This window comes from Streptomyces sp. 891-h, from assembly GCF_022760275.1.
GTDB lineage: Bacteria > Actinomycetota > Actinomycetes > Streptomycetales > Streptomycetaceae > Streptomyces > Streptomyces spirodelae.
Genome location: NZ_CP050693.1, coordinates 2,974,457 through 3,089,240, shown reverse-complemented (window position 1 = coordinate 3,089,240; position 114,784 = coordinate 2,974,457). Strand labels below are relative to the sequence as shown.

Here is a 114,784-nt window from a genome sequence, read left to right as displayed (position 1 = left end):
GGCTACGGCCTCACCGAGACGACCGCGGCGACCACCGCGACCCCGCCCCTCAAGCCGCGGCTGGGCACGGTGGGCTGGCCGGTGCCGGGGACGGCCGTGCGGATCGCGGACGACGGCGAGGTGCTCATCAAGGGCGACCACGTCTTCGCCGGCTACTGGGAAGCGCGCAGCGAGAGCGTGATCCCGCACCGCGACGCGGAGGGCTGGATGCCCACCGGGGACCTGGGCGCGCTCGACTCGGAGGGGTATCTGAGCATCACCGGGCGCAAGAAGGACGTCATCATCACCTCCGCGGGCAAGAACCTGGCGCCGGCCCCGTTGGAGGACTGGCTGCGCGCGCATCCGCTGGTCAGCCAGTGCCTGGTGATCGGCGACAACCGGCCGTTCGTCTCGGCGCTGGTGACGCTGGAGCCGGATGGGATCGCGCACTGGCGGCGGATGCACAAGAAGGAGCATCTGAGCATGGCCGAGCTGGTCGTCGACGGGGACCTGCTGCGCAACCTCCAGCAGGCCGTGGACGAGGCCAACTCGCTGGTGTCGCGGGCCGAGTCGATCCGCAGGTTCGCCGTGCTCCAGCGCGACTTCACCGAGGAGGACGGACATCTCACGCCGTCGATGAAGCTGCGGCGCGCCGCGATAGTGCGGGACTTCGCCGCGGAGATCGACAAGCTCTACGTGCGCTGAGCGGGTATCCCGAGAGTCATCCTTTGGCCAAACGGCGGTACCGTGACATAAGCGCCAGATAGAGCACGGTCGGGGGAGGGGCGCGCGGATCTCCCTCGCCGGGAGGGAACACGGGATGACGACACCCCCGCAGCCACCGAACCAGCCCCCTGTCCAGCCCCCGGGCGGCGGTGGCTTCGGCCCGCCGCCGCAGGGCGGCGGCTACGGGCAGCCGCAGAGCGGCGGCTTCGCCCAGCCTCCCGGCGGCGGCTTCGCCCAGCCTCCCGGCGGCCCCGGCCCCGGCCCCGGCCCCGGAGCCCCCGGTGGCCCGGGTGCACCGGGCGGGTCCGGCGGCGGCTTCGGGCAGTCCGGCTTTCCCGGTCCGTACGGCAGCCCGCCGCCCCCGCCGCCGAACCGCGGCAACAAGGTGGTCGGCATCGTGGTGGCGGCCGTGCTGGTGGTCGCGATAGCGGTCGCGGGAACGCTGGTGGTGCTCTCGGGCGGTGACGACGACAAGAAGGACTCCGCCGACAACAAGGCGGCCTCCCAGGAGTCCGAGTCGCCCTCGGCCGAGCCTTCCGCGAGCGAGGAGGAGCCGACGCCGAGCCCCAGCGAGTCGCGGACCACCTACAAGCTGAGCTTCCCCAAGACGCTGGAGAACGGCCGCTACCGGCTCCGTAAGGATCTCAGCGACTCGATCAAGCCCACCCAGCCCGGCGAGACCGCGCACCTGGGCTCCTACTCCAACTCCTCCGACACCTCCCGCCTGCTCTACGGCGCGGCCACCGGCGAGGACTACGGCAACCCCGAGCTGTCCAAGAACCAGATGATGAACGGGATGGAGTCGGGCCCGGCCATGGACGTGGCCGTCAAGCGCCGGGACATCATCCCCTCCGGCAGCGACCCGCTGACCTGCGAGGTGCTGGTCAAGAACCAGGCCGGCCGCAAGCTGACGATCCCGGTCTGCGCCTGGAGCGACCCGGGCACCGCCGCCTATGTCGCCAAGGACAGCGCCGACACCTACTCGGTCGACCCCAAGAGCGTGGACCTCCAGGCGTGGGCGGAGCGCGTCGACCGCATCCGTGAAGAGGTGCGGTCGCCCGTCGGCTGACCGGCGCGCACCGGCGCGGATTGACTTGAACCTTCGTTCAAGTTGAAGACTGCTCTCCATCCGGCCGACGTCACCGGGGCGTCGGCACGAGGAGAGTGGTTGAGATGCGTGGAATCCAGGTCCGGCAGTTCGGCGAGCCCGACGTCCTGGAGGTGGCCGACCTCCCCGACCCCGTACCCGGCCCCGGGCAGGCCGTCGTCGAGGTGGCCTACGCCGACGTGATCTTCCTCGAGACCCAGATCCGGCGCGACGGCGCCTTCTTCCCACCCGAACTGCCCTACGTCCCCGGCGGCGCGGTCGGCGGCCGGATCGACCGGCTGGGCCCGGACGTCGGCGCCGCCTGGCAGGGCAGGCAGGTCGTCACCAAGACCGCCTCGCCCGCGCAGGGCGCGTACGCACAGCGCGCGCTCGCCGAGATCGAGACGGTCAGCGTCCTGCCCCAGGGGGTCGATCTGCCCACGGCGACCGCGCTGGTGCACGACGGACCCACCGCCGTACGGCTCTTCGACAACGCCGTCGGCAGCGGCAATCTGCGCCCCGGCGCCTGGGTGCTCGTCCTGGCGGCGGCGGGCGGACTCGGCGCGCTGCTGGTCCAGCTGGCCAAGGCCGCCGGAGCCCGGGTCGTCGCCGCGGCCCGGGGAGAGCGGAAACTCGCCCTCGCCCAGCGGGAACTGGGCGCCGACGCGGTCGTCGACTACGCGCTGCCCGGCTGGACCGACCGGGTACGCGAGACCGTCGGCGAACCCGGCGTCCACGTCGTCTTCGACGGTGCGGGCGGCGCCATCGGCCGCGCCGCCTTCGAACTGACAGCGCGCGGAGGACGGTTCTCCGCACACGGCGCACCCTCCGGCGGCTTCGCGGAACTCGACCCGGCGGCAGCGGCGGCCCGCGAGGTCACGCTGGCCGGCATCGAACAGGTCCAGCTCACCCCGGCCGAGGCCAAACCGCTGCTGGACCGCGCCCTGTTCGAGGCGGCGGCGGGCCGACTGCGTCCGGTGATCGGCCAGACCTTCCCACTGGCGGACGCAGCCAAGGCACACAGCGCCATCGAGGCCCGCGAAACGCTGGGCAAGACCCTGCTGAGCGTGGAGTGAAGCCACCCGGCGAAGCCCCGCGCCAGGCAGCCGAGGGGGAATGCTTCGCCCGCCCCCTCCGGGGGAAGAGGGGGCGGACGAAGCGGCTGGTGGCCGACGGCCGAACCCTCAGAAGGGCCGGTCGCCGACGATCGCGACCCGCTCGGCCACCCGCCGGTGCGGCGCGTAGTCGAACAGGGCGTAGTGCTGGGTGGCACGGTTGTCCCAGAACGCGATGTCACCGGGCTGCCAGGCGAACCGCACCTGGTACTCGGGCACATGCGCCTGGCGGACCAGCTCGGCCAGCAGCCGGTCGCTCTCCTCGCGCTCCATCCCCACGATGTGGGTGGTGAACGAGGTGTTCACGAACAGCATCTTCCGGCCCGACTCCGGGTGCGTGCGCACCACCGGGTGCTCCACCGGCGGGAACTGCTCCTGGAGTTCGGCCAGCCGCTGGGCCGGGGTGAACCGCGCGAAACCGGGGATGAAGTCGTGCACCGCCTTCGCCCCGTCGATCCGCTCCCGGACCTCCGGCGGCAGATTGTCGTACGCGGCTGCCATGTCGGCCCACATGGTGTGCCCGCCCAGCGGCGGGACCTCCCGCAGCTGGAGCACCGCGCCCATGGCGGGGCGCTCGCGGAAGGTGACATCGGTGTGCCACACGTTCTCGTACGTCGGCTTGGTCGAGGCGTCCTTCTCGAAGCGGACGATCTCGTCGCTGGAGCCGCGCGCCAGCAGCGGATTGGTCTCCAGCTCGCCCCAGTTCCGCGCGAAAGCGGCCTGCTGCTCGGGCGTGAGGTTCGCCCCCCGGAAGAAGAGCACCTTCCACTCCAGCAGCGCCCGGTTCAGCTCCTCGCGCAGCGCGGGGCTCAGCGGCTCGGACAGATCGGCACCCCGGATCTCCGCGCCGATGACGCGGGTCTGCGGCACGACCTCGATCAGCTCGTAGGGCCGCTGCTCCCAGTTCTCGGGGAACGGCCGCAGAATGCGCACGCCTTCGTACAGACCGCCCTCCGGAACGCGGGCGTCCCGCAGGGTGGCAGCCGTCTCGGGGGCGGCCTCAGGGTTGGACTCAGGGGTGGTCTCAGAGGTGGTGATGACGCTCACGGAAAATCCTCCAGCGGATCCGGTCAACGGTGGACAACGCACCAGCCGCGCGACCGCGCGGCGGCTCCATGGCTCCCTCCGGGAGCCGGAATCGCACCTAGAGACCGGATCGCTCGCACCCACGCCGCCACGGGACGCCATGGCGTCCGAGCGGAGAAGTGGAGTGCGCGACCATGCCGCTCATTGTGGGATCAGCCGGCTGAATCGTCAACATCGCCCAGGTCAGCCCACCGGCGCGATGGCCCGCCCCGCCCACCGGGGCGCCTCCTCGACGAGCGCCGCCAGCCGTTCGGCCACCTCCTCGGGGAACGGGACACTGCCCTCGGCGCCCACATGCAGCGCGAACAGCTCAGTGGTGGCGACCAGCCGTTCCCCGACACGCATCTCGTGGACGAACCGGAGCTTCTTCCCGGCAACACCGAGAACCCGCGTACGCACCGCGAGCGACGCGCCTTCCGCCACCTCCTTCAGATACCGCACATGCGCCTCGACCGTGTACAGCGAGCAGCTCGTGCGCTCCCGGTAGACCGGCCCCAGCCCCACCTTGTCCATCATCGCGTCCGTCGCGTGGCCGAAGACCAGCACGTAGAACGCTTCGCTCATATGGCCGTTGTAGTCGATCCACTCCGGCCGCACCGTCTGCTCGAATGGTGGCAGCCGCGTCATTCTCCGGCCCTCCCGCCGGGCAGCCGGCCGGTCGCCCTCAGCACATCGATGACCCCCTGGTCCCGCTCGGCGACCAGTTCGGCGATGGTGCGGCCCTCCGCGGCCTCCTCGCAGCCCGCCACCATCGCGTCCCGCAGCGCCGCGTCCAGCTCGGGCGCCTCCAGGCGCGTCCACGGCGACTTCAGCGACGGCCCGAAGTGGTCGAGCATATGGGCCATGCCCCCTTCGCCGCCCGCCAGCGCGAACGTCAGACACGGGCCCATGAACGCCCACCGCAGCCCCGGCCCCTCGGTGATCGAGTCGTCGATCTCCTTCACGGTGGCCTCACCGTTGGCCACCATGTGCAGGGCCTCACGCCACAGGGCCTCTTGCAGCCGGTTGGCGATGAACCCCGGCAGCTCCTGGTTCATCGTGATCACCGACTTGCCCGCCACCTCGTAGAACCGCGACGCCCACTCCACGGCTCGCTGCGCGGTCCGGTTGCCTCCGGCCACTTCCACGAGAGGGATCAGATACGGCGGATTGAAGGGGTGCCCTACGAGCAGCCGCTCGGGGTTCGCCGCCTCGGTCTGCATGTCCGTCATCGGATACCCGGACGTCGATGAGGCGATGACGACGTCCTTCGGCGTCGCCGCGTCCAGCTGCGCCAGCAGCTGCCTTTTCAGTTCCAGCTTCTCGGGTGCGCTCTCTTGTACGAACTGCGCCTCCGCGCAGGCCTCTTCGAGAGTCGCCGCGATGGTGAGCCGCTCCTTTGCGGCTCCTTCCGCCAGTCCCAGTTGGGTGAGCGCCGGCCATGCGGCGTCCACCAGGCGGCGCAGTTTTTCGGGGGCGTCGGGGGCTGGGTCCCACGCGGTTACGTCGTAACCGCGGGCCAGGAAATGGGCGACCCAGCCGCCGCCTATGACTCCGGCGCCCACACATGTGACGCGCCGCACCTCATCGTGAGGGAGTTCCATATCTCCTCCTTGATCGCTTTCATTGGCTGAGGGCCCGGCCCTCTGACCGTCTGTCGTTTATGGGGGCTCCGCCCCCAAACCCCCGGGTCCTCGCCGGACGGGCGTTGGGGGGCTCCGCCCCCCAACGGCCCCCCGCTACGGGGGCTTCGCCCCCCTAGGAGCCCCCTTCCGCAAAAGGGCACCCCGGTTCACGTTCCCTTGTCCCGGCTTATGACTGAGGCCCTTGGTCCGGCCGGTGACTCCCGCAGGGTCGTCACCGGCCGGTCCAAGGACCCGCACCAATGAGGGTGGGCTTGAAAGGCAATGGAGAGGCACCGGGCGGCAGGGGGGTTCTAGGGGGGGCGAAGCCCACCTAGCTGTGTTGTTCGGGGAGGTTGGTGACAGGTGACACGCTGTGGGTGGTCCTTGAACGGGGTGAGGGCCTTCTGGCTCGGTGTGGATTGCGACATCTACCGCCGAGTGCAGGAGGCCCTCGTGATCCACCGTAATGCCCCGCTGACCCCGACCGGCCGTCTGCGTCTGGCTCGCTGTGTCGTGGAGGAGGGCTGGCCGCTGCGCCAGGCTGCCGAACGTTTCCAGGTCAGTCACACCACCGCTGCCCGGTGGGCTTCCCGCTACCGGCAGCGGGGAGAGGCCGGCTTGTACGACCGCTCCAGCCGTCCGCGTCACTGCCCTGGACAGACCCCGCCCGCCACAGAAGCGCAGGTGGTGCGCATGCGCCGCGAGCACCGTATCGGGCCCCTGCGCCTGGCCGCCCGCACCGGGCCGGCCGCCTCCACCTGCCACCGCATCCTGGCCCGCTGCGGCATGCCTCCCCTGGCCGCCCTGGACCGGGCCACCGGCGAGCCCGTCCGCCGCTACGAACGCTCCCGCCCCGGCGAACTCGTCCATATCGATGTCAAGAAACTCGGCCGTATCCCCGACGGCGGCGGCCACAAGGTCCACGGCCGGGCCGACAGCCCGAACAAGGACCGCCGCCACGGAAAGGGATACGCCTGCCTCCACACCGCCCTGGACGACCACTCCCGCCTCGCCTACACCGAGAACCTGCCCGATGAGAAGGCCCCCACCTGCGCCGCCTTCCTCCGACGGGCCACCGCCTGGTTCGCACGCCACGGCATCACCATCGAACGGGTCCTGACCGACAACGCCTGGGCCTACACCCAGAAAACCTGGAAGACCACCTGCCACGACCTGGGCATCCGCCCCCGCTACACCCGCCCCTGGCGCCCCCAGACCAACGGCAAAGTCGAACGCTTCCACCGCACCCTGCTCGAAGAATGGGCCTACCAGCGGCCCTACACCTCAGAAACCGAACGACAAGCAGCGTTTCCCGGCTGGCTCGACTGGTACAACCACCACCGACCCCACACCGGCATCAAAGGCCAAACCCCCGCCAGCCGCGTCACCAACCTCCCCGAACAACACACCTAGCGGGGGGCGTTGGGGGGCGGAGCCCCCCAACACGACCACTCGGCGGCGAGCCGGGACACAAACGGGGCGTGCGTCCACAACGCGGCGGGCCACCCCGTGAGGGACTCGCCCCCCGACACGACCTGTCGGCGTAAGCCGGGACACAAACGGGGCGTGCGTCCACAACGCGGCGGGCCACCCCGTGAGGGGTTCGCCCCCCGACACGACCTGTCGGCGTAAGCCGGGACACAAACGGGGCGTGCGTCCACAAGCAAGCGGGGCCACCCCGCAAGAGAGGGGGTTACCGGGGCCGGAGGCCCAGGCGGGTGCGGGCTTCATCGGGAGAAGCCACCGAGGCCCCAAGGGCCTCGGTGATACGCACGGCGCGTTCCACAAGCTGCCCGTTCGTCGCCTTCACCCCCCGACTCAGATACAGGTTGTCCTCCAGCCCCACCCGCACATTCCCCCCGAGCAGAATCGACTGCGCCACCCACGGCATCTGCATCCGTCCCAGCGCGAAAGAGGCCCACTGCGCGCCAGGCGGCAGGAAGTTGACCATCGACTGCAACACCCCCGGGTCCGCCGGAGCCCCCCACGGGATGCCCATGCACAGCTGGAAGAGGGTCGGCTCGTCCAGCAGCCCCTCGTCCAGCAACTGCTTGGCGAACCACAGCTGCCCGGTGTCGAAGATCTCCAGCTCCGGCTTGACGCCGAGCTCCTGAATGCGCCGGGCCCCCTTCCGCAGCATCTCCGTGGTGGAGACATACAGCTGGTCGCCGAAGTTGAGCGACCCGCAGTCCAGGGTGCAGATGTCGGGCAGCAGGTCCTCGACGTGCGGCAACCGGTCGAGTCCGCCCACCAGATCCGTGCCGTCCAGCGCGCCCTTCTCCAACGGCTGGTCGGCGTCGAGCACCAGGTCACCGCCCATGCCGGCGGTCAGGTTGATGACGACGTCGGTGCCCGTCTCCTTGATCCGCTCCACGACCTCGCGGTACAGCTTCCGGTCCCGCGAGGGCGCACCGGTCTCCGGGTCCCGTACGTGGATGTGCACAACAGCCGCACCGGCCTGAGCGGCCTCGACTGCCGAGACGGCTATCTGCTCGGGCGTCACAGGCACATGCGGGCTGCGCCCGACGGTGTCACCGGCGCCGGTGAGGGCGCAGGTGATGATCACATTCTCGGTCATGGACATGGCGATACCTCCGGTAGGGAAGGGGAGGGTGCCGACCGGGGGCCGGCGGCGGAAAGGGGCTCGTCAGGGGCGAGGAAACGACAGGGGAAGGGCCGGGCGGTCGCTCAGCCCACGTTCGTCGGCAACAACTCGGTACGCATATGAGCGAGCAGCGCCGCGTACATGTCGTCGGGGCCGGTGCCGTCCTCCGCTCCGGCGGCGCCGGCCAGCACCTGGGAGGCCAGCCCGTCGATGAGCGCGGTCAGCCGCAGCGCGCTGAACTCGGGGTCCACCGCGCGGAAGACGCCCTGGGCGATACCGCGCCGGATGACGTCGGCGACGGTGGTTCGCCACTGCCGGTAGTAGTCGACGTGCAGGCGACCGATGGCGGTCGAGCGTGCCGCCTCGGCCCACAGGTCGAGCCACACCAGCCACTGCCGCCGCTGCTGTTCGGTCCGCGGCGTCTGCAGGGCGAGGAGTTCCCGGAGTTCGGCCGCGGCGTCCTCGTCCGCACCGGCCTCGGCGATCCGCGCCGCACGGCTGGCGGTGTCCTCGTCCATGCACCAGCGCACGGCTGCCTCCAGCAGCTCGGCCCGGCCGGGGAAGTGGTAGTGGATGGCGGCTGTACTGGTGTCGCAGGCGGCCGCGATGTCCGCGACCCGTACGGCGTGGAAGCCGTGTTCCGCGATCAACCGCACCGTCTCCCGCACGATCTGCAACGGACGCCCCGCTGAGGGGAGTACGGGCGTCCGGGGTGCGGGTGACGGTGCGGCGGCATTCGGCCCTTCAGCCCCGGTGGAGTCCGTCCCGGTGGAGTCCGCCCCGGTGGTGGACGAGCTGTGCACAGCGGCAGCGGGGGTGGTCGGTTCCGCACCACCAGAGCCGAGCAGCCAGCCTGCGTCCACCTCGCCGGCGTCGGCGATCCGGGCCAGCTCGGCGACGGTGAAGCGGCGCGTACCGCTGAGGGAGCGGGAGAGTTTCGAGGGGTCCATCACGACGCGTCGGGCGAACTCCCGCTGGCTGCATCCGGTGGCCTCGACGACCTTGCGCACGCGCTCGGCGATCTCACCGGCGCTGTCCTGAAGCCTGTCACTCGCCGCGTGGCTGCCGGGGGTGCGGCCGACCGCCCCGTGGCCGCCTGCTGTGTGCTGCATGGCGCCACCGTACGACTCTGTTGAGATTATCGCAATGACGTTGTTCGGCTGCTTTTCATTCCCCCAGTTGAGAGCGTAGGAATCAATCTGTTGCGCTGCTTGACTGATGCGTCAGTCAGTAGTGCAACGCTCATCCGTCGCGACACCGTCCGATGTGCATCGTCCGACGCGATCACGGCAGGGGTGTACCTAGGTACACCCCTGTCCGACAGCCAGGTGCAATGGCGGCCACCCGGCGGCGCGGCATCGTCGGCGCCATGCGAAGGAGACCTGTTGAGATCAAGATGACGGTGCTGTACCTCGCCGTCGCGTTTCTGGCGGCCGGCGCGCTGGGCGCCGTGCAGCCCGTGACCCGGATACCCGCCGAAGTCGTTCAGCTGACACAGTTCGGCCCCGCTCTCGGCGTGGGAATCGTCGCGCTGCTGTGGCCCGGACGGGTGCGTGAACTGTTCGCCGGGGGCCGGTCGGTCCGGGTGCGTGGGGCACTGCTGCTCGTCACGGCGCCGCTGATCACCATCGTTGCCGCCGCCGGGTACGCGGCGGTCACCGGGGAGGTCCGGCTGATGCGCCCTGCCGCCCCGTTCGTACTGGTCGCGGTGGCGCAGTTGATCGGGGCGTGTGGAGAGGAGATCGGATGGCGCTGCCTGCTGCAGCCCCTGCTGCGCACCCGGTTCGGCCGGCTGGGCGCCTCGATGGTGGTAGGCGTGGTGTGGGGTGTCTGGCATGTGCAGGTCTTCGCACAGCACCCGTTGTACGCGGCCTCGTTCCTGCTGGCGGCCGTATCCATGTCGGTGGTGCTGGGTTGGGCTCTCGACGGTGCGGGCGGCTCCAGGCTGCTGCTGGCGGGAGGCTTCCACGCCCTGATCAACCTCGGCATGCTGCTGGCCATGGACGAGGAGTCCGGTGCGGTGCTCCCCATGGTGCTCTTCGGCTCGTCGTGCCTGGTGGCGGCGGTGTGGTGGGTCCGGGCGGCAGGTCCGGACCGGGGCAGTGCGGCGCAGTCGTCCACGCCCGCGCCGACTAGGCTGCCCTCGACCATGAGAGATGTTCGATAAGTCGCGCGCGCCCGTCTCCCGCGCCTGTGTGGCCTTGGGCCGGTGCCAGGTGGCGAGCCTGCATGCCCTCGCGGTGTCGGCGACCGGCTCGCTGGTGGTCCTCGCCCTGCTGCTGTTGCCCGTGGGGGTCGGCTTCTGGCTGCTGCCGCGGGCCGCACGCTGGCTGCGTGCGCTGTCCGACCGCTCGCGAGCCCGTGCTGCCAGGTGGACGGGTACGCCGGTCAGCAGTCCTGAGCCGCTGCACGGCGACCGGCACCGGAACGCCCGCGCCCGCTCGACGGCTGTCCTCGGCGACGAGGGGTTCTGGCGCGACCTGACGTGGGCCTGGCTGGAGCCGGTCGCGGGCGGGCTCGTGGTCGCAGCGCCCCTCGCGCTGGTCGAGTACGGAGCGTTCGGCGTACTGGTGCAGCCGTTCGTCTGGCGGCTCCTCGGCGACGGCAACTGGTACGCGTTCGTCCCGGTGCACAGCACACCGACCATGCTGGCCGCGCTCGCACTCGGCCTGGCCCTCATGGTCGCCGGGCTGGTCATCGCCCCCGCCACACTGCGGCTGCACGCCCGGTTGGGACGTCCGCTGCTCTCCGCCTCGCGCGGCGCCCGGCTCGCCCGGCGGGTCGAGCATCTCGCCGACACCCGCGCCCGGGCGCTGGACACCCTGGCCGCCGAACTCCGCCGCATCGAGCGGGACCTGCACGACGGGGCCCAGGCCCGGCTGGTCGCGCTCGGGATGACGGTGGACCGGGCGACGCGGCTGCTGGAGACGGACCCGCGCGCAGCGCGCGAGCTGTTGCTGGATGTCCGCACCACCTCCGAGCAGGCACTGGCGGATCTGCGGTCGTTGGTCCACGGCATCCATCCGCCCGTCCTCGCCGACCGGGGCCTGGGTGATGCCGTCCGCGCGCTGGCGCTCGACAGTTTCCTCGACGTCCACGTCGAGGCCCGGCTGCCGGGCCGCTTCCCGGCGCCGGTCGAGTCCGCCGCCTACTTCGCGGTGAGCGAGGCGCTGGCGAACGCCGCGAAGCACTCCGCCGCCCGCGAGGTACGCGTCGGCCTGAGCTACGAGGCCGGTCTGCTGCGTGCCACCGTCACCGACGACGGCCGAGGCGGTGCCGACCCGTCGGGCGGTACCGGACTCAGCGGCGTACGGGAGCGGTTGGACGCCTTCGACGGCACCCTCGCCCTGCACAGCCCGCAGGGCGGGCCCACCACTCTGACGATGGAGATTCCGTGCGTGTCGTCCTCGCCGAAGACCTCTTCCTGCTGAGGGACGGGCTGACCCGCACACTGCGGGAGCACGGCGACGAGGTCGTCGCGGTGGACAACGGCCCGTCGCTGCTGCGCGCACTGCTGGAAGAAGACGAGGAGGCACCCGACCTCGCCGTCGTGGATGTCCGGCTCCCGCCGACCTACTCCGACGAGGGGCTCCAGGCCGCACTCGAAGCCCGCCGCCGACGACCCGGTCTGCCCGTTCTCGTCCTCTCCCAGTACGTCGAGACCCTGTACGCCAACGAACTGCTCGCCGGAGGCGACGGGGCCGTCGGCTATCTGCTCAAGGACCGGATCACACACACCGAGCAGTTCCTCGACGCGGTCCGGCGGGTCGCCGCCGGAGGGACGGTGATGGACCCGCAGGTCGTCTCACGGCTGCTCTCCCGTGGGGAGGCCCGCGGCACGATCGGCTCCCTCACGCCCCGTGAACGCGATGTGCTGGAACTGATGGCCGAAGGCCGGTCGAACTCCTCCGTCGCGAGCTGTCTGTACCTGAGCGAGAGTGCGGTCGCCAAGCATGTCGCGAGCATTTTCGCCAAGCTGGGGATCAGCCCGTCGGCGGACGCCAACCGCAGAGTGCTTGCTGTGCTGGCCTATCTCAAGCGCTGAGGCCGGCCCGCCGGTGCGCAGGGGCAGGCGCCGACGGCCACATGTGCGTCGGCCGATCCCGCGCAGGCCGTCAGACGGCCGGTGGATAGCGGGCTGCCAGGGCGCGGACGGCTTCGATCACGGCCTTCCGCAGCGCGGGCGGGCCCAGCACCTCCGTCTCCGCGCCCAGGCTGAGCAGGTCCGAGACGGCGACCGGCTGTGATTCGACGGCGAGCTCGACCTCGACCCATCCGGCCTCGTCCGCCGGACCCGCGTCGTCCAGCGCCTGCTCTCCCGAGGTGCCGAACTTCGCCGGAAGGAGCCGTTGGCCCTGTGGGGAGAGCCGGACGCGGGCCACGTCCTGGCGGAGCATCGCCTCCAGGCGGCGCGCGGAGGCCTCCCAGTAGGCGGGCAGGTCGAAGCCCGTCGGCCGGTCGAAGGTCTCCTCGGCGGTCTCGGCCTCCAGGAGCCGCGAGATCCGATAGGTGCGAACGGCGTCGTCGCCGTCCCCCTCGCCGGAGGCCACCGCGACCGCGTACCAGATGCCGCCCTTCAGAACGATGCCCAGCGGCCGCAGCTCGCGCAGCACTTCACCGCGCCAGCGCCGGTAGCGCACGCGCAGCACCCGCTGCTCCCACACCGCGCGGGCGACCTGCGGCAGGTGCGGCACCGGTTCGGCGTCCCGGAACCAGCCCGGCGCGTCCAGATGGAAACGGTCCTGGACGCGCCGGCTGTGTTCGGCCAGGGCGGTGGGGAGGGACGCCTGCACCTTCAGTTGGGCGGTGGTCAGTACGGCGCCGAGCCCCAGTTCCCGTACCGGGCCAGGGAGCCCTGACAGGAAGAGGGAGCCGGCCTCGGTGTCCGTCAGGCCGGTGAGCCGGGTGCGGTACCCGGCCATGAGCCGGTAGCCGCCGGAAGGGCCGCGGTCGGCGGTCACGGGAACGCCGGAGGCGCCGAGCGCCTCGATGTCGCGGTAGACGGTGCGGACGGAGACATCGAGCGCGGCGGCGAGTTCGGGCGCCGTCATCCGGCCGCGGTTCTGCAGCAGGAGGAGCAGCGAGAGGAGCCGGTCGGCGCGCATGCCGCCATTCTCGCGCGTCGGTTTCCGGTACCTGACAGAAGGTGTCAGGTACGGCCGGAAGGATGCCCGTACGCAGCACATCAGCGAAAGGCACCGTCATGGCCGAGCAGTCCACCACCGCCGTCTTCACCTTCTCCTCCTGGGACGAGAAGAGCGTCACCGACGCCGACCGGAGCCCCCGCGTCGCACACGCCGCCATCGTCAACAACTACAGCGGAGGTATCGAGGCCGAGGGCACCACATGCCAGTACGTGCTGACGTACGGCACCGAGAGGAGCGGATCCTTCTGCGGGATGGAGCTGCTGACCGGTTCCGTCGAGGGCAGGGAGGGCACCTTCGTCATCCAGCAGCGCGGCACCTTCGACGAGGAGGGTGTCATCCGCTGCACCTTCGAGGTGGTCCCGGGCTCGGGGACGGGCGACCTCGCCGGTCTGGCCGGTACGGGAGGGTTCGAGGTGCGTGAGGGGGAGAAGGAGGTGAAGGTGACCTTCTCCTACGCGCTGCGGGGCTGAGGTCCCGGCCCCGCGCGGCAGTACACGAACGACGGCGGTCGGTGGGAGCTTCGCTCCCACCGACCGCCGTCGTGCTCCCTCCCGCAGGCCCCCGCGAGAAGGGCTAAGCCGGTGTGGGGGCCGAGCTCTTCCCGGAGGGGGACGCGGCGACGGGGGACCCGGAGCCGCCCTGTTCCTCCGGCATCTTGAGGAAGAACGTCAGCACCATGGCGACCAGGTAGAGCACCAGGAAGACGATCGTCACGCCGCCCGCTCCCACCAGGGGGAGGAAGATCGAGGCGATGGCGGGCCCCACGAAGGTGGCACCGCCCGCGCCGAGGTTGAGGAGGGCCATCGCGCCGCCCTTGTTCTCGGGCGCCATGTTCGGGATCAGCGCCGAGATGGGCACGAAGCCGGCCAGGGTCGCGCCGTAGAGCATGCCGGCGAGCACGGCGACCCAGTAGTAGTCGGGGCCCAGCCAGGTCGGTACGAAGTAGAGCACCGTCACGCTGATCGCGCAGCCGAGGGCGCCGAACGTGGCGATGGTCGTCCGCCAGCCGATCCTGTCCGAGACGGCGCCGAAGATCAGGTTGAAGAAGATGTTGGTGCCGTAGATGATCGCCAGCAGCTGGAGCCACTTGTCGGTGCCGAAGCCGACGTCGTCGGAGAAGATGCGCGGCAGGTAGACCAGCATGCCGAACTCGGGCGCCGTGTTGATGATCCGCACCAGGCAGCCGACCAGGACCCGCGGGTGGGTCCAGACGATCGAGACGCTGTTGTAGAGGGACTCACCGGTGGTGACCTCGGGCCCTGCCAGCCGGTCGCCGCCCTCCCGCCGCTTGGCGCCGACCAGGGCGATGGCGCCGCCGAGCAGGATGAGGCCGAGCGCGCTCCACAGGGTGCCCATCTCGCCGATGGCCGGGATGGTGAAGCTGGACCACAGGGAGCCGAGGGTGGGCAGGCCGCCGGTGAAGGCGAAGTAGAACCAGCCCACGGCGGTGCCCAGCCGGGCCTTGGGAGCGCTGCCGGTGATCCACACCAGGAACCCGAAGGCGAAGAGCGGATAGCCGAAGCCGCGGATGCCGTAGAGGATCAGCATCATCGGGTAGTTCTCGGTGCCGAGCGCGAAGATCAGGTAGAGCGCGTCGAAGACCGCCCAGATGACCAGGCCCACCCACATCACCTTGCGCGGGCCCCACACCTGGGAGAGTGCGCCGGAGAACCAGGAGGCCAGCATCACGGCGACGCCGTAGGCGGTGATGACGTAGCCGGCCTTCACATCGGTGCCCGCGCCGTGGTCGGCCATGTACGGCGCGATGAAGCCGCTCTCGACGCCGTCGCCGATCATGAACAGCAGTACGCCGATGTACCCGAGGACCAGGGGTTTCGGCAGCCCTATGCGATCGAGTAGCCCTCTGTCGGCGGCTCGGGTCGCTGGATCCGTCATCGGGGGCCTCCGCTCTGAGGTAACCAGTTGGTGCACCGCAGATACTCAGCCCGACTGCGAGAAATATCAAGAGCTCTGTTAAAAATAACGGTCAAGCCTGTTGCGGCGTAACAGAACGCGCCCCGAAGGGGCGCGGGGAACTGCGCGCCCGATCACGACGCACCCGCAGCCTGCGACGGCGGAACAGGGGCAGCCCCTGCCCAGCACGGCCGGGAGGGGGCGAGCCGACGTCGGGCACCCCTACGCCGAGACCACCCGCACCTGCGTCAACTTACTCATCTCCGCCACCAGCTCGTCCTCCACCGGCCCGCTGAGCAGCACATGGTCGAAGGCGCTCACCGGGTCCAGCCGGTGCAGGGCGCTGCGGCCGACCTTGCTGTGGTCCATCAGCAGCACGCTCACCGAGCCGGCCTCCCGCATCGCGCGCTTGAGGGCGACGATCTCCTGTTCCTGGTGGTAGGTCATGGTGCCGGTGATGGCTGAGGTGGAGACGACGGTCAGATCCACCGAGAAACTCTTGATCATCTCCAGCGCCGAGAGCCCGATCCACGAGTCGTGGGTGCGCGAGTACTCGCCGCCGATGCTGATCAGCCGTACGTCCTCGACGGGCCGCAGCTCCTCGGTGATCAGCCGGTAGTTGGTCACCACGGTCAGCGGCCCCACCTGCGGCAGCAGCTTGGCGAAGGCCAGCGCGGTGGTCGAGTCGTCCAGCATCAGCGACATGCCCGGCGTCACGAACTCCAGCGCGGTCCTGGCCAGCGCCTCCTTCTCGCCGGTGTGCGCGTGCAGCCGGAAGTCGGAGCTGGACTCGAAGACGGTGGAGGGCTGCGCCGAGACGCCTCCGTGGTACTTGCGCAGGATGCCGCGGTCGGCGAGCTCGGCGATGTCCCGGTGCACGGTCATCACGCTGACGCCGGTCAGCTCCGTCAGCTCCGCCACCGAGGCGTCGCCCTTGGCCAGCACGTGGTCGACGATCTGCTGCTGACGCTTCTGGCGCGTGAGGCGCGCTGCTGAGTGGGCGGTCATACGGACCATCCTGCACCCCGTACGGTGCCTCCCGGCCCCCGGAGGGCCGAAGTCTCACATCGCTGCTGGTGCGCGTATCAGCCCATGAGTGACAGATAACAAAACCAGTGTTAATTTGCTGGGAGCCGAAGGTGAGGAGTTCCGGCCGTGGCCGATGCAGTGGTGTTTGACATGGACGGAGTGCTCGTCGAGAGCGAGCATCTCTGGGAGCGGCTGTGGACCGCGTTCGCCGCCGAGCGCGGCAAGCAGTGGGGGCCCGAGCAGACCAAGAGCTGCCAGGGTATGAGCGCGCCCGAGTGGGCCGCGTTCCTCACCGAGTTCGCCGGGGCCGGCGACAGCGCCGCCGACACCGAGCGCGCCGTCGTGGACGGCATGATCAAGGCTCTGGAGGACGGTGAGATCGAGCTGCTGCCCGGAGCGCGCGAGATGATCGCGGAGACGGCCGCGCGCGGCCCCATCGCGCTCGCCTCGTCCGCGCCGCGCCGCGTGATCGACGCCGTCCTCGCGCACCATGGAGTCGACCACCATTTCAAGGCCACCGTCTCCAGCGCCGAGGTCCCGCGCGGCAAGCCCAGCCCGGACGTCTACCTCGCGGCCGCCGAGAAGCTCGGCGTCCCCGCGGCCGACTGCCTGGCGGTCGAGGACTCCAGCAACGGGCTGCGGGCCGCCGCGGCGGCCGGGATGACGGTCGTCGCCATCCCCAACCCCGGCTATCCGCCGGCCGCCGACGCGCTGGCGGGCGCCGCGCACTCGGCGAGCGACCACGACGACGTACGCCGTTTCCTGCTCTCGCGGCTCGGCGACGGTGCCCAGTTCAAGGAAGGTGACCCGGCATGACGGACCAGACAGCGGCCCCGGTCGAGGTGCTGGCCTCGGGCGACCACTTCATCGCCCCCCAGCTCTTCGTCGACGCGCTCAAGGCCGCGGCGCCTGGCATCGCGCTGGACTTCCGTACCCAGACCACGCCCTGGCCGCACACCCCCTTCGGCCCCGTCGGCAATGTCAAGGAGGCCAGCGGCACCGAGGACGAGCTGCTCGAAGCGCTCGGCGACGCCGAGGTCGCGCTGATCCAGATGGCGCCGTTCACCGACCGCGTCATCCGCGAGGCCCCGCACCTGAAGCTGATCGCGGTGGCCCGCGGCGGCCCGGTGAACGTGGACGTGGCGGCCGCCACCCGCGCCGGTATCCCGGTCACCTTCACCCCCGGCCGCAACGCGGCGGCCGCCGCCGAGTTCGCGCTCGGGCTGATGCTGGCCGCGCTGCGCCGTATCCCCGCCTCCGACGCGGAGCTGAAGAAGGGCACCTGGCGCGGCGACTACTACGCCATCGAGAACGCCGGGATCGAGCTGGACGGCACCACGGTCGGGCTCGTCGGCTACGGCGCCATCGGCGCGATCGTCGCCCGGGTACTGCGTGCCTTCGGCTCGAAGGTGCTGGTCGCCGACCCCTACGCCGACCAGGCCAAGGCGGCCGCCGACGGCGTGGAACTGGTGGCGCTGGAGGAGCTGCTGCGCCGCAGCTCGGTCGTCAGCCTGCACGCACGCGTCACCGACGAGACCCGGCACATGCTGAACGCCGACAACCTCAAGCTGCTGCCCAAGGGTGCGGTGCTGGTCAACTCGGCGCGCGGCGAACTGATGGACTACGGTCCGCTGCCCGCGATGCTGGAGTCCGGCCACCTGGGCGCGCTGGCACTGGACGTCTACGACGTCGAGCCGCCGCCCGCCGACTGGCCGCTGCACCGCGCGCCGAACGTCATCACCACCCCGCACCTGGCGGGCGCCACCCGGCAGACCGCCGACCGCGCAGCGGCCATCACCGCGGCGCAGGCGGCCGCCCACCTGCGCGGCGAGCGCCCGCAGTTCGTCGTCAACCCGGAGGTGTTCGAGACCACGGGGGCCGCCGGGGGAGGGCGGCAGTCGTGATCGTCGGGGTCGACGTCGGCACCTCGGTCACCAAGGCCCAGCTCATCGCGCGCGACGGGCGCACCACCCCCGCGCACGAGGCCCGCAGCACGCTGTACACGCTGCCGGGCAACCGCGTCGAGCAGGACATGGACGAGGTCATCGGCACGGTCGTCACCGTCGTACGGGCAGCGGTCGCCGACGCCGCGCTGCTCGACCCCCACGAGCCGATCGAGGCACTGGCGCTGACCGGCCAGGGCGACGGCCTGTGGCTGCGGGACGCGCACGGCCGCCCGGTGGGCCGCGCACTGTCCTGGATGGACGGCCGCGCGGCCCCCGTCCTGGACAAGTGGGCCGCCGACGGTACAGCGCGGGAGGTGCACCGGCGCACCGGAGCCGGCATGTTCCCGGGCGCTGCCGGGCCGCTCCTCGCCCATCTGGCCGCGCACGAGCCCGAGCGGCTGGAAGCCGCCGATGTGGCCGGGTACTGCGTCGACGCCATCGCCCAGCGCTTCACCGGCGAGCGGACCGTGGACGCCTCCGACGCCTCGGTGCCGTTCCTGGACGTGGCACGGCGCACCTACGACGACGAGGCGCTGGAGCTGTGCGGGCTGGGCCGCTGGCGGGGGCTGCTGGCCGAACCAGCGCCGCCCGGTGCGCTGTTCGGCCTGCTGCCCAAGGTCGCCGCCGAGCTGGGGCTGCCCCCCGGGCTGCCGGTCAGCGCCGGCCCGTTCGACATCCCTGCCTGCGGCTTCGGCTCGGGCCTGGAGCGGGTCGGCGAGGGCAACCTCATCATCGGCACCACCCTGGCCTGCCAGGTGCTCGGCGACGACCCGGCGCCGGGCGCGGGGGACGAGGCGGCAGGCATGATCCTGGCCACCCCCTACCAGGACCGGTATCTGCGGGTGATGCCCGCGATGATCGGCACCGCCGGTCTCGACTGGCTGCTGGGCATGCTCGGCGTGCGCATCGAGGAGCTGGACGCGCTGCTGGCCCAGTCCCCGTACGGCGCCGCCGGGGTCACGGCCCTGCCCTTCCTGTCCACCAGCGGCGAGCGTGCGCCCTTCGTCGACGCCCGCGCCCGCGGCCGCCTCGACGGGCTCTCGCCACTGACCGGCCGCGCCGACCTGGTGCGAGCCCTGTGCGAGGCCGTCGCCTACTCGGCACGGCACTGCCTGGAGACCCTCGGCGTCGACGGCGCCGTCACCGCCTGCGGCGGGGGAGCCCGCTCCGGCGAGTGGGGGCGCATCTTCGCCGGCGTACTCGGCCGGGACGTCCATGTGCGGGAGGACGCCGTGGGCATCCGCGGCGCCGCACGGGTCGCCTGGCGAGCGCTGGGCGTCGCGGCCGAGGGCTTCGGCGCCGCCGCCGAGGGCCGGGTCGCCCGCGCCGACGACGAGGCGGTCGCCTTCTACGAAGACGGCTACCACCGCTACCTCGACACCTTGGAAACAGCCCGCCGCTCCTGGTGACCCGCGCCCGGGGTGACAACACACTGCTGGAGCCCATATGACCCGCATCTGCAACGACCCGGCCCGCTTCACCGAGGACATGGTCCGAGGCTTCGTCGCGGCCCACCCCGAGCATGTCCGCGCCGTCCCGGGCGGAGGCGGCGTCGTACGGGCCCGCCGGCCCGGCACCGCGAAGGTCGCCGTGCTCACCGGCGGCGGCTCCGGCCACTACCCCGCCTTCTGCGGGGTGGTCGGTGACGGCTTCGCCGACGGCTCGGTGATAGGCAACGTCTTCACCTCACCTTCCGCAGCACAGGCGTACTCCGTGGCGGCGGAGGCCGAGACCGGCGCGGGCGTGCTGTTCCTGTTCGGCAACTACGCGGGCGACGTCATCAACTTCGGGCAGGCGGCGCAGCGGCTGACCGCCGAGGGCATACCGGCCCGCTGCTTCGCCGTCACCGACGACATCGCCAGCGCGCCCACGGCCGAGGCGGACCGGCGGCGCGGCATCGCGGGCGGCTTCACCGTCTACAAGACGGCATCCGCGGCGGCCGAGGAGGGCGCGGATCTGGACGAGGTGGTCCGCGTCGCCGAGCACACCAACGCCCGTACCCGCTCGCTCGGTGTGGCCTTCGCCGGGTGCACCCTGCCCGGCCAGCGGGAGCCGCTGTTCACCGTCCCTGAGGGCAAGCTGGGTCTCGGCCTGGGCATCCACGGCGAACCCGGCGTCAGCGAGAGCGAGCTGACCAGCGCCGAGGAGCTGGCCCGCACCCTGGTCGAGGGGCTGCTGGCCGAGCGGCCCGGACAGGCGGCGGCGGACCGCCGGGTCGCGGTGCTGCTCAACGGCCTGGGCGCCACCAAGTACGAGGAGCTGTACGTCCTGTGGGCGTCGGTGGAGCGGCTGCTCACCGAGGCGGGGCTGGAGCTGGTACGCCCCGAGGTGGGCGAGCTGGTCACCTCGCTGGACATGGCGGGCTGCTCGCTGACCGTCACCTGGCTGGACGAGGAGCTGGAACGGCTCTGGCTCGCCCCCGCCGACACCCCCGCATTCCGCCGCGGCGTCCTCGCCCCCGCGGACCCGGGCACCGGCGGATCGGTGCCTGCCCAGCGCACGGCCTCGGCCGCGGCGGGCGCCACGGCGACGACGACCGCCCGGACGGCCGCCACCCCGGCGGCCGCCACCCGGACGGCCGACGCGCCCGCCACGGCCACCGGTGAGGCGGTCACCACCGCCGACACCGTCGTACGTGCCCTCCAGGCGGCCCACACGCTGCTGCACGAGCACGAGGAGAACCTCGGTCGCCTCGACGCCGTCGCCGGGGACGGTGACCACGGGCGCGGCATGTGCAAGGGCGTGGACGCGGCGCTCGCCGCCGCCGAGAAAGCGCAGGTCGCCGGCGCGGCACCGGCCGCGTTGCTGGGTGCGGCCGCGGACGCATGGGCCGCCGAGGCGGGCGGCACCTCGGGGGCGCTGTGGGGCGCCGGCCTGCGCGCCTTCGGTACCGCGCTCCCCGCCGACCGCGCCCCCGCGCCCGCCGAGTTGGCGGCCGGCGCCCGCGCCGCGCTGGAGGCCGTCACCTCGCTCGGCAAGGCAGCCCCCGGCGACAAGACCCTCGTGGATGCGCTCGCCCCGTTCGTGACCGCCTTCGGGGAGCGGCTGGAGACGGGCGCTCCGCCCGCCGAGGCGCTCACAGCTGCGGCCGGAGCGGCCCGTACCGCCGCCGAGGCCACTGCTGAGCTGCGCCCGAAGCTGGGCCGCGCCAGGCCGCTCGCCGAGCGCAGCGTCGGCACCCCGGACCCGGGCGCCATGTCGCTGGCGATGGTCCTGGGCGCGCTGGCCGAGACCGTACGCCACCTCTGACCCTCTCGCCCCGCGGGTCCCGTCGTCCCGCAGTCCCGCCGCCCCCCCCCGTCACCAGGAGGAACGCACCATGAGCAGCACCCCCGCAGCGCCCCGCCGGCCCTTCCGGATCGTGGTGGGCTGCGACAACGCGGGTCTCGACTACAAGGAAGCCCTCAAGAAGGATCTGCTGGGCGACGCCCGCGTGGCCGAGGTCACCGATGTCGGGGTCGACGGCGCCGGCGCGGACATCGACCGGGCCTATCCGCACGTCGCCGTGGAGGCGGCCCGCCGGGTCGCCGACGGGGAGGCCGACCGCGCGCTGCTGATCTGCGGCACCGGGCTGGGCGTGGCCATCAGCGCCAACAAGGTCCCCGGCATCCGGGCCGTCACCGCGCACGACAGCTACTCCGTACAGCGCTCCGTGCTCAGCAACAACGCACAGGTGCTGTGCTTCGGGCAGCGCGTGATCGGGCTGGAGCTGGCCCGCACGCTGGTGGACGAGTGGCTGGATCAGCGCTTCGACGAGGGCTCGGCGTCGGCGGAGAAGGTCGCCGCGATAGCCGACTACGAGCGGGGCTGCTGAGGGGCTGCCCCTGTTCCGCCGCCGCAGGGCGCGGGGGCCTTGTGGCTGGGCGCGCCGTTCCCCGCGCCCCTTCGGGGCACAAAGGCAGGAGCCCCCGCCTCGGCGGGGGCTCCTTGGGTACTGCTGGATACTGCAGAGTCAGGGACTACTGCGCGGTGACATTCTCCGCCTGCGGACCCTTGGGGCCCTGCGTGACATCGAACGACACCATCTGGTTCTCCTCGAGAGAGCGGAAACCGGATGCGTTGATCGCGGAGTAGTGGACGAAGACATCGGGACCGCCGCCGTCCTGGGCGATGAAACCGAAGCCCTTTTCGGCGTTGAACCACTTAACGGTTCCGGTAGCCATAAGCCCTCCTTGGGCCTATAAGGGTGTCCCTGCTCCCAGAACCCACAAAGAAGCCTGAAAACGACGAGAGCCCGCGGTCACATGCTCCGCAGGCTCTGTACTGCAAGGGAAACCAAACTGCAACTTGGCTTCGAGCCTAGCACGGTGGTGCCCGGCGTGGAAGGCCTGCGGATCATGTGCCGTGCGCCGGCCGAGGGACCCCGCGTGGCGGGGCCGGGAGCGGGGCGTACTCTCCGGAGAGTGACTGCGAAACCGAGGCATGTGCGCACCCGACCCCGCGTCGCGCACATCCAGTTCCTCAACTGTCTGCCGCTGTACTGGGGCCTGGTCCACACCCACACCCTGCTGGACCTGGACCTCACTCGGGACACCCCCGAGAAGCTCAGCGAGATGATCATCGACGGGCGCCTCGACATGGGCCCCGTCACTCTGGTCGAGTTCCTGCGCAACGCCGACGACCTCGTCGCGCTGCCTGACATCGCGGTGGGCTGCGACGGCGACGTGATGTCCTGCGAGATCGTCTCCCGCGTCCCGCTCGACCAGCTGGACGGCGCCCGGGTGGCGCTGGGCTCGACATCGCGCACCTCCGTACGGCTGGCCGAGCTGCTCCTCACCGAGCGGTACGGCGTCCAGCCGGAGTACTACAGCTGTCCGCCCGATCTGGAGCGGATGATGAAGGAGGCGGACGCCGCCGTCGTCATCGGCGATGTGGGGCTGCGCGCCTATCTGCGGCAGCTTCCCGAGCAGGACCTCCAGGTGCACGACCTGGGGCGGCTGTGGAAGGAGTGGACGGGGCTGCCGTTCGTCTTCGCCGTCTGGGCGGTGCGCCGCGACTTCCTCCAGCGCGCCCCGGAGACGGTGCACGAGACGCACCGGGCCTTCCTGGCCTCGCGCGATCTGGCCATGGAACAGGTCGACCAGGTGGCCGAGCACGCCGCGCGCTACGAGATCTTCGAGCCGAAGGTGCTGGAGCGGTACTTCACCACCCTCGACTTCCGGTTCGGCGAGCGGCAGCTGGAGGGTGTCGCCGAGTTCGCCCGCCGTACGGGCGCGACGACCGGTTTCCCGCCGGACGTCCGGGTGGAGATGCTGCGCCCTTGAGCGCGCGCTCCGGTGCCCCCGAATGCCCTGGGCACGGCTGGCGTAGGCTGGTCCGGCGCCGCTGTGCCGTGGTACGCGGCCAGCTGTATCGAATGTGCGAATGTGCGACCTTTGGAGGGACGCCACGGTGACAGCGCACGTGTCGGAAGCCGACCTGCTCTCCGCCCTCGACCGCGCCGCCGCCGGGGGGCGCGTCACTCCCGAGGAGGCGCTCGACCTCTACCGGTACGCGCCCCTGCACGCGCTGGGCGCTGCCGCCGACAAGGCGCGGCGCCGCCGCTACGCGGGGACCGAGCACATCGCGACGTACATCATCGAGCGCAACATCAACTACACCAACTCGTGCGTGACGGCGTGCAAGTTCTGCGCCTTCTACGCCTCGCCCAAGAGCGACAAGGTGTGGATCCGCGATCTGGACGACATCCTGCGCCGCTGCGCGGAGACGGTGGAGCTGGGCGGCACCCAGATCATGTTCCAGGGCGGCCACCACCCGGACTTCGGGGTGGAGTACTACGAGGAGCACTTCGCCGCGATCAAGAAGGCGTTCCCGCAGCTGGTCATCCACTCCCTCGGTGCCAGCGAGGTCGAGCACATGGCGCGGATCTCCGAGGTGACGCCGAAGGAGGCGATCGAGCGCATCCACGCGGCCGGGCTCGACTCCTTCGCGGGTGCCGGGGCCGAACTGCTCCCGGCGCGGCCCCGCAAGGCCATCGCCCCGCTCAAGGAGTCGGGTGAGCGCTGGCTGGAGATCATGGAGATCGCCCACGGCCTGGGGGTGGAGTCCACCTCCACCATGCTGATGGGCACCGGCGAGACCAACGCCGAGCGGATCGAACACCTGCGGATGATCCGGGACGTGCAGGACCGCACCGGCGGCTTCCGCGCCTTCATCCCGTACACCTACCAGCCGGAGAACAACCATCTGAAGGGGCAGACGCAGGCGACCGTCTTCGAGTACCTGCGGATGATCGCCATCGCGCGGATCTTCCTCGACAACGTCGCCCACATCCAGGGCTCCTGGCTGACCACCGGCAAGGACATCGGCCAGCTCTCGCTGCACTACGGCGCCGACGACCTCGGCTCGGTGATGCTGGAGGAGAACGTCGTCTCCTCGGCGGGCGCCAAGCACCGCTCCAACCGGATGGAGCTGATCGACCTCATCCGCAAGGCGGGCCGCGTCCCGGCGCAGCGGGCCACGACGTACGAGCACCTGGTGGTGCACGACGACCCGGCGAACGACCCGGTGGACGACAAGGTCGTCTCGCACTTCTCCTCCACCGCCATCGACGGGGGCACCGCCCACCCCGAACTGGCGCTCATCGACGCGAACTGACGTCGCTGACCGGCGACGCTGAACTGGCGATGTGAACTGACGACCGGACGGACAACAGACGACGTGACGCGGGCATCCCTGGACAAGAAGCCGCACGAGGTCGCGGCCATGTTCGACGACGTGGCGGCCAAGTACGACCTCACCAACGACGTGCTCTCGCTGGGCCAGGCCCGGCTGTGGCGGCGGGCCGTCGCCGACGCCGTCGACGCGCGCCCCGGCGAGCGGGTGCTGGACCTGGCGGCGGGTACCGGCACCTCGTCGCTGCCCTTCGTGGAGGCCGGGGCCTTCACGGTGCCGTGCGACTTCTCGCTCGGCATGCTGCGCGAGGGCAAGCAGCGCCACCCCTGGATGCCCTTCACCGCAGGGGACGCGACCCGACTGCCCTTCGCCGACGCCACGTTCGACGCGGTGACCATCTCCTTCGGGCTGCGCAACGTCAGCGCCGTTCAGGAGGCGCTCGCGGAGATGCGGCGGGTCACCAAGCCCGGCGGGCGCGTGCTGATCTGCGAGTTCAGCCACCCGGCCTGGGCGCCCTTCCGCACCGTCTACACCGAGTACCTGATGCGCGCGCTGCCGCCGATCGCCCGGCGGGTCAGCAGCAGCCCGGACGCCTATGTGTACCTCGCGGAGTCCATCCGCGAGTGGCCCGACCAGCCCGCGCTCGCGGCCCGCCTCCAGGACGCGGGATGGACCCGGGTGGCGTGGCGCAATCTGACGGGCGGCATCGTGGCGCTGCACCGCGGGTTCCGCGCCCGGGACTGAGCGCGGGGCAGGGCAACTGACGCGGCGTCGGACCGAGGCGCTGTCGGCCAAGTCCGGTTGCGCTTGGATAAATCTCCTTCCCCCCAGGGGCGTTCGGCGGAACGATGTACCCCGTCCCTACCTACCGTACGCGCACGAGCGGTGCCCCTGTGTGCCGCTTCGTCCCCTCCCGTACGCAACCGCATCGGAGCGCCATGTCGTCCCCGCCGCCGCCGTCATCCTCGCGCTGCCCGCAGTGCGGTGCCGAATCCCCCGCCGAGGCACGCTTCTGCATGTCGTGCGGCGCCCCGGCGGCACCAGCGGCCCCGCCCCCTCCCGCGGCCCCGCCCCCTCCCGCGGCGCCGCCGACCCATGCACCCACCCATGCGCCGACCCAGGTCTCGCAAACGGCCCAGCCCACGCCGCCGGCGCAGCCTCCACAGCCCGGGTACGCGCCGCCTCCACCGCCCGGCCAACTCGCCGGACCCGCCCGGCCGAGCCCGGTCGGCATGTTCCTGGCACGCACCGTCAAGGGCGACTGGCTCGGCGCGCTGCGTGTCGCCGGGTGGCCGCTTGCGTTGGTGTTCGTCGCGGCCTGCGCCATCGGCATCTGGTCCGACGACGACATCGACGACCTGGACATCGGCTGGGGCACCCGGATGCGGGTCGCGCTGGCCGCGCTGCTCCAGGGGGTCGGCGGCGGATTCGGCGTCTCGGCCGACCCGGACTACCGCACCGACGGCGTGCGCGTCGCGGGAAGCGCGGAGATCTCCGGACTGCCGCTGCTGGCCACAGCGCTGTGGATCGGCGCGCTGGTCCTCGCGGCCCGGTTCGAGCGGCGCCGGCTGGCGACGGCGCCGCCCTCGGCCGGCTTCGAGGCGGCGCTGCGGATCGGTGTGCTGGGCGGACTCGGCGGGTTGGCGCTGGGCCTCTACGCCTCGCCGTCGTACGAGGGTCTGGAGCTGGAGTCCTCGCCCGGTCTCACCCTGCTGTGGGCTTTCCTGCTCTCCACGGTCGTCGCCGGGACGGTGCTGACCCGGGGTACGGCCGACGCCTGGCTGGCCACCCGCCCGGGGCCGCGCGCGGTGGTGGGCGCGCTGCGGACCGCGGTGCTCGCGCTGGTGTGTGTGCTCGCGCTGGCTTCCGTCGTGATGTTCGTGGTCCTGCTGGCCTCCGAGGACGATGTCAGCGCCGGTGACGTCTGGGGGCTGGTGGCGATGCTGCCCAACGTCGGCGCTTTCGGCCTGGCGCTGGCCTGGGGCGCGCCCATCGACGTCAAGTGGAACGTCACAGAGTGGAGCATGGGTCGCGAGTCGTTCGGCTACGGCGAGCTGAGCGACCTGGCGGACGGTTGGGCAGTGGTGGGCGCGCTGGCCGGCGGGCTGGCGTGCGCGCTGCTGCTGGGCACGCTGGTGGCCCGGCGCAGCGCCGACCGCCGCGAACAGTTCCTCGCCGCCGGGATCTTCGTCCTCGGATTGCTGCTGGTCGCCGGTCTTGCCGGGGCCGGCTTCAAGGCGGGCTTCCACGAGGCGACGGCTGCCGTGGACGGCGGCAGCGGCGGCCTCGGCGGGGACTACGGCGGCAATCCGGACGGCGACTTCGGCACCGCACCCGACGGCGACTACGGGGGCGACTACGGCGACGGCTACGGGGGCGGCCTCGGCTCCGGCGACCGCTTCTTCGCCCAGGGAGAGGTCGCGGCGGGCATCGCCGAACTGCTGCTGTTCGCCCTGCTGTGGTCCTACGGCGGCACGCTGCTGGTCCCCTTCATCCGCGCCCAGTTCGGCAAGGGCGGCCCCGGCGGGACGGGCCCGGGCGCGTACGGCGCAGGGGCTTACGGTGCCGGGGCTTACGGAGCGGGGACGTACGGCGGCTACGGGGCCGGGAGCCATGGACCGGGCAGCTACGCCCCGACTGCCACGGGGGCACCGGCCGCACCCGCTGGGCCCCCACCGCCCGCCCCGGCGCCGGCACCCGCTCAGGGGGACGAATCGGGGGCCGCGTACCCGGCCACCGAGACCGGGGACGGTCCCGAAGTCCTGGGCCCGGGCGGGGGTGGCGGTCCCGTGCCGCCGCCGCAGCGCAGGCGGGGACTGATGTGGGCGGGGCTCGTTCTGGCCGTGTTCCTGGTGGGCGGCATCGCGGCCGGGGGTGCCTTCTATCTGGCGGGTGACGACGGCAAGGGCGACAGCAAGTCGGCCGCAGGGAAGCCCACGAAGGGAACCACCAAGGACTCCTCCAACAAGCAGCAGCCCGCCGACGAGGACCCCGAGGGGCCGAAGCCCGCACCGTCCGACAGCTTTGATGCTCCAGCCCCCGACGACGACACCGGAACCGGCGAGGACGTCGGCGCGGGCGGCTCACCGGGCAGCCCGCAGACCACCGAGCTGCCCGAGGGCTTCAGGTGGGTGAACGACTCCAAGGGGTTCTCCGTCGGCGTCATGGAGGGCTGGCAGCGCCGTACGAAGGGCACCCAGGTCGACTACGAGGCGCCCACCGGGGGCGACTATCTGCGGATCGGCGTCATCGAGAACGCCGGCCAGTCCTCGTACGAGAACTTCCGCACCCTGGAGAAGGGCGCGCGCAAGCGGGACGGGTACCGGCGGCTCGAACTGTCGAAGAACACCTTCCGGGGACGGCCCGGCGCCCGCTGGGAGTTCGTCTACACCTCGGACGACTCGGGTCGCACCATCCACGCCATCGACCAGGCGTACGTCAGCGAGGACGGCACCGAGTACAGCATCTATGTCGAGAACCGCTACGACGAGTGGGACCCGGACCGCGAACAGGTCTTCAGCACCGCGCTGAGCACCTGGGACGAGAACGGGAACTGACGGCGCCGAGGGCGTGAACCGTGCGGCCCCCGAGGGCGGGGGCCGCACAACGGCGGGGCCCGAGCGCCCGCATAGACTGGCGCGGTCAGCCGAATCAGCCAGCACGCGGGAGTCCCAGTGGCCGATCCCCAGTCGAAGGCAACAGCTTCCGAGCGGACCGCCGATGTGATCGTCGTCGGCGCCGGGCCCGCGGGCTCCACGACCGCGTACCACCTGGCGCGCAGCGGTCTGGACGTGCTGCTGTTGGAGAAGACCGCGTTCCCGCGCGAGAAGGTGTGCGGCGACGGCCTCACCCCGCGCGCCACCAAGCAGCTGGTGGCGATGGGGATCGACATCTCCGAAGAGGCGGGCTGGCTGCGCAACAAGGGCCTGCGCATCATCGGCGGCGGGCACCGCCTCCAGCTCCCCTGGCCGGAGCTGGCCAGCTACCCGGACTACGGCCTGGTCCGCAAGCGCGACGACTTCGACGAGCAGCTCGCCCGCCAGGCGCAGAAGGCAGGCGCACGGCTGTACGAGCGCTGCAACGTCACCGAGCCGGTCCTGGACGAGCGGACCGGCCGGATCACCGGGGTGCACGCCAAGCTGGGCGAGGAGAAGACCCCGGTCACCTTCCACGCCCCGGTCGTCGTCGCGGCCGACGGCAACTCGACGCGGCTGTCGCTGAAGATGGGCCTGCACCGCCGCGAGGACCGGCCGATGGGCGTCGCGGTCCGTACGTACTTCACCTCGCCGCGGCACGACGACGACTACCTGGAGTCCTGGCTGGAGCTGTGGGACCGGCGGGGCCCCGAGGACCGGCTGCTGCCCGGCTACGGCTGGATCTTCGGCATGGGCGACGGCACCTCCAACGTGGGCCTCGGCGTCCTCAACACCTCCGCCGCCTTCAAGGAGCTCGACTGGCGCGAGGTGCTCAAGGCGTGGTGCGCCTCGATGCCCGAGGAGTGGGGTTACACCCCGGAGAACATGACGGGCCCCATCCGCGGTGCCGCGCTCCCGATGGCCTTCAACCGCCAGCCCCACTACACCAAGGGCCTGCTGCTGGTCGGTGACGCGGGCGGACTGGTGAACCCGTTCAACGGGGAGGGCATCGCCTACGCCATGGAGTCCGGTGCCATCGCCGCCGAGACCATCGTCCAGGCACACGCGCGGGCCACCCCGGCGCAGCGGGAGCTGGCACTGCGCCGCTACCCGAAGCTCCTCAAGGACACCTACGGCGGTTATTACACGATGGGCCGCGCCTTTGTGAAGCTCATCGGCAACCCCAAGGTCATGAAGCTCGCCACCGAACGCGGCCTCACGCATCCGGTCCTGATGCGCTTCACCCTCAAGATGCTCGCCAACCTCACCGACCCCACCGGCGGCGACGCCATGGACCGCATCATCAACGGCCTCGCCAAGGTGACCCCCAGGGCCTGACGGCGGGGGCCTGCCGCCCGTCGCACAAGAAGAGCCCCGCCAAAGGCGGGGCCCTTTCCCGTTGTACGGCCAGCCCGTTGTACGGCCAGCCCGTTGTACGGCCAGCCCGTTGTACGGCCAGCCCGTTGTGCGGCTAGCGCTCAGAGCACTCGGACCGCGCCGGTGGGCTGGTCGTAGCTCAGCGGGCGCTCCACGATGCCGGTGGAGGAGTTCTGGGCGCCGATGAACTTGCCGCCGCCGACGTAGACGGCCACGTGGTAAGCGTTGCCCGCGCTGCCCCAGTAGAGGATGTCGCCCGGCTGCAGGTTGCTCAGGGAGACGGGGGTGCCGGCGGTGGACTGCGGCTGCGAGGTGCGCGGCAGGTTGACGCCGATCTGCTTGAAGGCCGCCTGGGTCAGCCCCGAGCAGTCGTAGGCGGAGGGGCCGGTGGCGCCCAGGACGTAGGACTTGCCGACCTGGGCCCGCAGGAAGCTGAGGAGGGTGGCCACATTGCCGCCCTGCGGCACGGAGGCCTTGGTGGAGAGGGAGGCGCGGTCGGTGGAGCGGGAGGCGCGCTCCTTCGCCTGCTGCGCCGCCTCACGGGCGGCCGCCGCCTTGCGCTTGGCCTCGGCCTTGCGCTTGGCCTCGGCCTCGGCCTTCTGCTTGTTCTCCTTGGCCTGCTTCTTGGCCTCGGTGGCCGCGTGGTCCTGGGCCTGCTGGAGGCTGTACTGCTGGGCCGACTCGCGCAGGGACTCGGCCGCGAGCGTGGTGGTGTCGGCCGTGGAGAGGGTGGGCATCTCCACTGTCTCGGCCGGTGCGTTGTTGTCGGCCGCCTGGGCCGGCGCCGCCGCCGCGGTGAGGGCAATGGTGCCCATGACGCCGCCCGTCATACCCGCACGCAGCGCCGTATTCATCTTGCTGGAGCGGGGCTTTCGGTGGCTGGGAATCTGAGCTTTCGGGGACATGAAGGAATGCCTAGCAGGCTCCAATCCCTTGTCTCAACAATCGTGCGATGCGCCACAGTCGTCGCGATCACGGCCACTTGAGCTCTACGGGCGTTGCCCGGGGCGGCTTCCCCGACGTGATCATTGCCCAACTACGGGGCCGTGACCACGGAGTTGTCCGCATTGCCGGAATCCCTGCTCCGCTTACCACGGAGAAAAGGCGAGCGCAAAGAAGACAGCGGCTGCCGGAAAAGGGCGTGGCGCAGCTCACATTTTTCGCGGTCGCGCGAACTCAACCCATCTCAACTCTTCGTGCAAAGCGGACGTTGGCCCCCTATCGCCCATCCTGCTCGGTAACGGGCCGGACTCGGCGGGGTCGCGCGGGGGTCTCGGTGCTTGTGCCGGGCTTCACGAGCGCACGATCTCCAGTGGTTCGCGCATAGCAGGTGAAACCGTCCACCGCGAATTTGCCCGTGCAGCCCCGTGCTTGGTACAGCGACCCGCTTCCAACGGCTGTGAGCACGGTCGGATGTCACCTCAGGTGATCACCCGGAGGCTTTGCGTATGTAGATTGCTGCTCATCTGATCGGATGATTGGCCGTCAGGTGGTGGAGATCACAAACTCGTTGTCGCCCCCCGTGTCGCAGATCACAGAGGGGCGGGCTTAAGATGCCTGCGAACAGGGCTTGTGAACTGCCTCACATAGGAGCGATCTTCGTGGGGGTGCGCAGCGGCCCAGCGGTCTGCCGGCAGTCAGAGTCGACGCCTGGAAGGAGACGGGAGCGGTGAACGTCTACACACCAATCCTCGTACTGGGAGCGATCGCGGCCGCGTTCACGGTCTTCTCCGTGGTCGTGGCCTCGATCGTCGGCCCCAAGCGCTACAACCGGGCAAAGCTGGAGGCGTACGAGTGCGGCATCGAGCCCACGCCGCAGCCGGCCGGAGGCGGCCGCTTCCCGGTGAAGTACTACCTGACGGCGATGCTCTTCATCATCTTCGACATCGAAATCGTCTTCCTCTACCCGTGGGCCGTCCATTTCGACTCACTCGGGATGTTCGGGCTCGTCGAAATGCTGGTCTTCGTCGCCCTCATCGGTATCGCGTACGCCTACGACTGGCGGCGCGGCGGCCTGGAATGGGACTAGGGGCAGGATAAGCAATGGGACTTGAAGAGAAACTGCCGAGCGGTTTTCTGCTCACGACTGTTGAGAAGATGGCCGGCGCGGCGCGTAAATCGTCCATGTTCCCGGCGACGTTCGGGCTCGCCTGCTGCGCCATCGAGATGATGACGACCGGCGCGGGCCGTTACGACCTCGCCCGGTTCGGCATGGAGGTCTTCCGCGGTTCACCGCGCCAAGCCGACCTGATGATCGTGGCGGGCCGGGTGAGCCAGAAGATGGCGCCGGTGCTGCGGCAGGTGTACGACCAGATGCCGAACCCCAAATGGGTCATCTCCATGGGCGTGTGTGCCTCTTCCGGCGGAATGTTCAACAACTACGCCATTGTGCAGGGCGTCGACCACGTCGTTCCGGTCGATATTTACCTGCCCGGCTGCCCGCCGCGGCCCGAAATGTTGCTGGATGCCATTCTCAAGCTGCACGAGAAGATCCTGAATACGAAGCTCGGCGTCAATCAGAAGGAAGCGGCCCGCGAGGCGGAGGAGGCGGCCCTGAAGGCCGTGCCGACGATCGAGATGAAGGGGCTGCTCCGGTGAGCGACGAAAAGCGGCCGAAGGGCCCCAACGAGAACGACCCCACCCAACGGGGTGAGGAGTCCCTGCCCGTACCCCAGGGGGACCCCGGCGAGGTCATCGACGTCCGGCGCGGCATGTTCGGCGCCCGCAACGGCGGCGACACCTCCGGCTACGGCGGCCTGGTGCGCACCGTACGGCTGCCCGGCGCGACGCCCCGGCCGTACGGCGGCTGGTTCGACGAGGTGGCCGACGAGTTCGAGGGCGCGCTGGAGGAGCAGGGCCTCGATCCCGCGCACGTCATCGAGCGGACGGTTGTCGACCGGGACGAACTGACCTTCCATATCGCCCGGGAGTATCTGTCCCGGGCGGCCCGCACCCTGCGCGACGACCCCGCGCTCCGCTTCGAGCTGTGCACCGGGGTCAGCGGGGTCCACTACCCCGGCGACAAGGGCCGCGAGCTGCACGCCGTCTACCACCTGCGCTCGATCACCCACAACCGGCTGATCCGCATGGAGGTCAGCGCGCCCGACGCGGACCCGCACGTGCCCTCGATCGTCGACATCTATCCGACGAACGACTGGCACGAGCGCGAGACGTACGACTTCTTCGGGCTGATCTTCGACGGTCACCCGGCGCTGACGCGGATCATAATGCCGGACGACTGGCAGGGCTTTCCGCAGCGCAAGGACTATCCGCTCGGCGGTATTCCCGTCGAGTACAAGGGCGCCCAGATTCCCGCTCCTGACCAGCGGAGGTCGTACACCTAAATGTCTTCCACAACCCACGCACCCGCAGGCATTCGGGAGACAACCGAAGGCACCGTCTACGACGTCACCGGAGGGGACTGGGACGAGCTGGCCGCCCACGCCGCCAAGAGCGACGACGAGCGGATCATCGTCAACATGGGCCCCCAGCACCCGTCCACCCACGGGGTGCTGAGGCTGATCCTGGAGATCGACGGCGAGACGGTCACCGAGGCCCGCTGCGGCATCGGCTACCTGCACACCGGAATCGAGAAGAACCTCGAGTACCGGACCTGGACCCAGGGCACCACGTTCGTCACCCGCATGGACTATCTGACGCCGTTCTTCAACGAGACGGCGTACTGCCTGGCGGTGGAGCGGCTGCTGGGCATCGAGGACGAGGTGCCCGACCGCGCCAACGTCATCCGGGTCCTGCTCATGGAGCTCAACCGGCTCTCCTCGCACCTGGTGGCCATCGCCACCGGCGGCATGGAGCTGGGCGCCACCACCGTGATGATCTTCGGCTTCCGCGACCGCGAACTGATCCTCGACCTCTACGAGCTGATCACCGGGCTGCGGATGAACCACGCCTACATCCGGCCCGGCGGGCTCTCCCAGGACATCCCGCCGGGGACCGTGGACGCGCTGCGCGAGTTCCTCAAGAAGATGCGCAAGAACCTGCCCGAGTACGACGCGCTGGCCACCGGCAACCCCGTCTTCAAGGCCCGGCTGCAGGACATCGGCTACCTCGACCTGGCCGGCTGCATGGCGCTGGGCGCCACAGGACCGATCCTGCGCTCCGCCGGGCTGCCGCACGACCTGCGCAAGGCCCAGCCCTACTGCGGCTACGAGACCTACGACTTCGAGGTCCCGACCGTGGACACCTGCGACTCCTACGGGCGGTTCCTGGTCCGTCTCGAGGAGATGCGCCAGTCGCTGCGGATCATCGAGCAGTGCGTGGACCGGCTCGAGCCCGGTCCCGTGATGGTCGCCGACAAGAAGATCGCCTGGCCGGCCCAGCTCGCCCTCGGCCCGGACGGGCTCGGCAACTCCCTCGACCACATCAAGAACATCATGGGCACCTCCATGGAGGCGCTGATCCACCACTTCAAGCTGGTGACCGAGGGCTTCCGGGTACCGCCGGGCGAGACGTACGCGGCCGTCGAGTCGCCCAAGGGCGAGCTGGGCGTGCACGCCGTCAGCGACGGCGGCACCCGCCCCTACCGGGTGCACTTCCGCGACCCCTCCTTCACCAACCTGCAATCCATGGCGGCGATGTGCGAGGGCGGCCAGGTCGCCGACGTCATCGTCGCCGTCGCGTCCATCGACCCTGTGATGGGAGGCGTCGACCGGTGACCAACGTCGAGATGGGCATCCCCGAGATGCCCGCGCCCGACTACCCCGCCGAGGTACGCGAGCGGCTGGAGGCGGACGCGCGCGAGATCATCGCCCGCTATCCGGGCAGCCGGTCGGCGCTGCTGCCGCTGCTGCACCTGGTGCAGTCCGAGGAGGGCCACGTCACCCGCACCGGGCAGCGGTTCTGCGCGGAGATGCTGGAGCTGACCACGGCCGAGGTCAACGCCGTCGCCACCTTCTACTCCATGTACCGCCGCAAGGCCTCGGGCGACTACCAGGTGGGGGTGTGCACCAACACGCTGTGCGCGGTGATGGGCGGCGACGCCATCTACGCCTCGCTGCGCGAACACCTGGGCGTCGGCGACGGGGAGACCACCGAGGACGGCAAGATCACCCTCGAACACGTCGAGTGCAACGCGGCCTGCGACTTCGCACCGGTCGTGATGGTCAACTGGGAGTTCTTCGACAACCAGACCCCCGACAGCGCCCGCGCCCTCGTCGACGACCTGCGCGCGGGCCGCGAGGTCGCCCCCACCCGCGGCGCGCCGCTGTGCACCTTCAAGCAGACCGCGCGGCTGCTGGCGGGCTTCCCCGACGAGCGGCCCGACGCGGTGGACGCGTCCGGCAGCGCAGGACCCGCCTCGCTGGCCGGGCTGCGACTGGCCAAGGGGGAGTCCACCCCCGGCGTCGTCGCCCCGCGCGGAGCGGCATCCGACGAGGAGGGGAAGTGACGACGGTGACACACGACGGCGGACAGGACGAGACCTCCCCGCACCCGGCGGGAGGCGCCACCGATCCGCAGAAGCTGCTGAGCCCCGTACTGTCCGCGCACTGGGACGAGCCCGACTCCTACACGCTGGCCGGCTACCGGCGGCACGGCGGCTACCGGGCGCTGGGCAAGGCGCTGGCCATGGACCCCGACGACCTGATCGCCTACGTCAAGGACGCGGGCCTGCGCGGCCGGGGCGGCGCCGGCTTCCCCACCGGGATGAAGTGGCAGTTCATCCCGCAGGGCGACGGCAAGCCGCACTACCTCGTCGTCAACGCCGACGAATCGGAGCCCGGCACCTGCAAGGACATCCCCCTCCTCTTCGCCAACCCGCACTCCCTCATCGAGGGCATCGTGATCGCCTGCCATGCGATCCGCTCCAGCCATGCCTTCATCTATCTGCGCGGCGAGGTCGTGCCCGTGCTGCGCCGCCTCCACCTGGCCGTGCGCGAGGCGTACGAGGCGGGCTACCTCGGGCCTGACGCGCTCGGGCCCGGCAAGGGCCTGGAACTCACCGTGCACGCGGGCGCCGGCGCCTACATCTGCGGCGAGGAGACGGCGCTCCTCGACTCGCTCGAAGGCCGCCGCGGCCAGCCCCGGCTGCGGCCGCCCTTCCCGGCCGTCGCCGGTCTGTACGCGTGCCCCACGGTGGTGAACAACGTCGAGTCCATCGCCTCGGTTCCCGCCCTCGTCGACAAGGGCAAGGACTGGTTCCGCTCGCTGGCACTGGGCAGCGACAAGTCGCCCGGCTTCACGCTCTACTCGCTCAGCGGCCATGTCGCACGCCCCGGCCAGTACGAGGCACCGCTGGGCATCACGCTGCGCCAGCTCCTCGACATGAGCGGCGGCATGCGGCCGGGACACCGGCTGAAGTTCTGGACACCGGGCGGCTCCTCCACTCCGCTGCTCACCGACGAGCACCTGGACGTCCCCCTCGACTACGAGGGCGTCGGCAACGCCGGCTCCATGCTCGGCACCAAGGCGCTCCAGTGCTTCGACGAGACGACCTGTGTGGTGCGGGCCGTCACCCGCTGGACCGAGTTCTACGCGCACGAGTCCTGCGGCAAGTGCACCCCCTGCCGCGAGGGCACCTACTGGCTCGTCCAGCTGATGAGGGACATCGAGGCCGGGAAGGCGAGCTCCGCCGACCTGGACAAGATCGCCGACATCGCCGACAACATCAACGGCAAGTCCTTCTGCGCCCTCGGTGACGGCGCGGCGTCCCCGATCTTCTCCTCGCTCAAGTACTTCCGCGACGAGTACGAAGCCCATCTCGCGGGCCGCGGCTGTCCCTTCGACCCCGAGAAGTCCACCGCGTGGGCTGATGGACCCAACTCCGCTCACCTGGAGGTGAACGCGTGACCGTCACCACTGCTGGCACCTCCCAAGGAGGAGGGGAGGTTGCCCCGCCGCCCGAGGACCTGGTGTCGCTGACCATCGACGGCACCCAGATCTCCGTCCCCAAGGGCACGCTGGTCATCCGTGCCGCCGAGCAGCTCGGCATCGAGATCCCGCGCTTCTGCGACCACCCGCTGCTCGACCCGGCCGGTGCCTGCCGGCAGTGCATCGTCGAGGTGGAGGGCCAGCGCAAGCCGATGGCGTCCTGCACCATCCAGTGCACCGACGGCATGGTCGTCAAGACCCACCTCACCTCCCAGGTGGCGAGCAAGGCGCAGCGCGGCGTGATGGAGCTGCTGCTCATCAACCACCCGCTGGACTGCCCCGTCTGCGACAAGGGCGGCGAGTGCCCGCTGCAGAACCAGGCCATGTCGCACGGCAACGCCGACTCCCGCTTCGAGGGCCAGAAGCGCACCTTCGCGAAGCCGGTCGCCGTCTCCACCCAGGTGCTGCTGGACCGGGAACGCTGCGTGCTGTGCGCGCGCTGCACCCGCTTCTCCAACCAGATCGCGGGCGACCCGATGATCGAGCTGCTGGAGCGGGGCGCGCTGCAGCAGGTCGGCACCGGCGAGGACCAGCCCTTCCAGTCGTACTTCTCGGGCAACACCATCCAGATCTGCCCGGTCGGCGCGCTCACCTCGGCCGCCTACCGGTTCCGCTCCCGCCCCTTCGACCTGGTCTCCTCACCGGGCGTCTGCGAGCACTGCGCGGGCGGCTGCTCGCTCAGACACGACCACCGGCGCGGCAAGGTGATGCGGCGGCTGGCCGAGAACGACCCCGAGGTCAACGAGGAGTGGCTGTGCGACAAGGGCCGCTTCGCGTTCCGCTACGCACAGCGGCCCGACCGGCTGCACACCCCGCTGGTCCGCGGTGAGGACGGCGAGCTCGCTCCCGCGAGCTGGCCCGAGGCGCTGGAAGCCGCCGCGCGCGGCCTGGCCCCGGCCCGCGGCCGGGCCGGGGTGCTGACCGGCGGCCGGGTCACCGTCGAGGACGCCTACGCGTACGCCAAGTTCGCACGGGTGGCGCTGCGCACCAACGACATCGACTTCCGCGCCCGGCCGCACTCGGCCGAGGAAGCCGACTTCCTCACCTCCCAGGTGGCGGGCCACGGCCGCGACCTGGACTCCACCGGAGTCACCTACGCGGCGGTGGAGGCCGCGCCCGCCGTACTGCTGGCCGGGCTCGAAGCCGAGGAGGAGGCGCCCGGCGTCTTCCTGCGGCTGCGCAAGGCCTGGCGCAAGCACGGGCAGCGCACCTTCTCACTGGCGAGCCACGCGACGCGCGGCCTGGAGAAGGCGGGCGGCACGCTGCTGCCCGCCGCGCCCGGCACCGAGACCGAGTGGCTGGACGCGCTCGCGGGCGGTGTCGGCCTGGACGAGACCGGAGCCGCGGCGGCCGAGGCGCTGCGCGGCGAGGGCTCGGTGATCCTGGTCGGCGAGCGGCTGGCCACCGTGCCGGGCGCGTTGACCGCTGCCGTACGGACCGCGACCGCGACCGGCGCCTCGCTGGTGTGGGTGCCGCGCCGCGCGGGCGAGCGTGGCGCCGTGGAGGCCGGCTGTCTGCCGGGGCTGCTGCCCGGGGCGCGGCCTGTGGCCAGTGCCGAGGCGCGCGCCGAGGTCGCCCGCGCCTGGGGCGTGGCCGAACTCCCGGCGCAGCCCGGGCGCGACACCTCGCAGATCATCGAGGCCGCAGCGGAGGGTGAGCTGTCCGCGCTGGTCGTCGGCGGGGTCGAGATCGACGACCTGCCGGACCCGGTCCGGGCGCGCGAGGCGCTGGAGGCCGTCGGCTTCCTGGTCAGCCTGGAGCTGCGGCCCGGCGCGGTGACCGAACTGGCCGATGTGGTCCTCCCCGTCTCGGCGGCGGCGGAGAAGTCCGGCACCTTCGTCAACTGGGAGGGCAGGCTGCGGCCGTTCGAGGCCGCGCTCAAGCCCGATCAGATGACGCGCCGCCACGCGCAGCCCGACACCCGGGTACTGCACATGCTGGCGGACGCGCTCGATGTGCACCTCGGGCTGCCCGATGTCCGTATGGTGCGCGGCGAGATCGACCGGCTCGGCCAGGGCCGCGGCGGTGCCGGAACAGCCCCGGCCGTCCCGGCGGCGCGTACCGTGCCGCAGCCGGAGGCGGGCGAGGCGGTGCTGGCCGGGCACCGGCTGCTGCTCGACCTGGGCCGGCTCCAGGAGGGCGACGAGGCGCTGGCCGGCACCCGGCACGCCGCGGTGGCGCGGATGTCCGCCGCAACGGCGGGCGAGGCCGGCGTCAAGGACGGCGATGTGCTGGCCGTCTGCGGCCCCCGGGGCGAGGTGCGGCTGCCGCTCCAGGTGACCGAGATGCCCGACCGCGTCGTCTGGCTGCCGCTCCACTCGGTGGGCTCCGGCGTCCAGGCCGACACCGGCGCACTGCCCGGCGATGTGGTGCGGATCTCTCCCGCGACCGCGGCCGTCCAGGAAGACCCGCAGGAGGTGGGCGCATGAGCTCCGGAACGCTTGGCCTCGCCGCCGAGGACCTGTCGATGTTCGGCACGGACCCCTTCTGGCTGGTCGCGCTGAAAGCGGTCTTCTGCTTCGCGTTCCTCATGGTGACGGTGCTGATCTCCATCGTCTTCGAGCGGAAGATCGTCGGCTGGATGCAGCTGCGCGTCGGGCCCAACAGGCACGGTCCCTGGGGCATGCTCCAGTCGCTCGCCGACGGTGTGAAGCTGATGCTCAAGGAGGACATCACCGTCAAGGGCAGCGACAAGATCGTCTATCTGCTGGCCCCGGTGGTCGGCGCGGTGCCCGCCTTCATGGCGATCGCGGTCATCCCGTTCGGCCCCGCGGACAACGAGATCTCGATCTTCGGGCACCGTACGGCGATGCAGCTGACGGACATGCCCGTGGCCGTCCTCTACATCCTGGCCACCTCCTCCATCGCCGCCTACGGCGTGGTGCTGGCCGGCTGGTCGTCGGGCTCGACCTATCCGCTGCTGGGCGGGGTGCGGGCCACGGCGCAGATCGTCAGCTACGAGATCGCGATGGGCCTCAGCTTCGCCGCGGTCTTCCTCTACTCCGGCTCCATGTCCACCTCGACCATCGTCGGGGAGCAGGCCGACGGCTGGTTCGCCTATCTGCTGCCGGTCTCCTTCCTGATCTACCTGGTCTCGATGGTCGGCGAGGCGCACCGCGCGCCCTTCGACATGCCGGAGTCCGAGGGCGATCTGGTCGCGGGCTTCCAGACCGAGTACAGCTCGATCAAGTTCGCGATGTTCATGCTGACCGAGTACATCCACGTGGTGACGGTCTCCGCGCTCGCGGTCACCCTCTTCCTGGGCGGCTGGCGCGCTCCGGCGCCCATCTCCACCTGGTGGGAGGGCGCCAACCACGGCTGGTGGCCCATGTTGTGGTTCGCCGCCAAGCTCGCAGTGATCATCTTCTTCTTCATCTGGATCCGCGGCACGCTGCCGCGTACCCGCTACGACCAGTTCATGAAGCTCGGCTGGAAGGTGCTCATCCCCATCGCGCTGGTGTGGCTGATGCTCGTGGCCACCGTCCGCGCCATGCGCAACGAGGGCTGGGACTACAGCGAGGTCGTCTACTGGGTCGCGGGGACCGCGCTGGTGCTGCTGCTGATCACCTTCGTCGTGGACTTCTTCCGCGGCGGCGAGGAGGAGGAAGAAGAACCGCCCGCGGAGAAGTCGTTCGACCCGATGGCCGGCGGCTACCCCGTACCGCCGCTGCCCGGGCAGACGCTGCCACCGGTGCCACGCCGGCCCTCGCGTGCCGACCGGGACCGGGAGCCGGTCGGCGCCCAGGCGGGCGGCACGGCCACCGCTACTGACCCGACCACCGAGAGCAAGGGGGCTGACGGTGCCTGAGAACCCCGTGGCCGGCTTCGGCGTGACCTTCAAGGACATGTTCAAGAAGCGGCTGACCGAGCAGTACCCCGAGTACAAGAAGCCGACGGCCCCCCGCTTCCACGGCCGCCACCAGCTCAACCGGCATCCGGACGGGCTGGAGAAGTGCGTCGGCTGCGAGCTGTGCGCCTGGGCCTGTCCCGCCGACGCCATCTATGTGGAGGGCGCCGACAACACCGACGAGGAGCGCTACTCGCCCGGCGAGCGCTACGGCCGCGTCTACCAGATCAACTATCTGCGCTGCATCCTGTGCGGCCTGTGCGTCGAGGCGTGCCCCACCCGGGCGCTGACCATGACGAACGAGTACGAACTGGCCGACGACAGCCGCGAGTCCCTCATCTACACCAAGGAGGAGCTGCTCGCGGGGCTGGAGGAGGGCATGGTCGACTCGCCGCACGCGATCTACCCCGGGATGACGGAGAAGGACTACTACCGGGGCCTGGTCACCGAGGCCGCGCCCGGCACGGTGCGGCAGACGCCCACCGACACCGGGGCTCCGCAGAAGTCGGCCGACACCTTCGGCGCCGACGAACCGGCCGCCGCCGGGGACGCCACCTTCGAGGCGGCACCGCACGGCCGGATGACGCACGGCACCGTGACCGCCAGCGGGGAGGGCGAGCGATGAGCGGACTTCCCGTACCGATGACCGAGCTGGCGGCGACGGCCACCTCCACGGGGGAGGCGCTGCAGTTCTGGGTGCTGGGCACGATCGCCGTGCTGGGCGGTCTGGGCACCGTGCTGATGCGGCGAGCCGTGCACAGCGCGCTGTGCCTGGCCGGCACCATGATCATCCTGGCGCTGTTCTACCTCGCCAACGGCGCCTACTTCCTGGGCGTCGTCCAGATCGTCGTCTACACCGGCGCGGTCATGATGCTGTTCCTGTTCGTGCTGATGCTGGTCGGCGTCAGCGCGGCCGACTCCCTCAAGGAGACCCTCAAGGGCCAGCGCTGGCTGGCGGCCGGCTGCGGGCTCGGGCTCGGCATCCTGCTGATCGCCGGGATCGGCCAGGTCTCGGTGGGCAGCTTCAACGGGCTGGCGGCCGCCAACGCGCAGGGTAACGTTCCGGCGCTGGCCTCGCTGCTGTTCACCAAGTACGTGGTCGCCTTCGAGGTGGTCGGCGCGCTGCTGACCGTCGCCGCTGTCGGCGCCACGCTGCTGACCCACCGCGAGCGGGTCGAGAAGATCAAGTCCCAGCGCGAGCAGGCCATCGAGCGGGTGCGCGGCGGCAAGCAGCTCCCGCCGCTGCCCGCGCCCGGCGTCTACGCCCGCCACAACGCGGTCGACCGTCCCGCGCTGCTGCCCGACGGCTCGCCCGCCGAGCTCAGCGTCAACCCCACGCTGCGCAGCCGCGGCCAGATCCGCGAGGTCAGCGCCGAACAGCTGGCCCGGCTGGCGGCTGTGGAGCAGCGCACGGCCGAGTACCACGGCCGGGCCGCCTATCCAGGACCCAAGGATCCCGGCGAACGCGCGCTGGAGCGGGCCGCGGCAGAGCGTGCGGAAGAGCGTGACGACGACGCCACCGAGCGCGGGACCGAGCGCGGGACCGAGCGCGAGGAGGAGGCCGCCAAGTGAGCCCGATGAACTACGTCTATCTGGCAGCGCTGCTGTTCACCATCGGCGCCGCCGGGGTGCTGATCCGGCGCAACGCCATCGTGGTGTTCATGTGCATCGAGCTGATGCTGAACGCCGCCAACCTCACGCTGGTCGCCTTCTCCCGGATGCACGGCAACCTCGACGGCCAGATCATGGCGTTCTTCGTCATGGTCGTCGCCGCCGCCGAGGTCGTGGTCGGTCTCGCGATCATCGTCATGCTCTACCGCGCCCGCCACTCGGCCTCGGTCGACGACGCCAGCCTCATGAAGCTGTAAGGGGTACGAACCAGTGGAGTCAATGATCGGACTGCTCGTCGGGGTGCCCCTGCTCGGTGCCGCCGTGCTGCTGTGCGGCGGCCGGCGGCTGGACCGCACGGGGCACTGGCTGGGCACGCTGCTGGCCGCGGTCTCCTTCGCGATCGGCGCGGCGCTGTTCGCCTCCATGCTGGGGGAGGACGCCGAGAGCCGGGCCATGCACAGCAAGCTGTTCTCCTGGGTGCCTGTGGAGGGCTTCCAGGCCGATGTCGCCTTCCAGCTCGACCAGTTGTCGATGACGTTCGTCCTGCTGATCACCGGCGTGGGCACGCTCATCCACCTCTACTCGGTCGGCTACATGGAGCACGACCCGGGCAGGCGGCGCTTCTTCGGCTATCTCAATCTGTTCCTCGCGGCGATGCTGCTGCTCGTGCTCGCCGACAACTACCTGCTGCTGTACGTCGGCTGGGAGGGCGTGGGCCTCGCCTCCTATCTGCTGATCGGGTTCTGGCAGCACAAGCCGACGGCGGCGACGGCTGCGAAGAAGGCGTTCCTGGTCAACCGCGTCGGTGACGCGGGCCTGGCCATCGCCATCTTCCTGATGTTCACCACCTTCGGCACCTTCGCCTTCGCGCCCGTCCTCTCCTCCGCCGGTGACGCGAGCGAGGGCAAGCTGACGGCCATCGGGCTGATGCTGCTGCTGGCCGCCTGCGGCAAGTCGGCGCAGGTGCCGCTGCAGTCCTGGCTCGGCGACGCCATGGAGGGCCCGACCCCGGTCTCGGCCCTCATCCACGCGGCGACGATGGTGACAGCGGGCGTCTACCTGATCACCCGTTCCGGCGCCATCTTCAACGGGGCCCCGGACGCTCAGTTGGTCGTGGTGGTCGTCGGCGCTGTCACGCTGCTGTTCGGTGCGATCGTCGGTTGTGCCAAGGACGACATCAAGAAGGCCTTGGCGGGCTCGACGATGTCGCAGATCGGCTACATGATCCTGGCCGCCGGGCTCGGCCCGATCGGCTACGCCTTCGCGATCATGCACCTGGTCACCCATGGCTTCTTCAAGGCCGGGCTGTTCCTCGGCGCCGGTTCGGTGATGCACGGCATGAACGACGAGGTCGACATGCGCCGCTACGGCGGGCTGCGGAAGTACATGCCCGTCACCTTCGTCACCTTCGGACTGGGCTACCTGGCCATCATCGGCTTCCCGGGCCTGTCCGGGTTCTTCTCCAAGGACCAGATCATCGAGGCCGCCTTCGCCAAGGGCGGCACCGAGGGCTGGATTCTGGGCGCGGTCACCCTGCTGGGCGCGGCGATCACCGCGTACTACATGACGCGCGTGATGCTGATGACCTTCTTCGGCGAGGAGCGCTGGCGCCAGGCGCCCACCCCCTCACCGGCCGAGCCGGACGTGGAGCCGGCGGCCGAGACACGCGGGGAGTACACCCCGCCGCACCCGCACGAGTCCCCCAAGGTCATGACGATCCCGATGATCGTGCTGGCCTTCGGTTCGGTCTTCGCGGGCGGCCTGTTCAAGGCGGGCGAGTCCTTCGTCAACTGGCTGGAGCCGGTGACGGCGTTCGAGCACGGGCACTCCCCGGTCTCGGCCACCACCGTGACGGCCGCGACCGTCGTCTCGCTGGTCATCGGCGTGGGTGCCGCCTGGTTCCAGTACGGGCGCAAGCCGGTGCCCGTGGTCGCTCCGCGCGGCAACCTGCTCACCAGGGCGGCCCGCCGCGACCTGCTCCAGGACGACTTCAACCACGTGGTGCTGGTCAGCGGCGGTACGCACCTGACCCGCAGCCTGGTCTACGTCGACCACAAGGTCGTCGACGGCGCCGTCAACGGCACCGCCGCCACCTTCGGTGGTCTGTCCGGGCGGCTGCGGCGGCTCCAGAACGGTTTCGCCCGCTCCTACGCGGTCTCGATGTTCGGCGGCGCGGCAGTGCTGATCGCCGCGACCCTGCTGATGAGGGCGGTCTGAGATATGTCTTTTCCTCTGCTGACGGTCACGGCAGCGCTGCCCGCCGTCGGGGCGGTGGCCACCGCCGCCGTGCCCGCGGCCAAGCGCACCGCCGCCAAGTGGCTGGCGCTGGTCTTCTCGCTGGCCACGCTGGTGCTTGCCGCCGTGGTGCTGGCCCGCTTCGACCCGGACGGCGCCCGCTACCAACTGACCGAGTCACACGCCTGGATCTCCGACTTCGGCGTCCGCTACGAGCTGGGAGTCGACGGGATCGGCGCGGCGCTGATGGCGCTGACGGCGCTGCTGGTCCCGTTCGTGATCGGCGCCGGCTGGCACGACGCCGACCAGGTCGAAGACGAGGCACGGGCCAACCGCCGCTGGCGGCCCACCCAGGGGTTCTTCGCGCTGATCCTCGCCGTCGAGGCGATGGTGCTGGTCTCCTTCGCCGCCACCGACGTCTTCCTCTTCTACATCTTCTTCGAGGCCATGCTCATCCCGATGTACTTCCTCATCGGCGGCTTCGGGGACCGGGCGCACGCGGCCGGTGAGGAAGAGGGCGCCAAGCAGCGTTCGTACGCGGCGGTGAAGTTCCTGCTCTACAACCTGGCCGGCGGGCTGATCATGCTGGCCGCCGTCATCGGGCTGTTCGTCGTCAGCTCCGACAGCCTGGGCGAGGGCACCTTCTCGCTGCCCGAGCTGCTCAGGGCCCGCGCCAACGGCGATCTGACGATGTCGACCAGCACCGAGCGGCTGCTGTTCCTCGGCTTCTTCGTCGCGTTCGCCATCAAGGCCCCGCTGTGGCCGCTGCACACCTGGCTGCCCAACGCCATGGGCGAGGCCACCGCGCCGGTCGCGGTGCTCATCACGGCGGTCGTCGACAAGGTCGGCACCTTCGCGATGCTCCGCTTCTGCCTGGGCCTCTTCCCGAACGCCAGCTCCTGGGCCACCCCGGTGGTCATCGGCCTGGCGCTGGTGAGCGTCTTGTACGGGGCGCTGCTGGCCGTGGGCCAGCGGGACATCAAGCGGCTTGTGGCGTACGCCTCCATCTCGCACTTCGGCTTCATCATCCTGGGCGTCTTCGCGATGACCAGCCAGGGCCAGGGCGGCGCCACGCTGTACATGGTCTTCCACGGCATCTCGACAGCGGCGCTGATGCTGGTGGCCGGCTTCCTGATCTCGCGCCGCGGCTCGCGTCTGATCGCGGACTACGGCGGGGTGCAGAAGGTCGCCCCCGTACTGGCCGGCACCTTCCTGGTGGGCGGTCTGGCGACGCTCTCGCTGCCGGGGCTCGCGCCGTTCGTCAGCGAGTTCCTGGTGCTGGTCGGTACGTACAGCCGCTACCCGGTGGCCGGGATCATCGCCACCGCGGGCATCATCCTGGCCGCGCTGTACGTACTGGTGCTCTACCAGCGCACCATGACCGGCCCGGTGCGCAAGCCGGAGATCGAGGGGATGCCGGATCTGAAGGTGCGGGAGCTGGCCGTGGTGGCGCCGCTGGTGGCGCTGCTGCTCTTCCTCGGCGTCTTCCCCAAGCCGCTCAGCGAGATCGTGAACCCCGCGGTGGAGCACACCCTTTCGGACGTACAGAAGAAGGACCCCAAGCCGCAGCATCCCGTCGCCGACCACAACAAGTGGTTCGACTACAAGCCGGCTGGACACGGCGGAGGTGACCACGAGTGACCGGAGTGACCGGTATGACCCAGGTGGCGGCGGCAGGCGGCACGTCCGACGCTGTCCCCAGCCTGTGGACAATCGCGGCGGCGGGCGACAAGCTCCAGGCCCCCAGCATCGAGTACGGCAAGCTCTCCCCGGTGCTGATCGTCCTGGGCGCGGCCGCGGTCGGCGTCCTCATCGACGCGTTCGCACCGCGCAAGGCCCGCTACAGCGCCCAGCTGTTCGTCGCGCTGGCCGGGCTGGCCGCCGCTTTCGCCGCCGTGATCGGACTGGCGGCCAGCGGCGCGGGCACCACCAAGGCGCAGATCGCCGGCATGGGAGCGCTCGCCATCGACGGCCCGACGCTCTTCCTGCAGGGCACCCTGCTGCTGGTGGGCATCGTGGGGGTCTTCACCTTCGCGGAGCGCAGGCTGGAGCCGGCCGGGCGCGGCGGCCGCGTGGACTCCTTCGCCGCGCAGCCCGCAGCGGTGCCGGGCGGCGAGGGCGAGCAGCAGGCCGTCAAGGCGGGCTGGACGACCACCGAGGTCTTCCCGCTGCTGCTGTTCGCGGTCGGCGGCATGCTGCTCTTCCCCGCGGCCAACGACCTGCTGACCCTCTTCATCGCGCTGGAGGTCTTCTCCCTCCCGCTGTATCTGCTGTGCGCGCTGGCCCGCCGCAGGCGGCTGCTCTCCCAGGAGGCGGCGGTCAAGTACTTCCTGCTGGGCGCCTTCTCCTCGGCGTTCCTGCTGTTCGGCACCGCGCTGCTGTACGGCTACGCGGGTACGGTCAACTACTCGGCCATCGCCCGGGTGGTCTCGGGTGCCGACGCCGTCAGCGACCCGGTGCTGGCCGACACCACGGGCAACGACGCGCTGCTGCTGATCGGCGGCGCGCTGGTGGTGATGGGGCTGCTCTTCAAGGTCGGTGCCGTCCCCTTCCACATGTGGACCCCCGACGTGTACCAGGGTGCGCCCACGCCGGTGACCGGCTTCATGGCGGCGGCGACCAAGGTGGCGGCCTTCGGCGCGCTGCTGCGGCTGCTGTACGTGGTGCTGCCGGGGCTGCGCTGGGACTGGCGGCCGGTGATGTGGGGTGTGGCGATCCTGACGATGCTCGGGGGCGCCGTCGTGGCCATCACCCAGACGGACATCAAGCGGCTGCTGGCCTACTCCTCCATCGCGCACGCGGGCTTCCTGCTCGCGGGTGTCATCGCCACCTCCGAGGACGGCATCTCCTCCGTCCTGTTCTATCTGGCCGCCTACTCGTTCGTGACGCTGGGCGCCTTCGCGGTGGTCACGCTGGTGCGTGACGCGGGGGGCGAGGCGACGCATCTGTCCAAGTGGGCGGGGCTGGGGCGGCGTTCCCCGCTACTCGCCGCCGTATTCGCTGTCTTCTTGCTGGCGTTCGCGGGTATTCCTCTCACGTCCGGTTTCGCGGGGAAGTTCGCGGTGTTCAAGGCGGCGGCCGAGGGCGGAGCGGGCGCGCTGGTCGTGGTGGGTGTGATCGCCTCGGCCATCGCGGCCTTCTTCTACCTGCGGGTCATCGTCCTGATGTTCTTCAGCGAGCCGCAGGCCGACGGGCCGAGCGTGGCCGTGCCGAGCGTCATGACGACCTCGGCCATCGCGCTCGGCGTGGTGGTCACGGTCGTGCTCGGTGTGGCACCGCAGTACTTCCTGGATCTGGCGGGGCAAGCGGGGGTGTTCGTACGGTGACGAGGAGAGTGACCATGCAACGGCCCCGGCCGGCCCGCCGTTCCGCGTCGTAGGTGTCGGTCGTCATGACTCCGGGACGCCGCCAGAGGCCCCTGACCGGGCCTCTGGCGGCCTCTTGTGAGGTATCGGTGACAACAAGTGCGCTGAAACGGTAGGAATTTCTGGCATGGGTTGTGTGATTCTCCGCCGTGAGAACGGCGGTTACGAGGGGAAGCAGGGCGGGATCTTCACCGAGGGGGTCTCGGCCGAGTCGGTGGGTGCCAAGGGGCTGTGTCTGCACGTCCTGCACATCCCGGCGAACTCCCGTGGAGAGCCCCATCTGCACGCGGGCCACGAATCGGCGATATACGTCGTCAGTGGCGCGCACGAGATCTGGCACGGGGAGGACCTCTCGAACCGCGACACTCTCCATCCGGGCGACATGGTCTATGTACCGGCGAACATGCCGCACATGCCGGTCACCGGCGAGGAGCCCGTCACCGTGGTGGTGGCCCGCACCGACCCCCGCGAACAGGAGTCGGTGCACCTGCTCTCGCCGCGCGATCCCTGAAGAGCGCTCAGTTCGCCGGGTACTTGCGCACCTTGCCGGGTTCCTCGGTGATCTTCTTCAGCTTGTCCGGGAGGCCGGGCACGTCACCCAGTTCGCCGGGGTCCTTGGGCAGCTTCGCCGGGGCCTTGGCGACCTTGGCGTAGGTATCGGTGGCGCCGCCGTTCCAGGAGACCTCGAGCGACTTGGCCGTCACCTTCTCGACGGTGCCGTTGGTGCGGTCCTCGCCGGCGCCGCCGGGGCACTTGATGACGAGTGACTTCTCGGCGCCGGAGCTCATGACCCGGCCGTTGCACATCTTCTTGTCCCGCAGCAGGGAGACGGCGTCCCCGACGACGGTCAGCGTCAGCTTGCCGCCGTCCGCCTGCGTGGACCACACGCCGGGCAGCTCCGCCTTGCCCGCGGGCTGCTCGCTCGGGGTCGGGGTGGGCTCGGCGGACTTCTCCTTGCCCGCCTCGGGCTTGTCGTCCTTGCCGCCGTCGCCGCCGCTGCCGCAGCCGCTCACCAGGAACGCGATCGCCGCCGCCGCGGCCATTGCCCCCGAAATCCGCGCTGACGTGCGCACTTCCCCTCCTCGATCGTCGAACCCTGGCCGTTTGAGCAGGGTCACGACAACCTAGCAGGGGAGTGTGGCGAGCCGGTCCCAGGCCGGTGCCGGGTCGGTCAGAAGGGGTCCTTCGCGGTGGGCCAGTCCGAGGGGGAGTCCGGCTTCTTCCGCTCGGGCAGCCCGTCGTACTTGTGCAGCTGGGTGGTCCGGCCGTTGCTCCAGGAGACGGACATGTTCTCGCCCGACGCGCTCTCCACCGTTCCGTGGCTGTAGCTCTTCTTGCCCTCGGTGCAGGTCAGGTCGATGGTCTTGCCGCGCAGACTGCCTTCGCAGCGGCCCGGGATGAACATGTCGACGCTGTTGTCCGAGCTGATCTGAAATGCGACCGAGTCCCCTTCGGCATCGGGCGCCGTGGCCCAGGAGCCCCTCATGGAGGAGGGGTCCGCGGAGCCGCCCCCGCGGGAGCTGCCGCTGCCGCCGCTGTCCTCTCCGGTGGGCGGGCCGTCGCCGCCGGGCTCGTCGTCCAGGTCGGGCCGCTTGTCGCCTGGGTCGGGGACCTCGACGCCGCTCCCGCCCCCGTTGCCGCCGTCCCCGCCGCCGTCACTGCCGCAGCCGCCCACCAGCAGCGCGATCGCCGCCGCGGCGACCGCCCCCGGAATCCGCGCTGACGTGCGCACGTACATCCCCCTCCGTCGCTCTCCCGACTCCTGCCGTACGGACCGGCAGGGCCACGTCAAGCTAGCAGGGAGGGGGCAGGTCATATGGGGCATACCGGGGTGGACCGGGTGCATGTTGGCGCTGGGTGCGAAGTGGGGGCGGGGCTGTCCACAGGCCCGGCCACCGATGTCAGCGGAGCCGCCTAGGGTGGCGGGCATGCTTCAGGAGAGCGCCGAGGGATCCGGCGGGGCGTCCGAGACGGCGACGCTGCGTGTACTGCGCAGGGTCTTCGGCTACGACGCGTTCCGCGGACAGCAGGAAGCCGCCATCGAACACGTCACGCGCGGCGGCGACGCCGTCGTGCTGATGCCGACCGGCGGCGGAAAGTCGCTGTGCTACCAGATCCCGGCCCTGGTCAGACCGGGTACCGGCGTGGTGATCTCCCCGCTCATCGCACTGATGCAGGACCAGGTGGACGCGCTCCGGGCGCTCGGCGTACGCGCGGGGTTCATCAACTCCACCCTCGACTTCGACCAGCGCCGCGTGGCGGAGGCCGAGTTCCTGGCCGGCGAGCTCGACCTGCTCTACATCGCCCCCGAGCGGCTGCGCCTGGAGGCGACGACGGCCCTGCTGGAGCGCGGCAAGGTGTCGGTCTTCGCCATCGACGAGGCGCACTGTGTCGCCCAATGGGGTCACGACTTCCGGCCCGACTACCTGAATCTGTCGATGCTCGGCGAGCGCTGGCCCGAGGTGCCGCGTATCGCGCTGACGGCCACCGCCACCCGCGCGACCCACCGGGAGATCGTCCAGCGGCTCGGCCTGACGGGCGCACGCGACTTCGTCGCCAGCTTCGACCGGCCCAACATCCAGTACCGCATCGTCCCCAAGCGCGACCCGAGGAAACAGCTGCTGCGCTTCCTCAAGGAGGAGCACCAGGGCGACGCGGGCATCGTCTACTGCCTGTCGCGGAACGCGGTCGAGCGCACCGCCGAGTTCCTGTGCGCCAACGGCATCGAAGCGGTGCCCTACCACGCCGGGCTGGACGCCGGCACCCGTGCCGCGCACCAGTCGCGCTTTCTGCGCGAGGAGGGCCTGGTCGTGGTGGCCACCATCGCCTTCGGCATGGGCATCGACAAGCCGGACGTACGCTTCGTCGCCCACCTGGACCTGCCCAAGTCCGTCGAGGGCTACTACCAGGAGACCGGCCGCGCCGGACGGGACGGCCTGCCCTCGACGGCCTGGCTCGCCTACGGCCTCCAGGACGTGGTCCAGCAGCGCAAGCTGATCGAGAACGGAGAGGGCGACCCGGCCTTCCAGCGCCGGGCGCGGATGCACCTGGACGCCATGCTCTCGCTGTGCGAGACCGTCCGCTGCCGGCGCGGCCAGTTGCTCGCCTACTTCGGCCAGGAGCCGGAGGAGGGAGCCGCCGAGACCTCGTGCGGCAACTGCGACACCTGTCTGACCCCGCCGGAGTCCTGGGACGGCACGGTCCCCGCGCAGAAGGTGCTCTCCACCGTCGTACGGCTCAAGCGGGAGCGCGGCCAGAAATTCGGCTCGGGCCAGATCGCGGACATCCTGCTGGGCCGCAAGACGGCCAAGGTCATCCAGTTCGACCACGACGCGCTGTCCGTCTTCGGGATCGGCACCGAGCTGGGCGAGGCGGAATGGCGCAGTGTCATCCGCCAGTTGATCGCCCAGGGGCTGCTGGAGATCGAGGGCGAGCACGGCACGCTCGTCCTCACCGACACCAGCGCCACGGTGCTGCGCGGCGAGCGGAAGGTGCCGCTGCGCAAGGACCCGGCTCCGGTGAAGGCACCCCGCCAGGGCGCTGCCACGGGCCCCCGCGGTGGGAAGAGCGCGGCCCCGGTGGACCTCCCCGCGGAGGCTCAGCCGCTCTTCGAGGCGCTGCGGGCGTGGCGCACCGAGCAGGCCCGCGAACAGGGTGTGCCGCCGTACATCGTCTTCCACGATGCGACCCTCCGCGAGATTGCGCTTCAGCGCCCCGCCACCTTGCAAGAGCTGAGCGCCATCCCGGGCGTCGGCGAGAAGAAGCTCTCCACTTACGGGGAGGGAGTGCTGGCCGCCCTCGCGGAGTGAGCCCCTCTCTGGGGCTGCGCTTGCCCACCCTGCGCCCTTGGCGCAGACTGCCCAAGCTTCGCGGGGCGGCCCTCACTCACACGCTCGGCTCGACCTTCCCCCGTACCTCGCCCATCCCGATCCGGCCCCCGCCAGGCCCCGGCGCCCAAGCGGTCAGGACCACCTCGTCACCGTCCTCCAAAAACGCTCGCTCCCCCTCAGGAAGCGCCAAGGGCTCCCGTCCACCCCAGGTGAGCTCCAGCAGCGAGCCGCGCTGCTTGTGCTCGGGCCCGCTCACGGTCCCGGACGCGTACAGATCACCCGTACGCAGCGAAGCGCCGTTCACCGTCATATGGGCGAGCTGCTGCGCCGCCGTCCAGTACATGGTGGCGAACGGGGGCTCGGCGATGACATGCCCGTTCAGCTCCACGGTGATGCGCAGGTCGAGCCCGCCGGGCTCGACCTGCTCGGCCGAGTCGTCCAGATACGGCAGCAGCGGGAAATCGCGCTCCGGCGGCGCCACCCGGGCGGCGTCCAATGCGTCCAGCGGGGTGATCCACGGCGAGACGGAGGTGGCGAACGACTTGCCCAGGAAGGGGCCGAGCGGGACGTACTCCCACGCCTGGAGGTCACGCGCCGACCAGTCGTTCAGCAGCGTCACCCCGAACACATGGTCGCGGAATCCGTCCAGCCCGACCGGGCGGCCCAGCTCGCTCGGGGTGCCGACGACGAAGCCGACCTCGGCCTCGATGTCCAGCCGCCGGGAGGGTCCGAAGACGGGCAGCGGCTCGTTCGGCGGCTTGCGCTGCCCCTGCGGGCGCACCACGGGCGTGCCGGAGACGACGACGGTGCCGGCCCGCCCGTGATAACCGATCGGCAGATGCTTCCAGTTGGGGGTCAGCGCGTCCCCGTCGGGGCGGAAGATCCGGCCGACGTTGGTGGCGTGGTGCTCGCTGGCGTAGAAGTCGACGTAGTCGGCGACCTCGAAGGGGAGGTGCAGTTGGACGCCGGAGAGCGGCAGCAGATGGCGTGCCGCGGTCTCGCGGTGCGCTTCGTCGGTGAGCCAGCCGCGCACCTCGCCGCGCACCGCCTGCCAGACGGGGCGGCCGGCGGCCAGCAGCGGGTTGAGCGAGGGCGCTCCCAGCACCTCGGTGTGGGCTGAGCCGAAGGCGGCGGCGGCCGCGCCCAGGTCGAGCACGTCGTCACCGAACCGGACGCCGAGCCGGCGGTGGCCGGGCCGGTCCGGGGTGCTGAAGAGGCCGTACGGAAGGTTGTCCGGGCCGAAAAGGGCACTGTCACTCATGAGGGTCAGGTTATGTGCCGGGGGCCTGTCGTGGGCCTGCCACGGGCTCCTCATTTGCGCCCTTGGAGCCGCGCTCGGAGCCGCCCGCGGACGGCACAGGGGACGACGGTGCGCGACCTGTCCGCTATCCGGAATATACCGGCATGGCGCGCCAAGCGTGGTCTGCTGGGCGGGCGCCGACCGTGATCGTTATGTGACCGGTTACGCTGCCCCAGGAAGGCGAAGAAGACCCGTTACCCGTTGAGAGCCGTTACCCGTTCGTTCCACGTACGCAGACAGGAGTACCCCTCGTGACCGTCGTCGGGCCCTTCGGGCTGAGCGTGCGGGACAAGGCCGTCGAAGCCGATGTCCTGGCCGGGTTGGCGGCCGTCGAGGAGGGCCTCATCGAGGCCACCAAGAGCGACGTGCCCTTCATAACGGAGGCGGCGCAGCACCTGGTGCGGGCCGGTGGTAAACGGTTCCGGCCACTGTTGGTGATGCTCGGCGCCCAGTTCGGCGACCCGCACGCGCCCGGGGTCGTACCCTCCGCTGTGGTCGTCGAGCTGACCCATCTCGCCACGCTCTACCACGACGACGTGATGGACGAGGCGGATGTGCGCCGCGGGGTGCCCAGCGCCAACGCCAACTGGGACAACTCCGTCGCCGTCCTCACCGGTGACTTCCTCTTCTCGCGCGCCTCGCACATACTGGCCGACCTCGGCCCGGAGGCCGTCCGTATCCAGGCACAGGCCTTCGAACGGCTCGTGACCGGCCAGATCTTGGAGACGGCCGGACCCTCCGAAGGCCACGACGCCATCGACCACTACCTCGAGGTGATCGCGGGCAAGACCGGCTCGCTGATCGCCGTCGCCGGCCGCTTCGGCGCGATGATGTCCGGCGCCGACGAGCGGACCGTCTCGGTGCTCACCCAGTACGGCGAGCGCATCGGTGTCGCCTTCCAGCTCGCCGACGACGTTCTCGACATCGCCAGCGACGAACACGAGTCCGGCAAGACCCCCGGCACCGACCTGCGGGAGGGCATCGCGACCCTGCCCGTGCTCTACCTGCGCGCCCGCGCTGCGAGCCCCGACGCGACCCGCGAGGACCGCGAACTGTGCGCGCTGCTCGACGGGGACCTGGGCGACGACGGGCGGCTCACCGAGGCGCTGGCCGCGCTGCGGGTCCACCCCGCCCTGGAGCAGGCCCGCCGCGCGACCGTGCGGTACGCCGACGAGGCCCGCGAGATGCTCGCGCCGCTGCCCGACAACGCCGCCAAGGCCGCGCTGGCCGGGCTGTGCACCGCCGTGGTGGACCGGGCGGGCTGACCGGGCCCGCCTCCTGCGGCCTTCCGCGGTCTTTCGCAGCCCTCTGCTGCCTTCCACTGTCTACGGCTGCCGCTGTCTTCCGCCGCCGAACTGCGGCGGCATCGCGGTGAGATGAACCCTGACCGTTCCCGCTCCGTACCAACCCGCAGGCGGAGGCCCCGTCATCCCGGGGGAGTAGCCGAATGTGCCTCCGTCGGCTGACGCGCCACAGCGCGGGATTTGGTGCCATTGGAAGCACCCACCCCGCACTGATTCGGGTGAGAATGGCGGCCAGGGGTGGACGAGTGCGACCCATGGAGCCGCCGCCGAGCACGGAGGTAGGACAGACAGATGGCACAGATCCAACCGAGGAACCCCCGGCGCAAGGCGGTCCGCTACGGCGTACCGGTCGCTGTGGCCGGGGTCGCCGCCGCGACCGTCGGCTTGGTGCCCGCGCTCGCCAGCTCCGGCGATCCCGACCTGCCCAAGGTCAGCGCCGAAGAGCTGGTGGCCAAGGTGGCCAAGTCCGATGTCGACCACATGTCAGGCACCGTCAAGGTGAGCACCGACCTCGGCCTGCCCTCCCTCCCCGGAGGCGGCGGCAGCGGCGGCGGGGGCGGCGGCTTCGGGGGCGGTCCGCACGGCTCCGGCGAGGGTGCCGGCAAGGACGGCAAGGGCAGCGGGAGCGTCGCCGCACCGAGCAAGAAGCTGTCCGAGCTGGCCTCCGGGGAGCACACCCTCCGCTTCGCCGCGGACGGCCCCGACAAGCAGCGCGTCTCGGTCATGGAGGACGCGGCCGAGTACAGCCTCATCCACAACGGCCGTGAGCTGTGGGCGTACGACAGCGGCAGCAACGCGGCGTGGCACGCGAAGGCGCCCGAGGGCGCCAAGGGCGCGCACGGCGGGTCCGCCAAGCGGTGGCATGGCGAAGAGCCCGATGCGGTGACGCCGCAGAAGGCGGCGAAGCAGGCACTGAAGGCCCTCGACAAGTCCACTTCCGTGACCGTGGACGGCACCGCGAAGATCGCCGGGCGCGATGCCTACCAGCTGGTCATCAAGCCCAAGGGCGCGCCGGACTCCACCATCGAGTCGGTCCGTATAGGGGTGGACGCCGACAACGGGGTGCCGCTCAGGTTCACCCTCACGCCGAAGGACGGCGACAAGCCCGCCGTCGATGTGGCGTACACAAAGGTGGACTTCGGCAAGCCCGACGCGAGCAGCTTCGACTTCACCCCGCCCAAGGGCACCGAGGTCACCGAGGCGAAGCCGCACGAGTCGGCCGGCGGGGACCTGCGCGGCCCCGGCCCGCGGGGCCTCGACGGGCTCACCGGCTCCGGCCTGGAGATCGTCAACGAGTCGGCGAACGACTGGGGCAAGGTCGCCAAGCTCGACACCGGGATGCCCGGCGGACTCGGCGGCCCGCAGTCCGGCGGCAAGGGCGACGCGGACGCCGGGAAGCTGCTGGACAACTTCACCGACGAGGTCAAGGGTGACTTCGGCACCGGCCGGGTCTTCAGCACCCGCCTGGTGAACGCCCTGATGACCGACGACGGCAAGGTCTACGTCGGTGCCGTAACCAAGGACGGCCTGGTCAAGGCGGCGAACAAGGACCACTCGGCCAAGTAGGACGGCCGGCCCGCGAAGACCGAGCAAGACCGAGCAACAACGAGAAGTAACGAGCAACAACGAGAACGAACGAGAAGGAAGAAGGAAGGGGGCATATGACCGAGCCGACCGCCGTGGTGGGGGACGACAGCGCGGTGATCTCGACCCAAGGGCTCACCAAGCGCTACCGCGGTGGTCAGCTCGCGGTCGAAGCCCTCGACCTCTCCGTGCCCCGGGGCAGCGTCTTCGGCTTCCTCGGGCCGAACGGATCCGGCAAGACGACCACCATCCGGATGCTGCTCGGCCTGATCGAGCCCACCGGCGGCACCGCGCGTCTGCTGGGCGAGCCGATGCCCGACGCGGTGCGGCGGGTGCTGCCCCGGGTGGGTGCCCTCATCGAGGGACCCGCGCTCTACGGATTCCTCTCCGGACGGGAGAACCTGCTGCGCTACGACGCGGCCGACCCCACGGCCGATCCGCGTACCCGCGCTGCCAGGGTGGACCGGGCGCTGGAGCGGGTGGGGCTCTCGGCCGCGGCGCGGAAGAAGGCGCGGGCCTACTCGCTGGGCATGAAGCAGCGGCTGGGCCTGGCGGCGGCGCTGCTCCAGCCGCGCGAGCTGCTCGTCCTGGACGAGCCGACCAACGGGCTCGACCCGCAGGGCATGCGGGAGATCCGCTCGCTGGTACGGGAGTTGGCGGGCGACGGCATAACCGTCTTCCTCTCCTCGCACCTGCTGGACGAGATCGAACAGGTCTGCACCCATACGGCCGTCATGCACCGGGGCCGGCTCGTCGTCCAGGGGACCGTCGCCGAGATGGCGGCCGGCGCCCGGGGCAGGCTGACCGTGACCACCCCCGACCCGGTCGAGGCGGCGCGGGTTCTGAAGGAGCAAGGAGTGTCCGACCTGGTCACCGACGGGGAGGAGCTGAGCGGCGACCCGCCGCCCGGCGACCTCGCCGAGCTCAACGCGGCCCTCGTACGGGCCGACGTCCGGGTCCGCGCCTTCGGACTGCGGCGGGCTTCGCTGGAGGACGTATTCGTCTCGCTCACCGGGGAGGGCTTCGATGTCGCAGGCTGAGGCAGCCGGGCCGGTGCACGGCGAACGAGCGCGGACGGAGCCCCGTGCCGTCAGCCCCCTGTGGTCGCTGGGGCTGTTCCGCAGCGAGCTGCTGATCACCTTCCGGCGCTGGCGCACCCTGGCGCTGCTGGCCGTACTGGCGGCCGTACCGGTCCTCGTCGGCATCGCCGTGAAGATCGAGACCAGCGACGGCGGCACCGTGGGGGGCGGCGGGGGAGAGGGCCCGGCCTTCATCTCCCAGATCACCAACAACGGACTGTTCCTGGTCTTCACCTCGCTGGCCGCCACCCTGCCGTTCTTCCTGCCGATGGCGGTCGGCGTGGTGGCCGGGGACTCGGTGGCGGGCGAGGCCGGCGCGGGCACCCTGCGCTATCTGCTGGTCGCCCCGGCCGGCCGGACCCGGCTGCTGCTGGCGAAGCTGACCTCGGTGCTGGCCTTCTGCCTGGCGGCGACCATGACGGTGGCCCTGGCCGCGCTGGTGACCGGAGCGCTGCTCTTCCCCACCGGGGAGGTCACCCTGCTCTCGGGCACCACCGTCTCCTTCGGCGAGGGGCTGCTCCGCGCCCTGGCCATCGCCGCGGCGGTCGCGCTGAGCCTGCTCGGTCTCGCGGCGCTGGGCGTGTTCATCTCCACCCTCACCAACAGCGGTATCGCCGCCATGGCCGCCACGGTGGGGCTGCTGATCACGGTGCAGATCCTCAACACGATCCCGCAGCTGGACGAGGTGCATCCGTATCTGTTCCCGAACTACTGGCTGAGCTTCGCCGACCTGCTGCGGGACCCGGTCTACTGGGACGACCTCCTGAAGAACCTGGGCCTCCAGGCCCTCTACGTCGCGACCTTCGGCTCCGCCGCCTGGGCCCGCTTCAACAACCGGGACGTGACGGCGTAGGGGCCCCGCGCCCCAAAGGGGCGCGGGGAACTGCGCGACCAGCCAAACACAGACCCGCACCCCGCGACGCGCAGCAAGGGGCACCCCCTCACCGGTCGGCCGCCCCCGCGACGGGGGTCTCCGTGGTGGCGGCCTCGTCGGCGGCCTCCGCGACAGCGGCTTCCGCCGCAGCGGCAGCCGCTGCCCGCAATTCCGCGCGCCCGCGCCTCGCGTTCCGCAGCGCGTCCCACGTCAGAATCGTCAGCGCCACCCACACCAGTCCGAACCCGGCGAAGCGCTCCGGCGGCATCTCCTCGTGGAAGACGGTCAGGCCAAGGACGAACATGAAGGCAGGGGCCAGATACTGCAGCAACCCGATGGTGGACAGCGGCAGCCGCACCGCCGCGCTGCCGAAAAAGATCAGCGGCAGCGCGGTCGCCACCCCGGCGCAGGCGAGCAGCAGCGCGTTGCCCACCCCGTCGGAGGTGAACGAGGACTCGCCCTGCGAGCCGAGGTAGACCAGGAAGCCGAGCGCGGGCAGGAACTGCACCGCAGTCTCCGCGCTGAAGCCCTCGACACCGTCCAGCTTCACGTGCTTCTTGATCAGCCCGTACGACGCGAAGCTGAACGCCAGGCAGAGGGAGAGCCAGGGCAGCTTGCCGTAGGCGACGGTCATCACCACGACGGCGGCGGCGCCGATGGCGACGGCGGTCCACTGGGCGACGCGCAGCCGCTCGCGCAGCAGCAGGACGCCGAAGGCTATGGAGACCAGCGGGTTGATGAAGTAGCCGAGGGAGGATTCGAGGACCCGGTCGGAGCTGACGGCCCAGATGAACAGCCCCCAGTTGAGGGAGATCACGGCCGAGGCGAGTACCACCAGGCCCAGCTTCTTCGGCTGGCGCACCAGCGCGCTCACCCAGGACCAGCGGCGCAGCAGCGCGACGATGACCAGTGCGGTCGGCAGCGACCAGACCATGCGGTGGGCGAGCACCTCGGTGGCGCCGATGTCGGCGAGGGCGTGCCAGTACAGGGGCAGCAGCCCCCACATCCCGTACGCCGCGAAGCCGAACAGCAGTCCCGTGCGCTGTGAACTCGGTGTCTGCATGACCCTCCCTGCCTTCTGCCACGGCTGCCCGGCTGCCCGGTGTCCGGCGTGCCGACTTCTCGGAATGTAACGGGAGGCGCCCCCTCTTGTCATTCCCGTTCCGCCCTATGGTCCTGTCGCCCGGCACACAGCCCCGGCACACAGCCCCGGCACACAGCCCCGGCACTCCCCAAAGCCCCGGCACCCGAAGGGCCCGGCACTCCAACGGCCCCAGCACCCGAAAGGGCCCGGCACCCGAAGGTGCCGGGCCCTGTCACAGGCGGGGAAGTCAGCGTCAGCCGACGACCGTCCAGGTGTCGTTGCCGTGCAGCAGCGCGGACAGGTCACCCTTGCCGTTCTGTTCGACGGCGCGTTCGAGCTGGCTCGCCATCTCCGTGTCGTAGACCGGACGCCGTACATCGCGCAGCACGCCGATGGGGGTGTGGTGCAGCGTGTCCGGGTCGGCGAGCCGGGAGAGGGCGAACGCGGTGGTCGGCGAGGCGGTGTGCGCGTCGTGCACCAGCACCTCGGCGGTGCCCTCCTCGCGGACGTCCACGATCCGCAGGTCGCCGGTCGCCCGGTCGCGGACGATGCCCTGGGAGCCAAGACCGTCCTCGGCCGGGGCGCCGAAGCGGATCGGCTCCCCGTGCTCCAGCCGGATGACGGCCTCCTGCGCCTGTTCCTTGTCTTTCAGGACCTCGAAGGCACCGTCGTTGAAGATGTTGCAGTTCTGGTAGATCTCCACCAGCGCCGATCCCGGGTGGTCGGCGGCGGCCCGCAGCACGCTGGTGAGGTGCTTGCGGTCCGAGTCGACCGTACGGGCCACGAACGACGCCTCGGCGCCCAGCGCCAGCGACACCGGGTTGAACGGCGCGTCCAGCGAGCCCATCGGCGTGGACTTGGTGATCTTCCCGGCCTCCGACGTCGGGCTGTACTGGCCCTTGGTGAGTCCGTAGATCCGGTTGTTGAACAGCAGGATCTTCAGGTTCACATTGCGCCGCAGCGCGTGGATCAGATGGTTGCCGCCGATGGAGAGCGCGTCACCGTCACCGGTGACCACCCACACGCTCAGATCGCGCCGCGAGGCCGCCAGCCCGGTGGCGATGGCCGGGGCGCGGCCGTGGATGGAGTGCATCCCGTAGGTGTTCATGTAGTACGGGAAGCGGGACGAGCAGCCGATACCGGAGACGAAGACGATGTTCTCCTTCGCCAGCCCGAGCTCCGGCATGAAGCCCTGGACGGCGGCGAGCACGGCGTAGTCACCGCAGCCGGGGCACCAGCGCACCTCTTGGTCGGACTTGAAGTCCTTCATCGACTGCTTGCCATCGGCCTTCGGCACCAGCGACAGCGCCTCGGACACGGGAGCCGAAGGTGGGGGTGCGGACGTCTCAGCCATGTGCGATGGCCTCCTTGAGTGCGGTCGCGAGCTGCTCGGCCTTGAAGGGCAGACCGCGGACCTGCGTATACGACTGTGCGTCGACCAGGTACTCGGCGCGGATCAGGGTGGCGAGCTGGCCGAGGTTCATCTCGGGGATGACGACCTTCTCGTAGCGCCGCAGCACCTCACCGAGATTCCGCGGGAACGGGTTGAGGTGGCGCAGGTGGGCCTGCGCGATCTCGCCCCCGGCGTTGCGGACCCGGCGCACCGCCGCGGTGATCGGGCCGTACGTCGAGCCCCAGCCGAGCACCAGCAGCCGGGCGTTTCCGTCCGGGTCGCTGACCTCCACGTCCGGTACCTCGACGCCGTCCACCTTGGCCTGGCGGGTGCGGACCATGAAGTCGTGGTTGGCCGGGTCGTAGGAGATGTTGCCGGTGCCGTCCTGCTTCTCGATACCGCCGATGCGGTGTTCGAGCCCCGGTGTACCCGGCACCGCCCAGGGACGGGCCAGGGTGTGCGGGTCGCGCTTGTACGGCCAGAAGACCTCGGTGCCGTCGTCCAGCTCGTGGTTGGGCCCGGAGGCGAACTGGGTCCGCAGGTCGGGCAGCTCGTCCACATCGGGGACCCGCCACGGCTCGGAGCCGTTGGCGAGATAGCCGTCCGACAAGAGGAATACCGGCGTCCGGTATGTGAGAGCGATCCGGGCCGCGTCCAGCGCTGCCGTGAAGCAGTCGGCCGGGGTGGCCGGCGCCACGATCGGCACCGGCGCCTCGCCGTTGCGCCCGTACATCGCCTGGAGCAGGTCGGCCTGCTCGGTCTTGGTCGGCAGACCGGTCGAGGGGCCACCGCGCTGGATGTCGACGATCAGCAGCGGCAGCTCCAGCGAGACCGCGAGACCGATGGTCTCCGACTTCAGCGCCACACCGGGCCCCGAGGTCGTGGTCACCGCCAGCGAGCCACCGAACGCCGCGCCGAGCGCCGCACCGATGCCCGCGATCTCGTCCTCCGCCTGGAAGGAGCGCACCCCGAAGTTCTTGTGCTTGCTCAGCTCGTGCAGCACGTCGGAGGCCGGGGTGATCGGGTACGAGCCGAGGAAGAGCGGCAGGTCCGCCTGCTGAGACGCGGCGATCAACCCGTAGGACAAGGCCAGGTTGCCGGAAATGTTCCGGTACGTCCCCGGCGGGAAGGCGCTGGAAGCGGGCGCGACCTCGTAGGAGACCGCGAAGTCCTCCGTCGTCTCGCCGAAGTTCCACCCGGCACGGAACGCCGCGATGTTCGCCTCGGCGACCGTCGGCTTCTTCGCGAACTTCGACCGCAGGAACGCCTCGGTCTGCTCGGTCGGCCTGTTGTACATCCACGACAGCAGGCCCAGCGCGAACATGTTCTTCGACCGTCCGGCCTCCTTGCGGCCCAGGTCGTACTCCTTGAGCGCCTCGACCGTCAGCGTGGTCAGCGGCACGGGGTGTACGTGGTAGCCGTCCAGCGAGCCGTCCTCCAGCGGGCTGGCGTCGTAGCCGACCTTGGCCATCGCCCGCTTGGTGAACTCGTCCGTGTTCACGATGATCTCGGCGCCACGCGGCAGATCCGCCATGTTCGCCTTCAGCGCCGCCGGGTTCATCGCGACCAGCACATTGGGTGCGTCACCCGGAGTGAGGATGTCGTGATCGGCGAAGTGGAGCTGGAAGCTGGAAACGCCCGGCAGGGTGCCCGCGGGGGCACGGATCTCGGCCGGGAAGTTCGGCAGCGTCGACAGATCGTTGCCGAACGAAGCCGTCTCGGATGTGAAGCGGTCTCCGGTGAGCTGCATACCGTCGCCGGAGTCCCCCGCGAACCGGATGATCACCCGGTCCAGGCGCCGGACCTCCTTGTTGCCGGCGTCCCGTCCGCTGTCCTGGCCCGGTGCGGGGCCGGACTGCCCGGCTGGGCTACTGACCTGACTGGTCACGTTGGATCGGACCTCCCTCAAGGCGGCGGCTCGCTTGCCATCGTACGTTGCTAAGGGTTGCCTTCCCGTGGGTGTTCCCATGGTGGACAGATTTTTGAGACATCCGGGGGCGCTGCTTCCGCCACGGTGCACGCCGTCCCCGCTACGTTCCGCCCCCCTGCTGGAGGGCTCCTCGAAAGAGTTCGGGCTCCATGCCGCCTTCGGGGCCGGTTCCGATCCCGGCTGTCCGGTGCCCTCGGCGCCCGGCGGTGATCCGTGTCACGTACCCCGGGGCGCGTGCGTTCCGCGAGGCTCCGCCGGCGGGGTTCCAGAGTGTGACGCGACTGTCCTCAGCGAGTCCGCCAGGGCCTACACTCCGTGCGTACAGATCGTCGAACGTACACACCGACACAGGACGGGGCAGGCGTGCCGGACTACTTCCACGGCTATGCAGTCGTCGGGCTGGTAGCCGTCGTCGGTGTGCTCTTCGTCTGCGTGGCCTTCGCGGCGGGCCGCCTGCTGCGGCCGGTGGTGCCCACCCCGGAGAAGATGCTGACCTACGAGTGCGGGGTCGACCCCGTCGGCGAGGGCTGGGCGCACACGCAGATCCGCTACTACGTCTACGCGTTCCTGTACGTCATCTTCGCCGTCGACGCGGTGTTCCTCTTCCCCTGGTCCACCGTGTTCGCCGCGCCCGGCTACGGCGCCACCACGCTCGCGGAGATGTTCGTCTTCATCGGCTTCCTGGCCGTCGGCCTGCTGTACGCGTACAAGAAGGGCGTCCTGGAATGGACGTAACGAACACCCCGACTCCCGCTCCTGACGGAACCGCGCGAGCCGAGGGACGCCCCCAGCTCGGCCTGCTCTCGCGGCTGGCGCCCGAACCGATGAAGGTGGTCCTCAACTGGGGACGCCGCTACAGCCTCTGGGTCTTCAACTTCGGGCTGGCCTGCTGCGCCATCGAGTTCATCGCCGCCTCCATGGCCCGGCACGACTTCATCCGGCTCGGCGTCATCCCCTTCGCACCGGGGCCGCGGCAGGCCGATCTGATGGTCGTCTCCGGGACGGTCACCGACAAGATGGCCCCCGCCGTCAAACGGCTGTACGAGCAGATGCCCGAGCCCAAGTACGTCATCTCCTTCGGCGCCTGCTCCAACTGCGGCGGCCCCTACTGGGACTCCTACGCCGTCACCAAGGGCGTCGACCAGATCATCCCCGTCGACGTCTATGTGCCCGGCTGCCCGCCCCGGCCCGAGGCGCTGCTGCAAGGCGTACTGAAGCTCCAGGAGAAGATCGCCGCCGAGTCCACGGCGGACCGCTACACCGGGCGCGGCGCGTACACCGGGAGCGACGCGAACGGCGCCGCCTCCGCCGGGGCTCTCACCAGTGGCCTGGTCGCACCGCCGAAGGCGCCGTCCGCGCCCGAGGCGGCTCCGGACGGTGAAACCGAGGAGGACGGACGGTGACCGAGCCGCCCCAGCACCCCGGCTGGCTGCCACGCCCGGCCGGTGAACTGTTCGGCGAGGGCGCGACGGCCGAGGACGCCTACGGCCTGCTGACCGTCGACGTACCCGCCGACTCCTGGATTCCCGCGCTGACCGCGGCCCGCGACGAGCTGGGCTGCACCTACTTCGACTGGCTCAGCGCCGTCGACGAGCCGGGCACCGGCATCCGGATCTGCGCCCACCTGGCGGCACTGCCCGCTGCGGGCACCCCCGGCGTGCGCCGCTTCGTGCTGCGTACGACGGTCCCGCACGAGGCCCCGGCGCTGCCGACCGCCACCGGTGTCTACGCCGGTGCCGCCTGGCACGAGCGCGAGACCCACGAGATGTTCGGCGTCGACTTCCCCGGACATCCGCACCTGGTGACGCTGCTGCTGCCCGACACCTTCGAGGGACATCCGCTCCGCAAGGACTTCGTGCTGGCGGCCCGCGTCGTCAAGGCGTGGCCCGGCGCGAAGGAGCCCGGCGAGTCGGGGCACGGCGGCCCCAAGCGCCGCCAGATGCTGCCCCCCGGCGTTCCCGACCCCAACGAGTGGGGCCCGCTCAAGGGCCAGCTCCCGCCCGCACCCACCCGCGAGCGCTCCCGCCGCGCCGCCGGTGAGGCGCCGCGCCGCAGCCGCAGCGCGAGCGCCGGCTCGGCCTCTCAGCAGGACGCCGGTGCGGCGGAGCAGGCTGCGGACACCGCACCGCGCAGGCCGCGCCGCGCGCGCAGCGCCGCCGCCGGTTCGGCCTCGCAGCGTGCGGCGGAGACGGGCGAGGCCGCACCCGCTGAGCAGCAAACGCCTCGCTCCACCGACGCCCCCTGGCACCACGCCCAGGAGGAGGAGCGGAACGGCGGGCAGAGCCGGGACGGCGGCGAGCGCGAGCAGCACGAGGACGGGCAGCGCGGCGACGAGCGGCAGCGCGGCGACGAGCAGACCGGCGAGTCGGGGGAGGGAGCCTGATGGACGCCATCGATGTCACCGTCCGCATCCTCGCCGTACTGCTCGCCTTCCTCCTGCTGCCCCTCCTGGTGGGCCAGACCGAGCACAAGGTCATGGCCCATATGCAAGGACGCGTCGGCCCGATGTACGCGGGCGGCTTCCACGGGTGGGCCCAGCTCGTGGCCGACGGGGTGAAGTTCGCCCAGAAGGAGGACGTCGTCCCCGACGGCGCCGACCGCCGGGTCTTCCAGCTCGCACCCGCGCTCGCGCTGATCCCGTATCTCCTCGTCCTGGTCGCGATCCCGGTCGCACCCGGCGGGGGCGTCGCGCAGGTGCTGGACGCCGGGATCTTCTTCGTGCTGGCCGTGATGGGCGTCGGGATTCTGGGCTCGCTGATGGGCGGCTGGGCGTCGGCCAACAAGTTCTCCCTCCTGGGCGGGCTGCGCACCGCCGCTCAGCTGATGGCCTACGAGCTGCCGATGCTGCTCGCCGCCGCCTCCGTCGCCATGGCGGCCGGCACCCTCTCGCTGCCCGGCATCCTCGGGGTGTGGGAGTGGTGGTGGCTGCCCTGGCAGCTGGTGGGGGCCGTCGTCTTCTTCACAGCGGGCCTCGCCGAGCTGCAGCGTCCGCCCTTCGACGCGCCGATCGCCGACTCGGAGATCATCTTCGGCGCGTACACCGAGTACACCGGGCTGCGCTTCGCGCTCTTCCTGCTCGCCGAGTACGCGGGCATCGTCGTCCTCTCCGCGCTCACCGCCGTGCTCTTCCTCGGCGGCTGGCACGGGCCCTTCGCCGACGGCCTGGGCTGGCTGTGGATGCTGCTCAAGACCGGCGTGCTGGCCTTCGGGGTGATCTGGCTGCGGGTCAGCTACCCCCGGCTGCGCGAGGACCAGATCCAGCGGCTGGCCTGGACGGCTCTCGTCCCGCTCGCCCTCTTCCAGATCGCCCTCACCGGCGTCGTCAAGGTGGTGATGTAGCCGTGTCCCACGCCCACTCCGAGGGCGCTCGTTCCGAGGGCACGCCGGCCGGGGCCACCCGGTCCGGAGCCAAGCGCGGAATGTTCGGCTCCGGACTGGCCAAGGGCCTGGCCGTCACCCTCCGGACGATGACCCGGCGCTCGGTCACCGAGCACTACCCGGACACGCAGCCCGAACTGCCGCCCCGCAGCCGGGGCGTCATCGGCCTGTTCGAGGAGAACTGCACCGTCTGCATGCTCTGCGCCCGCGAGTGCCCGGACTGGTGCATCTACATCGACTCCCACAAGGAGACGGTGCCTCCCGCCGCGCCGGGCGGCCGCGAGCGCAGCCGCAACGTCCTCGACCGGTTCGCCATCGACTTCGCCCTGTGCATGTACTGCGGTATCTGCATCGAGGTCTGTCCTTTCGACGCCCTGTTCTGGTCGCCCGAGTTCGAATACGCGGAGACCGACATCCACGAGCTGACCCACGAGCGGGACAAGCTCCGCGAGTGGATGTGGACCGTGCCCGAACCGCCGCCGCTGGACGAGGCGGCCGAGGAGGCCAAGGAGCTGGCGGCGGCCCGCAAGGCCGCCGACAAGGCAGCCCAGGCCGCCGAGGCCGACCGGCTCGCCGCCCACCGGGAGCACCCACCCCAGGAGACCGCCGAGCCCTCCGGCGAGCAGCCGTCACAGGGTTCCACTCCTGAGGCACCCGGCCGGAAGCCGCGCCCCGGCGAGGACTCGCAGGGTGGTGCCCAGTGACCACCCTCTCCGCACTGTCCGCCCCCACGGCGTCGCTCCCCACCGCACCGCTGGCCGCAGGCCACCCCGGCTTCCTCTCACCCACCGGGGTCGAGATCGTCTTCCTCCTCGTCGGGCTCGTCACCCTCGGCGCGGCGCTGATCACCGTGGTCACCAGGCAGCTGGTGCACGCCGCGCTGTGGCTGGTGGTGGCGCTCGGCGGGGTCGCCGTCGAATACCTCCTGCTGACCGCCGAGTTCATCGCCTGGGTGCAGGTGCTGATCTACGTCGGTTCCGTCGTCGTCCTCATCCTCTTCGGCCTGATGCTCACGAGGGCGCCGATCGGACGCTCGCCCGACGCCGACTCCGGCAATCGCTGGATCGCGCTCTCCGTCTCCCTCGCGGCCGCGGCCACTCTCGTCACCGTGGTCGTCGACGCCTTCCGCTCCACCTGGATCGATCTGGACGCGGTCGCCGGAGCGGGCCGTGGCTCCTCCGAGGTGACCGGAGCAGCCCTCTTCCGGCACTGGGTGCTGCCCTTCGAAGCGCTCTCCGTCCTCCTCCTGGCCGCACTCGTCGGCGCCATCGTCCTCTCCCGGCGGGACAAGGCCACCGAACGCACCACCCGGCGGGCCACCGAGCAGCCCTCCCCACAGTCCCCACAGTCCGCCCAGCAGTCCGGGCCCGAGGCCCCCCGGGCCGGTGAGCGCTGATGCACCTCGCCTATCCCGCCGTCCTCGCCGTCCTCCTCTTCTGCGTCGGCCTCTACGGCGTCCTCGCGCGCAGGAACGCCATCCTCGTCCTGATGGCCGTCGAGCTGATGCTCAACGCCGTCAACCTCAACCTCGTCGCCTTCGACGTCTGGCTCCGCGACACCCTGCACGCGGGCCAGGCGCTCACCCTCTTCACCATCGCGATCGCCGCGGCCGAGATCGGCATCGGTCTGGCGATCGTCCTGCTGGTCTACCGCAACCGCGGCAGCTCCGACATCGACAGACTTCGGGACCTCCGCGAGAGCGGCGGCCCATCAGGGGGCGAGCCCAGCGGCGGTTCACGCGATGAGAAGAGTGTGGCACCGGCCACTGACAACGACGCCGAGAACGGCTCCGACCAGCGGATTCAGGGGCCGGCCGCAGGGAGGCGGCACGCGTGAGCACCACGACACTCGCAGCGCTCGTCCCCGTTCTCCCGGCGCTCGGAGCCCTCGCCGGGCTGCTGCTGGGCCGCGGCGCCCCCGGCTTCGTCCGCCCGCTCGCCGTGCTGCCCACCCTCGCCGCCGCGGCCCTCGCGGTCGTGGTCGCGGCCCGGCAGGGCGGAGGCACCCCGCTCCGGGCGGCCACCGAGCTGGCGCCCACCGGCAACGAGGCGCTCCCGATCCAGCTGGCGCTCAACCTCGACGGCTTCGCGGTCCTGGTCGCCGTCCTCGTCGGTGTCGTCGCCACCTGCGTGCAGCTCTACTCCACCGGCTATCTGCGCGACGACCCGCGCTACTCCTCGTACGCCGCGCTGGTCTCGCTCTTCACGGCCGCGATGTTCCTCGTCGTCTACAGCGACGATCTGATCGTGCTGCTCGTCGGCTGGGAGGTCATGGGCATCTGCTCGTACTTCCTGGTCGGGCACTACTGGGAGACCCCGGCGGCGCGGGCCGCCTCCCTCAAGGCGTTCCTCGTCACCAAACTGGGTGACGTTCCCTTCCTCATCGGCATTCTGGCGCTCGCCTCCGAGATGGGCAGCTTCCGCATCAGCACGGTCGTCACCCGTCTCACCTCCAGCCTCTCCGGCTTCGAGCTGACACACCCCACACTGATCGCGCTGCTGCTGCTGGCCGGCGTCGCGGGCAAGTCGGCGCAGCTGCCACTGCACTCCTGGCTGCCGGACGCGATGGCGGGCCCGACGCCGGTCTCGGCGCTGATCCACGCCGCCACCATGGTCGCGGCGGGCATCTACTTCGTGGCCAGGCTGCTGCCCGTCTTCACCGCGTCCACAGCGGCGCTCATCGTCCTCGCGGCGCTGGCTGCGCTCACCATGACCGGCTCGGCACTGGCCGCGCTCGCCCAGGACGACATCAAACGCGTACTCGCCTACTCGACCATCAGCCAGCTCGCCTACATGGCAGCCGCGCTGGCCGTCGCCGACCGGGGCGCCGCCGTCTTCCACCTGCTCACCCACGGTGCGTTCAAGGCGCTGCTCTTCCTCGCGGCCGGAGTCGTCATCCACGCGGCGGGTACCAACTCGCTGACCGTGATGGCCCGTACCAGCGGCCTCGCCAAGCGGGCGCCGGACGCCTTCTGGACGATGACCATCGCGCTGCTGGCGCTGGCGGCCGTCCCGCCGTTCTCCGGTTTCTTCTCCAAGGAGGCCGTGCTGGCCGCCGCCGAGCACGCCGCCTTCGGCGAGGCGCACGCGCCGTTCGGGGGAGCGCACGCGATCCCGGCGAGCGCGGGCTGGATCGTCCTCGTCGCGGGCCTGGTCACCGCCCTGCTCACCGCCGCCTACGCGGCGCGGCTGTGGCTGCTGGCCTTCCGGGGCGCGTCCGCCGTGGCCCCGCTCGCCGTCAAGAGCGAGAAGGCCGCCGAACACGTCCCCGAAGAGGTGCCGCAGCAGGCGCCCGAGACCGAGCTCGCCACCCCGGGACCGGCGCACGGACCCGCCGAGCGCGACGGGCACGCCCACCGGCCCGCACCCGCCGTCATGACCTCCGTCCTGTGGGTGCTGGCGCTGCCTTCCCTCGTCCTCGGGCTGGCTTTTCTCGTACTGCCCGACTGGTTCGACGACGCGTCCCTCAAGCCCACGTTGACCACCTCCGTGCTCGCCACCGGAGTGGCACTGGTGGGTGGCCTCCTCACCTACGCGACCTGGCGGCACAGCAGCGCGCTGGCCGCACTCCATCCGGAACACGACGCCGACCCCGGGGTACTGCTCCTCGGACCGCTCCACAGGCACGCGGCGGCCGGCTTCCACCTGGACGCGCTCTACAGCGCCGCAGTCGTACGCCCCGTCCAGAGCGCCGCACGACTGGTGCGCTTCTTGGACCGCGAGGTGGTCGACGCCTACGTGTCCGGTGCCGGACGCGGTTCGCGGCTGCTCGGGGCCGCCGTCCGGCGCGCCCAGACGGGCAATGTGCAGACCTACCTCGGGGCGCTGCTGACGGGTTCCCTGGTGCTCGCCGTCATCACCGTGCTGGCCGTGACCGGAAACGGAGGGGCGTGACGTGATCCCGCTCGACGACACCGCCCTGCGGGCGCTCCTGATCGCCGTCGTCGTCCTGCCGCTGCTCGGTGCGCTCGCCGCACTGCTGCCGGCGCCGCCCGGCCTGCGCGGCCGCGGCCCGGACCAGGCGGTACTGCGGCACGGGGTGACCGTCACCGGCGCCGTACTCGTTCTCACCGTCCTGCTGGCCGTCGGCTTCGACCACGACCGGCCGGGCACCATGCAGGCCGAGTCGGACGTCAGCTGGATTCCTGCCCTGGGCGTGCGGCTGCACCTGGGCACCGACGGCGTGTCGCTGCCGCTGCTCGTCCTCACCGCACTGCTGACGTTCCTGTGCGCGCTCTACAGCTACGCCAAAATGCCGCAGGGGCCGAGCCCCAAGGCGTTCGTCGCACTGCTGCTCCTGCTGGAGTGCGGAACGCTCGCCACGTTCGCCGTGCTCGACCTGATGCTCTTCTTCCTGGCGTTCGAGACGGTGCTCGTCCCGATGTACTTCCTCATCGCCCGGTGGGGCGGCGAGGGCAGGGGCCCGGCGGCGTGGAAGTTCGTCCTGTACACGCTCCTCGGCTCCGTGGTGATGCTGCTCGGGCTGCTGGTGCTCGGCCTGAACGCCGGCACGTTCGACATGGTGCGACTCGCCGAAGCGCACGGGTCGGGCCTGGGCCACACCACCCAGGTGATCGCAGCCCTGGCCATCGGCCTCGGCCTGGCCGTCAAGGCGCCCATGTGGCCGCTGCACAGCTGGCTCCCCGACGCGCACACGGCGGCGCCCACCGTGGGCTCCGTCCTGCTGGCGGGCGTGCTGCTGAAAATGGGCACCTACGGGTTCGTACGGATCGTGCTGCCGGGCGTGCCGGACGGTGCGCACACGTTCGCTCCCTACCTGGCCGCGTTCGCCGTCGCGGGCATCATCTACGGATCGCTCGCCTGCCTCGCCCTCGCGAAAATGGGCGCCAAGGGCGACCTCAAGCGGCTGATCGCGTACTCGTCCGTGGGCCACATGGGCTTCGTCCTGCTGGGCATCGCCACGCTCACCCACACGGGTGTCAACGGCGCCCTCTACGCGAACCTCGCGCACGGCCTCGTCACCGGCCTGCTGTTCTTCCTCGTCGGCGCGCTCAAGGACCGTACGGGCACCAGTGACCTCGACACCCTGGCCGGCACCACCGGGGGCGCCCTCTACGGGAGGGCGCCACGCCTCGGCGGGCTGCTCGCCTTCGGCGCGGTGGCCTCCCTGGGGCTGCCCGGGCTGGCCGGCTTCTGGGGCGAGTTGCTGGCCCTGCTGGGCGCCTATCACCCGGCGGCGGGACTCAGCAGGCCCGCCTTCCTGGTGTTCCTGGCCCTCGGCGCCCTGGGCACCCTGCTGACCGCCGCGTATCTGCTCCTCGTGGTGCGCCGCGTGTGCATGGGCGACCCTGCCGAAGCTCGCACGGAGGGCCTGGCCACAGTGCCGGATGTGCGCGGTTACGAGTACGCCGCATGGACGCCCCTGGTCGTCCTCACCGTCGTCGCCGGCCTGTGGCCAGGGGCCCTCCTCGGACTGATGGACCCGGCCGTTCAGAGCCTGCTGCCAGGAGTGACCCGATGACAGCGCTCACCGCACCACAGGACGCCCACGCGCACGGTGTCGAGCTCGCCGCGGGCGGCCACCTCGTGCAGAGCATCGACTGGGCGGCCGTCGCACCGCCCGTCATCGTCGCGCTCGCCGCGCTGGTCGTCCTGGTGGCCGATCTGTTCCTGGCCGAGCGCCTCAAGGGGCTGCTCGGATGGCTGTCGGCCCTCGCGCTGGGCAGCGCAGGGCTGACGCTGCTGCCGCTGATCGGTGACGACCGCACCACCTTCTGCCTCACCTCGGCGAGCCGCGACTGCAGCTACGTCGCGGACACCTTCGCCCTCACCGTCCAGCTCCTCGTCCTGGGCGGCGCCTTTGTGACCGCGCTGCTGTCCATCACAGCCGTACGCCAGGAACAGCTGCCCGCGGGGGAGTTCTGGTTCCTGCTGCTCTCCTCGGCGTCCGGCGCTGCGCTGCTGCCCGCCTCACGCGACCTGGCGACCCTCGTCGTCGCCCTGGAGGTCGCCTCGCTCCCGGCGTTCGCGCTGGTCGGCCTGCGGCGCGGCGAGCGGCTCTCGTCCGAGGCGGCGCTGAAGTTCTTCCTGTCCTCCGTCACGGCCACTGCCGTGATGCTGCTGGGCGTCAGCTTCGTCTACGCCGCCACCGGCAGCATGCATCTGGGCACCGTCGCGCAGGCGCTGCCCGAAGCCGACAGCCGGCTGAGCACTCTGGCCGCCACAGGAGTGGCGCTCACCCTGGTGGGCTTCGCCTTCAAGACCGCCGCCGCACCGTTCCACTTCTGGGTGCCGGACACCTATGTGGGCGCACCGGTGCCGGTCGCCGCCTATCTGTCGGTCATCGGCAAGGCGGCGGGCTTCTCCGGGCTGATCCTGGTCGCCGTACGGGCCTTCCCTTCGTACGCGGACGCCTGGGGGCCCGCGCTGGCGGTGCTCGCCGCACTGACGATGAGCGTCGGCAACCTGGGCGCACTGCGTCAGCGCGCCGACCGCGCCCATGGAGCCGTCCGGCTGCTCGCCTGGTCGTCGGTCGGACAGGCGGGCTATCTGCTCGTCCCGATCGCCGCCGCCGGATACGCGGACGAGCCGGACCGCGCGGTCGGCGCGACGCTCGCCTACGCGCTGATGTACGCCGTCGTGAACCTGGGCGCGTTCGCTGTCGTCGCCGCCGTCCAGCCGCACGGTTCGGACGGCCGTCTGGCGGACTACCGCGGCCTGGCCAGGACGCACCCGCTCGCCGCCGCTGCGCTCGCCTTCTTCCTGCTGTGCCTGGCCGGACTGCCGCCGGGTGTCGTCGGGCTGTTCGCGAAGGTCACCGTCTTCCAGGCGGCCGTGGACGCGGGCCTGGGCTGGCTCGCCGTCGTGATGGCCCTCAACGTGGTCATCGCCCTTGTGTACTACCTCACATGGACGGCGCTGCTCTTCCGCCCCGTCGCCGCCGCGCCGGCCGCTGAGGCGCCCGGCGGGGTGGGCGGTGAGGTGCCCGGCGAAATGGCCGCCGGGGTGGCCGCCGGGGTGGCCGCCGGGCAGGCAGCGGCAGCGGCCCCCGCTCTCCCGCGCCTCTCCCTGCCCCTCACGGTGACTGTCGCGCTGACCGGGGCGCTCGCCCTGGCCGCCTCCGGGGCACCGCAGCTGGTGCTCAGGTTCGCCGGTACCGCGCTGTTCTGAGCGCTCGCGCCGGGAGGGCACACCGGAACCGCACCGGAAGCTCACCGGGGGAACTGAGAACGCCCACTCTCCGTTGACGAAAACGGGAGGGTCCACTGGACGGGGCTGCTGAGGGCGGAAGGTCTGCCCGGCTCAGGGCTCCGCGGCACCATCTGGAGGGCGTACCGTGCACCGCCGGCACAACGGGCTGAGGACAGCTCTGCTCCTCGGAGGGCTGTCCGCTCTCATCGTCGTCATCGGGAGCTTCTTCGGCACCACCGGCCTGGTGATCGCACTCCTGGTCGCGCTGGGCACCAACGCCTACGCGTACTGGAACAGCGACAAGCTCGCGCTGCGCGCCATGCGGGCCCGCCCGGTCAGCGAGTTCGAGGCCCCGCAGTTGTACCGCATGGTCCGGGAGCTGTCCACGGCCGCGCGGCAGCCCATGCCGCGGCTCTACATCTCGCCCACCCAGGCACCCAACGCCTTCGCCACCGGCCGCAATCCGCGCAACGCCGCCGTGTGCTGTACGGACGGCATCCTGCGCCTGCTGGACGAGCGCGAGCTGCGCGGCGTCCTGGGCCACGAGCTCAGCCACGTCTACAACCGGGACATCCTCATCTCCTCCATCGCGGGCGCCCTGGCCTCCGTGGTGCTGTTCCTGGTCAACTTCGCCTGGCTGATCCCCTTCGGGCGCTCCGACGACGACGAGGGGCCGGGCCTGTTCGGCATGCTGCTGATCATGCTGCTGGGCCCGCTCGCCGCCTCCCTCATCCAGCTCGCCGTCTCCCGCTCCCGCGAGTACGAGGCGGACGCCTCCGGCGCGCAGCTCACCGGCGACCCCCTGGCGCTCGCGTCTGCGCTGCGCAAGCTGGAGGCGGGCACGGCACAACTGCCCCTGCCGCCGGAGCCCCGGCTGGAGACCGCGAGCCATATGATGATCGCCAACCCCTTCCGCAGGGGCGAGGGCGGGATGACGAAACTTTTCTCCACCCACCCGCCGATGGGGGAGCGTGTCGCCAGACTGGAGAAGATGGCAGGCTGGCGAGAGTGAGAACTCTCCTCAACCTCATCTGGCTGATCCTGTCGGGCCTGTGGATGGCTCTCGGCTACGTCCTGGCCGGAGTCGTCTGCTGCATCCTGATCATCACGATCCCCTGGGGCCTGGCGTGCTTCCGTATCGCCGCCTACGCCCTGTGGCCGTTCGGCAGGACGGTCGTGCAGCGCCCGGACGCGGGGGCCGCGTCCGGCGCGGGGAACATCGTCTGGCTCGTCTTCGCGGGCATCTGGCTCGCGATCGGCCACATCACCATGGGCGCGGCGCTCTGCGTGACCATCATCGGCATCCCCTTCGGCCTGGCCCACTTCAAGATGATCCCGGTCTCGCTGATGCCCCTGGGCCGCGAGATCGTCCCCAGCGGCACCCAGGCGGCCTACCCGGGATACCGCTGGTAGGGCGCTCACACCCCCCCCGCTCGGCCACGGCACAGGCCGGAGCCGAGCGGGCCGACGACGCTCCGGGCCCCCGTGACGCTCCACGCCCCCGGTGAGGGTTCACGCGCCCGATCGACGACGTACGCGCCCGATGACGACGTGGGCGCCCCGGCGGCAGGCCCGCGAGCGAGTCCGAGGCCGCACCGAGACGCACGGGGTGCACCGAGACGCCTCAAGGTCCACCGAGACGCACCGAGACGCACCGAAGGGCGACCGAGGTGCACCGAGACGCACCGAGGTGGTGGGCGAACCTCAGCGGAAGTTCACGTACTGCAGGGCGAAGTCGAAGTCCTTGCCCTTGAGCAGTGCGATGACTTCCTGAAGGCTGTCCCGGCTCTTGGAGGTCACCCGCAGTTCGTCGCCCTGCACCTGGGCCTTGACGCCCTTGGGTCCCTCGTCCCGGATCACCTTCGCGACCTTCTTCGCGTTCTCCTGGGAGATGCCCTCCTGGAGCGACGCGGAGATGCGGTACTCCTTCCCGGAGGCCTGCGGCTCCCCGGTGTCCAGCGCCTTCAGGGAGATGCCGCGCTTGATCAGCTTGGACTGGAAGATGTCGAGCACGGCCTTCACTCGCTCCTCCGAGTTCGCCCGCATCTCGATCCGCTCGCCCGACCACGCGATGGAGGCGTCCACACCCTTGAAGTCGTAGCGCTGGGAGATCTCCTTCGCGGCCTGGTTCAGCGCGTTGTCGACCTCCTGCCGCTCGACCTTCGAGACGATGTCGAAACTGGAGTCGGCCATGGTGAGTTGGCTCCTCGTACATAGATCCGGCAGAAAACGGCCCACTAGGGCCGTGCGCAAAGCCTAGCCACCCGCATCGGCGGCCCGGCTCCGGCTGGCGAGGGGCGTCGCGAGCAGCACCCGAGGGGCCGTTGGGCGGACACGTCCGGCGGCTCTCCCCCGACTGATCAACCGGGTGGCGAACCACCCCCGGCCATCGGGTATGGTTTACACTGTTGCCACGGCGCACCGCCCCGGGCGGGGTGTCGGGCAGCAATCCCAGGCGGTGTGCCCGAGCGGCCAAAGGGAGCAGACTGTAAATCTGCCGGCTCAGCCTTCCTAGGTTCGAATCCTAGCGCCGCCACAGCAGGAAGCGGCCCCCTCGCGTCAGCGTGAGGGGGCCGCTTTCGTTGGTGGCTGTGTCGGTTGTGGGGGCCCCGGCTGGGTCAGCCGGCTTCTACTCCGGTGATCTCGGCGATGGCCTCCGGGATCGGCATGTGGCCGCCCACCAGTTCCAGGGTCAGGCCGGCGGTGCGGGGTTCGTCGAGGAGTGCCAGGAGGACGGCTGCGACGTCGTCCCTGGTCACCTCGGAGCGGCCGGTCTCGGGGGCGAGGTGGACGCGGCCGGTGCCGGGGTCGTCGGTCAGTCGGCCGGGGCGCAGGACCGTCCAGTCGAGGCGGTCGCGGGCCCGCAGGTCGTCGTCGGCTGCGCCCTTGGCGCGCAGGTAGTCGGCGAAGACGGGGTCCATGCCCTCGGGGGTGCCGCGCAGTGCGGCGTCGGCGCGCATCGCGGAGACCATCAGATAGCGCCGTACGCCCGCTGCCTCGGCGGCGTCCGCGAACAGTACGGCTGCCTTGTGGTCGACCGTCTCCTTGCGTGCGCTGCCGCTGCCGGGGCCGGCTCCGGCAGCGAAGACGGCCGCGTCGGCGCCCTCCAGATGCCGGGCGACCTCTTCGACGCTCGCCGTCTCCAGGTCGCACACGACGGGTTCGGCGCCCGCCGCCAAGAGGGCGCTCGCCTGTTCGGGGCGGCGCACGATGCCCGCCACTCCGTCCCCGCGCCCGGCGAGCAGCCGCTCCAGCCGCAGCGCGATCTGACCGTGTCCACCAGCGATGACTGTGCGCATGTCTCGACCGTACGCCTCTCGTGGGAGCCATCGGCGCACCCGGTGGGTCAGCCCTGCGACTGGCGGGGAAGTCCCAACTCGCGTGCGCCCACCAGGTCGCAGTACTCGCGTACGGCGCTGGTGCGTGCCACCACGCGCCCCCGGTGGACGACGATCCGGCTGTAGGCGAGCGACAGGGCGCCGGCCAGTTCGGTGCCGCGGACCGCGAGCAGTTCGGCGGGGAAGCCGGCTTCGACGCGTACCTCGGGCAGCCCCATCGCGGCGCGTGCGCGGGTGCTGACGGCCTCGTAGGCGCCGGGCGGGCGGGACTCGCCGTGGGAGGCGAGCAGGTAGGCGGCCTCCAACGGGTCGCCCCTCGCGACCTGGTTGGCGGCGTCGCGCAGGGCGCCGCTGCCCGCGGCGACCGCGACTCCGGCCGCCGTCAGCACCCGTACGGGTGCCGTCCGGTAGGGCACGGTGGGGGTGGGGCGCTCCAGGACGCCGCAGTTGCCCTGCGGAAGGCAGACCACGGTCACCCCGGCGGCGGCCAGTTGGCCCGCGGAGCGCTGCGCCACCTGGTGCGGCAGCCGGGCGAGTCCGCCGCACGGGCCGATGGTGACGCCGGGCCGCAGTCCGCCGACCGCCGCCGCCAGCCGGGCGAGGCGCGCCGGGTCGCTGCCGTCGGTGTGCAGGTCCACCGGGCAGCCGTGCTCGGCGGCGACCTCCAGCACCGCTTCCACGTAGCCGCCGGGGTCCGGGTCCAGATCGGGGCAGCCGCCGACCGCGGCAGCGCCCATCTTGACCGCGTCCCGCAGCATCGAGAGCCCCTCGGCGCCCGCCGCACCGGTCAGCAGCCGGGGTACGGCGACGGCGCTCAGGTCCACCAGGCCGCGCAGCGCTCTGCGGGCCTGGAGCACCGCGGCCAGGGAGCGCAGTCCGGCGACGTCCCCGATGTGCACATGGGTGCGCAGCGCGGTCGCGCCCTGGCTGAGCTGGAGGAGGGCGGCTTCGGTGGTGCGCCGCTGTACGTCCTCGGGGGCGAGCTCCGCGGGGGGCGCGGGGGGTTCGGCGGTCAGCGCGGTGTCGTAGTGCGCGTGCGGTTCGGCGGGGGCGGGGAGCAGCAGGTAGCCCGACAGGTCGATACGGGTGGCGCTGTCCTGCCCGGTGCCGAGGCTGCCGGCCGTGCCGACGGCTTCGATACGTTCGCCGACGAGCCGTACGTCGACGGTGCGGCCGTCCGCGAGCCTGGCGCCGCACAGCACGAGGGAGCGTGCCGGGCGGGCGGAATGCCGGGCGGCGGCATCGTGGAAATCCCGCCCCGCCTTTTCCGGCTCCTGCGGCTCGCTGTCGGTCATCTGGCTCCCACGTCGCATCCGGAGATGAGCGTATGACGCGCCGTGAGCGGCGGCGGGGAGGAGACGAATAGTCGTACTGGTGTGGTGCCGGAGCCGGTCGGGACGGCAGGGAAGGGGCGCGGGCGGGAGGCGGTATCGGACGCTGGGGAAGCCCGGTACCGGGCGCCTTGGAAGGGCTGGAACCGGGCGGGCGGAGGGCTGGAACCGGCCCCATGAGGGAGTCTGTACCGGGTACACGGGAGGGCGAACGTACCGGCACGATCCGGGACAAGATCGCATCGCGGCGGCGGCGCGAATACCGATTTCACGTTTGGCGGCGGGACGTGTAATGTCTTCACCGCTCGCCCCAATAGCTCAGTCGGCAGAGCGTCTCCATGGTAAGGAGAAGGTCAACGGTTCGATTCCGTTTTGGGGCTCTGATGTGAGAGATCTTCCGTCGGGAGGTCGCCGCATCGTGGCGGTGTAGCTCAGTCGGTAGAGCAAGCGGCTCATAATCGCTGTGTCACCGGTTCAAGTCCGGTCACCGCTACTTCACCGACAGTAGCCGGTTGTGGGGTCGGTCCTCCGATCGGCTACTCTTTCTGCGTTAAAACCCGTCCGTTCGTCAAGGAGCACTCAACGTGGCTGCCACAGACGTCCGCCCGAAGATCACGCTGGCCTGCGTGGAGTGCAAGGAGCGGAACTACATCACGAAGAAGAACCGGCGCAACAACCCGGACAGGCTTGAGATGAAGAAGTTCTGCCCGCGCGACAACCGGCACACGGTGCACCGCGAGACGCGCTGATTCCTCTCATGCTCTGAGGCCGTCCCCGCTCGTCGGGGTCGGCCTCGTGCTGTGTCCGGATGCCGCCTCGTGCCTGCGTCCGGACCCCTGGCCACGGCTCCGGACACCGCTCCGGTACGGGACGCCGCTCCGGTACGGGACCGCCCCAGGCGCCCGACGCCCGCGAACCCGTGCCCGCCGTGTAGAAGAAGCCGCATCCGCTGTGTAACCGCCACACTGCCGCAGGAGGCGCCGCCGATGGCACTCGATCAGTCTTTCGTCGGGCGGACGTACCCGCCCAGCAGGCCGTACGAGGTCGGCAGGGAGAAGATCCGCGAGTTCGCCGAGGCCATCGGTGACGACAATCCCGCCTACACGGACGCTGAGGCGGCCAAGGCGCTCGGTCACCCGGATGTGATCGCCCCGCCCACTTTTGTGTTCACCGTCACCTTCCAGGAGGCGGCGAATGTGATCCGCGATCCGAAGCTGGGCCTGGACTACGACCGGGTGGTGCACGGGGACCAGCGGTTCGCCTACCACCGTCCCGTCCGCGCCGGGGACCGGCTCTCCGTCACCTCCACGATCGAGGGGATCAAGTCCCTGGCCGGCAACGAGATCCTCGACATCCGCGGCGAGGTCGCCGACGCGGCGGGCGAACCGGTGGTGACCGTCTTCACCAAGCTGGTGGCACGTGCGGCGGAAGCCGCCGAGGGGGAGTGACCGGGATGACAGCGAAGATCGCCTACGCCGACGTCGAGGTGGGCACCGAACTGCCCTCCCGCACCTTTCCGGTGGACCGCGCCCGGCTGGTCAGATACGCCGGTGCCTCCGGGGACTTCAACCCCATCCACTGGAACGAACGGTTCGCCAAGGACGTCGGTCTGCCCGACGTCATCGCGCACGGCATGTTCACCATGGCCGAGGCGGCGCGGGTGGTGACCGACTGGACGGGCGACCCCGGCGCGCTGGTGGAGTACGGCGCGCGCTTCACCAAGCCGGTCGTCGTACCGGACGACGACGAGGGTGCGGCCATCGAGGTGACCGCCAAGGTGGCCAAGAAGCTGGACGACGAGGCCCGTACGGTGCGGGTGGACCTGACGGTCACCAGCGCCGGTGCCAAGGTGCTGGGCATGTCCCGCGCCGTCGTCCGCCTCGCCTGAGCCCCACACCCCGCACCCCCTAGCCACCCCGCACCGGCCGCTCCTCAGCGGCGGCCGGTGCGCCGTGGCGCGTACGCCCCCGTACTCTGGAGCGCGTGCAGGAACTCTACGTTGACTCCGGTGTCCCTCTGGTCTCGCTCGCCCCGCTGACGACGCTGCGCCTGGGCGGGCCGGCCCAGCGGCTGGTCACGGCGACCACCGACGACGAGGTGATCGCGGCGGTCCGCGAGGCGGACGACAGCGGCACTCCGCTGCTGATCATCGCGGGCGGCAGCAACCTCGTCATCGCCGACGAGGGCTTCCCCGGCACCGTCCTGCACATCGCGACCAGCGGCTTCTCGCTCTCCGGCACCAGCCTGGAGCTCGCGGCGGGCGAGAACTGGTCGGACGCCGTGGCGCGTACGGTCGAGGCGGGGCTGGCCGGCGTCGAGTGCCTGGCCGGCATTCCGGGCTCCGCGGGCGCCACGCCCATCCAGAACGTGGGAGCGTACGGCCAGGAGGTCTCCAGCACGCTCACCGAGGTCGTCGCCTACGACCGGCAGACCCGCGAGACGGTCACGCTCACCAACGAAGAGTGCGGCTTCTCCTACCGGCACAGCCGGTTCAAGGCCGACCCCTCGCGCCATGTGGTGCTGCGGGTCCGCTTCGCCCTGGAGGACGCGGAAGGGCTGTCAGCGCCCATCAAGTACGCGGAGACGGCACGCCTCCTCGGCGTCGAGCCGGGCGACCGCGTACCGGCCGACGCCGCGCGGAAGGCCGTGCTGCGGCTGCGCGCGGGGAAGGGCATGGTGCTCGACCCGGAGGACCACGACACCTGGTCGGCCGGCTCCTTCTTCACCAACCCGATCCTGGACGACGCCGACTTCGCCGTCTTCGTCGACCGGGTGCGCGACCGGCTCGGCCCCGAGGTGGCGCCGCCCGCGTTCCCCGCCGGGGAGGGGCGCACCAAGACCTCGGCGGCCTGGCTCATCGACAAGGCGGGCTTCACCAAGGGGTACGGCCAGGGACCGGCCCGGATCTCCACCAAGCACACCCTGGCGCTCACCAACCGCGGCTCGGCCACCACGGCCGACCTGCTCGCGCTGGCCCGCGAGGTGCGCGAGGGGGTTCAGGCCGCCTTCGGTGTCACCCTCACCAACGAGCCGGTGATGGTCGGCTGCGCGCTGTAGACGGCGCCGCGCTGTAGACGGCGCCGCGCCTGCCGGGGCTCAGTTGGCGACCCCGATGACCTTCCGCTCGGTATCCGGGTTGTCGACCATCGTCAGCATCGCGGCCGCGAGGTCCGCGCGGGTGATGCGCAGACGCCCCGGTACGGCGGTGCCCTCGCGCTGCTGCCACTGACCGGTGGCGGGCCGGTCGGTGAGCTGCGGTGGTCGCACCACTGTCCACCGCAGTGCGCTGGAGCTGATCTCCTCCTCCATCACGGCCAGGTCCGTGTAGATGTTCTTGAAGGCGCGCCGCACCAAGGGCAGCACCACCGTGCGGTGGAGCCGGCCCTCGTCGTGCGGCTGGGTGCCCACGGGTGCCGCGCTGACGGCGACGTAGCGCTCCACGCCCTCCGCCTGGAGGGCGCTCACGATCGCGCGGGTCCCGGTGGAGGCGATGCCCGCGCCCTTGTTGGTGGGGGAGCCGAGCGCCGAGAGCGCGGCGTCCGCGCCCGCGACCAGGGGACGCAGCGCCTCGGGGTCCCTTACGTCGGCGGTGGCGACCTCCAGCAGGTCGTGCCGTACGGGGAGCCGCTCGGGGTCCCGTACCACTGCTGTCACCTTGTGGCCCGCGTCCAGCGCCCGTCGTACCAGTTGCCGGCCGGTGCCGCCGGTGGCGCCGAAGATCGTGTAGCGCATGCCGTTGTGCCTCTCCTGTGCCACTCCGCGGCCGTTCCGCCGAGGGTGGGTGAGTATTCACTTACCGCTAGAGTGGGTGAATGCCCACTCGCGAGTCAACCCAGCGGGCCCGGCCCACCCGGGAGCGGATCCTGGACGCCGCCGACCACCTGCTGCGCACCATCGGCCTGGCCCGCACCACGACCAAGGAGATCGCCCGCGAGGCGGGCTGCTCGGAGGCCGCGCTCTACAAGCACTTCTCCGGCAAGGAGGAGATCTTCGTCCGCGTGCTGCACGACCGGCTGCCCCGCCTCAACCCGCTGCTGAGCGAGCTGGCGCAGGACCCCGGGGAGCGCGGGCTGGAGCGCAATCTGACCGAGATCGCCGAGCACGCGGCCCTCTTCTACGAGCAGAGCGTCCCCATCGCCGCCTCGCTGTTCGCCGAACCGGCCCTCAAACGCCGCCACTTCGAGGGCGTACGCGAACTCGGCGCGGGACCCCGCACTCCGCTGGTGGCCCTCGCCGCCTATCTGCGCGCCGAGCGCGCACGCGGCGCGGTGCGGTCCGACGCCGATGTGGACGCCGCCGCCGCGCTGTTGCTGGGCGCCTGCTCGCAGCGCGCCTTCCTCTACGACTTCGCCGCGGGGGAGCGCCCCGACCAGCCGCTCGCCGACTTCGTACGCGGCCTCGTGACCACCCTGCTGCACGGCCTGGCCCCGCGATGAGAGCCGCGCTGAGAGTCGCGCTGAGAGCCGCGCCCTAGCCGGGCTCGGCGGCCAGCCAGGCGTCGATGTCGGCCAGCACCGCGTCCCGCACATCCGGAGGCATCGAGGCGCCGCGTACCGACTGCCGGGCCAGCTCGGCCAGCTCCGCGTCGGAGAACCCGTGCCGACGGCGCACCAGTTCGTACTGCGCAGCCAGCCGCGAGCCGAACAGCAGCGGGTCGTCGGCGCCCAGCGCCATCGGCACACCCGCGTCCCACAGCGCCCTTACGGGTACGTCCTCCACCTTGTCGTAGACGCCCAGCGCCACATTGGAGGCGGGGCACACCTCGCAGGTGACCTGCCGTTCGGCCAGCCGCGCCAGCAGCCAGGGGTCCTCGGCGGCGCGCACCCCGTGGCCGACGCGGGTGGCGCGCAGATCGTCCAGGCAGTCCCGTACGCTGCCGGGCCCCGACAGCTCGCCCCCGTGCGGTGCCGCGAGCAGCCCGCCCTCCCTGGCGATGGCGAAGGCGCGGTCGAAGTCGCGTGCGAAGCCGCGCCGTTCGTCGTTGGAGAGCCCGAAGCCGACGATGCCGCGGTCCCGGTAGCGCACCGCGAGCCGGGCCAGCGTGCGGGCGTCCAGCGGGTGCTTCATCCGGTTCGCCGCCACCAGTACGCGGATGCCGAGCCCTGTCTGCCGGGAGGCCGACTCGACGGCGTCCAGGATGATCTCCAGCGCGGGGATGAGACCGCCGAGCCGGGGCGCGTAGGAGGTGGGGTCCACCTGGATCTCCAGCCAGCGGGAGCCGTCCCGTACGTCCTCCTGGGCCGCCTCGCGGACCAGGCGCTGGATGTCCTCCGGTTCTCGCAGACAGGACCGCGCGATGTCGTAGAGCCGCTGGAACCGGAACCAGCCGCGCTCGTCGGTCGCGCGCAGCTTGGGCGGCTCGCCACCGCTGAGCGCGTCCGGCAGGTGCACGCCGTACTTGTCGGCCAGCTCCAGCAGCGTGGAGGGGCGCATCGACCCCGTGAAGTGCAGGTGCAGGTGGGCTTTCGGCAGCGTACGCAGGTCCCGCTCTCCGGAAGAGTGCAACATCCCAAGATCCTGCCGCATCCGACCGCCGGGAAGGTAGCCGGTTCCCGTCAAGGGGACAGCCCGAATACGCGAGCGGGCCCGGGGCATCCGCCCCGGGCCCGCCGCAGGAGACCGCTGTCTCAGCAGGAGACGGCTGTCTCAATGGTCTCAGCTGTCTCAGTCCTGGGCCTCGGCCAGCAGCTTCTGGATCCGCGAGACGCCCTCCACCAGATCCTCGTCGCCCAGTGCGTAGGAGAGCCGCAGGTAGCCGGGGGTGCCGAAGGCTTCACCCGGTACGACCGCGACCTCGACCTCCTCCAGGATCAGCGCGGCCAGCTCGACGGTGGTTGCGGGCCGCTTGCCGCGGATCTCCTTGCCGAGCAGCGCCTTGACCGACGGGTAGGCGTAGAACGCGCCCTCGGGCTCAGGGCACAGCACGCCGTCGATCTCGTTCAGCATCCGCACGATGGTGCGGCGGCGCCGGTCGAATGCCTCGCGCATCGCGGAGACGGCGTCCAGGTCGCCGGAGACGGCGGCCAGCGCGGCGGCCTGCGAGACGTTGCTGACGTTGGAGGTGGCGTGCGACTGCAGGTTGGTCGCGGCCTTGATCACGTCCTTGGGGCCGATCAGCCAGCCCACGCGCCAGCCCGTCATGGCGTACGTCTTGGCCACGCCGTTGACGACCACGCACTTGTCGCGCAGCTCGGGCACGATCGCCGGCAGCGAGGTGAACTGCGCGTCGCCGTAGACCAGGTGCTCGTAGATCTCGTCGGTGAGCACCCACAGCCCGTGCTCGACCGCCCAGCGGCCGATCTCCTCGACCTGCTCGCGCGGGTAGACGGCGCCGGTCGGGTTGGAGGGCGAGACGAACAGCAGCACCTTCGTCTTCTCGGTGCGGGCTGCCTCCAGCTGGTCGACCGAGACCCGGTAGCCGGTCGTCTCGTCAGCGGTGACCTCGACCGGGACGCCGCCCGCGAGCCGGATGGACTCGGGGTAGGTGGTCCAGTACGGAGCGGGCACGATGACCTCGTCGCCCGGGTCGAGCAGCGCGGCGAACGCCTCGTAGATGGCCTGCTTGCCGCCGTTGGTGACCAGCACCTGGGACGCGTCGATCTCGTAACCGGAGTCGCGGAGCGTCTTGTCGGCCAGCGCGGACTTCAGTTCGGGGAGTCCGCCGGCGGGGGAGTAGCGGTGGTTCTTCGGGTCGCGCGCCGCGTTCACGGCCGCCTCGACGATGTAGTCGGGCGTCGGGAAGTCGGGTTCGCCGGCGCCGAAGCCGATCACCGGTCGGCCGGCGGCCTTCAGCGCCTTTGCCTTGGCGTCCACGGCCAGCGTCGCGGACTCGGAGATCGCGCTGATACGGGCCGAAAGACGTCGCTCGGACGGGGACTGTGCAGGGGGAGTCGCTGCGCTCATACAGGCATGTTCCCAGACCGGGCGGCGGCGGGGCACCGGGGTTCGGCGGCGGCTGGATCACATCGGCGGCACAACGGCGGCACGTGGGCAACACGGCCGAGGAGGGCGACAGCGGCACATCCTGTTCGACGCCCGGCCGCAGAGCACGTACACTCTCACGTCGTTGGCCTTCAACCGTCACTCACCGTCTGCACGTGGAGCGCACTCCATGCGACCGCGTGGATGCGGTAGGTTGAGGGAGACACAAAGGGTCGTAGCTCAATTGGTAGAGCACTGGTCTCCAAAACCAGCGGTTGGGGGTTCGAGTCCCTCCGGCCCTGCTACACACACGTCGCCGAGGTGTGTGCTTGCGTACGTAGAATGCACTGAATTGCACCGCCGTGCGGCCGGGCCGGACGCCGCAGGGCAACGACCCGGATCAGGTGAGGACGAGTGACGGAGATCACGGATACCACCGAGGTCCCCGAGCCCGGAGGGTCGTCCGAAGGCAAGAAGCCCCGCAAGGGCGGAAAGCGGGCGAAGAAGGGGCCGGCGGCCCGGCTCGCGCTTTTCTACCGCCAGATCATCGCGGAGCTCCGGAAGGTCGTCTGGCCGACGCGGCAGCAGCTCTCCACGTACACGAGCGTGGTGATCGTCTTTGTCATCATCATCATCGCTTTGGTGTTCGTGATTGACTATGGGCTGACCGAAGTCATGAAACACGTCTTCGGCTGACCCTCCGCGAAGAGCCCCCTCCGCGGGGCTTTCCGCGTGTTCGACCCCTTGAAGCCAGGAAGAAGCAGCCACCGTGTCTGAGCCGAACATGAACGATGCCGTCGAGCCCGCGGAGGGCGACGACACGGCGCGCGACATCGTCGAGGCAGCGGACAGCAGCGTCGACCGGGCGGAAGCCGCCGAGAGCGCTGCCGGTGAGCCCGCCGAGGAGGCCGCCGTCCGCGAGGAGGACGAGGCCGAGGCCACGGCCCCCTCCGACGCCTCGGACGAGGAGACCGACGAGGCCGAGGCTGCCGAGGCCGAGGAGGCTGCGGAAGCCGAGGAGGAGCAGGTCGACCCCGTCGCCCAGCTCCGCGACGAGCTGCGCCACCTGCCCGGCGAGTGGTACGTGATCCACACCTACGCCGGCTACGAGAACCGCGTGAAGACCAACCTGGAGCAGCGCGCCGTCTCGCTCAACGTCGAGGACTTCATCTTCCAGGCCGAGGTGCCGCAGGAGGAGGTCGTCCAGATCAAGAACGGCGACCGCCGCACCGTGCGCCAGAACAAGCTGCCCGGCTATGTGCTGGTCCGGATGGACCTGACCAACGAGTCGTGGGGCGTCGTCCGCAACACCCCCGGCGTCACCGGCTTCGTCGGCAACGCCTACGACCCGTACCCGCTGACCCTCGACGAGATCGTCAAGATGCTCGCGCCGGAGGCCGAGGAGAAGGCCGCCAAGGCCGCAGCGGCCGACGAGGAGGGCAAGCCCGCGGGCGGTCCAGGCCGCAAGGTCGAGGTCCAGGTGCTCGACTTCGAGGTCGGCGACTCGGTCACCGTCACCGACGGCCCGTTCGCCACCCTCCAGGCGACCATCAACGAGATCAACGCCGACTCGAAGAAGGTCAAGGGCCTTGTCGAGATCTTCGGCCGCGAGACCCCGGTCGAGCTGAGCTTCGACCAGATCCAGAAGAACTGACTCACCGGCCCCGGCGGGAGCCCAGGGGCGGTACAACAGCTTCCGGTCAGGTCAGGAAGGCGCTCGCGCCCTTCCTGACCTGCTCGGTTTCAAGCCGCGGAACGGTACGGGCTATCGTTGTGCGGTATGCCTCCGCCCGGGTGAAGGGTGGGGGAGTCGCAACTCACCAGGACCCGGAGAGAACATGCCTCCCAAGAAGAAGAAGGTCGCGGGGCTGATCAAGCTCCAGATCCAGGCCGGCGCCGCCAACCCGGCTCCGCCGGTCGGTCCGGCGCTGGGTCAGCACGGCGTCAACATCATGGAGTTCTGCAAGGCGTACAACGCCGCGACCGAGTCGCAGCGTGGCTGGGTGATCCCGGTGGAGATCACGGTCTACGAGGACCGCTCCTTCACCTTCATCACCAAGACGCCGCCGGCCTCGAAGATGATCCTCAAGGCCGCGGGTGTGGAGAAGGGCTCCGGCACCCCGCACAGCACCAAGGTCGCCAAGATCACTCGCGACCAGGTGCGCGAGATCGCCACGACCAAGATGCCCGACCTCAACGCGAACGACCTGGACCAGGCGGAGAAGATCATCGCCGGTACCGCCCGTTCCATGGGTGTGACCGTCGAGGGCTGAGCCCCCGGCACCGGCATCTGACCCCATCCCCGTGGCAGGGCCAAGCGCTGGCCCGCACCACGACTCCACACCATCAGGAGCAGCAGTGAAGCGCAGCAAGACTCTCCGCGAAGCGGACTCGAAGATCGACAGGACGCGTCAGTACGCGCCCCTGGAGGCCGTCCGCCTCGCCAAGGAGACCTCCACGAAGAACTTCGACGCGACCGTCGAGGTCGCCATGCGCCTGGGCGTCGACCCGCGCAAGGCCGACCAGATGGTCCGCGGCACCGTCAACCTCCCGCACGGCACCGGTAAGACCGCCCGGGTCCTGGTCTTCGCGACCGGCGACCGTGCTGCGGCGGCGGAGGCCGCTGGGGCCGACATCGTCGGCTCCGACGAACTCATCGAGGAGGTCGCCGGCGGCCGTCTCGACTTCGACGCCGTCGTCGCCACCCCGGACCTGATGGGCAAGGTCGGCCGCCTCGGCCGGGTGCTCGGTCCGCGTGGTCTGATGCCGAACCCGAAGACCGGCACCGTCACCCCCGATGTCGCCAAGGCCGTCGGCGACATCAAGGGCGGCAAGATCGAGTTCCGCGTCGACAAGCACGCCAACCTGCACTTCATCATCGGCAAGGCGTCCTTCGACGAGCAGCAGCTCGTCGAGAACTACGCCGCGGCCCTTGAGGAGATCACCAGGCTGAAGCCCGCGGCGGCGAAGGGCCGGTACATCAAGAAGGCCTCCTTCACCACCACCATGGGCCCCGGCATCCCGGTCGACCCGAACCGCACCCGCAACCTCCTGGTCGAGGAGGACCCGGCCGCGGCCTGATCCGCGACCGGCCCGCAGGCGCCCGAAGGCCGGTGCCCGCCCCGCACGGGGTGGGCACCGGCCTTCGCCGTTTCCGTACCTGGGTTTCGCCGCTACCGCCCGGGAACCCCTCCCAGTGGTTGCGTCGTCTACGACGTTGCATAAGGTGCCGGTAAAACACGGGGGCCCAGGGTGGGCCCGCCCATAACGAGGGGGAGTCCCATGCGGAAGACCAGGTTGGCCGCGGCTGCGGCGGGCATCGCGCTGATGGCGGGCCTGACGGCGTGCGGCAGCGAGAAGTCGGGGGGCGGTGGCGACGACAGCGCCAAGGGCGGCGACTCGCCCGTCCAGAGCGCCCTCGCGGCCCTGAAGAAGGCGTCGACGGCCACGGACAACCAGAACTCCGCCAAGGTCGAGGGCGTCAACAAGCAGACGGCCCAGGGCCGCACCATGAACACCAGCATGAAGGGCGCCTTCGACTGGTCCGGTGGCGGTATGAAGGGCCAGGCCGACCTCACCATGGGCGCGGGCGGTCAGGCGAAGGCGATCTACCTGCCCGACGCGATGTACGTCGCGCCCGCCACCGGTGCCCCCGGCGGCAAGAAGTGGATGAAGTACGACTACGACACGCTGGCCGAGAAGGGCGGCGCCTCGGGCGCCATGCTCAAGGACCAGATGCAGAACAACAACCCGGCGCGCTCGGTCCAGCTGGTCCTGGCCTCGGGCAAGGTCAAGGCGCTCGGCACCGAGACGGTCCGCGGCAAGAAGACCACGCACTACTCGGGCACGATATCCGTCTCCGAGCTGACCCGGATGCAGTCCAAGGACCTCTCCGAGAGCGACCTGCAGGCGCTGGAGCAGCAGTTCAAGCAGCAGGGTCTGAAGAAGGAGAAGATCGATCTGTGGATCGATCAGGACGACCTGCTGGTCAAGAAGCGCGAGGTGGCCAAGAGCACCGACGGCGCGACGAGCGTGGACGCCACCAACTTCTACACCGACTACGGCACCACGGTGACGGTTGAGGCCCCGCCCGCCGGGGAGACGACGGACGCGGCTGCCGCGATGGGTGGCAACAGCCTCAGCTGAGCCGGCCGCGCGGGCGCGCCGCGAGCCACGCAGGCGCCTTACAGCGCGCACCCGCGCACCCGGGTAGTCGCACAGCCGCGTTGCAGCCGCACAGGCTCCAGGGGCCCGGACCGGATTTGCCGGTCCCGGGCCCCTTCGCGTAATCTCCTTACGAAGCCAAAGACCGCTGGTCGTCGTCGTGCGCACACAGAGCGCCGACGGCCGAAGGATCCGCTCGCTGCGGACGACCCGCGCAGGTGAATGAGGAAGAACTCCCGGGGCGCCGCAAGCACTCCGGTCGAGTCCACGCCCCATGCGCCTGCGCTGGGGCGTTTGTTGTGTTCGCCCCTTCCGAGCGGTCCTCATCACCCGGAAGGAGGCCGAGGCCCATGGCGAGGGACCAGATCGCTCCCGACAAGATCGCAGCCGTCAACGAGATCACGGACAAGTTCCGTGGCTCGAACGCCGCTGTGGTCACCGCGTACACCGGACTCTCCGTGGCCCAGCTCAAGGAGCTGCGCCGTGCGCTCGGTGACAACGCTCAGTACCGAGTGGTGAAGAACACGCTGACCAAGATCGCGGCCAAGGAGGCCGGGATCAACGAGCTCGACGAGTTCCTGACGGGCTCCTCGGCTGTCGCCTTCGTGACCGGTGACCCGGTCGAGGCGGCGAAGGGTCTTCGTGACTTCGCCAAGGAGAACCCCGCCCTCGTGATCAAGGGCGGCATCGTCGACGGCGCGCTGTACGGCGCCGACGACCTCAAGAAGCTCGCGGACCTCGAGTCCCGTGAGGTGCTGCTCGCCAAGCTGGCCGGTGGCATGAAGGCGTCCATGGCCAAGGCCGCGGCGACCTTCCAGGCCCCGCTCTCGAAGTTCGTCCGCACCGCGGACGCGCTTCGCAGCAAGGTCGAAGAGCAGGGCGGTGCCGACACCACGGCTCCCGCCGAGACCGAGTCCGAGTAACAGCCGTCTCCGGTCGCCCGTCACAGCGGGTGACCGATCGCGACCGGCAACCGACCGTACTCGGTCACAGCGGGCCGTAAGCCCGCCGACATATTGATCCGGCACCAGCCGACTGAAGTGGAAGGACCACAACCATGGCGAAGCTCAGCCAGGACGAACTGCTTGCCCAGTTCGAGGAGATGACCCTCATCGAGCTGTCGGACTTCGTGAAGAAGTTCGAGGAGAAGTTCGACGTCGAGGCCGCCGCCCCGGCCGCCGCCGTCGTCGCAGCCCCGGGTGGCGGCGCTGCCGCCGCCGAGGCCGAGCCCGAGCAGGACGAGTTCGACGTCATCCTGACCGGCGCCGGCGACAAGAAGATCCAGGTCATCAAGGTCGTGCGTGAGCTGACCTCGCTGGGTCTGAAGGAGGCCAAGGAGCTCGTGGACGGCACCCCGAAGCCGGTCCTCGAGAAGGTCGCCAAGGACGCCGCCGACAAGGCCAAGGAGTCCCTCGAGGGCGCCGGCGCCTCGGTCGAGGTCAAGTGACCCTGACTCGATGAGTCACTCGGCTCCCGGTACGGCGGCCTCCTCGCAGGGCCGCCGGGCCGCGGAGTCATCGCGGTGCACCGCGTCTACCCCGCGCGGGTAGCCGTACCGCGAAGGGCGATCACCCAGACGGGTGGTCGCCCTTCGCCGTTGCTGGACGGTCGCGCCCTGAGTGGGCGACGGCGGGTATGGTGATCTTCGTTGCTCCTGGGGGCCTTGACGAACGGCACACAGCGCGCAATTCTCGGGACGCGTCGTCACATCGATCCGAACTCCGAGGCATGGATCGGCGACGAAGCGGGAATGGTTGCGGCAGACACGACGGGCCGCAGCACACACGTCCTCCCCGGCGTATCGAGGCCGCTGGGGACGGGGGCGGAAACGAGAAGAACAATCGCAGGAGGTGGAGACCGGGGCGTGAGCCGGTTTCCCGTAATCCTTTCTGGACATCAGTGGGCCTTGTGGCTACACTGACCCTTTGCGCTGCCTATTAGCTGCCCCCTGCCCGTCACCAGGGGCACCGGTATGCGTGTAGAGAGTCCGAGCCCTCGGAAGGACCCCCTCTTGGCCGCCTCGCGCACTGCCTCGACTGCCAATTCGAACAACGGCGCCAGCACTGCCCCGCTGCGTATCTCTTTTGCGAAGATCAAGGAGCCCCTCGAGGTTCCGAACCTTCTCGCGCTCCAGACCGAGAGCTTTGACTGGCTGCTCGGCAACGACGCCTGGAAGGCTCGCGTCGAGGCCGCGCTGGACAGTGGACAGGACGTCCCCACCAAGTCCGGTCTGGAGGAGATCTTCGAGGAGATCTCCCCGATCGAGGACTTCTCCGGGTCGATGTCGCTGACCTTCCGCGATCACCGCTTCGAGCCCCCCAAGAACTCGATCGACGAGTGCAAGGAGCGCGACTTCACGTACGCGGCTCCGCTCTTCGTCACGGCCGAGTTCACCAACAACGAGACCGGCGAGATCAAGTCCCAGACGGTCTTCATGGGCGACTTCCCGCTCATGACCGACAAGGGCACCTTCGTGATCAACGGCACCGAGCGTGTCGTCGTCACGCAGCTCGTCCGCTCGCCGGGTGTCTACTTCGACAGCTCCATCGACAAGACGTCCGACAAGGACATCTACTCCGCCAAGATCATCCCCTCCCGGGGTGCCTGGCTGGAGATGGAGATCGACAAGCGCGACATGGTCGGTGTCCGTATCGACCGCAAGCGCAAGCAGTCCGTGACCGTGCTGCTCAAGGCCCTCGGCTGGACGAACGACCAGATCCTCGAGGAGTTCGGCCAGTACGAGTCGATGCGCGCCACCCTGGAGAAGGACCACACCCAGGGCCAGGACGACGCGCTGCTGGACATCTACCGCAAGCTGCGTCCGGGCGAGCCGCCGACGCGCGAGGCCGCGCAGACGCTGCTGGAGAACCTCTACTTCAACCCGAAGCGCTACGACCTCGCCAAGGTCGGCCGGTACAAGATCAACAAGAAGCTCGGCGGCAACGAGCCTCTGGACTCCGGCGTGCTGACCAACGCCGACATCATCGCCACGATCAAGTACCTGGTGAAGCTGCACGCGGGTGAGACCGAGTCGACCTCCGCCGAGGGCGACACGATCGTCATCGAGACCGACGACATCGACCACTTCGGCAACCGCCGCCTGCGTAACGTCGGCGAGCTGATCCAGAACCAGGTGCGCACCGGTCTGGCGCGTATGGAGCGTGTCGTCCGCGAGCGGATGACCACGCAGGACGTCGAGGCGATCACGCCGCAGACGCTGATCAACATCCGGCCGGTCGTCGCCTCCATCAAGGAGTTCTTCGGCACCAGCCAGCTGTCCCAGTTCATGGACCAGACGAACCCGATCTCGGGTCTCACCCACAAGCGCCGCCTCAACGCGCTGGGCCCGGGTGGTCTGAGCCGTGAGCGGGCCGGCTTCGAGGTCCGTGACGTGCACCCCTCGCACTACGGCCGGATGTGCCCGATCGAGACGCCGGAAGGCCCGAACATCGGTCTGATCGGCTCGCTGGCCTCCTACGGCCGGGTGAACCCCTTCGGCTTCGTCGAGACGCCCTACCGCAAGGTCGTCGACGGCACCGTCACCGACGAGGTGCACTACCTCACGGCCGACGAGGAGGACCGCTTCGTGATCGCCCAGGCGAACGCGCCCCTCACCGAGGAGATGCGGTTCGCCGAGGACCGGGTGCTGGTCCGCCGCCGTGGCGGCGAGGTCGACCTGATCCCGGGCGACGACGTGGACTACATGGACGTCTCGCCGCGCCAGATGGTGTCGGTGGCCACGGCCATGATTCCGTTCCTGGAGCACGACGACGCCAACCGCGCGCTGATGGGGTCGAACATGATGCGGCAGGCCGTGCCGCTCATCAAGGCCGAGGCGCCGCTGGTCGGCACCGGTATGGAGTACCGCTGCGCGGTCGACGCCGGTGACGTCATCAAGGCCGAGAAGGACGGTGTCGTCCAGGAGGTCTCCGCCGACTACATCACGGTGGCCAACGACGACGGCACGTACACCACCTACCGCGTCGCCAAGTTCACCCGCTCCAACCAGGGCACCTCCTTCAACCAGAAGGTGCTCGTGGACGAGGGCGCCCGCGTCATCGAGGGCCAGGTGCTGGCCGACGGTCCGTCCACCGACGAAGGTGAGATGGCGCTCGGCAAGAACCTGCTCGTGGCCTTCATGCCGTGGGAGGGCTACAACTACGAGGACGCGATCATCCTCTCCCAGCGCCTGGTGCAGGACGACGTCCTCTCCTCGATCCACATCGAGGAGCACGAGGTCGACGCCCGTGACACCAAGCTCGGCCCCGAGGAGATCACCCGGGACATCCCGAACGTCTCCGAGGAGGTCCTGGCCGACCTGGACGAGCGCGGCATCATCCGCATCGGCGCCGAGGTCGAGGCGGGCGACATCCTCGTCGGCAAGGTCACCCCGAAGGGTGAGACCGAGCTGACCCCCGAGGAGCGGCTGCTGCGCGCGATCTTCGGTGAGAAGGCGCGTGAGGTCCGTGACACCTCGCTGAAGGTGCCGCACGGCGAGACCGGCAAGGTCATCGGCGTCCGCGTCTTCGACCGCGAGGAGGGCGACGAGCTGCCTCCGGGCGTCAACCAGCTGGTGCGCGTCTACGTCGCGCAGAAGCGCAAGATCACCGACGGTGACAAGCTCGCCGGCCGCCACGGCAACAAGGGCGTCATCTCGAAGATCCTGCCGGTCGAGGACATGCCGTTCCTGGAGGACGGCACCCCGGTCGACGTGATCCTCAACCCGCTGGGTGTCCCCTCCCGGATGAACCCCGGCCAGGTCCTGGAGATCCACCTGGGCTGGCTGGCCTCCCAGGGCTGGAAGGTCGAGGGCTCCGAGGAGTGGATGCAGCGCCTGCAGGCGATCGGCGCGGACGACGTGGCGCCGAAGACCAACGTGGCCACGCCGGTCTTCGACGGTGCCCGTGAGGACGAGATCGCCGGTCTGTTCGAGGCCACGCTGCCCAACCGGGACGGCGACCGCATGGTCCAGCCCTCCGGCAAGGCCAAGCTGTTCGACGGCCGCTCCGGCGAGCCGTTCCCGGACCCGATCTCGGTCGGGTACATGTACATCCTCAAGCTGCACCACCTGGTCGACGACAAGCTGCACGCCCGTTCGACCGGCCCGTACAGCATGATCACCCAGCAGCCGCTGGGTGGTAAGGCCCAGTTCGGTGGCCAGCGCTTCGGCGAGATGGAGGTGTGGGCCCTGGAGGCGTACGGCGCCGCGTACGCACTGCAGGAGCTGCTCACCATCAAGTCCGACGACGTCACCGGCCGCGTGAAGGTCTACGAGGCCATCGTCAAGGGCGAGAACATCCCCGAGCCGGGCATCCCCGAGTCCTTCAAGGTGCTGATCAAGGAGATGCAGTCGCTCTGTCTCAACGTCGAGGTGCTGTCCTCGGACGGCATGTCGATCGAGATGCGCGACACCGACGAGGACGTCTTCCGCGCTGCGGAGGAGCTCGGAATCGACCTGTCCCGGCGCGAGCCGAGCAGCGTCGAAGAGGTCTGACGGAGTCGGCCGGGGCGAGCGTCCCACGTCCGCCCCGGCCAGCCCCGCGACCCGTTCAGACCATTGACATACGACCCTGAGAGGGATTGACGAGAGTGCTCGACGTCAACTTCTTCGACGAACTGCGAATCGGCCTTGCCACCGCTGACGACATCCGTCAGTGGTCGCACGGCGAGGTCAAGAAGCCGGAGACCATCAACTACCGCACCCTCAAGCCCGAGAAGGACGGACTCTTCTGCGAGAAGATCTTCGGTCCGACCCGGGACTGGGAGTGCTACTGCGGCAAGTACAAGCGCGTCCGCTTCAAGGGCATCATCTGTGAGCGCTGCGGCGTCGAGGTGACCCGCGCCAAGGTGCGCCGTGAGCGGATGGGCCACATCGAGCTCGCCGCTCCCGTGACCCACATCTGGTACTTCAAGGGTGTCCCCTCCCGTCTGGGCTACCTGCTCGACCTGGCGCCCAAGGACCTGGAGAAGGTCATCTACTTCGCGGCGTACATGATCACGTACGTCGACGAGGAGCGCCGCACCCGCGACCTGCCCTCCCTGGAGGCGCACGTCGGTGTGGAGCGCCAGCAGATCGAGCAGCGCCGCGACGCCGACCTGGAAGCCCGCGCCAAGAAGCAGGAGAGCGACCTGGCCGAGCTGGAGGCCGAGGGCGCCAAGGCGGATGTGCGCCGCAAGGTGCGCGAGGGCGCCGAGCGCGAGATGAAGCAGATCCGCGACCGCGCCCAGCGTGAGCTGGACCGGCTGGACGAGGTCTGGAACCGCTTCAAGAACCTCAAGGTGCAGGACCTGGAGGGCGACGAGCTGCTCTACCGCGAGCTGCGCGACCGCTTCGGGACCTACTTCGACGGCTCCATGGGCGCCGCTGCCCTGCAGAAGCGCCTGGAGACCTTCGACCTGGAGGAGGAGGCGGAGCGGCTCCGCGAGGTCATCCGCACCGGCAAGGGCCAGAAGAAGACCCGTGCGCTGAAGCGGCTCAAGGTCGTCTCGGCGTTCCTGCAGACCAGCAACAGCCCCAAGGGCATGGTGCTGGACTGCGTGCCGGTGATCCCGCCGGACCTGCGTCCGATGGTGCAGCTGGACGGTGGCCGCTTCGCGACCTCCGACCTGAACGACCTGTACCGCCGGGTCATCAACCGCAACAACCGTCTCAAGAGGCTCCTGGACCTCGGTGCCCCGGAGATCATCGTCAACAACGAGAAGCGCATGCTTCAGGAGGCTGTTGACGCCCTCTTCGACAACGGCCGTCGCGGCCGTCCGGTGACCGGCCCCGGCAACCGCCCGCTGAAGTCCCTCAGCGACATGCTCAAGGGCAAGCAGGGCCGCTTCCGGCAGAACCTGCTGGGTAAGCGCGTCGACTACTCGGCCCGTTCCGTGATCGTCGTCGGCCCGCAGCTCAAGCTGCACCAGTGCGGTCTGCCCAAGGCGATGGCGCTGGAGCTGTTCAAGCCGTTCGTGATGAAGCGGCTGGTGGACCTCAACCACGCGCAGAACATCAAGAGCGCCAAGCGGATGGTCGAGCGCGGCCGCACGGTCGTCTACGACGTGCTGGAAGAGGTCATCGCCGAGCACCCGGTTCTGCTGAACCGTGCGCCCACGCTGCACCGCCTCGGTATCCAGGCCTTCGAGCCGCAGCTGGTCGAGGGCAAGGCCATTCAGATCCACCCGCTCGTGTGCACCGCGTTCAACGCGGACTTCGACGGTGACCAGATGGCCGTGCACCTGCCGCTGTCCGCTGAGGCGCAGGCCGAGGCCCGCATCCTGATGCTGTCCTCGAACAACATCCTCAAGCCGGCCGACGGCCGGCCGGTGACGATGCCGACGCAGGACATGGTCCTGGGCCTGTTCTTCCTCACCACGGACGAGGAGCAGCGCGTCACCAAGGGCGACGGCCGCTCGTTCAACTCCACCGCGGAAGCGATCATGGCGTTCGACGCCGGGGAGCTGTCGCTCCAGGCGAAGATCGACATCCGGTTCCCGGCCGGCACCACCCCGCCGCTGGGCTGGACCCCGCCGGCGCCGGAGGAGGGTGAGCCTGAGTGGCAGCCCGGTGACCCGTTCCGGCTGCGGACCTCGCTGGGCCGTGCGCTCTTCAACGAGCTGCTGCCCGAGGAGTACCCGTTCGTCGACTACACGGTGGGCAAGAAGCAGCTCTCCCAGATCGTCAACGACCTGGCCGAGCGCTACCCCAAGGTCGTCGTCGCCGCGGCGCTCGACAACCTGAAGTCGGCCGGTTACTACTGGGCGACCCGTTCGGGTGTGACCATCGCGATCACGGACGTCGTCGTCCCGGACGCCAAGCCGGAGATCATCGCCGGTTACGAGGCGCAGGACGAGAAGGTCCAGAAGCAGTACGAGCGCGGTCTGATCACCAAGGACGAGCGCACGCAGGAGCTCATCGCCATTTGGACCAAGGCGACCAACGAGGTCTCCGAGGCGATGAACGAGAACTTCCCGAAGACGAACCCGATCTTCATGATGGTGGACTCGGGCGCCCGAGGGAACATGATGCAGATGCGTCAGATCGCCGGTATGCGTGGTCTGGTGTCGAACGCGAAGAACGAGACCATCCCGCGGCCCATCAAGGCGTCGTTCCGCGAGGGTCTCTCCGTGCTGGAGTACTTCATCTCCACGCACGGTGCCCGTAAGGGTCTCGCCGACACAGCCCTGCGTACCGCGGACTCGGGTTACCTCACCCGTCGTCTGGTCGACGTCTCGCAGGACGTGATCATCCGCGAGGAGGACTGCGGCACCGACCGCGGCCTCAAGCTGTCGATCGCCTCCAAGGGCGAGGACGGCGTGCTGCGCAAGGCCGAGGACGTCGAGACCAGCGTGTACGCGCGCTGCCTCGCCGAGGACATCGTCGTCGACGGCATGGTGCTGGCCCCGGCCGGTACCGACCTGGGCGACGTGCTCATCGACGAGCTGGTCCGGCACGGTGTGGAGACCGTCAAGACGCGGTCGATCCTCACCTGCGAGTCGCACGTGGGCACCTGCGCCATGTGCTACGGCCGCTCGCTGGCCACCGGCAAGCTGGTCGACATCGGCGAGGCCGTCGGCATCATCGCAGCGCAGTCGATCGGTGAGCCCGGCACCCAGCTGACGATGCGTACCTTCCACACCGGTGGTGTGGCCGGTGACGACATCACCCAGGGTCTGCCGCGTGTGGTCGAGCTGTTCGAGGCCCGTACGCCCAAGGGCGTCGCGCCGATCTCCGAGTCGGCCGGCCGGGTCCGTATCGAGGAGACGGAGAAGACCAAGAAGGTCGTCGTCACCCCCGACGACGGCTCGGACGAGACCTCCTACAGCGTCTCCAAGCGCGCCCGGCTGCTGGTGGGCGAGGGCGACCACGTCGCCGTCGGCCAGCGGCTGACCGTCGGTACGGAGAACCCGCACGACGTGCTCCGTATCCTCGGCCAGCGCGCGGTCCAGGTGCACCTGGTGGGCGAGGTCCAGAAGGTCTACAACTCGCAGGGTGTGTCGATCCACGACAAGCACATCGAGATCATCATCCGGCAGATGCTGCGCCGTGTGACGATCATCGAGTCCGGCGACGCGGAGCTGCTGCCGGGCGAGCTGGTGGAGCGCACCAAGTTCGAGTCGGAGAACCGGCGCGTGGTGCAGGAGGGCGGCCACCCGGCCTCCGGCCGTCCGCAGCTGATGGGCATCACCAAGGCCTCGCTGGCCACCGAGTCCTGGCTGTCGGCGGCGTCCTTCCAGGAGACGACCAGGGTCCTGACCGACGCGGCGATCAACGCCAAGTCGGACTCCCTGATCGGCCTCAAGGAGAACGTCATCATCGGTAAGCTCATCCCGGCCGGTACGGGCCTGTCCCGCTACCGCAACATCCGGGTCGAGCCCACCGAGGAGGCGAAGGCCGCGATGTACTCGGCTGTCGGCTACGACGACATCGACTACTCGCCCTTCGGCACCGGTTCAGGGCAGGCTGTCCCTCTGGAGGACTACGACTACGGCCCCTACAACGCCTGAGTCCCTCACCTGCGCCGCGGGGCGGTCACCCAGTACGGGTGACCGCCCCGCGGTCGTATTCGCAGGGGGGCGAACCGGTCACAGACGGCCCGCGTCATGGATGATGGAGGGTGACGGCAAGTGAGCTGGGAGGTGGGGGCCGGTGGCGTACGGACCGTGGAACACCGGGGGTGTCCCGGGGCAGGGGCAGGGCGGCTTTCCGAGCCCGAATCCTGGTCCGGGCCCGAGCCCGGTTCCGGGCCTGGGGTCCGGGCCGGTTCAGGGGCAGGGCCAGGTACAGGGCCAGGGCCAGTTGCAGCCGCAGATCGGTGGGATGCGCGCCTCGCACACGGACCGCGAGCGGGCGATCGACGTGCTCAAGGCGGGCTTCAGCGAGGGACGGCTGGGTCAGGAGGAGTACGAGCAGCGGCTGGCGCGGGCCTCGCAGGCGCAGACGTACGCGGAGCTGAACATGCTCATCGCGGATCTGCCGCAGGGTCCGGTGCCGATGCCGGCGCCGCAGCCGGCGTATCCGGTGGTGCCGCGCACGTTCCTGCCCGCGCCTCCGCCGCGTACCAACGGGTCGGCGGTCGGTGCGCTGGTGTGCGGGGTGCTGACGCCGATGTACGGGCTCACGGCGATTCCGGCGGTGATTCTCGGCCATAAGGCGAAGGCCGAGATCCGGCGGACGGGGGAGCAGGGCGACGGGCTGGCGACGGCCGGTCTGGTGCTGGGGTGGCTCGCGATCGGCGGAATCCTCGCCCTCATTCTGATCCTGGTCGCCGCGGCCTGATACGGCCTGATGGCCGGCGCCGCTGGGAAGGGGCTGCCCCTTGCGGTGCGCTGCATGGCTGCGGGTGCTTTGTGGTTGCGCGCACAGTTCCCCGCGCCCCTGACGGGGCTGGGTGGGCCGCGGCGTGAAGGATGCTTCCTTCTCGCAGGTCGGGGGCGCTATCGTGGCCGGTCCATTTGTTTTGACCCCAGCCGATGAGGTAGGTACCCTCAATCCCTGTGCCTGGGGTGTCCCCTGCGCTGTTGTCCCCCGCGGATGCGGTGTCCGCAGCCGCGGTGACGGTGCGCGCAGCTTGAGACGCCGGGATCTGCATGCTTCTCACCATGGAGAAGTCTTCCGCCCTGTGCGGAGATCTGCAGTCTTCGACACACCCGACCTCGTGGGTCGGGCGTGGCCCAGGTTAGCTTTACCGAGACTGGCACACAGAAACCGGAGAAACGGTGCCTACGATCCAGCAGCTGGTCCGCAAGGGCCGGCAGGACAAGGTCGAGAAGAACAAGACGCCCGCACTCGAGGGTTCGCCCCAGCGCCGCGGCGTCTGCACGCGCGTGTTCACGACCACCCCGAAGAAGCCGAACTCGGCCCTGCGCAAGGTCGCCCGTGTGCGCCTGACCAGCGGGATCGAGGTGACCGCCTACATTCCGGGTGAGGGTCACAACCTGCAGGAGCACTCCATCGTGCTCGTGCGCGGTGGCCGTGTGAAGGACCTGCCGGGTGTTCGCTACAAGATCATCCGCGGCTCCCTCGACACGCAGGGCGTCAAGAACCGCAAGCAGGCTCGCAGCCGCTACGGCGCCAAGAAGGAGAAGTAAGAATGCCTCGTAAGGGCCCCGCCCCGAAGCGCCCGGTCATCATCGACCCGGTCTACGGCTCTCCTCTGGTGACCTCCCTCATCAACAAGGTGCTGCTGAACGGCAAGCGCTCCACCGCCGAGCGCATCGTCTACGGCGCCATGGAGGGGCTGCGCGAGAAGACCGGCAACGACCCGGTCATCACCCTCAAGCGTGCGCTGGAGAACGTCAAGCCCACCCTTGAGGTCCGCTCCCGCCGTGTCGGTGGCGCCACCTACCAGGTTCCGGTCGAGGTCCGCCCCGGCCGTTCCTCCACTCTCGCGCTGCGCTGGATCGTGGGGTACTCCCGCGCCCGCCGCGAGAAGACCATGACCGAGCGTCTGATGAACGAGCTGCTCGATGCCTCCAACGGGCTCGGCGCCGCCGTGAAGAAGCGCGAGGACACGCACAAGATGGCCGAGTCCAACAAGGCCTTCGCGCACTACCGCTGGTAGTCGCTACCCCCATCGAGACCGAGAGAAGACTGAAGCCTTATGGCTACCACTTCACTTGACCTTGCCAAGGTCCGCAACATCGGGATCATGGCGCACATCGACGCGGGCAAGACGACGACCACCGAGCGGATCCTCTTCTACACCGGTCGCAGCTACAAGATCGGTGAGGTCCACGACGGCGCTGCCACGATGGACTGGATGGAGCAGGAGCAGGAGCGCGGCATCACGATCACGTCCGCCGCGACGACCACTCACTGGCCGCTCAACGGCGTCGACTACACCGTCAACATCATCGACACCCCGGGCCACGTCGACTTCACCGTCGAGGTGGAGCGTGCGCTGCGCGTCCTGGACGGTGCCGTGACGGTGTTCGACGGTGTCGCCGGTGTGGAGCCGCAGTCCGAGACGGTCTGGCGGCAGGCCGACCGCTACGGCGTTCCGCGCATCTGCTTCGTCAACAAGCTCGACCGCACGGGTGCCGAGTTCCACCGCTGCGTCGACATGATCAGCGACCGCCTGGGCGCGATCCCGCTGGTCATGCAGCTGCCGATCGGCACCGAGGCGGACTTCAAGGGCGTCGTCGACCTGGTGTCGATGAAGGCCCTCGTCTGGTCGCCCGAGGCCAAGATGGGCGAGATGTACGACACCGTCGACATCCCGGACACCCACGCCGAGGCGGCCGAGGAGTGGCGCGGCAAGCTGCTCGAGGGCGTCGCGGAGAACGACGAAGAGATGATGGAGCTGTACCTGGAGGGCCAGGAGCCCACCGAGGAGCAGCTCATCGCGGCGATCCGCCGGGTCACCCTTGCCTCCACCGGTGGCGAGGGCGCCGTGACGGTGACGCCGGTCTTCTGCGGCACCGCGTTCAAGAACAAGGGTGTGCAGCCGCTGCTCGACGCGATCGCGCGGTACCTGCCCTCCCCGCTGGACGTGGAGGCCATCGAGGGCCAGTCCCCGAAGGACGCCGAGGAGATCATCAAGCGTCGTCCCTCCGAGGAGGAGCCGATGTCGGCGCTGGCGTTCAAGATCGCCAGCGACCCGCACCTCGGCAAGCTGACCTTCCTGCGCGTCTACTCCGGCCGCCTGCACACCGGCACCCAGGTGCTGAACTCGGTGAAGGGCCGCAAGGAGCGCATCGGCAAGATCTACCGGATGCACGCGAACAAGCGTGAGGAGATCGAGTCGGTGGGTGCCGGCGACATCGTCGCCGTCATGGGTCTGAAGCAGACCACCACCGGTGAGACCCTCTGCGACGCGAGCAACCCGGTGATCCTGGAGTCGATGGACTTCCCGGCCCCGGTCATCGAGGTCGCCATCGAGCCGAAGTCGAAGGGCGACCAGGAGAAGCTGGGCGTCGCGATCCAGCGGCTGGCCGAGGAGGACCCGTCCTTCCAGGTCAAGACCAACGAGGACACCGGCCAGACGATCATCGCGGGCATGGGCGAGCTGCACCTGGACGTGCTGGTCGACCGCATGAAGCGCGAGTTCAAGGTCGAGGCCAACGTCGGTAAGCCGCAGGTGGCCTACCGCGAGTCGCTCCGCAAGAAGGTCGAGAAGGTCGACTACACCCACAAGAAGCAGACCGGTGGTTCCGGTCAGTTCGCGAAGGTGCAGATCGACGTCGAGCCGCTCGAGGGCGACGGCTACGAGTTCGTCAACCAGGTCACCGGTGGCCGTATCCCGCGGGAGTACATCCCGTCCGTGGACGCGGGCTGCCAGGAGGCCATGGAGTTCGGTGTGCTGGCGGGCTACCCGCTGACCGGCGTCCGCGTGACGCTGCTCGACGGTGCCTACCACGACGTCGACTCCTCCGAGATGGCGTTCAAGATCGCCGGTTCCATGGCGTTCAAGGAGGCCGCTCGGCGGGCGAGCCCGGCCCTGCTGGAGCCGCTGATGAAGGTCGAGGTGACGACGCCCGAGGACTACATGGGCGACGTGATCGGCGACATCAACTCGCGGCGCGGCCAGGTCCAGTCGATGGAGGAGCGCGGTAACGCGAAGCTCGTCACCGGCCTGGTACCGCTGTCGGAGATGTTCGGCTACGTCGGGGACCTGCGCAGCAAGACCTCCGGTCGTGCGACGTACTCCATGCAGTTCGACTCCTACGGCGAGGTTCCCAAGAACGTCGCCGAGGAGATCATCGCGAAGGCCAAGGGCGAGTAATCCATCCACTCGCCCAGGGGCGAGTATGAGACCCGTGCTCACCCCTTAGGCTGGAGCAAAAGGCATTCGGGGCACTCCGGTACAGATCGCTCGGTCATCCGAACGGTCCGTGCCGGGGGCGCCCCGTCCGCCGGCCCACCCAAGCGAACAGGTCAAGGGCGTCCCCCTCGGGGTCCTGACCGGTTCGGTACGACCACCTGAACCCCTCCGCAAAATGTGGAGGGTGTACAGCACCAGTCCACAGGAGGACCCCAGTGGCGAAGGCGAAGTTCGAGCGGACTAAGCCGCACGTCAACATCGGCACCATCGGTCACATCGACCACGGCAAGACCACTCTTACCGCGGCGATCACCAAGGTGCTGCACGACGCGTACCCGGACCTGAACGAGGCTTCGGCGTTCGAGAACATCGACAAGGCTCCCGAGGAGCGCCAGCGCGGTATCACCATCTCCATCGCGCACGTCGAGTACCAGACGGAGAACCGTCACTACGCCCACGTTGACTGCCCGGGTCACGCGGACTACATCAAGAACATGATCACCGGTGCCGCTCAGATGGACGGTGCCATCCTCGTGGTCGCCGCCACCGACGGTCCGATGCCGCAGACCAAGGAGCACGTGCTCCTGGCCCGCCAGGTCGGCGTTCCGTACATCGTCGTCGCCCTGAACAAGGCCGACATGGTGGACGACGAGGAGATCATGGAGCTCGTCGAGCTCGAGGTCCGTGAGCTGCTCTCCGAGTACGAGTTCCCGGGCGACGAGGTTCCGGTCGTCAAGGTCTCCGCGCTCAAGGCCCTCGAGGGCGACGAGAAGTGGGGCCAGTCGGTCGTCGAGCTGATGAAGGCTGTCGACGAGGCCATCCCGGCCCCGGAGCGCGACACCGACAAGCCGTTCCTCATGCCGATCGAGGACGTCTTCACGATCACCGGTCGCGGTACGGTCGTCACCGGCCGTATCGAGCGCGGTACCCTCAAGGTCAACGAGTCCGTCGACATCATCGGCATCAAGGACACCAAGACCTCGACCACCGTCACCGGTATCGAGATGTTCCGCAAGCTCCTCGACGAGGGCCAGGCCGGTGAGAACGTCGGTCTGCTGCTCCGCGGTATCAAGCGCGAGGACGTCGAGCGCGGCCAGGTCATCATCAAGCCGGGCTCGGTCACCCCGCACACGGAGTTCGAGGCGCAGGCGTACATCCTGTCGAAGGACGAGGGTGGCCGCCACACCCCGTTCTTCAACAACTACCGCCCGCAGTTCTACTTCCGTACCACCGACGTGACCGGCGTGGTGACCCTCCCCGAGGGCACCGAGATGGTCATGCCGGGCGACAACACCGAGATGAGCGTCCAGCTCATCCAGCCCGTCGCCATGGAAGAGGGCCTCAAGTTCGCCATCCGTGAGGGTGGCCGGACCGTGGGCGCCGGCCAGGTCACCAAGATCGTCAAGTGACCCGGCTGCGCTGACCCCCTCGCGGGGCTCGGCTTGGAGGGCCCGTACGGCTGTGATGCCGTACGGGCCCTCTTCGTCTGCGCGGCCCGCGCTCGTACGATGGACGGGTCGGCGCGCACCCCTGGCTGATGGGGGCGCGACCCTTCTTTCCCATACGGAGTGAACTGTGCTGCGCACCATGTTCAAGTCCAAGATCCACCGAGCCACGGTCACCCAGGCCGACCTGCACTACGTCGGTTCCGTGACCATCGACGCGGAGCTGATGGACGCCGCCGATCTGCTGCCCGGCGAGCTGGTCCACATCGTCGACATCACCAACGGCGCCCGGCTGGAGACCTACGTCATCGAGGGCGAACGGGGCAGCGGCGTCCTCGGCATCAATGGCGCCGCAGCCCATCTGGTACACCCCGGGGACCTGGTGATCCTGATCAGCTATGCGCAGGTGGACGAGGCCGAGGCGCGCCAGCTGAAGCCCCGCGTCGTCCATGTGGACGCGGACAACCGCATCGTGGCCCTGGGCGCCGACGCGAGCGAGCCGGTGCCGGGCTCACGGAATTCGATGCGGCCGCCGCACGCGGTGGCGCGCGGCTGAGGCCGCCCCGAAGGGGCGCGGGGAACTGCGCGAGGACCACAACGCACCCGCAGCCCGCGGTCCACCGCCGGGGACAGCACCACCCCGAACAACACAGCTAGGCGGCTTCCCCGCGGAGAATGCGCTCCGCGCCGTCCACGACCTCCCGCACGATCTCGGCCGCGGGCCGGACGTCATGGATGAGCCCTGCCGACTGCCCGGCCATCGGCAGATACGCGTGGATGCGTCCCTCGCGCGCGGCCTGCATCAGCTGGGGCCCGGCGGTGGCCGGATCGACACGTTCGGGGTGCTCTTCCAGCTCGTCGAGGAAGGGCGTACGCAGCGAGCGGGGCACGCTGTGGCAACCCGGCTGGGAGAACGGCGGCAGGACGCGGTCGTGCTGGGTCACTTTGACCGCGTCCCGTCCGTCCGACGCCACGATCCGCTGCTTCCACTCCTCGCTGATGTTCATCTCCGCCGAGGCGAGCAGCCGGGTGCCCAGTACGACGCCCTGGGCGCCGAGTGCCAGCGCGGCGGCCAGCCCGCGCCCGTCGGCGATACCGCCCGCGGCGACGACAGGAATGTCACCCGCCACATCGACCACCTGCGGCACCAGCACCATCGTGCTGACGTCCCCACCGTGCCCGCCCGCCTCGCCGCCCTGCGCGACGATCACGTCCACCTCGGCCCGGACCGCCTGCTCGGCTTCCCGCACGTCCTGCACCTGCTGGACCCAGAGGATTCCGGCCTCGTGCGCGCGGGCCACCAGATCGGCGGGCACGCTCATATGGAAGGAGATCGCGGCGGGCCGCTCCTCGATGGTCGCCTGGAACGCCTCCTCGTCGAGGGGGCGCATGGTGTGGTTGATCGCGAAGGGGCGGTCGGTCAGCTCCCGCAGCCGCGCCCACTGCTCTCGGAGCGCCGGCAGCGGCCCTCCGCTGCCGACAGATCCCAGCCCGCCTGCCCGGCAGACCGCCGCCGCCACCTCCACCTCCTCGAACGGCCCGAACGGCGCGCCGATCACCGGTACGTCGATGCCGAGCGTCTCGCACAGGGGGGTGCGGAGCATGGTGGGACCTCCCGGATGTCCATGGCCGAGCCGACCCCTCGATGCTGGCGCCACCCCCGTGACCCGGGACGCATTGGAGCGACCCCGCCCGCCCGGACCACTCTTTCGGATGCCCCGCCTGCTGTTCAGGGGGCGTAGCGCGGGAGCCCGTCGGTGGAGACGGTCCACTCGCCGATGGTGATGTCCTCGCCGTAGACGAAGTCCTTGCGCGTGGCGTAACGGGGGCCGGCCGGGGTGGGGTGGATGTCCGACAGAACGGCTCCCTCGCCCGTACGCGGGTCGAAGACCACGTACACCGGGATTCCGAGCAGCGGATAGTCCCGCATCTTGCCCGTCCAGTCGTTGTCCGGGTTGGACCGGGAGACGACCTCGACGGCAGCGACCAGGCTGCGTGGATCGAAGGGCCCCTCGACCTCCATATCGGCCTCGGCGATGACGATGATGTCGGGATGGCGGACGACGCGATGCTGTGCGTCCTCCACGTCAGGGGTACCGGTATGGGCGAGCAAGCCCTCCGGCATCACCTTCTCCAGGCGACGGCTGACACGCGCCGCCGTCAGCTCGTGCGGTCCCCCCGGCGACACCATGTCGTGAACGATTCCTTCTCTCGTGATCTCCAGCTTGCCGGGCACGCTGCTCTGTATGCGCTCGACGATGTCCCGCATCGCTTGGTACTGGACGGCGTCGTGCTCCGAGTGGTGCGAGGTGATCGTCACGGCGCGCGCTCCCTTCTGCCTGCGATCGCCGGAGGTCAGTGGCACTCATGCTAGCCGCGTGCGAGCCCCTTCCACATGGCCCGTCGCGGCACTCCCGGCAGCGGCCGGGGGCGGGCGCACGAAAGGGGCGCCCGCAGTCGGGGCACTCCTGGAGCGGGTCCGGGCGGGGGCCTGACGGCCGGGAGGCGGGCAGCGGCGGTGGCAGCAGCGCGGTGAGCCGGTGCGCCAGTAGTGCCGCCGGGCGCCGCAGCTCGGTGACCGGCGGGAGGTGCGCGGTCAGGGTGCGCCGTACGGCCTCGGGCCGCACCCCGCGCTCCAGCCAGGCCGCCACGGCGGGGGAGAGGCGGGCCGTCTCCCGCTCGGACAGCAGCAGGCGGTCGTCGTCGCGGCGCAGGGCGGCGAGGAGCGCGACGGCCGTGGCGTCCCGTGCGGGGTCGGCGCCCTCGGGCGCGGGGAGCGGGGTCCTGGGCGCGGGAGGTGCGGGCTCAGGCGTCGAGGCGGAGGGCGCCGACGGCGGCGCTGTCGGCGTGGCCGGTGCTGGTTCCTGTGGTGCGGCGGGCGTCTGCCGCGCGTGCGGCTCGCCGGGAGTCTCCGCCGGGTGTGCGTACGACACCGTACGGGTGACGACCCGTCCGCTGGGAGTGCGGCTCACCGTCCGCGCCAGGTACCCGTACGCCTCCAACTCGCGCAGTGCTGCGGCGATACGTGCTTCGCCCTCGGGGAAGCGGGCGGTCAGCGATTTGATGTCCACCCTCGTTCCGTCCGGCACGGACTGGATGTGGACGGCGAGCCCGATCGCGAGGAGCGACAGCTCCCGGTGCTGGGCGAGGTGGTTGCCGACGACCGTGAAGCGGTCGCGGTGACGGAACTTGATGTGGACGACGCCGGAGCGGCGCGCGGGCGCGCTAAGCTGCTGAACAGCCATCGGGAAGCCTGTTTCTTCCTTGATGGTCAGGCCCTCGATCGGGATTGCCGTCCCGGCCGGGGGCCGTCGCATGTGTGCGGTTGTCGTGCTGGAGCCTATGCCAGCCAACGGTCGTAAAGGCCAGCCAAGTTGGCCACGTTCACTCGTGTGGGTGACGGGAGGCTGGTGGGGCTTGGTGAGGTGCTTCGCCGGTTCCTTTACGCCCTTGACCTCGCGGGCCACCGGGTCGCGGCGGACCGCGACCCGGTGAGCGCGGTGCCGGCCGGCACGGCGATCTCGGCCCACACCGTCTTGCAGGGCGACGGCCCGTACGTCACGCCCCATCGTTCGCTCAGCGCCGCGACGAGCAGCAGCCCGCGCCCCGACTCCGCCTCGGCGGCGGGCGGCTGGGGAGGCGACGCGGTGTCCAACGCCCGCTCGCTCCGGGTGTCCGACACTTCGACGCGGACGAAGCCCGACGCGTCGGCGGTACGGACCCTGAGCCGGAAACTGCGCCCCGGTACGCGACCGTGCAGCGCCGCGTTGGCGGCCAGTTCCCCGACGACCTGCGCGACGGACTCCGTCGGCAGCCCGCGCGAGCCGAGCTCGGCAACGGTGAGGAGGCGCGCGAGGCGCGCCCCACGCCGGGTGGGGGAGAGCAGGACGGTGAAGTCCAGCCAGGCAATGGGGGTGGTGGTCTCGTTGATCACCTCACCCAGCGTGGCCGCCTGTGCGCGCTCTGGACAGATGAGACGAGCGAACGAACGGAGGCTGTCCGGAAGCGCAGGCGGGATAGTACGGGTTGTACGCCGTAACCGGAGCAGTTTTACGAATTCTGTGACAAAGCATGCCGAGCCGCTCCTACGGTATGCGTACTCGACTGCGGACGGAGGCAGTACGCATGGCCGAACACGACGACGAATGGGAGGCGGGGCTGGAGGACGACTCCAGCGCCGTACTCCGGGCGGTCAGCCGGCAGATCAAGCTCTGGCGCGAGGCAGCGGGCATGACCCAGGGCGAGTTGGGCGCGGCGATCGGCTACGGCGAGGAGATGGTCTCCGCCGTGGAGCGCTGCAAGCGGCTCCCCAAGCCGGAGTTCCTCGACGGTACGGATGTAGCACTGGGCGCGGACGGGAAGATCTCCGCGATGAAGGAGGACGTCAAGCAGGCGCGGTACCCGAAGAAGGTCCGCGACCTCGCGAAGTTGGAAGCGAAGGCCGTGGAACGCGGTGCCTATGGCGACCACAACATCGACGGGCTGCTGCAGACGGAGGAGTACGCACGAGCGCTGTTCGCGCAGCGACGTCCGGCGTACAGCGAGGAAGAGATCGACCGCCAAACGGCCGCCCGGTTGGCTCGACAGGAGATCCTTGAACGGAAGCCTGTGCCCACGCTCACCTTTGTTCAGGAAGAGGTGACTCTGCGAAGGCCCATCGGCGGCAGGGTAGTGCTGCGCCAGCAACTCGAACACCTGCTGGAGGTCGCTCAGTTGCGGCACGTGACGATCCAGGTGATGCCAACGGTGTGCGAAGAGCATGCGGGCATGACAGGTGGTCATCGAGTGCTCAAGTTCGCAGATGGCAAGACGTTGGGCTATGCAGAGGCCCAGCTCACTAGCCGCTTGATCTCTGACCCAAAAGAGGTGCAGATCCTAGAGATGCGGTATGGCATGCTGCGCTCACAGGCGCTCACTCCGCGTGAGTCGCTGGCCTTCATTGAGAAAGCGCTGGGAGAAACATGACGCTGAAGCTTTCCACCGGAGTCGACTCTGGGCTGGAGTGGGTCAAGAGCAGCTACAGCAGCGACGACGGTCCCGACTGCGTTGAGGTCGCTGCCACGCCCGGCACGGTCCACATCCGCGACTCCAAGAACAAGCCGGGGCCCCGGCTCGCCGTCGCGCCGACCACCTGGGCGGCTTTCGTCACGTACGCGGCCACCCGCTGACGTGCGCCCGAAACTCGGCCCCGCGCTGGAGTGGGTGAAGAGCAGCCACAGCAGCAACGACAGCCCCGACTGCGTCGAGGTGGCTGCCATCCCCGGCACGGTCCATGTCCGCGACTCCAAGAACACGCCGGGCCCGCAGTTGGCCGTCACCCCGGCCACCTGGGCCACCTTCGTCTCGTACGCCACCACCAACTGACATACACCTCTCCCGCGCCCCCGTCTCGACCAGGCGGGGGCCCGGGCAGACGACGGTCCCTCCTGCGCCGAGACGAGGATCCACCGGCACCCGCTCCAAAATCGTCACCCCCTTGGGCAGTGACGATTACCAGCACCCCGCGCGCGGCCGGTCCTCACCTGGCTCGACCTCTACCGGCTGCGCCCAGCCGCCCACGGCATCCAGCACGGCGAATTCCCCCGCCCAGCCCGGCCTCCAATGCCTCCTGACGGGCTTCGCCGTCCTCGTGATCACCCCGCGCCATTCCTCCGCAGGCGCCTTCCTGCCTGACCGGGACGTTGCGAGCCCGTCATCCGTTGAGGCCGCATCGGCCCGTTCGTCGATCACCCCGGCAGGGTGTGGACTTGGCCTCGCCATCCTCGGCAAGCATCTGGCCGTTCCAATCCGCGAGCGAAATAGGGGGGCCGTCCGTACATCGAAGGGCCACAGAAATCCGAGCTCTTACGCCGAAACCAGTTCCTACGTACCCTCGTGAAAAGCAGGGCGATTCTCAACTTGATCGCCGTGTGAAACGGGGGAAGGGGAAAGCGCGTGCGATTCTGGGTCTATTTTCGATTGCTGGCCGCCATCGGGACCATCGTCGTGATGATGATGTGGGGTCGGCGCAGGGCCGAGGTGCTCAGGGAGATCGACCAGGGCGGGCTCGCGGTGCTGACGGAGTTGGTGACGGGTCTCGCCATACCAATGGTGCTCTTCGTAGCGCTGCTGTCCATCCCGTTCGAAATCTACGTGCTGCGCAGGCGGCGGTCCTGGTACCACCGGGCCAGCATCGTGGTGATCGGGTTGAACGCGGTCCTCGGGGTCGGCAGTGCCACGACCCCTCCGGAGTCGGCGCTCCTCGCGGAGGAGGTGGCGGCATACAGCACCACTGACCGGGCACTTCTCGCTGCCTACCTGTTTCTCGCGTTCTACTACCTGTTCTGGAGCATGACGATCGTCACCGTGGCCATGGTCGTCTTCTTCGCAGGTGCCGAGCCCGCGGACAAGACGGCAGAATCCGCCCAGACCCAGGTCGCTTTGGACGCAGGCCCGACGCTGGCCCAGCTCGGCCTGATATTGACCGCCGCCGGCAACACCCAGGCATACGACTGGGACAAGGGATGGCAACAGCTGATTCTGCCCGTCGGCGTCGGCGTCGGTCTGCTCGTCCTCACCCTGGTGATTCTGGCCGGGTACCGCCGTGCGCGAAGCTAGGGCGGCGATCGCAGGGGAGGGACGGTGATGACCGGTCCGGGACGTCAGGGCATGTAGTCCGGGAGCAATCTCGCGAACTCCCGCGCCTGTCTCGCTTGGGAGTCGGCCCGGTTGTAGTCGAAGGAGGCGCCGAACCGGAGGACGAGGATGCCCTTCTTGATCAGCCAGCGGCTCGGGCGCCCCCCGGGGATGGAGCGACGGGCGCGGGGGTTCATCGGGACGGGCCGGGTCAACCGCAGCGTGCGGGCCCGGCGTTCGGTGACGTCCGGGACACCGGGCGGCACGGCGGTGAAGTAGCGGGTCTCGTTGACCAGGTAGTTGTCACCCATCCCGCGGGAGGTCCAGCAGTGGTGCCAGATCACCCACACCTCGGCCCCCCGGACCCGCTTCACCATGGCGAGCTCCGAGCGCCGGGCTGCGACGGCCACCACGCGAGGAACCGGAACACTGCACTCGGCCAACGGGCGCCACCCTAGCTGCTCCGCCTGCGCGCGCTCCTTCTCCCGGACGCGCCTCTGCGCCGCCCTGGACCGCCGCTCGGCGGGCAGCGCCCATGCGCAGCAGGCCAGAAAGAAGCCGAGCAGGACGAGGACGAAGACATACCCGGCAGTCACAGCTGTCCCCTACCCTCGTGGGCAACCCGGAACCCGCGAACTTCCCCTCAGCTATCGGAAGGGCGGGTACCAGGCTCGCGGCAGGCCTTGGATCTGCTGGATCTCCGCGACTTCGTCATTCACGATGCGGAACGAGGAGTACGTCGCCGGATAGTTCACCGCAGACATGGAGTGCTCCCGGCTGATCACCACGAGCTCCGCCGCCGGCTCCACTCCCGCCCCGCTTCGCAGGAAGGAGCGAAACCCGATGGACGGATCGTCGAAAATCTCGACATTCTCCTGAGGCGAGCCGCCGCCGGGACGGAAGGTGATCCGCCACACGGTTTCCCACCCGCCGCCGTCCAGTTCCCGGTAATCACCCCACTCCGTCTGCCACAGAAAAGCTGCCGAGTATTCCTGATTCACCGGACCCCTTACTGCTCTTCCGCAGTCCCTACTCGTAGGCCGATTGGAGGCCCGGATGCGTATGCGCGTCGACTTCGTGGGCGTGGAAGCGGTCCTCCACGCCCCAGAACTGGACGAGGAAGAACTCGTCCACGCCCTTCAACTCCTTCTCGTGCCCCTGCCACGCCCGCTCGATCGGCGCGTGACTCTTTCGCAGGGGAACGGGATCGACCTCGGGAGCCACGCAGAACGCGACCCGTATCCGGTACTGCCCGGGGCCGGGAAGTGAGAAGACGTTCTCGTCCAGACCGGCAGCGATGACCTCGATCCCGAGCACACCGCTGGGCATCTCCACCTCTGTCTCCTCGACCCGAGCCCAGTCCCCTTCCAACGGCGGCTCGTCACCTGTGCCCTGGGGGCCCCAGCTCTCCAGCCGCAGCCGAATGAAGGCGACGTTCGACACCAGGTCGGGGTAGACCATCCCCCGCCTGGTCCGAAGCCAACTGCCTTCCGCGGGCGCGACCAGGCCACGGGCATCGCGGCCAGGTTGCATGTCCACGACGCCGAAGGTGCCGTAATCGACGGTGACTTGCATCTCGGTGCGGTCCAAAAGCCTCATGCTTCAACGACTCCCCACCGCTGACACTCAGTTCCCGCCCCTCGGATGCAGTCGACTCCGCGTTCGGCGGCGTACGAGCGTCGTATGAGGTGACGTACCCCGCGTCGGTCGGCAGCCCGATGGGCACGCCGCGGGCCAGTGCGCGGACGTCACTCCGAACGGCGGCGACCGGTCGCCCGGTCCCACACAGCGTCGAACTCCTCCGCCGAGATCACACAGGCCGTGAACTCTGCCTGGGCCTGCACATCCTCGATCGGCCCCACGGGGATCTCACCGAGGCCGGTACCCCCGCATGACTCCGCCTCGTCGGCCCACCCCAGTCGCCCGTCCCGGAAAGTCTCCACCTTCCGGACCTCGTAGCCGTCGCCCCCGATCTCGCTGTGGATGACCACCGGCTCGTCGTCGAAGCCGTGATGCCAGTGAACTCTCCAATATGCCCTCCCCTGCACGACTGTTCCTCCTGCTCATCGGGAGGCCAGCATGTTTCGGGCTTCCATGAGGGCGAAGCCCAGCAGGTTGAGACCTCGCCACGAAGATGGTGAGTGCGCTCGTTCGTCGGTTGCGGCCAAGCCGATGCCCCAAACCCTGTCCAGCGGACTCGCTTCGACCAGCACGCGATCCCGGGATTTCAGCAGGAAGCTCCGCAGCTCTGGGTCGGCTGAGAACTTCGCGATGTTTCCACGGACCACAATGCCGTACCGGTGCTCGCGCCAGGCGTCCTCCTCGAAACCCCGCACCTGTCGGCCGAGTGCTTTGGCCTCACCGGGATGGAGGGTCGCCAGAATGCGCTCCGCCGTCTCGTCGTCACCGAACAGCCACGCTTTATGAGCCATCATGTAATGCTCTGCGGACCGGAACGTGTGCCCCTCTGCGGGAAACGGACTCTCCCACCACTGGCTGAGGCACCCGCGCCCGACACTGCCATCTCGTTCACGCTGATTGCCCCAGAAAAACAGAAAACGCAGGCGATGGCCTGACCGCTCCAGGTTCACCCCTTCTTCGACTGATCGTGGCAGGGTGATGGCCGGGGACGTAGGCCCAGCTCTTGTGCCCCGCTCTCTCTCGCCGTCGGCCATGGGCCTCTACTCCTTATTCTGCCTGTGCCGCAGGGAAGTTGATCCTCTGCGGAGTGCGCGGACTGCTATCACTAGCCAGAGGTTCCGTTTGAGTCCTTCGAGCTTGTCCTCCCGCTACTGCTCGAAGAGGTCGCGGAGGTATTCGTCCAACTGTTCCGGCAGAGTCGCCCTGTTGATCTTCCTCAGAAAGTAGAAGTCGTCTGGGCGTGTCGGACCCGTGATATCGATTTCGGAGATGGCATGCAGTTGAGCTTCAAGGGCACCCTGATTGCTCTCCAGAGCAGCGGCTGCGGAAAGTGTGCGCACGAGAACACGTACGTCCTCTTCCGAATAGCTGGAAGTGAGGTCCGTAGTTGTATCCGCTGCTCGGTTCCGGACCTCGGGTTCGGGAGAAAGGATGTCTTTGATCATCTGAACCAAGTCTTCGTGAGGGACGGCCATTCTCGCCTGTTCCTGCTAGGGAGTGGGAAGTTGCTGGGCCGAGGGATGTGGGCGCTGTTGGCCGCAGCCGGGTGTGTGTGGTGGTGCCCGTGGAAGGTCGGCACGCGGATCTCGTCGAGGTCACCGAAGCCGGACGCCAGACCCTCCCCGCCGACCCGGCCAGCGCGGACGGCGCCCGGTCCGCGAAGGCTGCCCCGGCCCGGTCAACGCTGCGATAAGAACTGCTGGGCCACCAGCTACAGGCGTCCCGGTTCGCCGTCGGTGACGAACCGTGTCAGGGATTGCTCCAGCAGCTCGAGAAACTGCCGAAGGTCATCAGCCACCTGGTCGAGCTCGGGTTCGTCCAGCGACGCTGTCCGCGTCCGGTAGATCACTCCGCCAGGGCTGGCAACATAAGACAGGCCGCCACCGTTCGAGCCGATGACCAGGCCACCGTCCTTCTGATCCGCGCCGGCATCGACAGCTCCGTACTGGTGGAGCCGGAGCAGGACATCGGCTGCCGGGTCGACGAAGTAGCCGTTGCCGACGTCCTCCCAGGTGACGTAGCCGATGCTGTCGTAGAAGGTGCCCAGGTCGGCAGGGAGGATGCTGACCTGGGCAAGCGCGCGAGCTGCGATTTGGTCTGCGTGGTCGGCTAGCCGGACCTCGTTGGTTCCAGGGGGAAAGCCGTGCTGGCGCTCGAAATCGTCTGTCATTGCCTTCAGAGTCTCCGAGACCCTGCTGGTCCACGAGGTCAGCCAGGCGGGTGAAAGCGAACGGTCCCTCATGGTGCCGGAGCATGGCACGAGCTGCGGACGTCCGTACGCGCCCGGCAAGCCTGCGTTGAAGGTCAGCGCAGTGCCCTGTGCGTAGACGAGATAAACGGCGACCTGCGCGTTTTCGATTCCGCCGGCGGTGCCGGTGCACTGGCACTGGACACGACGATGTGCGCGCCCTTCTTCACATCGTGCAGGTGCTCCAGCATGTACTCACGCACGTCATCACACACGGCGCGCACCCGGCGCCGGGCCTCACCCCGCGCAATGGCCCGCTATGCGGCCCATCAGGACCTCGAACACCTCGTGCCAGCGGGCAGGGCCCACGCTGTGACCCGCGACCATCGTCTCTTCGTTTGTCCACACAACACACGATGATCAGCGGTGGCTGTACCCGTCTGTCGGCCGGCCCGTACTGGCTCTCCCGCGTCACAGGCCGAGGGGTTCATCGGTCGCCGGGTGTAGGTCCCTCGCCTCATGCACGCTATGACCCCGCTGGCTATGGTCGGCACTCATGCAGACAACGGGGATTGTTCGCCGCCAGGCGGCGGAGCGCAGGCGCGACACTCTGGAACGGCTCGTCACCGAGCGGGATGTATGGGTGTCGACAGCACATCCCGACCACGGGCCGCA

108 protein-coding genes and 4 tRNA genes (2 of these 112 cut by a window edge) are annotated in these 114,784 nt (G+C 70.1%); 80 read left to right on the top strand and 32 right to left on the bottom strand.

Annotation, left to right across the window (positions count from 1 at the left end):
• The 3 genes from HC362_RS13355 to HC362_RS13345 all read left to right on the top strand — a co-directional run.
• Window positions 1–684, top strand: partial view of an AMP-dependent synthetase/ligase gene (locus HC362_RS13355; protein ID WP_243084143.1) — the final stretch only. The gene continues 1,191 nt to the left of window position 1, outside the view; only the last 684 of its 1,875 coding nucleotides appear in the window; its start codon lies beyond the left edge, outside the window; the stop codon is at window positions 682–684.
• A 115-nt stretch (window positions 685–799) separates the two neighbouring features.
• Window positions 800–1,774, top strand: coding sequence for a hypothetical protein (locus tag HC362_RS13350; RefSeq protein ID WP_243084142.1), 975 nt, complete (start codon window positions 800–802; stop codon window positions 1,772–1,774).
• Window positions 1,775–1,878: 104 nt separating this feature from the next.
• The gene (locus HC362_RS13345) at window positions 1,879–2,868 is read left to right on the top strand and encodes a zinc-binding dehydrogenase (RefSeq protein ID WP_243084141.1); all 990 of its coding nucleotides are present in this window, start codon (window positions 1,879–1,881) and stop codon (window positions 2,866–2,868) included.
• 108 nt (window positions 2,869–2,976) lie between these two features.
• On the opposite strand, the gene HC362_RS13340 is transcribed toward HC362_RS13345, so the two are convergent.
• From HC362_RS13340 to HC362_RS13330, 3 genes are all read right to left on the bottom strand, one after another.
• Window positions 2,977–3,852, bottom strand: a complete 876-nt coding sequence (locus tag HC362_RS13340; RefSeq protein ID WP_243088542.1) for a TauD/TfdA family dioxygenase — start codon at window positions 3,850–3,852, stop codon at window positions 2,977–2,979.
• A 324-nt stretch (window positions 3,853–4,176) separates the two neighbouring features.
• A complete protein-coding gene (locus HC362_RS13335; protein WP_243084140.1) occupies window positions 4,177–4,620 on the bottom strand; it encodes a thioesterase family protein in 444 nt (147 codons plus the stop codon).
• Window positions 4,617–5,576: a 3-hydroxyacyl-CoA dehydrogenase NAD-binding domain-containing protein gene (locus HC362_RS13330; RefSeq protein ID WP_243084139.1), complete on the bottom strand. Its 960-nt coding sequence runs from the start codon at window positions 5,574–5,576 to the stop codon at window positions 4,617–4,619. Before HC362_RS13330 ends, HC362_RS13335 begins: the two co-directional genes overlap by 4 nt.
• Before the next feature lie 474 nt (window positions 5,577–6,050).
• Between HC362_RS13330 and HC362_RS13325 the strand changes: the two genes are divergently transcribed.
• Entirely contained in the window at window positions 6,051–7,010 is a 960-nt protein-coding gene (locus tag HC362_RS13325; RefSeq protein ID WP_243084138.1) for an IS481 family transposase, read from the top strand.
• 280 nt (window positions 7,011–7,290) lie between these two features.
• Here the strand turns inward: HC362_RS13325 and HC362_RS13320 are convergent, their stop codons facing one another.
• Both HC362_RS13320 and HC362_RS13315 read right to left on the bottom strand, forming a co-directional pair.
• Window positions 7,291–8,181: a 3-keto-5-aminohexanoate cleavage protein gene (locus HC362_RS13320; RefSeq protein ID WP_243084137.1), complete on the bottom strand. Its 891-nt coding sequence runs from the start codon at window positions 8,179–8,181 to the stop codon at window positions 7,291–7,293.
• 104 nt (window positions 8,182–8,285) lie between these two features.
• Window positions 8,286–9,314 (bottom strand): TetR/AcrR family transcriptional regulator, encoded by a 1,029-nt coding sequence (locus HC362_RS13315; protein WP_243084136.1) that lies wholly within the window; start codon window positions 9,312–9,314, stop codon window positions 8,286–8,288.
• A gap of 221 nt (window positions 9,315–9,535) precedes the next feature.
• Here HC362_RS13315 and HC362_RS13310 point away from each other — a divergent pair, with 221 nt between their 5' ends.
• From HC362_RS13310 to HC362_RS13300, 3 genes are read left to right on the top strand one after another with little or no spacing between them, the layout of a single operon-like run.
• Window positions 9,536–10,369 carry a CPBP family intramembrane glutamic endopeptidase gene (locus HC362_RS13310; RefSeq protein ID WP_243084135.1) on the top strand — a complete coding sequence of 278 codons (834 nt, stop codon included), beginning with the start codon at window positions 9,536–9,538 and terminating at the stop codon, window positions 10,367–10,369.
• Window positions 10,359–11,633 (top strand): sensor histidine kinase, encoded by a 1,275-nt coding sequence (locus HC362_RS13305; RefSeq protein WP_243084134.1) that lies wholly within the window; start codon window positions 10,359–10,361, stop codon window positions 11,631–11,633. The genes HC362_RS13310 and HC362_RS13305 overlap by 11 nt, the downstream gene beginning before the upstream one ends.
• Entirely contained in the window at window positions 11,597–12,247 is a 651-nt protein-coding gene (locus HC362_RS13300; protein WP_243084133.1) for a response regulator transcription factor, read from the top strand. Before HC362_RS13305 ends, HC362_RS13300 begins: the two co-directional genes overlap by 37 nt.
• A gap of 70 nt (window positions 12,248–12,317) precedes the next feature.
• Here the strand turns inward: HC362_RS13300 and HC362_RS13295 are convergent, their stop codons facing one another.
• Entirely contained in the window at window positions 12,318–13,307 is a 990-nt protein-coding gene (locus HC362_RS13295) for a WYL domain-containing protein (RefSeq protein ID WP_243084132.1), read from the bottom strand.
• Between the two features lie 98 nt (window positions 13,308–13,405).
• On the opposite strand from HC362_RS13295, the gene HC362_RS13290 reads away from it, so the two are divergent.
• A complete protein-coding gene (locus HC362_RS13290) occupies window positions 13,406–13,819 on the top strand; it encodes a DUF3224 domain-containing protein (protein WP_243084131.1) in 414 nt (137 codons plus the stop codon).
• A gap of 103 nt (window positions 13,820–13,922) precedes the next feature.
• On the opposite strand, the gene HC362_RS13285 is transcribed toward HC362_RS13290, so the two are convergent.
• Window positions 13,923–15,245: an MFS transporter gene (locus HC362_RS13285; protein WP_243084130.1), complete on the bottom strand. Its 1,323-nt coding sequence runs from the start codon at window positions 15,243–15,245 to the stop codon at window positions 13,923–13,925.
• A 240-nt stretch (window positions 15,246–15,485) separates the two neighbouring features.
• Window positions 15,486–16,271: a DeoR/GlpR family DNA-binding transcription regulator gene (locus HC362_RS13280; protein WP_243084129.1), complete on the bottom strand. Its 786-nt coding sequence runs from the start codon at window positions 16,269–16,271 to the stop codon at window positions 15,486–15,488.
• Between the two features lie 147 nt (window positions 16,272–16,418).
• Between HC362_RS13280 and HC362_RS13275 the strand changes: the two genes are divergently transcribed.
• From HC362_RS13275 to HC362_RS13255, 5 genes are all read left to right on the top strand, one after another.
• Window positions 16,419–17,108 (top strand): HAD family phosphatase, encoded by a 690-nt coding sequence (locus HC362_RS13275; RefSeq protein WP_243084128.1) that lies wholly within the window; start codon window positions 16,419–16,421, stop codon window positions 17,106–17,108.
• Complete coding sequence (locus HC362_RS13270; RefSeq protein WP_243084127.1) at window positions 17,105–18,196, top strand: 2-hydroxyacid dehydrogenase; 1,092 nt, start codon at window positions 17,105–17,107, stop codon at window positions 18,194–18,196. The genes HC362_RS13275 and HC362_RS13270 overlap by 4 nt, the downstream gene beginning before the upstream one ends.
• Window positions 18,193–19,647 carry an FGGY-family carbohydrate kinase gene (locus tag HC362_RS13265; protein ID WP_243084126.1) on the top strand — a complete coding sequence of 485 codons (1,455 nt, stop codon included), beginning with the start codon at window positions 18,193–18,195 and terminating at the stop codon, window positions 19,645–19,647. Before HC362_RS13270 ends, HC362_RS13265 begins: the two co-directional genes overlap by 4 nt.
• Window positions 19,648–19,684: 37 nt before the next feature.
• Entirely contained in the window at window positions 19,685–21,487 is a 1,803-nt protein-coding gene (locus HC362_RS13260; RefSeq protein WP_243084125.1) for a dihydroxyacetone kinase family protein, read from the top strand.
• Between the two features lie 70 nt (window positions 21,488–21,557).
• Entirely contained in the window at window positions 21,558–22,052 is a 495-nt protein-coding gene (locus tag HC362_RS13255; RefSeq protein WP_243084124.1) for a ribose-5-phosphate isomerase, read from the top strand.
• 145 nt (window positions 22,053–22,197) lie between these two features.
• Here the strand turns inward: HC362_RS13255 and HC362_RS13250 are convergent, their stop codons facing one another.
• A complete protein-coding gene (locus HC362_RS13250) occupies window positions 22,198–22,401 on the bottom strand; it encodes a cold-shock protein (protein WP_019354156.1) in 204 nt (67 codons plus the stop codon).
• 240 nt (window positions 22,402–22,641) lie between these two features.
• Here HC362_RS13250 and HC362_RS13245 point away from each other — a divergent pair, with 240 nt between their 5' ends.
• The 5 genes from HC362_RS13245 to HC362_RS13225 all read left to right on the top strand — a co-directional run bounded on the left by HC362_RS13245 (window position 22,642) and on the right by HC362_RS13225 (window position 29,826).
• Window positions 22,642–23,502 (top strand): menaquinone biosynthesis protein, encoded by an 861-nt coding sequence (locus tag HC362_RS13245; protein WP_243084123.1) that lies wholly within the window; start codon window positions 22,642–22,644, stop codon window positions 23,500–23,502.
• Between the two features lie 127 nt (window positions 23,503–23,629).
• The gene (mqnC, locus tag HC362_RS13240; RefSeq protein ID WP_243084122.1) at window positions 23,630–24,835 is read left to right on the top strand and encodes a cyclic dehypoxanthinyl futalosine synthase; all 1,206 of its coding nucleotides are present in this window, start codon (window positions 23,630–23,632) and stop codon (window positions 24,833–24,835) included.
• A 63-nt stretch (window positions 24,836–24,898) separates the two neighbouring features.
• Window positions 24,899–25,597 (top strand): demethylmenaquinone methyltransferase, encoded by a 699-nt coding sequence (locus HC362_RS13235; protein WP_243084121.1) that lies wholly within the window; start codon window positions 24,899–24,901, stop codon window positions 25,595–25,597.
• A gap of 488 nt (window positions 25,598–26,085) precedes the next feature.
• Window positions 26,086–28,410, top strand: a complete 2,325-nt coding sequence (locus HC362_RS13230) for a hypothetical protein (RefSeq protein ID WP_243084120.1) — start codon at window positions 26,086–26,088, stop codon at window positions 28,408–28,410.
• Between the two features lie 117 nt (window positions 28,411–28,527).
• Window positions 28,528–29,826 carry a geranylgeranyl reductase family protein gene (locus HC362_RS13225; protein WP_243084119.1) on the top strand — a complete coding sequence of 433 codons (1,299 nt, stop codon included), beginning with the start codon at window positions 28,528–28,530 and terminating at the stop codon, window positions 29,824–29,826.
• Between the two features lie 140 nt (window positions 29,827–29,966).
• On the opposite strand, the gene HC362_RS13220 is transcribed toward HC362_RS13225, so the two are convergent.
• A complete protein-coding gene (locus tag HC362_RS13220) occupies window positions 29,967–30,770 on the bottom strand; it encodes a C40 family peptidase (protein WP_243084118.1) in 804 nt (267 codons plus the stop codon).
• 764 nt (window positions 30,771–31,534) lie between these two features.
• Between HC362_RS13220 and HC362_RS13215 the strand changes: the two genes are divergently transcribed.
• The 15 genes from HC362_RS13215 to HC362_RS13145 all read left to right on the top strand — a co-directional run bounded on the left by HC362_RS13215 (window position 31,535) and on the right by HC362_RS13145 (window position 48,322).
• Entirely contained in the window at window positions 31,535–31,894 is a 360-nt protein-coding gene (locus HC362_RS13215; protein WP_019354165.1) for an NADH-quinone oxidoreductase subunit A, read from the top strand.
• 14 nt (window positions 31,895–31,908) lie between these two features.
• Window positions 31,909–32,463, top strand: a complete 555-nt coding sequence (locus HC362_RS13210) for an NADH-quinone oxidoreductase subunit B (RefSeq protein ID WP_243084117.1) — start codon at window positions 31,909–31,911, stop codon at window positions 32,461–32,463.
• The gene (locus HC362_RS13205; RefSeq protein ID WP_279240097.1) at window positions 32,460–33,209 is read left to right on the top strand and encodes an NADH-quinone oxidoreductase subunit C; all 750 of its coding nucleotides are present in this window, start codon (window positions 32,460–32,462) and stop codon (window positions 33,207–33,209) included. Before HC362_RS13210 ends, HC362_RS13205 begins: the two co-directional genes overlap by 4 nt.
• Complete coding sequence (locus HC362_RS13200) at window positions 33,210–34,541, top strand: NADH-quinone oxidoreductase subunit D (RefSeq protein ID WP_243084116.1); 1,332 nt, start codon at window positions 33,210–33,212, stop codon at window positions 34,539–34,541.
• Window positions 34,538–35,272, top strand: coding sequence for an NADH-quinone oxidoreductase subunit NuoE (nuoE, locus tag HC362_RS13195; protein ID WP_209267036.1), 735 nt, complete (start codon window positions 34,538–34,540; stop codon window positions 35,270–35,272). The genes HC362_RS13200 and nuoE overlap by 4 nt, the downstream gene beginning before the upstream one ends.
• 5 nt (window positions 35,273–35,277) lie before the next feature.
• Entirely contained in the window at window positions 35,278–36,672 is a 1,395-nt protein-coding gene (gene nuoF / locus HC362_RS13190; RefSeq protein ID WP_243088538.1) for an NADH-quinone oxidoreductase subunit NuoF, read from the top strand.
• Complete coding sequence (locus HC362_RS13185) at window positions 36,669–39,182, top strand: NADH-quinone oxidoreductase subunit G (protein WP_243084115.1); 2,514 nt, start codon at window positions 36,669–36,671, stop codon at window positions 39,180–39,182. Before nuoF ends, HC362_RS13185 begins: the two co-directional genes overlap by 4 nt.
• Window positions 39,179–40,561 carry an NADH-quinone oxidoreductase subunit NuoH gene (gene nuoH / locus HC362_RS13180; protein ID WP_243084114.1) on the top strand — a complete coding sequence of 461 codons (1,383 nt, stop codon included), beginning with the start codon at window positions 39,179–39,181 and terminating at the stop codon, window positions 40,559–40,561. The genes HC362_RS13185 and nuoH overlap by 4 nt, the downstream gene beginning before the upstream one ends.
• Complete coding sequence (nuoI, locus tag HC362_RS13175) at window positions 40,554–41,225, top strand: NADH-quinone oxidoreductase subunit NuoI (protein WP_209267033.1); 672 nt, start codon at window positions 40,554–40,556, stop codon at window positions 41,223–41,225. Before nuoH ends, nuoI begins: the two co-directional genes overlap by 8 nt.
• A 17-nt stretch (window positions 41,226–41,242) precedes the next feature.
• Window positions 41,243–42,172, top strand: coding sequence for an NADH-quinone oxidoreductase subunit J (locus tag HC362_RS13170; protein WP_243088536.1), 930 nt, complete (start codon window positions 41,243–41,245; stop codon window positions 42,170–42,172).
• On the top strand, window positions 42,169–42,468 hold the full coding sequence (gene nuoK, locus HC362_RS13165) for an NADH-quinone oxidoreductase subunit NuoK (protein ID WP_243084113.1): 300 nt from the start codon (window positions 42,169–42,171) through the stop codon (window positions 42,466–42,468). The genes HC362_RS13170 and nuoK (HC362_RS13165) overlap by 4 nt, the downstream gene beginning before the upstream one ends.
• Window positions 42,469–42,481: 13 nt before the next feature.
• Window positions 42,482–44,428 (top strand): NADH-quinone oxidoreductase subunit L, encoded by a 1,947-nt coding sequence (nuoL, locus tag HC362_RS13160; RefSeq protein WP_243084112.1) that lies wholly within the window; start codon window positions 42,482–42,484, stop codon window positions 44,426–44,428.
• Between the two features lie 3 nt (window positions 44,429–44,431).
• On the top strand, window positions 44,432–46,087 hold the full coding sequence (locus tag HC362_RS13155) for an NADH-quinone oxidoreductase subunit M (protein WP_243084111.1): 1,656 nt from the start codon (window positions 44,432–44,434) through the stop codon (window positions 46,085–46,087).
• 14 nt (window positions 46,088–46,101) lie between these two features.
• Window positions 46,102–47,772 (top strand): NADH-quinone oxidoreductase subunit NuoN, encoded by a 1,671-nt coding sequence (gene nuoN, locus HC362_RS13150; RefSeq protein ID WP_243088535.1) that lies wholly within the window; start codon window positions 46,102–46,104, stop codon window positions 47,770–47,772.
• Between the two features lie 166 nt (window positions 47,773–47,938).
• Window positions 47,939–48,322, top strand: a complete 384-nt coding sequence (locus tag HC362_RS13145; protein WP_099883419.1) for a cupin domain-containing protein — start codon at window positions 47,939–47,941, stop codon at window positions 48,320–48,322.
• 7 nt (window positions 48,323–48,329) lie between these two features.
• On the opposite strand, the gene HC362_RS13140 is transcribed toward HC362_RS13145, so the two are convergent.
• Window positions 48,330–48,884 (bottom strand): hypothetical protein, encoded by a 555-nt coding sequence (locus HC362_RS13140; protein ID WP_243084110.1) that lies wholly within the window; start codon window positions 48,882–48,884, stop codon window positions 48,330–48,332.
• Between the two features lie 98 nt (window positions 48,885–48,982).
• On the bottom strand, window positions 48,983–49,543 hold the full coding sequence (locus HC362_RS13135) for a hypothetical protein (RefSeq protein ID WP_243084109.1): 561 nt from the start codon (window positions 49,541–49,543) through the stop codon (window positions 48,983–48,985).
• A gap of 196 nt (window positions 49,544–49,739) precedes the next feature.
• Here HC362_RS13135 and recQ point away from each other — a divergent pair, with 196 nt between their 5' ends.
• The gene (recQ, locus tag HC362_RS13130; RefSeq protein ID WP_243084108.1) at window positions 49,740–51,620 is read left to right on the top strand and encodes a DNA helicase RecQ; all 1,881 of its coding nucleotides are present in this window, start codon (window positions 49,740–49,742) and stop codon (window positions 51,618–51,620) included.
• 76 nt (window positions 51,621–51,696) lie between these two features.
• Here the strand turns inward: recQ and fahA are convergent, their stop codons facing one another.
• A complete protein-coding gene (gene fahA, locus HC362_RS13125) occupies window positions 51,697–52,902 on the bottom strand; it encodes a fumarylacetoacetase (RefSeq protein ID WP_243084107.1) in 1,206 nt (401 codons plus the stop codon).
• A 290-nt stretch (window positions 52,903–53,192) separates the two neighbouring features.
• Here fahA and HC362_RS13120 point away from each other — a divergent pair, with 290 nt between their 5' ends.
• From HC362_RS13120 to HC362_RS13105, 4 genes are all read left to right on the top strand, one after another.
• Window positions 53,193–54,206, top strand: a complete 1,014-nt coding sequence (locus tag HC362_RS13120; protein WP_243084106.1) for a polyprenyl synthetase family protein — start codon at window positions 53,193–53,195, stop codon at window positions 54,204–54,206.
• A 330-nt stretch (window positions 54,207–54,536) separates the two neighbouring features.
• Window positions 54,537–55,811: a DUF2092 domain-containing protein gene (locus tag HC362_RS13115; RefSeq protein WP_243084105.1), complete on the top strand. Its 1,275-nt coding sequence runs from the start codon at window positions 54,537–54,539 to the stop codon at window positions 55,809–55,811.
• Between the two features lie 95 nt (window positions 55,812–55,906).
• Entirely contained in the window at window positions 55,907–56,869 is a 963-nt protein-coding gene (locus HC362_RS13110) for an ABC transporter ATP-binding protein (protein WP_243084104.1), read from the top strand.
• A complete protein-coding gene (locus tag HC362_RS13105; protein ID WP_243084103.1) occupies window positions 56,856–57,761 on the top strand; it encodes an ABC transporter permease in 906 nt (301 codons plus the stop codon). The genes HC362_RS13110 and HC362_RS13105 overlap by 14 nt, the downstream gene beginning before the upstream one ends.
• Before the next feature lie 88 nt (window positions 57,762–57,849).
• Here HC362_RS13105 and rarD read toward each other — a convergent pair whose 3' ends face one another.
• From rarD to HC362_RS13090, 3 genes are all read right to left on the bottom strand, one after another.
• Window positions 57,850–58,845, bottom strand: a complete 996-nt coding sequence (gene rarD / locus HC362_RS13100) for an EamA family transporter RarD (RefSeq protein WP_243084102.1) — start codon at window positions 58,843–58,845, stop codon at window positions 57,850–57,852.
• 274 nt (window positions 58,846–59,119) lie between these two features.
• Entirely contained in the window at window positions 59,120–60,220 is a 1,101-nt protein-coding gene (locus tag HC362_RS13095) for a 2-oxoacid:ferredoxin oxidoreductase subunit beta (RefSeq protein WP_243084101.1), read from the bottom strand.
• On the bottom strand, window positions 60,213–62,147 hold the full coding sequence (locus HC362_RS13090; protein ID WP_243084100.1) for a 2-oxoacid:acceptor oxidoreductase subunit alpha: 1,935 nt from the start codon (window positions 62,145–62,147) through the stop codon (window positions 60,213–60,215). The genes HC362_RS13095 and HC362_RS13090 overlap by 8 nt, the downstream gene beginning before the upstream one ends.
• Before the next feature lie 405 nt (window positions 62,148–62,552).
• On the opposite strand from HC362_RS13090, the gene HC362_RS13085 reads away from it, so the two are divergent.
• The 12 genes from HC362_RS13085 to HC362_RS13030 all read left to right on the top strand — a co-directional run bounded on the left by HC362_RS13085 (window position 62,553) and on the right by HC362_RS13030 (window position 74,131).
• Window positions 62,553–62,924, top strand: coding sequence for an NADH-quinone oxidoreductase subunit A (locus tag HC362_RS13085; RefSeq protein WP_243084099.1), 372 nt, complete (start codon window positions 62,553–62,555; stop codon window positions 62,922–62,924).
• Window positions 62,915–63,592 (top strand): NADH-quinone oxidoreductase subunit B, encoded by a 678-nt coding sequence (locus tag HC362_RS13080; RefSeq protein WP_243084098.1) that lies wholly within the window; start codon window positions 62,915–62,917, stop codon window positions 63,590–63,592. Before HC362_RS13085 ends, HC362_RS13080 begins: the two co-directional genes overlap by 10 nt.
• Window positions 63,589–64,572, top strand: coding sequence for an NADH-quinone oxidoreductase subunit C (locus HC362_RS13075; protein ID WP_243084097.1), 984 nt, complete (start codon window positions 63,589–63,591; stop codon window positions 64,570–64,572). The genes HC362_RS13080 and HC362_RS13075 overlap by 4 nt, the downstream gene beginning before the upstream one ends.
• Window positions 64,569–65,528: a complex I subunit 1 family protein gene (locus tag HC362_RS13070; RefSeq protein WP_243088533.1), complete on the top strand. Its 960-nt coding sequence runs from the start codon at window positions 64,569–64,571 to the stop codon at window positions 65,526–65,528. Before HC362_RS13075 ends, HC362_RS13070 begins: the two co-directional genes overlap by 4 nt.
• 80 nt (window positions 65,529–65,608) lie before the next feature.
• A complete protein-coding gene (locus tag HC362_RS13065; protein WP_243088531.1) occupies window positions 65,609–66,271 on the top strand; it encodes an NADH-quinone oxidoreductase subunit I in 663 nt (220 codons plus the stop codon).
• A 14-nt stretch (window positions 66,272–66,285) separates the two neighbouring features.
• Window positions 66,286–66,963 (top strand): NADH-quinone oxidoreductase subunit J, encoded by a 678-nt coding sequence (locus tag HC362_RS13060; protein ID WP_243088529.1) that lies wholly within the window; start codon window positions 66,286–66,288, stop codon window positions 66,961–66,963.
• Window positions 66,963–67,403, top strand: coding sequence for an NADH-quinone oxidoreductase subunit NuoK (gene nuoK / locus HC362_RS13055; protein ID WP_243084096.1), 441 nt, complete (start codon window positions 66,963–66,965; stop codon window positions 67,401–67,403). The genes HC362_RS13060 and nuoK (HC362_RS13055) overlap by 1 nt, the downstream gene beginning before the upstream one ends.
• Window positions 67,400–69,460: an NADH-quinone oxidoreductase subunit L gene (locus tag HC362_RS13050; protein ID WP_243084095.1), complete on the top strand. Its 2,061-nt coding sequence runs from the start codon at window positions 67,400–67,402 to the stop codon at window positions 69,458–69,460. The genes nuoK (HC362_RS13055) and HC362_RS13050 overlap by 4 nt, the downstream gene beginning before the upstream one ends.
• A gap of 1 nt (window position 69,461) precedes the next feature.
• Window positions 69,462–71,048, top strand: a complete 1,587-nt coding sequence (locus HC362_RS13045; protein ID WP_243084094.1) for an NADH-quinone oxidoreductase subunit M — start codon at window positions 69,462–69,464, stop codon at window positions 71,046–71,048.
• Window positions 71,045–72,697, top strand: coding sequence for an NADH-quinone oxidoreductase subunit N (locus tag HC362_RS13040; RefSeq protein WP_243084093.1), 1,653 nt, complete (start codon window positions 71,045–71,047; stop codon window positions 72,695–72,697). The genes HC362_RS13045 and HC362_RS13040 overlap by 4 nt, the downstream gene beginning before the upstream one ends.
• A 166-nt stretch (window positions 72,698–72,863) precedes the next feature.
• Entirely contained in the window at window positions 72,864–73,730 is an 867-nt protein-coding gene (gene htpX / locus HC362_RS13035; RefSeq protein WP_243084092.1) for a zinc metalloprotease HtpX, read from the top strand.
• The gene (locus HC362_RS13030; RefSeq protein WP_243084091.1) at window positions 73,727–74,131 is read left to right on the top strand and encodes a YccF domain-containing protein; all 405 of its coding nucleotides are present in this window, start codon (window positions 73,727–73,729) and stop codon (window positions 74,129–74,131) included. The genes htpX and HC362_RS13030 overlap by 4 nt, the downstream gene beginning before the upstream one ends.
• Before the next feature lie 291 nt (window positions 74,132–74,422).
• Here the strand turns inward: HC362_RS13030 and HC362_RS13025 are convergent, their stop codons facing one another.
• Entirely contained in the window at window positions 74,423–74,911 is a 489-nt protein-coding gene (locus HC362_RS13025; RefSeq protein ID WP_209267009.1) for a YajQ family cyclic di-GMP-binding protein, read from the bottom strand.
• Window positions 74,912–75,172: 261 nt separating this feature from the next.
• On the opposite strand from HC362_RS13025, the gene HC362_RS13020 reads away from it, so the two are divergent.
• Window positions 75,173–75,254 (top strand) — tRNA-Tyr (locus tag HC362_RS13020).
• A gap of 82 nt (window positions 75,255–75,336) precedes the next feature.
• Here HC362_RS13020 and HC362_RS13015 read toward each other — a convergent pair.
• Both HC362_RS13015 and HC362_RS13010 read right to left on the bottom strand, forming a co-directional pair.
• Window positions 75,337–76,017: an NAD(P)H-binding protein gene (locus HC362_RS13015; RefSeq protein ID WP_243084090.1), complete on the bottom strand. Its 681-nt coding sequence runs from the start codon at window positions 76,015–76,017 to the stop codon at window positions 75,337–75,339.
• 47 nt (window positions 76,018–76,064) lie between these two features.
• Window positions 76,065–77,351: a hydrolase gene (locus tag HC362_RS13010; protein ID WP_243084089.1), complete on the bottom strand. Its 1,287-nt coding sequence runs from the start codon at window positions 77,349–77,351 to the stop codon at window positions 76,065–76,067.
• Window positions 77,352–77,694: 343 nt separating this feature from the next.
• Between HC362_RS13010 and HC362_RS13005 the strand changes: the two genes are divergently transcribed.
• The 6 genes from HC362_RS13005 to HC362_RS12980 all read left to right on the top strand — a co-directional run bounded on the left by HC362_RS13005 (window position 77,695) and on the right by HC362_RS12980 (window position 80,444).
• A tRNA-Thr gene (locus HC362_RS13005) sits at window positions 77,695–77,767 on the top strand.
• A 40-nt stretch (window positions 77,768–77,807) separates the two neighbouring features.
• Window positions 77,808–77,880 (top strand) — tRNA-Met (locus HC362_RS13000).
• Window positions 77,881–77,971: 91 nt separating this feature from the next.
• Window positions 77,972–78,136 (top strand): 50S ribosomal protein L33, encoded by a 165-nt coding sequence (gene rpmG, locus HC362_RS12995; protein WP_019354206.1) that lies wholly within the window; start codon window positions 77,972–77,974, stop codon window positions 78,134–78,136.
• Window positions 78,137–78,373: 237 nt separating this feature from the next.
• Complete coding sequence (locus HC362_RS12990; RefSeq protein WP_243084088.1) at window positions 78,374–78,835, top strand: MaoC family dehydratase N-terminal domain-containing protein; 462 nt, start codon at window positions 78,374–78,376, stop codon at window positions 78,833–78,835.
• A gap of 5 nt (window positions 78,836–78,840) precedes the next feature.
• A complete protein-coding gene (locus HC362_RS12985; RefSeq protein ID WP_243084087.1) occupies window positions 78,841–79,275 on the top strand; it encodes a MaoC family dehydratase in 435 nt (144 codons plus the stop codon).
• Window positions 79,276–79,403: 128 nt separating this feature from the next.
• Window positions 79,404–80,444, top strand: coding sequence for a UDP-N-acetylmuramate dehydrogenase (locus tag HC362_RS12980; RefSeq protein ID WP_347568539.1), 1,041 nt, complete (start codon window positions 79,404–79,406; stop codon window positions 80,442–80,444).
• Between the two features lie 39 nt (window positions 80,445–80,483).
• Here the strand turns inward: HC362_RS12980 and HC362_RS12975 are convergent, their stop codons facing one another.
• On the bottom strand, window positions 80,484–81,119 hold the full coding sequence (locus tag HC362_RS12975) for an SDR family oxidoreductase (protein ID WP_243084085.1): 636 nt from the start codon (window positions 81,117–81,119) through the stop codon (window positions 80,484–80,486).
• Between the two features lie 80 nt (window positions 81,120–81,199).
• On the opposite strand from HC362_RS12975, the gene HC362_RS12970 reads away from it, so the two are divergent.
• Complete coding sequence (locus HC362_RS12970) at window positions 81,200–81,823, top strand: TetR/AcrR family transcriptional regulator (protein ID WP_243084084.1); 624 nt, start codon at window positions 81,200–81,202, stop codon at window positions 81,821–81,823.
• Window positions 81,824–81,857: 34 nt separating this feature from the next.
• Here HC362_RS12970 and HC362_RS12965 read toward each other — a convergent pair whose 3' ends face one another.
• Both HC362_RS12965 and HC362_RS12960 read right to left on the bottom strand, forming a co-directional pair.
• Window positions 81,858–82,913 carry an adenosine deaminase gene (locus tag HC362_RS12965; protein WP_243084083.1) on the bottom strand — a complete coding sequence of 352 codons (1,056 nt, stop codon included), beginning with the start codon at window positions 82,911–82,913 and terminating at the stop codon, window positions 81,858–81,860.
• Window positions 82,914–83,051: 138 nt separating this feature from the next.
• A complete protein-coding gene (locus HC362_RS12960; protein ID WP_209267000.1) occupies window positions 83,052–84,290 on the bottom strand; it encodes a pyridoxal phosphate-dependent aminotransferase in 1,239 nt (412 codons plus the stop codon).
• 247 nt (window positions 84,291–84,537) lie between these two features.
• Between HC362_RS12960 and HC362_RS12955 the strand changes: the two genes are divergently transcribed.
• The 16 genes from HC362_RS12955 to panD all read left to right on the top strand — a co-directional run bounded on the left by HC362_RS12955 (window position 84,538) and on the right by panD (window position 104,221).
• Window positions 84,538–84,610: transfer RNA gene (locus tag HC362_RS12955), tRNA-Trp, on the top strand.
• Window positions 84,611–84,722: 112 nt separating this feature from the next.
• A complete protein-coding gene (gene secE / locus HC362_RS12950; protein ID WP_243084082.1) occupies window positions 84,723–85,004 on the top strand; it encodes a preprotein translocase subunit SecE in 282 nt (93 codons plus the stop codon).
• A 73-nt stretch (window positions 85,005–85,077) separates the two neighbouring features.
• A complete protein-coding gene (nusG, locus tag HC362_RS12945; protein ID WP_243084081.1) occupies window positions 85,078–85,962 on the top strand; it encodes a transcription termination/antitermination protein NusG in 885 nt (294 codons plus the stop codon).
• A 184-nt stretch (window positions 85,963–86,146) separates the two neighbouring features.
• Complete coding sequence (gene rplK / locus HC362_RS12940) at window positions 86,147–86,581, top strand: 50S ribosomal protein L11 (RefSeq protein WP_209266998.1); 435 nt, start codon at window positions 86,147–86,149, stop codon at window positions 86,579–86,581.
• An 85-nt stretch (window positions 86,582–86,666) separates the two neighbouring features.
• Window positions 86,667–87,389 carry a 50S ribosomal protein L1 gene (gene rplA / locus HC362_RS12935; RefSeq protein ID WP_209266997.1) on the top strand — a complete coding sequence of 241 codons (723 nt, stop codon included), beginning with the start codon at window positions 86,667–86,669 and terminating at the stop codon, window positions 87,387–87,389.
• Window positions 87,390–87,590: 201 nt separating this feature from the next.
• Entirely contained in the window at window positions 87,591–88,454 is an 864-nt protein-coding gene (locus HC362_RS12930) for a hypothetical protein (protein ID WP_243084080.1), read from the top strand.
• Between the two features lie 368 nt (window positions 88,455–88,822).
• The gene (gene rplJ / locus HC362_RS12925; RefSeq protein ID WP_209266995.1) at window positions 88,823–89,395 is read left to right on the top strand and encodes a 50S ribosomal protein L10; all 573 of its coding nucleotides are present in this window, start codon (window positions 88,823–88,825) and stop codon (window positions 89,393–89,395) included.
• A 134-nt stretch (window positions 89,396–89,529) separates the two neighbouring features.
• Entirely contained in the window at window positions 89,530–89,919 is a 390-nt protein-coding gene (gene rplL, locus HC362_RS12920) for a 50S ribosomal protein L7/L12 (RefSeq protein WP_209266994.1), read from the top strand.
• 564 nt (window positions 89,920–90,483) lie between these two features.
• Window positions 90,484–93,966: a DNA-directed RNA polymerase subunit beta gene (rpoB, locus tag HC362_RS12915; protein ID WP_209266993.1), complete on the top strand. Its 3,483-nt coding sequence runs from the start codon at window positions 90,484–90,486 to the stop codon at window positions 93,964–93,966.
• A 95-nt stretch (window positions 93,967–94,061) separates the two neighbouring features.
• Window positions 94,062–97,961, top strand: a complete 3,900-nt coding sequence (locus tag HC362_RS12910) for a DNA-directed RNA polymerase subunit beta' (protein ID WP_243084079.1) — start codon at window positions 94,062–94,064, stop codon at window positions 97,959–97,961.
• Between the two features lie 313 nt (window positions 97,962–98,274).
• Window positions 98,275–98,733: a DUF1707 and DUF4190 domain-containing protein gene (locus HC362_RS12905; RefSeq protein WP_243084078.1), complete on the top strand. Its 459-nt coding sequence runs from the start codon at window positions 98,275–98,277 to the stop codon at window positions 98,731–98,733.
• 440 nt (window positions 98,734–99,173) lie between these two features.
• Window positions 99,174–99,545 carry a 30S ribosomal protein S12 gene (gene rpsL / locus HC362_RS12900; protein WP_003948652.1) on the top strand — a complete coding sequence of 124 codons (372 nt, stop codon included), beginning with the start codon at window positions 99,174–99,176 and terminating at the stop codon, window positions 99,543–99,545.
• Between the two features lie 2 nt (window positions 99,546–99,547).
• Window positions 99,548–100,018 (top strand): 30S ribosomal protein S7, encoded by a 471-nt coding sequence (rpsG, locus tag HC362_RS12895; RefSeq protein WP_019354980.1) that lies wholly within the window; start codon window positions 99,548–99,550, stop codon window positions 100,016–100,018.
• Between the two features lie 39 nt (window positions 100,019–100,057).
• Complete coding sequence (gene fusA, locus HC362_RS12890) at window positions 100,058–102,181, top strand: elongation factor G (protein ID WP_243084077.1); 2,124 nt, start codon at window positions 100,058–100,060, stop codon at window positions 102,179–102,181.
• A 254-nt stretch (window positions 102,182–102,435) separates the two neighbouring features.
• Window positions 102,436–103,629, top strand: a complete 1,194-nt coding sequence (gene tuf, locus HC362_RS12885; RefSeq protein ID WP_209266990.1) for an elongation factor Tu — start codon at window positions 102,436–102,438, stop codon at window positions 103,627–103,629.
• A 166-nt stretch (window positions 103,630–103,795) separates the two neighbouring features.
• The gene (gene panD, locus HC362_RS12880) at window positions 103,796–104,221 is read left to right on the top strand and encodes an aspartate 1-decarboxylase (protein WP_243084076.1); all 426 of its coding nucleotides are present in this window, start codon (window positions 103,796–103,798) and stop codon (window positions 104,219–104,221) included.
• Between the two features lie 97 nt (window positions 104,222–104,318).
• Here panD and HC362_RS12875 read toward each other — a convergent pair whose 3' ends face one another.
• Window positions 104,319–105,269: a nitronate monooxygenase family protein gene (locus HC362_RS12875; protein WP_243084075.1), complete on the bottom strand. Its 951-nt coding sequence runs from the start codon at window positions 105,267–105,269 to the stop codon at window positions 104,319–104,321.
• A 125-nt stretch (window positions 105,270–105,394) separates the two neighbouring features.
• Window positions 105,395–105,985 (bottom strand): Uma2 family endonuclease, encoded by a 591-nt coding sequence (locus tag HC362_RS12870; RefSeq protein ID WP_243084074.1) that lies wholly within the window; start codon window positions 105,983–105,985, stop codon window positions 105,395–105,397.
• A 778-nt stretch (window positions 105,986–106,763) separates the two neighbouring features.
• Between HC362_RS12870 and HC362_RS12860 the strand changes: the two genes are divergently transcribed.
• Complete coding sequence (locus HC362_RS12860) at window positions 106,764–107,027, top strand: hypothetical protein (protein WP_243088947.1); 264 nt, start codon at window positions 106,764–106,766, stop codon at window positions 107,025–107,027.
• An 80-nt stretch (window positions 107,028–107,107) separates the two neighbouring features.
• On the opposite strand, the gene HC362_RS12855 is transcribed toward HC362_RS12860, so the two are convergent.
• A complete protein-coding gene (locus tag HC362_RS12855; protein ID WP_243084073.1) occupies window positions 107,108–107,599 on the bottom strand; it encodes an ATP-binding protein in 492 nt (163 codons plus the stop codon).
• 191 nt (window positions 107,600–107,790) lie between these two features.
• Between HC362_RS12855 and HC362_RS12850 the strand changes: the two genes are divergently transcribed.
• The 4 genes from HC362_RS12850 (at window position 107,791) to HC362_RS12835 (ending at window position 110,262) form a co-directional block, all read left to right on the top strand.
• On the top strand, window positions 107,791–108,630 hold the full coding sequence (locus HC362_RS12850; protein WP_243084072.1) for a helix-turn-helix transcriptional regulator: 840 nt from the start codon (window positions 107,791–107,793) through the stop codon (window positions 108,628–108,630).
• Window positions 108,627–108,833 carry a DUF397 domain-containing protein gene (locus HC362_RS12845; protein ID WP_243084071.1) on the top strand — a complete coding sequence of 69 codons (207 nt, stop codon included), beginning with the start codon at window positions 108,627–108,629 and terminating at the stop codon, window positions 108,831–108,833. Before HC362_RS12850 ends, HC362_RS12845 begins: the two co-directional genes overlap by 4 nt.
• A gap of 1 nt (window position 108,834) precedes the next feature.
• On the top strand, window positions 108,835–109,029 hold the full coding sequence (locus tag HC362_RS12840; RefSeq protein ID WP_243084070.1) for a DUF397 domain-containing protein: 195 nt from the start codon (window positions 108,835–108,837) through the stop codon (window positions 109,027–109,029).
• Between the two features lie 570 nt (window positions 109,030–109,599).
• On the top strand, window positions 109,600–110,262 hold the full coding sequence (locus tag HC362_RS12835; protein WP_243084069.1) for a hypothetical protein: 663 nt from the start codon (window positions 109,600–109,602) through the stop codon (window positions 110,260–110,262).
• A gap of 44 nt (window positions 110,263–110,306) precedes the next feature.
• Here HC362_RS12835 and HC362_RS12830 read toward each other — a convergent pair whose 3' ends face one another.
• The 7 genes from HC362_RS12830 to HC362_RS12800 all read right to left on the bottom strand — a co-directional run bounded on the left by HC362_RS12830 (window position 110,307) and on the right by HC362_RS12800 (window position 114,091).
• Window positions 110,307–110,876: a hypothetical protein gene (locus HC362_RS12830; protein ID WP_243084068.1), complete on the bottom strand. Its 570-nt coding sequence runs from the start codon at window positions 110,874–110,876 to the stop codon at window positions 110,307–110,309.
• A 51-nt stretch (window positions 110,877–110,927) separates the two neighbouring features.
• Complete coding sequence (locus HC362_RS12825) at window positions 110,928–111,281, bottom strand: hypothetical protein (RefSeq protein WP_243084067.1); 354 nt, start codon at window positions 111,279–111,281, stop codon at window positions 110,928–110,930.
• Between the two features lie 28 nt (window positions 111,282–111,309).
• Window positions 111,310–111,879, bottom strand: a complete 570-nt coding sequence (locus HC362_RS12820; RefSeq protein ID WP_243084066.1) for a hypothetical protein — start codon at window positions 111,877–111,879, stop codon at window positions 111,310–111,312.
• A gap of 149 nt (window positions 111,880–112,028) precedes the next feature.
• Window positions 112,029–112,328, bottom strand: a complete 300-nt coding sequence (locus HC362_RS12815; RefSeq protein ID WP_243084065.1) for a hypothetical protein — start codon at window positions 112,326–112,328, stop codon at window positions 112,029–112,031.
• A gap of 15 nt (window positions 112,329–112,343) precedes the next feature.
• Complete coding sequence (locus tag HC362_RS12810; RefSeq protein ID WP_243084064.1) at window positions 112,344–112,955, bottom strand: NADAR family protein; 612 nt, start codon at window positions 112,953–112,955, stop codon at window positions 112,344–112,346.
• A 114-nt stretch (window positions 112,956–113,069) separates the two neighbouring features.
• Window positions 113,070–113,366, bottom strand: coding sequence for a hypothetical protein (locus HC362_RS12805; protein ID WP_243084063.1), 297 nt, complete (start codon window positions 113,364–113,366; stop codon window positions 113,070–113,072).
• Window positions 113,367–113,632: 266 nt separating this feature from the next.
• Window positions 113,633–114,091: an SMI1/KNR4 family protein gene (locus tag HC362_RS12800; protein WP_243084062.1), complete on the bottom strand. Its 459-nt coding sequence runs from the start codon at window positions 114,089–114,091 to the stop codon at window positions 113,633–113,635.
• 574 nt (window positions 114,092–114,665) lie between these two features.
• Here HC362_RS12800 and HC362_RS12795 point away from each other — a divergent pair.
• Window positions 114,666–114,784 carry the start of a pyridoxamine 5'-phosphate oxidase family protein gene (locus HC362_RS12795; protein WP_243084061.1) on the top strand. 343 nt of this gene lie beyond the right edge of the window, so the window shows 119 of its 462 coding nt (coding positions 1–119); its start codon is at window positions 114,666–114,668; its stop codon lies off the right edge, out of view.

Bases quoted from the DNA above. Each gene is read 5' to 3' on its own strand.
- HC362_RS13200 (WP_243084116.1), top strand. From the start codon at position 33,210: ATGTCTTCCACAACCCACGCACCCGCAGGCATTCGGGAGACAACCGAA.
- recQ (WP_243084108.1), top strand. From the start codon at position 49,740: ATGCTTCAGGAGAGCGCCGAGGGATCCGGCGGGGCGTCCGAGACGGCG.
- HC362_RS13350 (WP_243084142.1), top strand. From the start codon at position 800: ATGACGACACCCCCGCAGCCACCGAACCAGCCCCCTGTCCAGCCCCCG.
- HC362_RS12850 (WP_243084072.1), top strand. From the start codon at position 107,791: ATGGCCGAACACGACGACGAATGGGAGGCGGGGCTGGAGGACGACTCC.
- HC362_RS12985 (WP_243084087.1), top strand. From the start codon at position 78,841: ATGACAGCGAAGATCGCCTACGCCGACGTCGAGGTGGGCACCGAACTG.
- HC362_RS13290 (WP_243084131.1), top strand. From the start codon at position 13,406: ATGGCCGAGCAGTCCACCACCGCCGTCTTCACCTTCTCCTCCTGGGAC.
- HC362_RS12905 (WP_243084078.1), top strand. From the start codon at position 98,275: ATGCGCGCCTCGCACACGGACCGCGAGCGGGCGATCGACGTGCTCAAG.
- HC362_RS12990 (WP_243084088.1), top strand. From the start codon at position 78,374: ATGGCACTCGATCAGTCTTTCGTCGGGCGGACGTACCCGCCCAGCAGG.
- HC362_RS13270 (WP_243084127.1), top strand. From the start codon at position 17,105: ATGACGGACCAGACAGCGGCCCCGGTCGAGGTGCTGGCCTCGGGCGAC.
- HC362_RS13250 (WP_019354156.1), bottom strand. From the start codon at position 22,401: ATGGCTACCGGAACCGTTAAGTGGTTCAACGCCGAAAAGGGCTTCGGT.
- HC362_RS13345 (WP_243084141.1), top strand. From the start codon at position 1,879: ATGCGTGGAATCCAGGTCCGGCAGTTCGGCGAGCCCGACGTCCTGGAG.
- HC362_RS12965 (WP_243084083.1), bottom strand. From the start codon at position 82,913: ATGCGGCAGGATCTTGGGATGTTGCACTCTTCCGGAGAGCGGGACCTG.
- HC362_RS13255 (WP_243084124.1), top strand. From the start codon at position 21,558: ATGAGCAGCACCCCCGCAGCGCCCCGCCGGCCCTTCCGGATCGTGGTG.
- HC362_RS13145 (WP_099883419.1), top strand. From the start codon at position 47,939: ATGGGTTGTGTGATTCTCCGCCGTGAGAACGGCGGTTACGAGGGGAAG.
- nuoK (WP_243084096.1), top strand. From the start codon at position 66,963: ATGCACCTCGCCTATCCCGCCGTCCTCGCCGTCCTCCTCTTCTGCGTC.
- fahA (WP_243084107.1), bottom strand. From the start codon at position 52,902: ATGAGTGACAGTGCCCTTTTCGGCCCGGACAACCTTCCGTACGGCCTC.
- HC362_RS12810 (WP_243084064.1), bottom strand. From the start codon at position 112,955: ATGGCCGACGGCGAGAGAGAGCGGGGCACAAGAGCTGGGCCTACGTCC.
- HC362_RS13285 (WP_243084130.1), bottom strand. From the start codon at position 15,245: ATGACGGATCCAGCGACCCGAGCCGCCGACAGAGGGCTACTCGATCGC.
- HC362_RS13335 (WP_243084140.1), bottom strand. From the start codon at position 4,620: ATGACGCGGCTGCCACCATTCGAGCAGACGGTGCGGCCGGAGTGGATC.
- fusA (WP_243084077.1), top strand. From the start codon at position 100,058: ATGGCTACCACTTCACTTGACCTTGCCAAGGTCCGCAACATCGGGATC.
- HC362_RS12930 (WP_243084080.1), top strand. From the start codon at position 87,591: ATGCGGAAGACCAGGTTGGCCGCGGCTGCGGCGGGCATCGCGCTGATG.
- rarD (WP_243084102.1), bottom strand. From the start codon at position 58,845: ATGCAGACACCGAGTTCACAGCGCACGGGACTGCTGTTCGGCTTCGCG.
- HC362_RS12960 (WP_209267000.1), bottom strand. From the start codon at position 84,290: ATGAGCGCAGCGACTCCCCCTGCACAGTCCCCGTCCGAGCGACGTCTT.
- HC362_RS13095 (WP_243084101.1), bottom strand. From the start codon at position 60,220: ATGGCTGAGACGTCCGCACCCCCACCTTCGGCTCCCGTGTCCGAGGCG.
- HC362_RS13220 (WP_243084118.1), bottom strand. From the start codon at position 30,770: ATGTCCCCGAAAGCTCAGATTCCCAGCCACCGAAAGCCCCGCTCCAGC.
- HC362_RS13295 (WP_243084132.1), bottom strand. From the start codon at position 13,307: ATGCGCGCCGACCGGCTCCTCTCGCTGCTCCTCCTGCTGCAGAACCGC.
- HC362_RS13155 (WP_243084111.1), top strand. From the start codon at position 44,432: ATGTCTTTTCCTCTGCTGACGGTCACGGCAGCGCTGCCCGCCGTCGGG.
- HC362_RS13115 (WP_243084105.1), top strand. From the start codon at position 54,537: ATGGCACAGATCCAACCGAGGAACCCCCGGCGCAAGGCGGTCCGCTAC.
- HC362_RS13110 (WP_243084104.1), top strand. From the start codon at position 55,907: ATGACCGAGCCGACCGCCGTGGTGGGGGACGACAGCGCGGTGATCTCG.
- HC362_RS13040 (WP_243084093.1), top strand. From the start codon at position 71,045: ATGACAGCGCTCACCGCACCACAGGACGCCCACGCGCACGGTGTCGAG.
- HC362_RS13310 (WP_243084135.1), top strand. From the start codon at position 9,536: ATGGCGGCCACCCGGCGGCGCGGCATCGTCGGCGCCATGCGAAGGAGA.
- rplJ (WP_209266995.1), top strand. From the start codon at position 88,823: ATGGCGAGGGACCAGATCGCTCCCGACAAGATCGCAGCCGTCAACGAG.
- HC362_RS13080 (WP_243084098.1), top strand. From the start codon at position 62,915: ATGGACGTAACGAACACCCCGACTCCCGCTCCTGACGGAACCGCGCGA.
- HC362_RS13330 (WP_243084139.1), bottom strand. From the start codon at position 5,576: ATGGAACTCCCTCACGATGAGGTGCGGCGCGTCACATGTGTGGGCGCC.
- HC362_RS13010 (WP_243084089.1), bottom strand. From the start codon at position 77,351: ATGACCGACAGCGAGCCGCAGGAGCCGGAAAAGGCGGGGCGGGATTTC.
- HC362_RS13170 (WP_243088536.1), top strand. From the start codon at position 41,243: ATGACCGAGCTGGCGGCGACGGCCACCTCCACGGGGGAGGCGCTGCAG.
- nuoH (WP_243084114.1), top strand. From the start codon at position 39,179: ATGAGCTCCGGAACGCTTGGCCTCGCCGCCGAGGACCTGTCGATGTTC.
- HC362_RS13280 (WP_243084129.1), bottom strand. From the start codon at position 16,271: ATGACCGCCCACTCAGCAGCGCGCCTCACGCGCCAGAAGCGTCAGCAG.
- HC362_RS13105 (WP_243084103.1), top strand. From the start codon at position 56,856: ATGTCGCAGGCTGAGGCAGCCGGGCCGGTGCACGGCGAACGAGCGCGG.
- nuoN (WP_243088535.1), top strand. From the start codon at position 46,102: ATGACCCAGGTGGCGGCGGCAGGCGGCACGTCCGACGCTGTCCCCAGC.
- HC362_RS13065 (WP_243088531.1), top strand. From the start codon at position 65,609: ATGTTCGGCTCCGGACTGGCCAAGGGCCTGGCCGTCACCCTCCGGACG.
- HC362_RS13260 (WP_243084125.1), top strand. From the start codon at position 19,685: ATGACCCGCATCTGCAACGACCCGGCCCGCTTCACCGAGGACATGGTC.
- HC362_RS12975 (WP_243084085.1), bottom strand. From the start codon at position 81,119: ATGCGCTACACGATCTTCGGCGCCACCGGCGGCACCGGCCGGCAACTG.
- rplL (WP_209266994.1), top strand. From the start codon at position 89,530: ATGGCGAAGCTCAGCCAGGACGAACTGCTTGCCCAGTTCGAGGAGATG.
- HC362_RS12805 (WP_243084063.1), bottom strand. From the start codon at position 113,366: ATGATCAAAGACATCCTTTCTCCCGAACCCGAGGTCCGGAACCGAGCA.
- HC362_RS12845 (WP_243084071.1), top strand. From the start codon at position 108,627: ATGACGCTGAAGCTTTCCACCGGAGTCGACTCTGGGCTGGAGTGGGTC.
- HC362_RS13305 (WP_243084134.1), top strand. From the start codon at position 10,359: ATGTTCGATAAGTCGCGCGCGCCCGTCTCCCGCGCCTGTGTGGCCTTG.
- rplK (WP_209266998.1), top strand. From the start codon at position 86,147: ATGCCTCCCAAGAAGAAGAAGGTCGCGGGGCTGATCAAGCTCCAGATC.
- HC362_RS13315 (WP_243084136.1), bottom strand. From the start codon at position 9,314: ATGCAGCACACAGCAGGCGGCCACGGGGCGGTCGGCCGCACCCCCGGC.
- HC362_RS13320 (WP_243084137.1), bottom strand. From the start codon at position 8,181: ATGTCCATGACCGAGAATGTGATCATCACCTGCGCCCTCACCGGCGCC.
- HC362_RS13025 (WP_209267009.1), bottom strand. From the start codon at position 74,911: ATGGCCGACTCCAGTTTCGACATCGTCTCGAAGGTCGAGCGGCAGGAG.
- HC362_RS13210 (WP_243084117.1), top strand. From the start codon at position 31,909: ATGGGACTTGAAGAGAAACTGCCGAGCGGTTTTCTGCTCACGACTGTT.
- HC362_RS12970 (WP_243084084.1), top strand. From the start codon at position 81,200: ATGCCCACTCGCGAGTCAACCCAGCGGGCCCGGCCCACCCGGGAGCGG.
- rpsG (WP_019354980.1), top strand. From the start codon at position 99,548: ATGCCTCGTAAGGGCCCCGCCCCGAAGCGCCCGGTCATCATCGACCCG.
- HC362_RS13230 (WP_243084120.1), top strand. From the start codon at position 26,086: ATGTTCCTGGCACGCACCGTCAAGGGCGACTGGCTCGGCGCGCTGCGT.
- HC362_RS13015 (WP_243084090.1), bottom strand. From the start codon at position 76,017: ATGCGCACAGTCATCGCTGGTGGACACGGTCAGATCGCGCTGCGGCTG.
- HC362_RS12820 (WP_243084066.1), bottom strand. From the start codon at position 111,879: ATGAGGCTTTTGGACCGCACCGAGATGCAAGTCACCGTCGATTACGGC.
- HC362_RS12800 (WP_243084062.1), bottom strand. From the start codon at position 114,091: ATGACAGACGATTTCGAGCGCCAGCACGGCTTTCCCCCTGGAACCAAC.
- HC362_RS12875 (WP_243084075.1), bottom strand. From the start codon at position 105,269: ATGCTCCGCACCCCCCTGTGCGAGACGCTCGGCATCGACGTACCGGTG.